This is a genomic window from Enterococcus sp. DIV0008 (genome assembly GCF_050542615.1).
GTDB classification, from domain to species: Bacteria; Bacillota; Bacilli; order Lactobacillales; family Enterococcaceae; genus Enterococcus_D; species Enterococcus_D innesii.
In genome coordinates this window covers 1005001-1120343 of the sequence record NZ_CP172937.1, presented here as the reverse complement: position 1 = coordinate 1120343, position 115343 = coordinate 1005001, and the positions used below count along the sequence as shown (strand labels likewise).

The 115343-nt window shown below is 43.0% G+C and carries 115 protein-coding genes, 9 tRNA genes, 1 riboswitch and 1 other annotated feature (2 of these 126 only partly in view); of the genes, 27 read left to right on the top strand and 97 right to left on the bottom strand.

Going from position 1 to position 115343, the window contains the following annotated elements; genetic code table 11:
* Positions 1–79, bottom strand: partial view of a haloacid dehalogenase-like hydrolase gene (locus tag IGI84_RS05340; protein WP_200125243.1) — the 5' end (the start) only. 854 nt of this gene lie to the left of the window's left edge; the window shows 79 of its 933 coding nt (coding positions 1–79); the start codon lies at positions 77–79; the stop codon falls past the left edge of the window.
* A 69-nt stretch (positions 80–148) separates the two neighbouring features.
* Here IGI84_RS05340 and IGI84_RS05335 point away from each other — a divergent pair.
* Positions 149–220 (top strand) — tRNA-Arg (locus IGI84_RS05335).
* Positions 221–296: 76 nt separating this feature from the next.
* Here IGI84_RS05335 and IGI84_RS05330 read toward each other — a convergent pair.
* From IGI84_RS05330 to sfsA, 11 genes are all read right to left on the bottom strand, one after another.
* Positions 297–1478, bottom strand: coding sequence for a GNAT family N-acetyltransferase (locus IGI84_RS05330; RefSeq protein WP_200125244.1), 1182 nt, complete (start codon positions 1476–1478; stop codon positions 297–299).
* Positions 1479–1538: 60 nt separating this feature from the next.
* Entirely contained in the window at positions 1539–1952 is a 414-nt protein-coding gene (locus IGI84_RS05325; protein WP_086292815.1) for a DUF3284 domain-containing protein, read from the bottom strand.
* Positions 1952–2137, bottom strand: coding sequence for a DUF3188 domain-containing protein (locus IGI84_RS05320; protein WP_010749336.1), 186 nt, complete (start codon positions 2135–2137; stop codon positions 1952–1954). The genes IGI84_RS05325 and IGI84_RS05320 overlap by 1 nt, the downstream gene beginning before the upstream one ends.
* A 42-nt stretch (positions 2138–2179) precedes the next feature.
* Positions 2180–2401, bottom strand: a complete 222-nt coding sequence (locus IGI84_RS05315) for a hypothetical protein (protein WP_081118753.1) — start codon at positions 2399–2401, stop codon at positions 2180–2182.
* An 87-nt stretch (positions 2402–2488) separates the two neighbouring features.
* Entirely contained in the window at positions 2489–3904 is a 1416-nt protein-coding gene (locus IGI84_RS05310; RefSeq protein ID WP_371179804.1) for a PTS sugar transporter subunit IIC, read from the bottom strand.
* A 102-nt stretch (positions 3905–4006) separates the two neighbouring features.
* Positions 4007–4324 carry a PTS lactose/cellobiose transporter subunit IIA gene (locus IGI84_RS05305; RefSeq protein WP_005229473.1) on the bottom strand — a complete coding sequence of 106 codons (318 nt, stop codon included), beginning with the start codon at positions 4322–4324 and terminating at the stop codon, positions 4007–4009.
* 38 nt (positions 4325–4362) lie between these two features.
* Positions 4363–4680 carry a PTS sugar transporter subunit IIB gene (locus IGI84_RS05300; RefSeq protein WP_005229471.1) on the bottom strand — a complete coding sequence of 106 codons (318 nt, stop codon included), beginning with the start codon at positions 4678–4680 and terminating at the stop codon, positions 4363–4365.
* 134 nt (positions 4681–4814) lie between these two features.
* The gene (locus IGI84_RS05295; protein ID WP_077452600.1) at positions 4815–7529 is read right to left on the bottom strand and encodes a sigma 54-interacting transcriptional regulator; all 2715 of its coding nucleotides are present in this window, start codon (positions 7527–7529) and stop codon (positions 4815–4817) included.
* A 66-nt stretch (positions 7530–7595) separates the two neighbouring features.
* Positions 7596–8870 (bottom strand): DEAD/DEAH box helicase, encoded by a 1275-nt coding sequence (locus IGI84_RS05290; protein ID WP_081118754.1) that lies wholly within the window; start codon positions 8868–8870, stop codon positions 7596–7598.
* A gap of 14 nt (positions 8871–8884) precedes the next feature.
* Complete coding sequence (locus IGI84_RS05285) at positions 8885–9886, bottom strand: Gfo/Idh/MocA family protein (protein WP_081118755.1); 1002 nt, start codon at positions 9884–9886, stop codon at positions 8885–8887.
* Positions 9887–9904: 18 nt separating this feature from the next.
* On the bottom strand, positions 9905–10630 hold the full coding sequence (gene sfsA, locus IGI84_RS05280; RefSeq protein WP_140965405.1) for a DNA/RNA nuclease SfsA: 726 nt from the start codon (positions 10628–10630) through the stop codon (positions 9905–9907).
* Between the two features lie 182 nt (positions 10631–10812).
* On the opposite strand from sfsA, the gene IGI84_RS05275 reads away from it, so the two are divergent.
* The 3 genes from IGI84_RS05275 (at position 10813) to IGI84_RS05265 (ending at position 13109) form a co-directional block, all read left to right on the top strand.
* On the top strand, positions 10813–11157 hold the full coding sequence (locus IGI84_RS05275) for a DUF4828 domain-containing protein (RefSeq protein ID WP_077452604.1): 345 nt from the start codon (positions 10813–10815) through the stop codon (positions 11155–11157).
* A gap of 214 nt (positions 11158–11371) precedes the next feature.
* Complete coding sequence (locus IGI84_RS05270; RefSeq protein ID WP_170920150.1) at positions 11372–11536, top strand: hypothetical protein; 165 nt, start codon at positions 11372–11374, stop codon at positions 11534–11536.
* 238 nt (positions 11537–11774) lie between these two features.
* Entirely contained in the window at positions 11775–13109 is a 1335-nt protein-coding gene (locus tag IGI84_RS05265; protein ID WP_077452605.1) for a serine hydrolase, read from the top strand.
* Between the two features lie 57 nt (positions 13110–13166).
* On the opposite strand, the gene IGI84_RS05260 is transcribed toward IGI84_RS05265, so the two are convergent.
* Positions 13167–13679 (bottom strand): GyrI-like domain-containing protein, encoded by a 513-nt coding sequence (locus IGI84_RS05260; protein ID WP_008381124.1) that lies wholly within the window; start codon positions 13677–13679, stop codon positions 13167–13169.
* Positions 13680–13803: 124 nt separating this feature from the next.
* On the opposite strand from IGI84_RS05260, the gene IGI84_RS05255 reads away from it, so the two are divergent.
* A complete protein-coding gene (locus tag IGI84_RS05255) occupies positions 13804–15003 on the top strand; it encodes a YdcF family protein (RefSeq protein ID WP_096742451.1) in 1200 nt (399 codons plus the stop codon).
* 47 nt (positions 15004–15050) lie between these two features.
* Here IGI84_RS05255 and IGI84_RS05250 read toward each other — a convergent pair whose 3' ends face one another.
* Both IGI84_RS05250 and IGI84_RS05245 read right to left on the bottom strand, forming a co-directional pair.
* Complete coding sequence (locus tag IGI84_RS05250) at positions 15051–15560, bottom strand: HD domain-containing protein (protein ID WP_077452608.1); 510 nt, start codon at positions 15558–15560, stop codon at positions 15051–15053.
* A gap of 124 nt (positions 15561–15684) precedes the next feature.
* The gene (locus IGI84_RS05245) at positions 15685–16446 is read right to left on the bottom strand and encodes a TrmH family RNA methyltransferase (protein ID WP_200125246.1); all 762 of its coding nucleotides are present in this window, start codon (positions 16444–16446) and stop codon (positions 15685–15687) included.
* A 95-nt stretch (positions 16447–16541) separates the two neighbouring features.
* Between IGI84_RS05245 and IGI84_RS05240 the strand changes: the two genes are divergently transcribed.
* The 3 genes from IGI84_RS05240 (at position 16542) to IGI84_RS05230 (ending at position 18922) form a co-directional block, all read left to right on the top strand.
* The gene (locus IGI84_RS05240; RefSeq protein WP_005236969.1) at positions 16542–16820 is read left to right on the top strand and encodes an acylphosphatase; all 279 of its coding nucleotides are present in this window, start codon (positions 16542–16544) and stop codon (positions 16818–16820) included.
* Between the two features lie 124 nt (positions 16821–16944).
* Positions 16945–17874, top strand: coding sequence for a membrane protein insertase YidC (gene yidC, locus IGI84_RS05235; protein ID WP_200125248.1), 930 nt, complete (start codon positions 16945–16947; stop codon positions 17872–17874).
* 106 nt (positions 17875–17980) lie between these two features.
* A complete protein-coding gene (locus tag IGI84_RS05230) occupies positions 17981–18922 on the top strand; it encodes an AEC family transporter (RefSeq protein ID WP_200125250.1) in 942 nt (313 codons plus the stop codon).
* A gap of 282 nt (positions 18923–19204) precedes the next feature.
* On the opposite strand, the gene IGI84_RS05225 is transcribed toward IGI84_RS05230, so the two are convergent.
* From IGI84_RS05225 to rpsB, 9 genes are all read right to left on the bottom strand, one after another.
* Entirely contained in the window at positions 19205–23554 is a 4350-nt protein-coding gene (locus IGI84_RS05225) for a PolC-type DNA polymerase III (RefSeq protein ID WP_081118763.1), read from the bottom strand.
* 108 nt (positions 23555–23662) lie between these two features.
* Positions 23663–25372 (bottom strand): proline--tRNA ligase, encoded by a 1710-nt coding sequence (locus IGI84_RS05220; RefSeq protein ID WP_081118764.1) that lies wholly within the window; start codon positions 25370–25372, stop codon positions 23663–23665.
* A 69-nt stretch (positions 25373–25441) separates the two neighbouring features.
* Entirely contained in the window at positions 25442–26710 is a 1269-nt protein-coding gene (gene rseP / locus IGI84_RS05215) for an RIP metalloprotease RseP (protein ID WP_081118765.1), read from the bottom strand.
* 150 nt (positions 26711–26860) lie between these two features.
* Entirely contained in the window at positions 26861–27667 is an 807-nt protein-coding gene (locus tag IGI84_RS05210) for a phosphatidate cytidylyltransferase (protein ID WP_077452615.1), read from the bottom strand.
* Positions 27664–28464, bottom strand: a complete 801-nt coding sequence (locus IGI84_RS05205; RefSeq protein ID WP_081118766.1) for an isoprenyl transferase — start codon at positions 28462–28464, stop codon at positions 27664–27666. Before IGI84_RS05205 ends, IGI84_RS05210 begins: the two co-directional genes overlap by 4 nt.
* 191 nt (positions 28465–28655) lie before the next feature.
* Positions 28656–29213 carry a ribosome recycling factor gene (frr, locus tag IGI84_RS05200; protein WP_077452616.1) on the bottom strand — a complete coding sequence of 186 codons (558 nt, stop codon included), beginning with the start codon at positions 29211–29213 and terminating at the stop codon, positions 28656–28658.
* Between the two features lies 1 nt (position 29214).
* Positions 29215–29937: a UMP kinase gene (gene pyrH, locus IGI84_RS05195; RefSeq protein WP_005229433.1), complete on the bottom strand. Its 723-nt coding sequence runs from the start codon at positions 29935–29937 to the stop codon at positions 29215–29217.
* 147 nt (positions 29938–30084) lie between these two features.
* A complete protein-coding gene (tsf, locus tag IGI84_RS05190) occupies positions 30085–30966 on the bottom strand; it encodes a translation elongation factor Ts (RefSeq protein WP_005229432.1) in 882 nt (293 codons plus the stop codon).
* 110 nt (positions 30967–31076) lie between these two features.
* Positions 31077–31865, bottom strand: a complete 789-nt coding sequence (rpsB, locus tag IGI84_RS05185) for a 30S ribosomal protein S2 (RefSeq protein WP_430600869.1) — start codon at positions 31863–31865, stop codon at positions 31077–31079.
* A 301-nt stretch (positions 31866–32166) separates the two neighbouring features.
* Between rpsB and IGI84_RS05180 the strand changes: the two genes are divergently transcribed.
* The gene (locus tag IGI84_RS05180; protein WP_005236999.1) at positions 32167–32637 is read left to right on the top strand and encodes an arginine repressor; all 471 of its coding nucleotides are present in this window, start codon (positions 32167–32169) and stop codon (positions 32635–32637) included.
* An 81-nt stretch (positions 32638–32718) separates the two neighbouring features.
* Here IGI84_RS05180 and argS read toward each other — a convergent pair whose 3' ends face one another.
* The 10 genes from argS to IGI84_RS05130 form a co-directional block, all read right to left on the bottom strand.
* Complete coding sequence (gene argS / locus IGI84_RS05175) at positions 32719–34410, bottom strand: arginine--tRNA ligase (RefSeq protein ID WP_096742445.1); 1692 nt, start codon at positions 34408–34410, stop codon at positions 32719–32721.
* Between the two features lie 128 nt (positions 34411–34538).
* Positions 34539–34732, bottom strand: a binding site (T-box leader).
* Positions 34733–34811: 79 nt separating this feature from the next.
* Positions 34812–35825, bottom strand: a complete 1014-nt coding sequence (gene argF / locus IGI84_RS05170; protein ID WP_270274319.1) for an ornithine carbamoyltransferase — start codon at positions 35823–35825, stop codon at positions 34812–34814.
* Between the two features lie 135 nt (positions 35826–35960).
* Positions 35961–36980, bottom strand: a complete 1020-nt coding sequence (gene tsaD / locus IGI84_RS05165; protein ID WP_077452619.1) for a tRNA (adenosine(37)-N6)-threonylcarbamoyltransferase complex transferase subunit TsaD — start codon at positions 36978–36980, stop codon at positions 35961–35963.
* The gene (rimI, locus tag IGI84_RS05160; RefSeq protein ID WP_142962846.1) at positions 36973–37446 is read right to left on the bottom strand and encodes a ribosomal protein S18-alanine N-acetyltransferase; all 474 of its coding nucleotides are present in this window, start codon (positions 37444–37446) and stop codon (positions 36973–36975) included. Before rimI (IGI84_RS05160) ends, tsaD begins: the two co-directional genes overlap by 8 nt.
* Complete coding sequence (gene rimI / locus IGI84_RS05155; RefSeq protein ID WP_005237007.1) at positions 37439–37981, bottom strand: ribosomal protein S18-alanine N-acetyltransferase; 543 nt, start codon at positions 37979–37981, stop codon at positions 37439–37441. The genes rimI (IGI84_RS05160) and rimI (IGI84_RS05155) overlap by 8 nt, the downstream gene beginning before the upstream one ends.
* Positions 37965–38690: a tRNA (adenosine(37)-N6)-threonylcarbamoyltransferase complex dimerization subunit type 1 TsaB gene (gene tsaB, locus IGI84_RS05150; RefSeq protein WP_194195309.1), complete on the bottom strand. Its 726-nt coding sequence runs from the start codon at positions 38688–38690 to the stop codon at positions 37965–37967. Before tsaB ends, rimI (IGI84_RS05155) begins: the two co-directional genes overlap by 17 nt.
* A gap of 262 nt (positions 38691–38952) precedes the next feature.
* Positions 38953–39933: a LacI family DNA-binding transcriptional regulator gene (locus tag IGI84_RS05145; RefSeq protein WP_060792273.1), complete on the bottom strand. Its 981-nt coding sequence runs from the start codon at positions 39931–39933 to the stop codon at positions 38953–38955.
* A gap of 32 nt (positions 39934–39965) precedes the next feature.
* Positions 39966–41450, bottom strand: coding sequence for a UDP-glucose--hexose-1-phosphate uridylyltransferase (gene galT / locus IGI84_RS05140; RefSeq protein ID WP_142962844.1), 1485 nt, complete (start codon positions 41448–41450; stop codon positions 39966–39968).
* Positions 41451–41453: 3 nt separating this feature from the next.
* The gene (galE, locus tag IGI84_RS05135) at positions 41454–42452 is read right to left on the bottom strand and encodes a UDP-glucose 4-epimerase GalE (protein ID WP_142962843.1); all 999 of its coding nucleotides are present in this window, start codon (positions 42450–42452) and stop codon (positions 41454–41456) included.
* 41 nt (positions 42453–42493) lie between these two features.
* Positions 42494–43651, bottom strand: coding sequence for a galactokinase (locus IGI84_RS05130; protein ID WP_269924325.1), 1158 nt, complete (start codon positions 43649–43651; stop codon positions 42494–42496).
* A 150-nt stretch (positions 43652–43801) separates the two neighbouring features.
* Between IGI84_RS05130 and IGI84_RS05125 the strand changes: the two genes are divergently transcribed.
* Positions 43802–43969 (top strand): DUF3042 family protein, encoded by a 168-nt coding sequence (locus IGI84_RS05125; protein ID WP_017144401.1) that lies wholly within the window; start codon positions 43802–43804, stop codon positions 43967–43969.
* 55 nt (positions 43970–44024) lie between these two features.
* Here IGI84_RS05125 and IGI84_RS05120 read toward each other — a convergent pair whose 3' ends face one another.
* From IGI84_RS05120 to IGI84_RS05080, 9 genes are all read right to left on the bottom strand, one after another.
* Complete coding sequence (locus IGI84_RS05120) at positions 44025–44381, bottom strand: DUF488 domain-containing protein (RefSeq protein ID WP_077452625.1); 357 nt, start codon at positions 44379–44381, stop codon at positions 44025–44027.
* 148 nt (positions 44382–44529) lie between these two features.
* Positions 44530–44931, bottom strand: coding sequence for a rhodanese-like domain-containing protein (locus tag IGI84_RS05115; RefSeq protein ID WP_016613157.1), 402 nt, complete (start codon positions 44929–44931; stop codon positions 44530–44532).
* Positions 44932–45014: 83 nt separating this feature from the next.
* The gene (locus IGI84_RS05110) at positions 45015–45986 is read right to left on the bottom strand and encodes an ROK family glucokinase (protein WP_005229395.1); all 972 of its coding nucleotides are present in this window, start codon (positions 45984–45986) and stop codon (positions 45015–45017) included.
* The gene (locus IGI84_RS05105) at positions 45986–46195 is read right to left on the bottom strand and encodes a YqgQ family protein (RefSeq protein WP_077452626.1); all 210 of its coding nucleotides are present in this window, start codon (positions 46193–46195) and stop codon (positions 45986–45988) included. The genes IGI84_RS05110 and IGI84_RS05105 overlap by 1 nt, the downstream gene beginning before the upstream one ends.
* Positions 46196–46225: 30 nt before the next feature.
* Complete coding sequence (locus tag IGI84_RS05100) at positions 46226–46894, bottom strand: rhomboid family intramembrane serine protease (protein ID WP_005229393.1); 669 nt, start codon at positions 46892–46894, stop codon at positions 46226–46228.
* A 12-nt stretch (positions 46895–46906) separates the two neighbouring features.
* The gene (locus IGI84_RS05095; RefSeq protein ID WP_077452627.1) at positions 46907–47446 is read right to left on the bottom strand and encodes a 5-formyltetrahydrofolate cyclo-ligase; all 540 of its coding nucleotides are present in this window, start codon (positions 47444–47446) and stop codon (positions 46907–46909) included.
* 90 nt (positions 47447–47536) lie between these two features.
* The gene (locus IGI84_RS05090; protein WP_086292846.1) at positions 47537–48514 is read right to left on the bottom strand and encodes a FecCD family ABC transporter permease; all 978 of its coding nucleotides are present in this window, start codon (positions 48512–48514) and stop codon (positions 47537–47539) included.
* Positions 48514–49494 carry a FecCD family ABC transporter permease gene (locus tag IGI84_RS05085; protein WP_194195304.1) on the bottom strand — a complete coding sequence of 327 codons (981 nt, stop codon included), beginning with the start codon at positions 49492–49494 and terminating at the stop codon, positions 48514–48516. Before IGI84_RS05085 ends, IGI84_RS05090 begins: the two co-directional genes overlap by 1 nt.
* Complete coding sequence (locus IGI84_RS05080; protein ID WP_077452630.1) at positions 49491–50282, bottom strand: ABC transporter ATP-binding protein; 792 nt, start codon at positions 50280–50282, stop codon at positions 49491–49493. Before IGI84_RS05080 ends, IGI84_RS05085 begins: the two co-directional genes overlap by 4 nt.
* A 202-nt stretch (positions 50283–50484) precedes the next feature.
* Between IGI84_RS05080 and IGI84_RS05075 the strand changes: the two genes are divergently transcribed.
* The 6 genes from IGI84_RS05075 to IGI84_RS05050 all read left to right on the top strand — a co-directional run bounded on the left by IGI84_RS05075 (position 50485) and on the right by IGI84_RS05050 (position 55312).
* Positions 50485–51444, top strand: coding sequence for an ABC transporter substrate-binding protein (locus tag IGI84_RS05075; protein WP_077452631.1), 960 nt, complete (start codon positions 50485–50487; stop codon positions 51442–51444).
* A 137-nt stretch (positions 51445–51581) separates the two neighbouring features.
* A complete protein-coding gene (gene rpmG / locus IGI84_RS05070) occupies positions 51582–51731 on the top strand; it encodes a 50S ribosomal protein L33 (protein WP_005229384.1) in 150 nt (49 codons plus the stop codon).
* Between the two features lie 653 nt (positions 51732–52384).
* A complete protein-coding gene (gene fosX, locus IGI84_RS05065; RefSeq protein WP_144771972.1) occupies positions 52385–52795 on the top strand; it encodes a FosX/FosE/FosI family fosfomycin resistance hydrolase in 411 nt (136 codons plus the stop codon).
* Between the two features lie 64 nt (positions 52796–52859).
* Positions 52860–53246, top strand: coding sequence for a VOC family protein (locus IGI84_RS05060; RefSeq protein ID WP_077452634.1), 387 nt, complete (start codon positions 52860–52862; stop codon positions 53244–53246).
* A gap of 253 nt (positions 53247–53499) precedes the next feature.
* A complete protein-coding gene (locus IGI84_RS05055) occupies positions 53500–54894 on the top strand; it encodes a Y-family DNA polymerase (RefSeq protein WP_430600865.1) in 1395 nt (464 codons plus the stop codon).
* A gap of 142 nt (positions 54895–55036) precedes the next feature.
* A complete protein-coding gene (locus tag IGI84_RS05050; protein WP_074933093.1) occupies positions 55037–55312 on the top strand; it encodes a hypothetical protein in 276 nt (91 codons plus the stop codon).
* A gap of 33 nt (positions 55313–55345) precedes the next feature.
* Here IGI84_RS05050 and IGI84_RS05045 read toward each other — a convergent pair whose 3' ends face one another.
* The 4 genes from IGI84_RS05045 to IGI84_RS05030 form a co-directional block, all read right to left on the bottom strand.
* Complete coding sequence (locus IGI84_RS05045; protein WP_008381061.1) at positions 55346–55804, bottom strand: hypothetical protein; 459 nt, start codon at positions 55802–55804, stop codon at positions 55346–55348.
* A 67-nt stretch (positions 55805–55871) separates the two neighbouring features.
* Positions 55872–56240 carry a thioesterase family protein gene (locus IGI84_RS05040; protein WP_077452636.1) on the bottom strand — a complete coding sequence of 123 codons (369 nt, stop codon included), beginning with the start codon at positions 56238–56240 and terminating at the stop codon, positions 55872–55874.
* Between the two features lie 7 nt (positions 56241–56247).
* Positions 56248–57462, bottom strand: a complete 1215-nt coding sequence (locus tag IGI84_RS05035) for a CCA tRNA nucleotidyltransferase (protein ID WP_430600863.1) — start codon at positions 57460–57462, stop codon at positions 56248–56250.
* A complete protein-coding gene (locus tag IGI84_RS05030) occupies positions 57449–57799 on the bottom strand; it encodes a nucleotide pyrophosphohydrolase (RefSeq protein WP_430600862.1) in 351 nt (116 codons plus the stop codon). Before IGI84_RS05030 ends, IGI84_RS05035 begins: the two co-directional genes overlap by 14 nt.
* A 136-nt stretch (positions 57800–57935) precedes the next feature.
* Between IGI84_RS05030 and IGI84_RS05025 the strand changes: the two genes are divergently transcribed.
* A complete protein-coding gene (locus tag IGI84_RS05025; protein WP_010749295.1) occupies positions 57936–58841 on the top strand; it encodes a YitT family protein in 906 nt (301 codons plus the stop codon).
* A 45-nt stretch (positions 58842–58886) separates the two neighbouring features.
* Here IGI84_RS05025 and IGI84_RS05020 read toward each other — a convergent pair whose 3' ends face one another.
* The 15 genes from IGI84_RS05020 to IGI84_RS04950 form a co-directional block, all read right to left on the bottom strand.
* Complete coding sequence (locus IGI84_RS05020) at positions 58887–59444, bottom strand: YpiB family protein (protein WP_077452638.1); 558 nt, start codon at positions 59442–59444, stop codon at positions 58887–58889.
* Between the two features lie 9 nt (positions 59445–59453).
* Positions 59454–60713 (bottom strand): tetratricopeptide repeat protein, encoded by a 1260-nt coding sequence (locus IGI84_RS05015; RefSeq protein ID WP_081118782.1) that lies wholly within the window; start codon positions 60711–60713, stop codon positions 59454–59456.
* On the bottom strand, positions 60714–61763 hold the full coding sequence (locus IGI84_RS05010; RefSeq protein WP_081118783.1) for a hypothetical protein: 1050 nt from the start codon (positions 61761–61763) through the stop codon (positions 60714–60716). It lies immediately after the preceding gene.
* Between the two features lie 168 nt (positions 61764–61931).
* Positions 61932–63185: a threonine ammonia-lyase IlvA gene (ilvA, locus tag IGI84_RS05005; protein WP_430600859.1), complete on the bottom strand. Its 1254-nt coding sequence runs from the start codon at positions 63183–63185 to the stop codon at positions 61932–61934.
* Positions 63186–63196: 11 nt separating this feature from the next.
* On the bottom strand, positions 63197–64186 hold the full coding sequence (gene ilvC / locus IGI84_RS05000) for a ketol-acid reductoisomerase (protein WP_270274510.1): 990 nt from the start codon (positions 64184–64186) through the stop codon (positions 63197–63199).
* A gap of 50 nt (positions 64187–64236) precedes the next feature.
* Positions 64237–64713: an acetolactate synthase small subunit gene (gene ilvN, locus IGI84_RS04995; protein WP_077452643.1), complete on the bottom strand. Its 477-nt coding sequence runs from the start codon at positions 64711–64713 to the stop codon at positions 64237–64239.
* Positions 64714–64717: 4 nt separating this feature from the next.
* A complete protein-coding gene (gene ilvB, locus IGI84_RS04990; protein ID WP_430600858.1) occupies positions 64718–66418 on the bottom strand; it encodes a biosynthetic-type acetolactate synthase large subunit in 1701 nt (566 codons plus the stop codon).
* Between the two features lie 2 nt (positions 66419–66420).
* Entirely contained in the window at positions 66421–68109 is a 1689-nt protein-coding gene (gene ilvD / locus IGI84_RS04985) for a dihydroxy-acid dehydratase (RefSeq protein WP_096742425.1), read from the bottom strand.
* A gap of 568 nt (positions 68110–68677) precedes the next feature.
* Entirely contained in the window at positions 68678–68953 is a 276-nt protein-coding gene (locus IGI84_RS04980) for an HU family DNA-binding protein (protein ID WP_003126821.1), read from the bottom strand.
* Between the two features lie 234 nt (positions 68954–69187).
* Positions 69188–70498 carry a ribosome biogenesis GTPase Der gene (gene der / locus IGI84_RS04975; protein WP_005237082.1) on the bottom strand — a complete coding sequence of 437 codons (1311 nt, stop codon included), beginning with the start codon at positions 70496–70498 and terminating at the stop codon, positions 69188–69190.
* A 163-nt stretch (positions 70499–70661) separates the two neighbouring features.
* Complete coding sequence (gene rpsA, locus IGI84_RS04970) at positions 70662–71876, bottom strand: 30S ribosomal protein S1 (RefSeq protein ID WP_430600856.1); 1215 nt, start codon at positions 71874–71876, stop codon at positions 70662–70664.
* Positions 71877–72088: 212 nt separating this feature from the next.
* Positions 72089–72760 carry a (d)CMP kinase gene (gene cmk, locus IGI84_RS04965; RefSeq protein ID WP_142962830.1) on the bottom strand — a complete coding sequence of 224 codons (672 nt, stop codon included), beginning with the start codon at positions 72758–72760 and terminating at the stop codon, positions 72089–72091.
* A 105-nt stretch (positions 72761–72865) separates the two neighbouring features.
* Positions 72866–73492 (bottom strand): SAG1386/EF1546 family surface-associated protein, encoded by a 627-nt coding sequence (locus IGI84_RS04960; protein ID WP_077452647.1) that lies wholly within the window; start codon positions 73490–73492, stop codon positions 72866–72868.
* A gap of 72 nt (positions 73493–73564) precedes the next feature.
* Positions 73565–74947: a RecQ family ATP-dependent DNA helicase gene (locus IGI84_RS04955; protein ID WP_142962828.1), complete on the bottom strand. Its 1383-nt coding sequence runs from the start codon at positions 74945–74947 to the stop codon at positions 73565–73567.
* Complete coding sequence (locus IGI84_RS04950; protein ID WP_077452649.1) at positions 74941–75936, bottom strand: helix-turn-helix domain-containing protein; 996 nt, start codon at positions 75934–75936, stop codon at positions 74941–74943. Before IGI84_RS04950 ends, IGI84_RS04955 begins: the two co-directional genes overlap by 7 nt.
* A gap of 26 nt (positions 75937–75962) precedes the next feature.
* Between IGI84_RS04950 and IGI84_RS04945 the strand changes: the two genes are divergently transcribed.
* Positions 75963–76178 carry a ferredoxin gene (locus IGI84_RS04945; protein ID WP_077452650.1) on the top strand — a complete coding sequence of 72 codons (216 nt, stop codon included), beginning with the start codon at positions 75963–75965 and terminating at the stop codon, positions 76176–76178.
* 57 nt (positions 76179–76235) lie between these two features.
* On the opposite strand, the gene IGI84_RS04940 is transcribed toward IGI84_RS04945, so the two are convergent.
* From IGI84_RS04940 to tuf, 14 genes are all read right to left on the bottom strand, one after another.
* Positions 76236–76829, bottom strand: a complete 594-nt coding sequence (locus IGI84_RS04940; protein ID WP_016613081.1) for an ECF transporter S component — start codon at positions 76827–76829, stop codon at positions 76236–76238.
* Positions 76830–76979: 150 nt separating this feature from the next.
* Positions 76980–77104, bottom strand: a riboswitch (FMN riboswitch).
* Between the two features lie 79 nt (positions 77105–77183).
* Positions 77184–77900 carry a pseudouridine synthase gene (locus IGI84_RS04935; protein ID WP_060792339.1) on the bottom strand — a complete coding sequence of 239 codons (717 nt, stop codon included), beginning with the start codon at positions 77898–77900 and terminating at the stop codon, positions 77184–77186.
* Between the two features lie 2 nt (positions 77901–77902).
* The gene (gene scpB, locus IGI84_RS04930; RefSeq protein WP_005229316.1) at positions 77903–78487 is read right to left on the bottom strand and encodes an SMC-Scp complex subunit ScpB; all 585 of its coding nucleotides are present in this window, start codon (positions 78485–78487) and stop codon (positions 77903–77905) included.
* Positions 78480–79229 (bottom strand): segregation/condensation protein A, encoded by a 750-nt coding sequence (locus IGI84_RS04925; protein ID WP_005237103.1) that lies wholly within the window; start codon positions 79227–79229, stop codon positions 78480–78482. The genes scpB and IGI84_RS04925 overlap by 8 nt, the downstream gene beginning before the upstream one ends.
* Before the next feature lie 14 nt (positions 79230–79243).
* Complete coding sequence (xerD, locus tag IGI84_RS04920; RefSeq protein WP_005237104.1) at positions 79244–80134, bottom strand: site-specific tyrosine recombinase XerD; 891 nt, start codon at positions 80132–80134, stop codon at positions 79244–79246.
* A 233-nt stretch (positions 80135–80367) separates the two neighbouring features.
* Complete coding sequence (locus tag IGI84_RS04915) at positions 80368–80820, bottom strand: Fur family transcriptional regulator (RefSeq protein WP_005237105.1); 453 nt, start codon at positions 80818–80820, stop codon at positions 80368–80370.
* Positions 80821–80929: 109 nt separating this feature from the next.
* Entirely contained in the window at positions 80930–81793 is an 864-nt protein-coding gene (locus tag IGI84_RS04910; protein WP_430600854.1) for a CvfB family protein, read from the bottom strand.
* A gap of 34 nt (positions 81794–81827) precedes the next feature.
* Positions 81828–82145 carry an AzlD domain-containing protein gene (locus IGI84_RS04905; protein WP_081118792.1) on the bottom strand — a complete coding sequence of 106 codons (318 nt, stop codon included), beginning with the start codon at positions 82143–82145 and terminating at the stop codon, positions 81828–81830.
* The gene (locus tag IGI84_RS04900; protein ID WP_081118793.1) at positions 82138–82845 is read right to left on the bottom strand and encodes an AzlC family ABC transporter permease; all 708 of its coding nucleotides are present in this window, start codon (positions 82843–82845) and stop codon (positions 82138–82140) included. Before IGI84_RS04900 ends, IGI84_RS04905 begins: the two co-directional genes overlap by 8 nt.
* Positions 82846–82964: 119 nt before the next feature.
* Positions 82965–84857, bottom strand: coding sequence for a cell division site-positioning protein MapZ family protein (locus IGI84_RS04895; protein WP_430600853.1), 1893 nt, complete (start codon positions 84855–84857; stop codon positions 82965–82967).
* Positions 84858–85166: 309 nt separating this feature from the next.
* Positions 85167–86273 (bottom strand): RNA polymerase sigma factor RpoD, encoded by a 1107-nt coding sequence (gene rpoD / locus IGI84_RS04890; RefSeq protein WP_005229298.1) that lies wholly within the window; start codon positions 86271–86273, stop codon positions 85167–85169.
* A 23-nt stretch (positions 86274–86296) separates the two neighbouring features.
* The gene (gene dnaG / locus IGI84_RS04885; protein WP_077452657.1) at positions 86297–88132 is read right to left on the bottom strand and encodes a DNA primase; all 1836 of its coding nucleotides are present in this window, start codon (positions 88130–88132) and stop codon (positions 86297–86299) included.
* Positions 88133–88289: 157 nt separating this feature from the next.
* Complete coding sequence (locus tag IGI84_RS04880; protein ID WP_077452682.1) at positions 88290–88919, bottom strand: lysozyme family protein; 630 nt, start codon at positions 88917–88919, stop codon at positions 88290–88292.
* A gap of 215 nt (positions 88920–89134) precedes the next feature.
* Positions 89135–90322 (bottom strand): elongation factor Tu, encoded by a 1188-nt coding sequence (gene tuf, locus IGI84_RS04875; protein ID WP_005237121.1) that lies wholly within the window; start codon positions 90320–90322, stop codon positions 89135–89137.
* 246 nt (positions 90323–90568) lie between these two features.
* Between tuf and IGI84_RS04870 the strand changes: the two genes are divergently transcribed.
* Positions 90569–90928 carry a YxeA family protein gene (locus tag IGI84_RS04870; protein ID WP_081118796.1) on the top strand — a complete coding sequence of 120 codons (360 nt, stop codon included), beginning with the start codon at positions 90569–90571 and terminating at the stop codon, positions 90926–90928.
* 125 nt (positions 90929–91053) lie between these two features.
* Here IGI84_RS04870 and IGI84_RS04865 read toward each other — a convergent pair whose 3' ends face one another.
* Entirely contained in the window at positions 91054–92058 is a 1005-nt protein-coding gene (locus tag IGI84_RS04865; protein ID WP_077452659.1) for a nucleoid-associated protein, read from the bottom strand.
* A 162-nt stretch (positions 92059–92220) separates the two neighbouring features.
* Between IGI84_RS04865 and IGI84_RS04860 the strand changes: the two genes are divergently transcribed.
* The 3 genes from IGI84_RS04860 to IGI84_RS04850 all read left to right on the top strand — a co-directional run bounded on the left by IGI84_RS04860 (position 92221) and on the right by IGI84_RS04850 (position 94197).
* The gene (locus tag IGI84_RS04860; protein WP_005229282.1) at positions 92221–93066 is read left to right on the top strand and encodes an aldo/keto reductase; all 846 of its coding nucleotides are present in this window, start codon (positions 92221–92223) and stop codon (positions 93064–93066) included.
* Between the two features lie 25 nt (positions 93067–93091).
* Entirely contained in the window at positions 93092–93373 is a 282-nt protein-coding gene (locus IGI84_RS04855; protein ID WP_081118798.1) for a hypothetical protein, read from the top strand.
* Between the two features lie 113 nt (positions 93374–93486).
* The gene (locus IGI84_RS04850; protein ID WP_077452661.1) at positions 93487–94197 is read left to right on the top strand and encodes a hypothetical protein; all 711 of its coding nucleotides are present in this window, start codon (positions 93487–93489) and stop codon (positions 94195–94197) included.
* A 38-nt stretch (positions 94198–94235) separates the two neighbouring features.
* Here IGI84_RS04850 and IGI84_RS04845 read toward each other — a convergent pair whose 3' ends face one another.
* On the bottom strand, positions 94236–96710 hold the full coding sequence (locus tag IGI84_RS04845) for a hydroxymethylglutaryl-CoA reductase, degradative (protein WP_194195287.1): 2475 nt from the start codon (positions 96708–96710) through the stop codon (positions 94236–94238).
* A 192-nt stretch (positions 96711–96902) separates the two neighbouring features.
* Here IGI84_RS04845 and IGI84_RS04840 point away from each other — a divergent pair, with 192 nt between their 5' ends.
* The 4 genes from IGI84_RS04840 to IGI84_RS04825 all read left to right on the top strand — a co-directional run bounded on the left by IGI84_RS04840 (position 96903) and on the right by IGI84_RS04825 (position 101297).
* Positions 96903–98063 carry a hydroxymethylglutaryl-CoA synthase gene (locus tag IGI84_RS04840; protein ID WP_096742407.1) on the top strand — a complete coding sequence of 387 codons (1161 nt, stop codon included), beginning with the start codon at positions 96903–96905 and terminating at the stop codon, positions 98061–98063.
* Between the two features lie 500 nt (positions 98064–98563).
* A complete protein-coding gene (locus tag IGI84_RS04835; RefSeq protein WP_081118802.1) occupies positions 98564–99541 on the top strand; it encodes an ABC transporter substrate-binding protein in 978 nt (325 codons plus the stop codon).
* 29 nt (positions 99542–99570) lie between these two features.
* Positions 99571–100491 carry an ABC transporter permease gene (locus IGI84_RS04830; protein WP_077452666.1) on the top strand — a complete coding sequence of 307 codons (921 nt, stop codon included), beginning with the start codon at positions 99571–99573 and terminating at the stop codon, positions 100489–100491.
* A complete protein-coding gene (locus IGI84_RS04825; protein WP_140965389.1) occupies positions 100491–101297 on the top strand; it encodes an ABC transporter ATP-binding protein in 807 nt (268 codons plus the stop codon). The genes IGI84_RS04830 and IGI84_RS04825 overlap by 1 nt, the downstream gene beginning before the upstream one ends.
* 75 nt (positions 101298–101372) lie before the next feature.
* On the opposite strand, the gene IGI84_RS04820 is transcribed toward IGI84_RS04825, so the two are convergent.
* The 10 genes from IGI84_RS04820 to arcA form a co-directional block, all read right to left on the bottom strand.
* On the bottom strand, positions 101373–102017 hold the full coding sequence (locus IGI84_RS04820; RefSeq protein WP_005229243.1) for a V-type ATP synthase subunit D: 645 nt from the start codon (positions 102015–102017) through the stop codon (positions 101373–101375).
* Positions 102017–103405: a V-type ATP synthase subunit B gene (locus IGI84_RS04815; RefSeq protein WP_005237151.1), complete on the bottom strand. Its 1389-nt coding sequence runs from the start codon at positions 103403–103405 to the stop codon at positions 102017–102019. The genes IGI84_RS04820 and IGI84_RS04815 overlap by 1 nt, the downstream gene beginning before the upstream one ends.
* Positions 103405–105180 carry a V-type ATP synthase subunit A gene (locus IGI84_RS04810; protein ID WP_430600852.1) on the bottom strand — a complete coding sequence of 592 codons (1776 nt, stop codon included), beginning with the start codon at positions 105178–105180 and terminating at the stop codon, positions 103405–103407. The genes IGI84_RS04815 and IGI84_RS04810 overlap by 1 nt, the downstream gene beginning before the upstream one ends.
* Before the next feature lie 31 nt (positions 105181–105211).
* Complete coding sequence (locus IGI84_RS04805; protein ID WP_430600851.1) at positions 105212–105526, bottom strand: V-type ATP synthase subunit F; 315 nt, start codon at positions 105524–105526, stop codon at positions 105212–105214.
* Positions 105519–106520 (bottom strand): V-type ATP synthase subunit C, encoded by a 1002-nt coding sequence (locus IGI84_RS04800; RefSeq protein WP_086292902.1) that lies wholly within the window; start codon positions 106518–106520, stop codon positions 105519–105521. The genes IGI84_RS04805 and IGI84_RS04800 overlap by 8 nt, the downstream gene beginning before the upstream one ends.
* 14 nt (positions 106521–106534) lie before the next feature.
* Positions 106535–107125, bottom strand: coding sequence for a V-type ATP synthase subunit E (locus tag IGI84_RS04795; RefSeq protein WP_430600850.1), 591 nt, complete (start codon positions 107123–107125; stop codon positions 106535–106537).
* Positions 107126–107140: 15 nt separating this feature from the next.
* Positions 107141–107614, bottom strand: coding sequence for a V-type ATP synthase subunit K (locus tag IGI84_RS04790; RefSeq protein ID WP_005237160.1), 474 nt, complete (start codon positions 107612–107614; stop codon positions 107141–107143).
* Entirely contained in the window at positions 107598–109589 is a 1992-nt protein-coding gene (locus tag IGI84_RS04785; protein WP_430600849.1) for a V-type ATP synthase subunit I, read from the bottom strand. The genes IGI84_RS04790 and IGI84_RS04785 overlap by 17 nt, the downstream gene beginning before the upstream one ends.
* Positions 109590–109901 (bottom strand): hypothetical protein, encoded by a 312-nt coding sequence (locus tag IGI84_RS04780; protein ID WP_081118806.1) that lies wholly within the window; start codon positions 109899–109901, stop codon positions 109590–109592. It lies immediately after the preceding gene.
* A 385-nt stretch (positions 109902–110286) separates the two neighbouring features.
* Complete coding sequence (gene arcA / locus IGI84_RS04775) at positions 110287–111504, bottom strand: arginine deiminase (protein WP_194195282.1); 1218 nt, start codon at positions 111502–111504, stop codon at positions 110287–110289.
* A 432-nt stretch (positions 111505–111936) separates the two neighbouring features.
* Here arcA and IGI84_RS04770 point away from each other — a divergent pair, with 432 nt between their 5' ends.
* Positions 111937–113934, top strand: a complete 1998-nt coding sequence (locus tag IGI84_RS04770) for a beta-galactosidase (RefSeq protein WP_430600848.1) — start codon at positions 111937–111939, stop codon at positions 113932–113934.
* A 65-nt stretch (positions 113935–113999) separates the two neighbouring features.
* On the opposite strand, the gene IGI84_RS04765 is transcribed toward IGI84_RS04770, so the two are convergent.
* The 9 genes from IGI84_RS04765 to IGI84_RS04725 all read right to left on the bottom strand — a co-directional run.
* On the bottom strand, positions 114000–114470 hold the full coding sequence (locus IGI84_RS04765) for an HIT family protein (RefSeq protein ID WP_200127335.1): 471 nt from the start codon (positions 114468–114470) through the stop codon (positions 114000–114002).
* A gap of 187 nt (positions 114471–114657) precedes the next feature.
* A tRNA-Leu gene (locus tag IGI84_RS04760) sits at positions 114658–114742 on the bottom strand.
* 27 nt (positions 114743–114769) lie between these two features.
* Positions 114770–114840, bottom strand: a tRNA-Cys gene (locus IGI84_RS04755).
* 41 nt (positions 114841–114881) lie between these two features.
* A tRNA-Gln gene (locus IGI84_RS04750) sits at positions 114882–114953 on the bottom strand.
* Between the two features lie 10 nt (positions 114954–114963).
* Positions 114964–115036: transfer RNA gene (locus IGI84_RS04745), tRNA-His, on the bottom strand.
* A gap of 27 nt (positions 115037–115063) precedes the next feature.
* Positions 115064–115137, bottom strand: a tRNA-Trp gene (locus IGI84_RS04740).
* 5 nt (positions 115138–115142) lie between these two features.
* Positions 115143–115223: transfer RNA gene (locus IGI84_RS04735), tRNA-Tyr, on the bottom strand.
* A gap of 1 nt (position 115224) precedes the next feature.
* Positions 115225–115300: transfer RNA gene (locus tag IGI84_RS04730), tRNA-Phe, on the bottom strand.
* A 36-nt stretch (positions 115301–115336) separates the two neighbouring features.
* A tRNA-Asp gene (locus IGI84_RS04725) sits at positions 115337–115343 on the bottom strand (it continues 67 nt past the right edge of the window).

The window sequence follows — 115343 nt, the reverse complement described above, 5'->3', positions numbered from 1 at the left end:
CTTTAATGGATTGCTTTAATTCTTGCGCCGACATTTCTTTGATTTCACTATAGTTTGCACTTATCAATCGTTTGACCATGTTTTTCTTCCTTTCTTTTCCTTCTCATCTTGCGAGAAACACGAATAACAGGTAAAATATAGCTATTGTGTTCCCTTAGTTAAATGGATATAACAAGTCCCTCCTAAGGATTAGTTGCTGGTTCGATTCCGGCAGGGAACGTTTTTTGAAGAAAAAGATTCCTTATTTTTAAGGAATCTTTTTTTGTTGGAAAGTAAATGCGTCTGTGTCGATTGGCTTAGAAATAATCTTCCAGAATCGGCTTTCCGTCTGGTAAGTTTTCCTGAATCATCACTGCAGCTTCCTTCTCCGTTTCCATTTGCTGGAAAAAGACCAGAGAATCGAGGGATTGTGCCTGCATGAACAGCTGCACAAAACGCTGAATCGACAAGGTTGCTTTTGGCAGCTTGGTAGCCGTCGTTTTCGTGACCTGATGCTGAGCGTTTTCGATTGTCACTTCATAACAGCCATTATTCCATGGGGCATATTCATCCCCTTGAATTTCTATGGCAAAACCGCCGGCTTTTTTCAATGTGAAAGGATAACTTTTTAGAAACCCTTCCACATCGATGACGCGCGCCATCATGTCCGGGCGCACTTGGTAGTTAGCCAATGGTTTGGCCGCGTTTGCTTGTAGGACTTCCCCATCAAACCCTGGTCGATAGTTAATCTGTGCTACTGAATCTGCATGAGAGACAATAAACCGATTAAATCCTTGATACGCGTCAGCGGTCAAATAGCCCCACTCTTGAATATCGAAACGTCCCCCATCGATAAAGTAAATCAAGTAGCCTTCAGGGACCCCAGCTTCATTGCGATAAATCGCAAATGTATACGGTCGGCGCAAAACAAACTTGATTTCTTCCCACCAGGGTTGGCGAATCAGCCCGCCTTTTTGATGGCGCGGCAATTGATGATAAATCTCGTGAATGATCGGCTGTGCTTCCTCCCAATTCATGCGTTGAATCGTTCCATTCACTTTCTTGCCATCGGGCCATTGATGCGCATCGACTTCATAAACCGTCCGTTCAAAAGTGTACTCATACCCATATCTACGATAAAACGCAAAGGAGAAAGGTGCCAGATAGGAAAGAACGATTTTTTGTTCATAGCAATCTTTAATGATTTGTTTCATGATCCGATCGATCCGACCTTGGCTGCGATACTCTGGATACGAAGCCACAAAACCGATCCCTGCCATTGGATAGGTCGTTCCATGAAAATTCACATCAAAAATCGTTGCCATGATTTGGCTCGCTAATTTTCCATCCCCATCGTAGGAACCATAATTCCAAGAATTTTCCGCAAGCTTGCGATAGCGCTTGATATTTGTTTCATTCAATTCCCACTGAAAGGCATAAGAAACCAAGTCCAGTACTTCTTGCGAACCGAATTCGGTCATTTTTTTGACATCTGTCATTCCTTCATCTCCTCTACTTAAAAACACGCAAGAAACGCAAAAAAGGCGTCAGTCGACCCCTTAATATGCTTCTTCCATCATACTCAACATTTTTTTAAACTGCTTGCGTTTGAAATATCCTAGAATCGTGCCTAAGAGCATGTCATTTAATTGCTGCATGAAGCCATGTGATTTCATGGTTTCCGTATAAATGACTTTGCTACTCTTTCCATCAAGTGGCGTTACTTCATAGCGAGCGACAAATTCATTTTTTGTCGTTTCTGTTTTGAATTGATAAACTTGATTTTCAATGATTTCTTCGATTTCGATCTTCGCACGACTCGTAGTAGAAAATTCCTTTACATATTGAAATCCTGCCAGTTGCTTTCTAGAAAGTGTTTTTCCAGTTGCTTTTCGTATGTCAAAGATAACAGAATCCATAATTTGATCGTAAAAGACATTTGCTGGAATCGATAAATCTTTTTCAATTCTCATTAAGACTTCCTCCTATCTGACTCTTCGGCTTTCTTCTTTCCTTTCATGAACAGAAGACTGCCAGAAATAAGCAAGAAAATACCTGTTGTAAAACTGAATATATCTAACTGCTGATTACTTGGATTCATACTGTATAGGACTACGAGTAGACCGATACTACATATAAATAAGCCGTTTTTTATCATTTTCAATCATCCTATCTATTCGTTGATCCACAGAGAACCTACTCAAACACTAACTGCTTGAAAGTATAAAACAGAACCCCAAGGCTGTGCTTTGATCAATTCTTTTGCTTTTTTTGCCGCCGCTTCTGAATCGGAAGCTGTCGTAGTAAAAATAAGTTTAATTCCTTGTTTTTCTTTGAATGTAAAAGACATTCCATCTTCGTTATATCCTTCAAGTAATTCTTTGATGGCATCTTGCTGCATTGCACTTGCTATTGAAATCATATTCTTTTCCTCCTAAATAATCAATAATAAAAGGAGGAACTGCTTTACTTCAAGCGAAGCCATAGCAGTTCCCCACAATCTACAGGTCTATTCGCCTAGTTTTGGATCAATTTTATTTGCTGAAATAACGAATGGCGCCCATATGAAGAATGTAACGACCATACATACCAACGTTACGATTGGGGCACGCCAGTCAGCTCCTGTTGCCAAGAATGATAGCAACATTGGTGGAACGACCCACGTTACTTGTTGTGAAACAGGTGCTACTAAACCAAAGTACGTTGCTAACCAGCCGATTGAAGTGGCTACTAGCGGAGCAATAATGAACGGAATAAACATGATCGCATTCAATACGATTGGCAGACCGAACATTACCGGCTCATTAATATTAAACACACCAGGTCCGATTGACAATTTTGCAACAGTTAGATAATCCGCACGTTTTGATAGGATCAAAATAGCAATCAGCAATACAATTGTACCGCCTGAACCACCAAACCAAGCAAATGAGTCAAAGGATCCGCGTACCCACATATATGCCTTGCCATCTTCGATTGCGGCAAGAACCGCGTTAGTACCGGTTTGTCCTTCATATCCTTTTTGGAAAATATCGATATTGATCAACTGCGCTTGTCCCCAAATACCTTCTAAAACTGGAGCTAGTACGTTTGGACCATGGATTCCGAAGAACCAGAAAATTTGAACAAAAACAGTTACGATCAGTACTGCACCAAGCCCTTGAGACAAGCCTAAGAATGGTTCTGCAATATATTTTTGGACAAGATCAATAATTAATTGTCCATCAGTCAGTTTACCGACAATAAAGTTAATAATAGCAATGACATATAAGGCAATTGTTGCCGGCAAAATCGCAGCGAACGCTTTCGATACTGCTGGCGGTACTGAATCAGGCATTTTGATAGTGATATCAGCTAACATCAATTTACAGAAAATAATAACTGAAATAGCCCCCATGATCATTACGGTAAAATAAGCGTTTCCGTTTAGATGATCGAGTTTCAACCAACCCCATCCACCTGCTGTAATTGCATCTGCTGTTGCAGACCATCCGGAAGTTGCTGACCCAGCATTGATTTCATCCATCAAAGCTGTTGGAACAGCTGTCGCCACAGAAGTGCTGTATGAAAAAGCAATTCCTTGAATCAGTGTCGCTACTCCAACGATCCCACCTGCGAGATCATTCACTCGATAAGCACGAGCCAGATTATATCCCCAAGAAAAGGCAAATACTAAACCAGCAACAGCCAATGTACCATTCCATACGAAGCCATTGATACTAATAATTTCACGAATAACTGGAATGGTACTGGCATCATAACTCGGCCAAAATTGCGGTGGTAAGTCACGAATGATCGCGTTGATCATTACTGCGATCGAACCAGCCATAGTAGCAGGCATTGTTCCAATAAAGGCATCACGTAATGCAACTAAGTGCTTCTGGGCTCCAATTTTTGCAGCTACAGGGAGAATGTACTTCTCCATCCAACTTGTTAATCCATCCATTCTTAATTCCTCCTATAAGTTCTATTCGTCAAAGAAGATTTTTTGATTCATCGACAATAACTACTTCTATCCGTTCAAAGATTATTCGTTATTTAGACGTCGATAGACATCAATGATTTCTTTCGCTAAATCGGTAAATGCGATTGACGTCATTAGGTGATCTTGTGAATGCACAGTCAACAATGTCACAGTCATATGATTGCCTTGCGCTTCTTGTGTCAACAATCCTGTTTGCGAATGATGCGCTTCCACAAGAGATGCTTCAGCATCTTTGATTTTTTGGTCAGCTAATTCGAAGTCCCCTTCTTTTGCTGCCGCGATTGCTTCCATTGCGTCACTTTTTGCATTACCACCATACATGATCAATCCCATAATGGCTTCCAAATTTTGCTCATCCATCTTTAAAAATCCTCCTTACACTTCGATCCTAAAAAATCTTAGTTCATTAATGTTTCTGCTTGTTGCAATACTTTTTCGCCGTTCATCATGCCATAGTCTGCCATGTTGATCACGTCCAAAGGAATGCCTTTTGGTGCTAATTTTTGTTCAAATTGTGATTTCATGAAACGTACTTGTGGTCCTAACAATAGAACATCGACTGGTTTTGACTCCAAATGTTGGTCGGCTTCTGAAGCTGAAACAGCAAAGATATCTGCTTCCATTCCTTTAGCTTCGGCTGCTTTTTGCATTTTTGTCACCAATAGACTGGTACTCATTCCTGCTGAACAAACTAGCATAATCGTTTTTTTCGCCATCGCGTATCTGCTCCTTTCTGTTGTAAGTTACACTTTACTATAAAGCAAAAAGCGTGCCAAAAAAAAATAAGTTCAGACCTTTATCTATCAATGGTCTGAACCAATTTTTTATTTACACACTCACATTTTTTCTGTTACACACTAAGATTGTGTGCGGATTCATCATAATTTTTGATTTTGTTTTCTAAAAACATTTGGGTTAAATAGGCGATCTCATCTTCAGAAAATTTGATTTGGTAATTTTTTTCAATTTGTAATAAATGGGTTCGTAAAACATCCATTTCGATTCGGTACCGTTTTTGGAAAGTAGTCAGGTTGGCGAAAGTACGGGAAGGTTCCTTCTTCAATAAACTTTCTACCAAAAAGGCTAAATGAATGACTAATCCTGCATCGACGGTTGGTTCTACAATCACATGCAATTGATTTTGAATCTGATGAACGATGCGTTGCAGGCTCTCGATCAGATGATAGACGGACCCAACATGAGTTATCGTATTTTCCAATGAACGCACGATCTTTTCGATCGGCACTTCATCCGAAGCGATTCGTTTTAGCACATTCAAGCGATTGTCATCAAAAACATCATAGGCGGAGAAAAACGGAATGTTTTGATAATCGATTTCGACGGTGCCGGCAATGGCTTTGATCTCATATTCTTCTAGCAAGCCATCAATATGTTTTTTGAAGGTTTCTTTTTCAATAAACTGCATTTGGATGATCTCGACTTTTGACTGATCAACGACGGGATAAATTCGTTGATAAAGTTTGGCAGCGACACCTTCCCCAGTAAAGCAAGTAACGATGACTGCCTTTTTATTTCCTTTTGCTTCACGAACCGTACGGAACTGTTCTTGTACGATGGTTTCAAAAGAACGCTGAATGTTTTGGTAGACGTCTTCTAAACTGCGCCCACTCTCTGCCATCCGCAAGGCTTCTAAAACAATCATCGTACTGACCATCGAAATAGCTTTCGTACGAATCCCCGTCTCTTCGGAAATCAAATTTGCAAAGGAATTGAGGGAGCCCATATCGGTTAAAAGCAATAAGCCATTGCTCATCTTCTCTTTGTTTTCATTGATATAATTCAACAGCTGGTCATACATTTGCCCGACTTCCATATCCAAAGACATATTCATCGCCTTGCCGTGATCGGTTTCCAGAAGCTCTTGGGCTGTCTCCAACATACTGCTGGCAGTTGCCTTGCCATGCATCAAGACAATGATCTCGATTTTTTCAAGGGGCAATGGCGAAGGCTGTTTGACTTGAATCGCTAAAAACATACTGATAAAGCCGATTTCATCAAATGGGATCTCGACATGACGTTCCTCTTCAATGATCGTCGATAAATCCATTGCCACTTGAAATTCGGATTTTAAGTTTTTTCTAACCGTGTTCAAATCCGGATGAACGATCATATGTCCCTCTTTAACACGTTCCAGCGTACTTTGCAAATGCAACGCAAAGGCAAAACGGGCTTTTTCACTATAAGTTCGATCTAACCTCTGTCCTGCCAAGTCATAAAGAACATTTGTCAGTTTCCAAATGTCTTCTGGAATCAATTCTTTATGAACAGGGTTTTGGATCAATTCTTCGACATATTTTTCAAAGTAGGCATCCACATCCTTAGAGATCAAGTTTTCTAAATCGACATTGGCTACGCCCGTTTCAATCAGTGAGCTGACTTTTTCTTCGATCTCGTTGTAAACTTGCATATTCCGTTGCGGATCACGAGACCAGACAACATCTGGGTCGCCAGGTTCAAAACTCAGAAAGTCGCCTTTACCATCCAAAAACCGATCCAAGCGTTCTGACATTTCTTTGATCTTCAACAAGCCTTTTTGAACTTGCAAGGAGCAATCGCCTTTTCGAATCAGCAGGTGTTTTTTTCCATAGGTCCGATAATGTAAGAATGCCTTCGCACAGACGAGTTTCAGGTCGCGCTTGATTTGACCGATGTTGCCTTCTGCATCATAGAGCATAAAGGCCAATATCGCATCTCGCTCGACATCGATCCGCTGATTTAGACGAGTCGCCTCTTGCTTGATAAACAAGGAAATGATTTCATATCGTTCATCTAGGGAACGACTTTCCACATTTGGCAAAGTAATAGCCATGGGAATTCGCCGATTGAAGGTCGTCAAAAAGGTTTCTGATGATTCAGTGGTAGCACCAATGATCTGCACAGCGGCTTCATGAACTTGGTTGCTTTCCCCTAATGGGCGGTAGATCCCTTTATCAATGAAGGTAAAGAGCATTTCTTGGCCTTCTGGCGGCAGTCGATGGATCTCATCCAAAAACAATATACCGCCATCGGCTTTTGCCATCAGTCCTGGACTATCTTCTGCAGCACCTGTGTAGGCGCCTTTTTTGATGCCAAAGATATGTCCAAACAATAATTGCGGATTTTGTGCATAATCCGCACAATTAAAGGACACGAAAGGAGCATCTTTTTCTAACATATTTGATTCAACCGCAAAGTGATACATACATTCAGCAAATAATGATTTACCCGTACCTGTCTCTCCAAAAATGATGGTATGAAGTCCTCTAGGCGGATATAAAATTGCTGCTTTGGCTTGCTGGATACTTACTTTTAAAGAAGCTTGAACCCCAACAAGACTTTCAAAACTCACTTCAGAGGAAACATCCACATGCACCGTTTCTTCTAATGGCTCATAAACGACCGGACGGCCGGAACGTTTGCCGATTTTCTTTTCTTTATAAAGCTCACTGAGATAACGGCTTGCATTGCTGCGATCGATTTGTAAGATTTTAGCGACATCAACTGCGGTCAACCCTTGCTTATGCAGTTCAATCGTTTGAAAAATCTCTTCTTTTCGCGAATTCATTCAATAGCCCCCTCATTTTTTTACACACTAACGATAAACAACGTTAATGGTAACACAAAAAGACGCTCAATGGCGTCTTTTTCCTTTGTCTTTTTGCTTTTTCGTCTTTTTCTTGGTCTTTTTAACAGGAGTGTGTAATTTTTCAGGCGTTTTCTTGGAAATTTTCTGCACACTCGCTGTTTTGGTTTCTTTCTTGCTTTCCTTTTCGATAACAGGTGCTTCTGTGTGTAACTGACCGCCGTGTAAAAAGACTTCTTTAAGCTCTATGGACAATGGATTCGTGATTTTTTTCAAATCCTTCACCGAATGGTCTTGAACAATCGTGATGACGGTTCCTTCTTTGCCCATTCTTCCGACACGTCCAGCTCGGTGTAAATAGGATTCTTTTTCTAACGGGACTTCCGTATTGATAACATAAGGCAGATCCACGACATCTAAGCCACGAGAAGCGACATCAGTCGTCAATAATTCTACTAGTTTTCCTTGACGGAAGCTCTCCAGTGCGCCTTTTCGGGCAAGTTTGTTTTGATCAGATGCTAATGATGCCACCGGTAAGCCATGAAACAGTAGTTTTTCTTCCGCATTCCCCATTGCGCTTAATTCATTGAAGAAAACCAAGGCTTGAAAGTTTGGTAAATGAGCAAAGCGTCTTAAAGCATCCACAATGCGTCGTTGCGGATAATTCAAATAGTAGTGATGGATCACGCCTTTGCTCTGATCTTCTTGGGTAACATCAATGATCAGTGGCTCTTTTGTCACCAATGGTCGAATCTCATCAATTACTTCATTAGCGGTTGCTGAAAAGAAACTACGCTGGATTTGTTTTGGCAATGTTTGATTGATTTTGGCAGCTAGCGTGAAGGCCCCTTCTTTCAATAATTGGTCAACCTCATCTAATACCAACGATTGCAACTGCTGGGTCTTGATTTTTTTTGCTTTGATCAATTCTAACACACGGCCTGGGGTACCGATCAAGACCTCAGGTTTGTCTTTTAATTTTTCCACTTGTCGTTTCGTGCTCGCGCCGCCAATAAGTGGCAGAACGGTCAGTCCAATGGCTTGAGCCCATTCTCGTGCTACTTCTGTGACTTGCATCGCTAATTCTTGTGAAGAAGTCAAAATCAACAGCTGATTGCCTTTCTTTGCTTCGACCTTTGTTAACAGTGGCAAAAGGTATGCCAATGTTTTACCAGAACCGGTCGGTGAGACCCCAATGACAGACTCGCCATCTTTTAAAGGACCAAAGGTTTTTTCTTGGATCAAGGACGGTGCGTGATACCCTGCCGCTTGCCATTTTTCCTGCCAGATGTCTGGCAGTTGTGTCAATTCAAATACTGTCATAAATGTTCCATTCCTTATTTTTTATCTGCATCAAAAACGATGCCTGCTTGTTTACGCATGAGAGCAACGGTTTCATTGACACTGCGGGCAAGTTCTACCCATTCCTCATAGCGTTGTCCTTGTTGGGGATCATTTTTGTTTTCGATGATGTCTGCAAAATCTTGTGCTTCTTCAATCATCGGGTTTTCTAAGGCACTTACTGCTAATGCCTGGGTTTGTTTTGTTTTTCGCTCATAAAATGCGGCTTCTTCGATGGCATTGACGGCATTTAGGTCTAATGTACCGTCCTCAAAATAGATTTCTGAGCGCAACTCTGAATCAGCGATTTTGCCTGTTTGGATCGTGACATCAAAGTCAGCATAGCGCAACACTGCAGTCCCGATACCATCTACACCAGTCGGTAATTTACGGGCAAAATAATGAACATCTTGCGGTTTGCCAAACCAAGCGACCGCGGCATAAATCGGATAGACGCCCAAATCCGCCAAGGCACCACCAGAAAAATGTGGAGAAAAGATATTTGGTTCCTCCCCAGCTAATACAGCGTCATAACGAGACGAATATTTCATATAAGAAAAGTTCGCCCCAAGAATGGCACCCCGTGTCGGTAAGAATTCGGCTACGGTCGAAAAACTTGCTTCATGGATGTTGCGAGCTGCTTCAAAGAATAATACCTGTTGCTGATTTGCCAATTCGATGATCTCCGCCATTTCCTCAGGCGTTGAAAAGGCTGGCTTCTCCACAATGACATTTTTTCCTGCTAAAATACCTTGCTTGGCTTGTTCAAAGTGCAAACTATTCGGAGACGCGATGTAGACCGTGTCCATATGAGCTAAACCAAAAAAAGTGTCCAGATCGGTCGCATACTCGATGTCCCCATACTTTTCTCCAAAGCGTTGTGCCGTTGCTAACTTTCTTGAGTATACGGCAACCAATTGATAGCGTTTGGTTTCGTGGGCTGCTTGTACAAATTGATCGGTGATCCAATTTGTGCCGATAATCCCTAAATGAATCATGTTTTTTCCTTCTTTCTTCTATAGATTAGGGTCGTCAAAAACGACATTCAAATCAAAAGGGATCGGTTCTTTGACCGTGATCATCCCTTGGTTTACTTGGCAATTATAGGCAAACACTTCGACACCCTTGCTTTGCGCTTCGGCGATTTTAGCGGCCAGATCCGGCTGCATCTGTCGATGGATCGTGGCGATTTGCACCGCTTCAAATTGGATCATAAACAAAACCGCCGCATAATAGCCAGCTTCTTTGGCATGGATCAATTCATTGACGTGTTTCAAGCCGCGAATGGTTGGTGCATCTGGAAAAGCACCGACTTGCTTGTTTTCAAGGGTCATTCCCTTGATTTCCAAAAAGCCTTTTTCTTGTTCATCTGTTTCAAAATAAAGATCGAATTTTGATGTCCCATAGACAACTTCCCTTCGCAAAAGCGAGATTCTCCCTTTGATATTCGGCAACTGGATCGTGCCATCCAAGAGGCCTTCATAGCCTAATCGATTCGGTACTTGACTATCAATATTGATCCATTGGTCTTGTTTCTTGACTGAGATCAAGTCGTAATTGGTTTTGCGTTTCGGATTGTCCCAATATTGCAGGGTAACAAGCGCACCTTTGTGCAAGAGCTCTTTTCCTCGTCCGGTATTTTTTACATGGACGATTACTTCTTGATCGTCAACGAGACATCGGGCAATGAACCGGTTGTCTCGCACGAGAAACGTGGCTAAAAGGGTATTCGGATAATTCATTTTCTCACCTGCTCTTTTGAATCATAGCATATTTTGATAAAAACTTCTAAACTTCAAACTAAAGTACCATGCTTTTTTACCTTCTCATGGTATACTTATGGCAATTATTTTCTAGTGCGAAAAAGTGGACACATGTCCACAAGGCGCAACTTGATGAATCGTAAATGATAGGACGTGTATAAATGAAGAAAAGGTCTATTTTGATTGGTTTATCTCTTGCAACGGGCGTGGTCAGCTCTTTGCTGCTGCGAAAAGAAAAGCAAAAAAATGAGAATCGGCAGAATTTCATTGGTAATTGGCGTTTTACTTCCAAGACAAAAGAAGATGTCACATTAGAAATAGCCAATGACTATTCATTGACCATCGAAGGCAAGCCTTTGACTGCTTCCATCGTTGAATTGACTCCGACGCGGTTAGTTTTACTGGACACATTTGGCTATCATTTAGTTCTTGAACAAAAAGGCTCCGTCATTACTTTATATGATGAAGCAGAAGATTGCCACTATTCTTTGACAAAAATCATCTAAGATCGCTGAGAAAGCCAGGTTCATGTTTTCTTCACATTTTCTTCAGTCAATTCTCAGACTTTTTATCAGCATTTCTTGGCAATCCATGCTATCATTAACTTAACAAGTGGTTGAACAAGGTGTTCCGTTGAGTGATGTTTGATCGTTCATAGATTAAGGTGTAGGTTCGATTCCTACCTTCCACATTTATTTTAAATAGAAAGAAGGGATTTTTATGTTAACGACCTTTATTTCACTCTTTTCCATCTTTGCTTTAGCTGCATTGTTAGCTGGGACATTCTTTTTAGCAAAATTGGCCATGCAACAAGAAACGAAGGCGGTGAAAGTTCCCGTCAGAGCCCAAAACCAAAACCCGAGAATCCATTCCAATCGTCGCTAAGGGAAATAGTTTGACCCTATGTCAATTCAAAAAACTTGCCTTCTATATAATATAGGAAGGCAAGTTTTTTTGCTGGTATTTACAGTAAACAACCTTTGTCACGTTGCGTCTCAAGTTGTCTACTGAGGGATCGGTCTTACGCAATTAAATGCTAAGTTTTCTCTTAGAGTATTGCAACAGTGGATACTCTTTGTTAAAATTTTTGCTTAGATACAACTTTAAAGGAGCTACTACATATATGCAGAAAATAACCAAGTTCGGGTATTCCTTCGTTGCTGCTTTGGCAATCCTCTTTGCTGCCGCCGGCTTACCCCTCGTTTCGTATGCTGATGATACAGCTATGAGCGCCGAAGAGATCCAAGATTTTTCAGTCGATGCAAAAGCCGCTTACTCCATCGATTTTGACACAGGCAAAGTGTTGTATGATCAAGATGGTGAGACTGCCATGGGCATCGCCTCCATTACCAAGATCATCAGTCTCTACCTCGTAGCTGAGCAAGTAGAACAAGGAACCATCGCTTGGGATGATCCTGTCCCTATTTCAGATTATGCCGCGAATCTCAGCGTGTCGCCAAACTTATCGAATGTTCCTTTGCATCAAGACGTCACTTATACGGTGAAGGATCTGTATGATGCCAGCTATATCCAATCTGCAAATGCTGCAATCGTCGCACTCGCGGAACTGATTGCTGGGTCTGAAAGTGCCTTTGTTGATCAAATGCAAGAAAAAGTGCAATCATGGGGCATTACCGATGCAAAGATCGTCAATGCTTCTGGCTTGAACAATACTTATTTAGGAGACAATATCTATCCCGGGTCAACTTCCACTGACGAAAACGAACTGTCCGCAAAAGATGTCGCCCTGATTGCTCGTCATTTGCTGCAAGACTTTCCAGACGTTTTAGAAGTAACGAGTCTTTCCACCAAACAATTTGGTGAAGGTTCCTATTCGCCTGTCGAGATGGTCAATTGGAACTGGATGCTTCCAGGTTTTACGAATACGAAAGATGGTGTTGATGGTCTTAAGACTGGTACGACAGATATGGCAGGGGCATGCTTTGTCGGAACCGCCGTCAAGGATGGTCAACGAATTATCACCGTCGTGCTAAACGTCAATGGTCATGCGGAAAATCCAAGCGTACGCTTTATCGAAACAGGTCGGTTGATGGACTACTCCTTCGACGCTTGGGAACAAGTAGAAATTTTACCAGAAAATGCACAGTTAGAAGATACACAGACGGTGGCAGTCAAAGATGGGAAAGAATTGAGTGTTCCCGTTGCCTTAAATCAAGGTTTGACCTTATGGGTACGTAGAGATATGGATGCAACAGCCTTTGAAACAACCATTGACTTTAATGAGCATTATCGTGATTCTGCCTTGCAAGCGCCATTGACTGAGGGTACAGAAGTCGGTACTGTAAGTGCTTCGATTCCAGCTGATACGCTTGGTTATATTGATGATTCTGATCATGACGAAACTGCAGGATTAGTTACAACACAAACGGTGGAAAAAGCCAACATCTTTGTTCGTGCTTGGCGCGGTGTGTCTAACTTTTTCGAGAATCTTTTTTAATCCAAACCAAAGAAAAAATCTGTCCTGAGCAAAGACTGCTTCTCGGACAGATTTTTTTTATTCTACCGTTTCCACCGTTGCTGCTGCCAAAGGCTCAACAGGGAAAAACAATTCAACTTCCCCTTCTTTAAAATGAGGAAGATATCTTTCTTGGATCGCTGCTGACAAGTGGACGTTGTTTTCTGGTAAAACTTCCATCAACATTTTTTCAGTCATCATGGTCAAGTTTTTTTCATCCGTTTTGACAACGAGATAGGTCATTGCGGGCATTTCCCAACGGACCCAACCGACTGGAGGAAAATTTTCTGTATGGACTTGAACGCCTGCCAAATAACGGCCGGTTTCTTGCCAAGGCTCTAACCAATTGGTGCCATCACTCATTAAGCCCCAAAATTCCAGTTCTTCTGCCTTTTGATCGCTCACTAGAAATTCGATCTCTTCAAAATCCTTTGTTGCAAGTTCCCATAGCGCTGGTACCCAAGAAGCTCCTTCTTCCGCTAATCCCTTGCCTTCTTTTCCGATCACATAAAAAGCGGGCCGTTCAACGCGAATCACTTCACCTAATTGCATGTTCCTTCCTCCTTCTTTTCTTCATTTTAGCGAATTGCAAGAAATTCAGCAACTTTGACCTTAGCAACAAGCAATTTTTGTCATTTTTCGGTATACTAGGTGTATCGTTAAAGGAGTGAAAAACATGGATTTTACGCAATTGCTGATTTTTGCTATCAGCTATTTGACGGGTGTGATCGTCGTTCAAAAATGGCGCAAGAAAAAAGATGAGCCAGATATTTTCTTTTTTGAGTGCTGTTGGACGATTTTAGCCCTGCTGATTTATTTAGCCGTCTCAGAATTACGGACAGGCAGTTTCTTTATTCTAATACCAGTCGCCTTCGCCGGCCTTTTTTTATTTTCTTATCGGCGCAACAAGCACCGACTCGTAAATGGCTTGCTCTTTAATTTGTTTGTCTTAGCATTTGGTGGCTACTTAGTCATCAATCTATACCGAACACAAGATATTCTTGTAGGTGGTCTATTGGCTGTTTTACTAGCGATTTTCCTTGCTGTATTATTATTCGGATTGGCCATCCTCGTGGTCTTTCTTTACTGGAATTCCATTATTGTTTTACGAAGAGAATCGCGATCGATCGCCAATCTATTGACCCTGATCTTAGCGGTAGTTTTGACCGTTTTATTATTTTCGGATCCCCTTTTGCACTTTTTCCCGGATTGGATCCGAACCTTATTCGGCGTGGTTCCCCTAAGTCTGATGTATCTATTTGTGGTCTTTTTGAACTTTTTATCGATTTCAGTCATTTATCAGTTCAATCATCCTCGTTACAATCAAGATTTTATCATCGTCTTAGGAGCAGGTCTTTTGAATGGCACCACGGTCTCCCCTTTATTGGCCAAGCGTATCAATAAAGCAATCTCGTTCTACGAAGCGCAATTTAAAGCGAAAAAAACGGCTCCTCGGTTACTGATGTCAGGCGGCCAAGGAAGCGATGAAAAGCTGCCAGAAGCTGTCGCGATGAAAGAATATGCAGTTGCGCAAGGAGTGCCCGAAGGAGAGATTTTAGTAGAAACAAATTCCACGACTACTTATGAAAACATGAAGTTTTCGAAAGAAATCATGGATTCCTTAAAGCCAAATGGCTACAAAGTAATTTTTTCCTCCAACAATTACCATATTTTTCGTGCCGGTCTCTATGCAGATCAAGCACAACTTAAAGCAGATGGTATCGGAGCACCTACCGCCTTTTACTATTTACCCAATGCCTTCTTACGAGAATTCGTAGCGATCCTTTTTATGCACAAAAGACGACACTTAACGGTATTGATCACCTTGCTGATCCTTTATGTAGGTGCAGCGATCCTCCAACTTATTTTTGGCTAAGCAAACAAAAAAGTTCTTTGAACCGGCTGGTTCGAAGAACTTTTTTCTTATTGCATCGTACGATGTTTCTTCCAGAAACGTTGTTGCCATTTTTCTTTCATACTTTCTGTAAGTGGTTCTGATGCTTCTTTGATCGCACAATATTTGTCAACCATTGTAACAATATAGCTTTCTTTATAACGTGGCGGCGCAATCGTTGCTCCCCACATATGTTTCAAGATGATATCTTTTTCTAGATCACTTAGTTCAGTGATTTTTTCAGCATTTTTTACTGCAATTCGTGGATGCATATACGCATGGGTACCTTCATCAAACTTTGTGGTACGCCAGTCATAGTAGAATAAATCATGAAGGAGTCCTGCACGAGCTGTTGCACGAGCATCGCCGCCCCATTTCTTGGCCAATTTGTAACTATAATAAGAGACGCTGATCGAATGTTCCAAACGTGTGGAGTTCATATGCTGCACAAAGTTGGCTAATTTTTTTACAGCTTCTGTTTCTAACAGGTCAGCCACGTAAGACATATATTCGCTATCTTCTTGCCATTTTTCTGTCATAAATTTTTGTCTGCCACCTTTTTTTGATCTGCTTGATTGTTACAAGACAAAGTATAGCACCTATTCATCGAAGATTCTAGGTGAGGTGCAACAGATTCAAATAGTTTAACAGTTCCTTAAAAATCTAACTGACAGCAAAATACATCAAAATCCCGGCTGCAATGGCGACATTCAATGATTCTGCCTGACCATAGATGGGAATATACACATTTTTGTCAGTCAAAGCCAACAGTTCTGGGTGAACCCCTTGTCCCTCGTTACCTAAAATGAAGGCAGCTGTTTGTTGTTTAGGAAGCTCGGTATAAGGAACGGCTTCTTTATTTAATTCGGTGCCATAAATCGCCACGCCAGCTGAGCGTAGCTGTTGGAGAAATGGCGGGATCGCTCCTTCTAAAATTGGTAAATGATAGTTGCTTCCTTGCATACTGCGCAAGACTTTTGTGCTGTAAAGATCTGCTGTTCCTTCACCGAGAAATACCCCGCTAAATCCAGCGGCATCTGCTGTTCGAATCATGGTGCCAACGTTCCCGGGATCTTGCACATTATCTAAAATCAACCAGTTGCCCGTCAGTGTCTGTAAGTCTTGCTCTTGCTTTTCCATCACGGCAAAAATTCCTTGTGGAGTTGGTAAATCAGAAAGCATCGCTGCGATCTCCTCTGTGATCAAATAGCTTTCTTCCTGATAATCATCGAGCTGCCCGTTGGCTTCGCTTAACCCTCGCGGTGTTACCAACAACGCTTTGATTGGTACTTTGGCCTGCAGCGCTTCTTGCACTAAATGCCAGCCATCGATCAAATAGGAATTGGTCTGTGTACGGTGTTTTTTTTGTGTTAGTTTTTTGATTTCCTTGATAAAGGTATTTTTTTTCGATTGAATTTCTTTCATGTGGTCACCTCGATTTATTATAGCATGAGTCAATCGATCTAACTTGTTCTTTTGCTGAAAAAACGCTATCATTATAAGCAGAGGAGGGATTGTCCATGAAGAAACTACGAATCCATGTTCAAGGGCGTGTCCAAGGTGTCGGCTTTCGTTATACCACGAAAATGCTTGCCGATCAGTTGGGGGTCACAGGATCTGTAAAAAATGAGGCAGATGGTTCTGTTTCGATTGAAGCGATGGGAGATGAAAAAATCATCGATGCCTTTGTTGCCGGAGTGAAAGATTCTCCTTCTCCCGCTGGGAAAGTGAACCAAATCGACATCCAACCAGACGATACCATTAAAGAACGTACTAGCTTTGACGTAGTCTATTATTGATAATTGAATGTTTTCTAAGTCGAAAGATTGATTTTTCAATGAATTTCTCTTTGTACATTGAAATAGTCGGTCTTTTTTAGTATAGTTATTTTTGTCTAAATTTATTGTGAAGAGGAAGAATAGAATGTCTAAAATGAATAAATGGCTGCTTTCATCAGGATTATTTGGCCTGTTATTAGCATTATCAGGCTGTGTCAGTACCAATGCTGATGGTACGCCGAAAGAAACAGGAATGATTTATCGCTTTTTGGTGAAACCATTAGGTGATATGATCACGATGCTCGTTGAAAACTTCAACTGGTCTTACGGCTGGGCGATCATCGCCGTAACGATCGTTGTCCGTGTCATTATCTTACCATTAGGGATCCATCAGTCTCGAAAAACGATGGTTCAAAGTGAAAAAATGCAGTTTCTGAAACCCCAAGTGGATATTGCGCAAGCCAATTTAAAAAAAGCAACCACTCGGGAAGAACAAATGCAAGCGCAAGCGGAGATGCAAAAAATTTACTCTGAAAACAACGTCAGTATGTTTGGCGGTATCGGATGTCTCCCTTTGCTGATTCAGATGCCGATCTTCTCTGCTCTTTATTTCACCGCTCGTTACACACAAGGAATCCAAAACTCTGAATTCTTTGGCGTATCTTTAGGCGACCCAAGCATTCTCTTTGTGACGATTGCTGGTCTTTCCTACTTGGCACAAGGATATATCTCAACCATCGGGATTCCTGAAGAACAGAAAAAAACGATGAAAACCATGTTGATCGTTTCTCCATTGATGATCGTTTTCATGTCCATGAGTGCACCAGCTGGTGTGACACTTTACTGGGTAGTTGGTGGGGTCTTCAGTTGTATCCAAACGTTTATCACAAATGTCATCATGAAACCAAAAATTCGTGCCCAAGTCGAAGCGGAAATGAAAGCAAATCCGCCTAAAACGGTAGTTACGCCTCGTAAAGACGTAACGCCTGAAAAAACAGAAGCTGTCAAAAAGGCGCTAAATACGACAAAGCCTAACGGAAAAGGTCGTAACGCTGGCAAGCAGCAACGGAAGTAATTCTTGACCAAATCGCTCAATGAGTGGTTTGGTTTTTTGTTGTTTTCAAATGGGAATCAGTTGCTTCTTCTACTGCCTTTCGCTATAGTAAATGAGAGGTGAGCGCATGTTTCAAGCATATATCAATATTTTTGTCATTTTCAGTCTCATGTTTATCGGTTATTGGTTGTCTTACAAACAATGGTTTTCTAATCGAACTGCCGATACGTTTTCAAAATTGGTATTGAATGTCTCATTACCAGCCAATATGTTTTTGACGATCATTAAAAACTTTACGAAAGATGAATTTCTTTCATTAGTTTCGGGGATGATCATCCCTTTACTTTCCATGATGATCACTTACTTCGCTGGTTATTTATGGCGCCGTTTCACCCAAGTTGAAGCCAAACACCAAGGCGCATTTTCCGCCATGTTTACCTTTTCCAATACGATCTTCATCGGCTTACCAATCAATTTAGCCATTTTTGGTGAAAAAGCCGTTCCTTATGTATTGTTGTACTATATTGTAAATACGACATTATTTTGGACCATCGGTATTTTTGAGTTAGCAAAAGACAATCCTGATTTTGGTGAAGCCCGGATTTCCTTTCATCCATTGGTCATGCTAAAAAAGATTTTTTCACCAGCCTTGATTGGTTTCATCATCGGTTTGATCTGGATGCTGTTCACCTTACCACTGCCCTCATTTGTTGATGGCCTTGGAAGCTACCTAGCAGATTTAACGACGCCCCTATCAATGTTTATCATCGGGATCATTGTCTACTTTGGGGGACTCAAAAATTTGCGAATGACCAAAGACATTGCCGGTGTCTTGTTTGGTCGGTTCGTTCTTTCGCCCCTAGTCGTGTGGTTGTTAAGCAGAATCATCCCTGTTCCTGAATTGATGCTTTCTGTATTTATTATTCAAGCCTCTATGCCCGTCCAAAACTCTGTCCCGATTCTTGTACGAAACTACCAAGGGGACGAAGAATTTGCAACTTCATGTTTAGGGTATTCCGTCTTACTGTACATGGTGTATTTGCCTGTTTTGCTTTTTTTCTTTTTTTAGCTATTTAACGAACTTTGTCGAAAAATACTCGTTACCAAAGACATTCGCTTCTTTCGGTAACGAGTATTTTTCTCCTCTTTGTAAGCCAATGGTTCGATTGATTTGCTATCCAAGCGGCACCCCCCTTATGATTTCTCACTATAAAGCCACGATCCTTTTGATTTTCGCAAGATTGTGACTGCTTAGGTTGCCCTCACAAAAAAGACAAAAAAGCACATCATGCAGAAACTAGCTATACTAGATGCTACGATGATGTGCTTTTTTAAGTGAACAGCTGTTGACTTATAACATATCGAACAACGACAACTGATTTTCATCTGGTAGATCTTTAAGAACACCATTATCCGTCATGTATTCAATCAAGGTCTTAGAAACTTTCCCGCGATTGGCGAGGTCTTCTTTCGATAAGAAGGGACCGTCTTTTCGTGCTTCCACGATTTGTTTCGCTACGTTTAGTCCCAAACTCGGCACGGCTCGAAACGGTGCGATCAATTTTTTCCCGTCGATCACGAAGTTTTCCGCATCCGATTTATACAGATCGATCATCCCAAATTCATAACCGCGCTCTAACATTTCATTGGCTAACTCCAGAACCGTTAACAGATTCTTTTCTTTCGTTGACGCATCCAATCCTTTGTCAGTGATTTCTTGCATCCGTTCTTTTACGGCGTCTTTTCCTTTTGACATGGCAATCAAATCAAAATCATCCGCCCGGACAGAGAAATAAGCACAGTAATAGAGAATTGGGAAGTACACTTTAAAGTAAGCCACCCGCAACGCCATCAAAACATACGCCGCCGCATGGGCTTTCGGGAACATGTACTTGATCTTCGAACAAGAATCGATATACCATTCAGGGACATTGTTCTCCCGCATCGCTTGCAAGTAAGTGTCCCGCAAGTCGTCAGGGATCTTGTTCCATTGGCCTTTACGAACCGTCTCCATGATTTTAAAGGCCATCCCGTCATCTAAGCCGGCATGGATCAAATACACCATGATGTCATCCCGACAGCCGATTACTTCTGCTAGACTAGCGTCTCCGCGACGAATCAGTTCTTCAGCATTGCCCAACCATACATCGGTACCATGGGAAAGACCAGAGATCTGCAAGAGCTCTGCAAAGGTCGATGGATGGGTTTGATCCAACATCCCTCGCACAAATCGGGTACCAAATTCTGGGATGCCTAATGTACCTGTTTTTGAGTAGATCTGCTCTTCAGTCACACCTAGCACATCCGTACCACCAAAAATACGCATCACTTCCGGATCATCCGTGGGGATTGTTTTAGGATCGATTCCTGATAAATCCTGTAGCATCCGAATCACCGTTGGGTCATCGTGTCCCAGGATATCCAGTTTTAAAATATTGTCATGAATCGAATGGAAATCAAAGTGGGTCGTTTTCCATTCTGAATTTTGATCATCTGCTGGGTATTGAATCGGGGTGAAATCATAGACATCCATATAGTCTGGAATAACGATAATCCCCCCCGGATGCTGACCAGTCGTCCGTTTGACGCCAGTGGCACCTTTTGCCAGACGATCGACTTCGGCTGCACGATAATGAAGATTATGATCGCGCTCAAAGCCTTTTACGAACCCAAAGGCTGTTTTGTCCGCTACGGTACCGATCGTTCCGGCACGATAGACATACTCTTCACCGAAGAGCACTTTCGTATAGTTATGGGCTTCTGGCTGATACTCCCCTGAAAAGTTCAAATCGATATCGGGGACTTTATCGCCATGGAAGCCAAGGAAGGTTTCAAAAGGAATATCATGGCCATCTTTGTTCAGACGGGTGCCGCATTTTGGACATTTTTTCTCTGGCATATCATAACCAGAACCATACGAGCCGTCTTCATAAAACTCAGAATACTGGCAATCGGGACAATAATAATGAGGGGCTAATGGATTGACCTCAGTGATCCCAGTCATAGTTGCGACAAAACTAGAACCGACTGATCCCCGCGACCCTACTAAGTAGCCGTCTTCATTGCTTTTATGAACCAGTTTTTGTGAGATCAAATAGATCACGGAAAACCCATTCCCAATGATCGAATCAAGCTCTTTTTTCAAACGTTTTTCCACAATTTCTGGTAATGGATCACCGTATAGCTCTTTGGCACGGTTGTAACTCAAGTCGGTGATCTCTTGTTCAGATCCGGGAATCTTTGGTGTATACAAATCATCTTTTACCGGAATGACTTTTTCACAGAGATCAGCGATTTTATTCGGGTTCGTCACTACAATTTCTTTCGCTACTTCTGGACCTAAAAACTGAAAAGCGGTCAGCATCTCATCGGTTGTTCGGAAATGTACATCCGGTAAACTATGTCGATTCAAGGGATTGGCGCCCCCCATCGAATTGATCAAGACCTTACGATAAATGGCATCTTCTTCGTTCAGGTAGTGGGCATTCCCAGTAGCAACAACGATTTTCCCTAACTCTTCCCCCATCTTTACCAGATTCCGAATGATGTCTTCTAGATCTTTTTCACTTTTCACGAGTTCCGTTTCGAGAAGATGAGCATAAACTGCTTTGGGCATGACTTCGATGTAGTCATAAAACTTGGCAAGTTCCCGCGCTGCATCGACCCCTTTTTGCATCATTGCGACAAAGACTTCTCCTTTATCACAAGCGGTTCCGACTAACAATCCTTCCCGCAATTTCACCAATTCTGAGCGCGGGATCCGCGGAACTTTATCATGGAAGTACTTCACATTCGACATCGAGATCAGCTTGAATAAATTCTTCAATCCCGCCTGTGTTCGGGCTAAGATCGTGGCATGGAAAGGCCGAGCTGCTTTATAGGAGTTCTCACCCCCCACGTGTCGGTTCAAATCTTCGTGCAGTAGCATGTCATGTTTTTCCATCGCTTCTTTGACAAAGATCCACGCTAAATGACCGGTTGCCTCGGCATCGTAGATCGCTCGGTGATGTTGCTCCAAACTAACGCCAAATTTTTTGGAAAGGACACCTAAACCGAATCGCTTAAACTCTGGATACAAATAACGAGCGAGTTCCAATGTATCAATGACGGGATTTTCTGCTTCCGGGATACCGTATTTTCGATAACTGGTATTTAAGAAGCCCATATCAAATGACGCATTGTGGGCAACTAGAATGGCTCCTTCAGAAAACTCACGGAACAAACGTAAGACTTCTTCTTCCGATTTTGACCCCCGAACCATTTCATCGGTGATTCCCGTCAATTCTACGGTCGTTCGTGATAAAGGATGGCCAGGATCGATGAATTCATCAAAGGAACCTTCCACGTTGCCTTTATGCATCCGCACAGCGGCCAATTCAATGATGGTGTCGTACACTGCAGACAATCCGGTGGTCTCCACGTCAAACACGATATACGTGGCATCAGTCAGTGGGACAGGCTGCGGATTATAGGCAACCGCTACCCCGTCATCCACGATATTGGCTTCCACACCGTAAAGAATTTTTACCCCGGCTTTTTCTCCGGCGTGATGGGCATCAGGAAACCCTTGTGCTCCACCATGATCGGTGATCGCAATCGCCTTATGTCCCCACTTGCCAGCTTGAGCGACAAAGTCTGCCACATTGTTGGTTGCATCCATCGTACTCATATTGGAATGCAGGTGAAGTTCGACCCGTTTTTCGCCTTCAGGTGCATAATCTTTGCGGGCCTCGTGTTTGACTTCCAGCAAATCTTGCGCATTCATAACGAGATCTCGCATAAAGGTATCTTCTTGAACACTACCACGCACTTTGACCCAACTACCTTTAGCAATGGCATCAAAGACTTGTTCATCTTTTTCATTGTTGGAGAATTTTTTCACACTAAACGACGACGTATAGTCGGTGATTTTCAAAATCAAAATCTTCCGTTTTGAACGCAATTCGCGGACTTCTTTATCAAAGACATACCCTTGGATCGTAACTCGGCGTTCTTCCTCGATGATATTGATCATCGGTGTCACAGGTTCATCAGCAGGAATATTACGTCCCAAGGCGATTGGTCCGTCAAATTCGACTGTTTTGACTTCTTTTTTGCGTTGCTCGTGCGCCATTAAGTTCTCAGCGGCTTGCAATTGGAAGGCTGCCGTTTGTTCTTCTTTTCGTGCTTCAAGTTCTTTCAAGGCTGCCTCAGCCTGTTCTTTGTCTAGCTGTGGCAGGATCCGAAATTTTTGAAACCCGAAAGTCCCATAATTTTCCTCAATGATCGGTAAGTACTGTTGCTGCAAAATCGTGATGACCGCATCATTGTTGACGGGTAAAATCACCTTGTTCTCTTGAATCATAGGCATTTGATTTTTGATCACTTGATGAACTAACGGCCGATCGCAATTTTGATTGGCTAACGCTAATGGCCAGTATTCTTGAATGAACTGCTCATCAAAGGAACCGTCTTGAGCTTCAATGACAATGCGAACTTCCGCAATCTCTTTAAATGCCAATTCAATATGTTGTTTAAAGGACTGATACACCATCACCGGCAACAAACGTTCGAATTGGAAATAAAACGTCCAGGCTTTTGATTGTCGATGCACGGTTACTTGTCTGATTTGGGCAGTCTGCATCAATGGATGCTGCCGAAGATTTTGGGCAGCTGCAATTTGGTCTAATAATATCTCAAAGGTCTCTCTTTCTTTTGACAATTGAAGATCCTCCTTTTCTCAGTACTCATTAGTATACCTCTTTTTGTCTTCACTTTCATTAAAAAATCGAGAAAGGATTTCCTTTCTCGATCTACCATTTGTTTCGATTTATTCTTGGTTGGCTAACAAAATCGTTAGGGTCGAAGCGACTTCTTCTTTCCTCACTTCAACGGTTGCGCCAGTATGCTTGATTTTGATCTCCACGATGCCTTCTACGGCTTTTTTACCGATGGTCAAGCGAATCGGACAACCAATCAAATCGGCATCTGCAAATTTGACCCCTGCACGTTCATTGCGGTCATCCACCAATACTTGATAGCCAACTTGGTTCATCATTTCTTCTACTTCTTCACTTAAGGCATTTTGATAGCTATCTTCAATCGACGTTTGGATGATATGCACATCAAATGGGGCAATTTCTTGGGGCCAATCGATCCCAAACTCATTGCCATATTGTTCAACGATCGTTGATAGCAACCGAGAAACCCCCAGACCATAACAGCCCATGATGATTGGTTGTTCATCGCCATTTTCATCGACAACCGTCGCTTCTTGCGCCTCGCTGTACTTGGTTCCTAACTTGAAGATATGCCCAACTTCGATTCCTCGCGTAAAGGTTAAGGTCCCTTTTCCATCTGGGGAAGGATCGCCTTCTTGAACCAAGCGAAAATCGGCAAAGGCTAGTGGTTGAAAATCACGGCCTACATTTGCATTAAGAAAATAGCTCTGTTTTTCTGCCGCTGGTACGATCAGATTCGCCATATCTTGGACATGCTGATCGGCATACAATTGGATCGAATCAGCAAGCTCAATGGGGCTGCGAAGTTGTGCGTCACTGGTCAGATAGGACTCGGCTTCTTCAGCAGTCAAGATCTTCACTTGATCAGCGGCTAAAAAATGCTTGATCTTTGTTTCATTAAGACTGTGATCACCTCGAAGCAATACCATAATGACTTGCTCGTCAACGAGTAGCAAAAATACTTGAACGATTTTTTGCAAATCCGTTTCGTATGTTTTCGCCAGTTCCTCTAACGATAGAGACTCTTCATGAACGACTTTTTGTAACTCTAAATAGGTCTCATGAGATTTTTTAGCGATATACTGACTAGTTGCTAGTTTCCAATTGGCGACATAGTCGCTTTCAGTCGAATAACAGATCAGCTCTTCGCCGATTCCAGACAATGCCAAAAACTCTTTTGAATCTCGGCCACCCATCAAGCCATTATCCCCGACCACTGTCCGATATTCGATCCCACAGCGTTTCAAAATGGCATGGTAAGCCATTTCGTAGCGATTATAGGTTTGATCTAAGCTGGCTTCATCGGCGTGAAAAGAATAGCCATCTTGCATGATAAATTCACGGCTGCGAATCAATCCAAAGCGCGGCCGCTGTTCGTCCCGATATTTCGTTTGGATCTGATACAAGCTCAAGGGTAGCCGCTTATAAGACGTGATCTCGTTTTTGATCAATGTCGTGAACGGCTCTTCGTGAGTGGGCCCTAAAACGATCTCTCGTTCGTTTCGATCTGTCAACCGATACAAAGACTCACCATACAATGAGGCCCGTCCAGACTCCTTCCATGGTTCATACGGAAGCAAAGAAGGCATCGCCATCTCTACGGCATCGATTTGTGCCAGTTCCTCACGAATGACCCGCTTGATCTTTTCTAACACCCTTTGTGCTAGCGGCAAGTAGACATAGATGCCTGCCGCCACTTGTCGAATATACCCGGCCCTAACTAACAGTTGATGACTTAACGTCTCCGCATCGCTGGGGGTTTCCCGCAATGTCGGAATCAAACATTTTGACTGTTTCATTTTTTTCTCCTTTGCTACAAAAAATCATGTTCACCCGATCAACAATTGATTTGCTTGTGCGTCTTATTTTTAAAAGAAGAAACGTTGGATATCATTCCAGGTAACGAGAACCATCAGCAGCATCAAAAACCCAAACCCAATCAGGGTAATGATGCCTTCTTTTTCTTGACTGATTGGCTTGCCTCGCACACCTTCTAAAATATTTAAAACCAGTTTCCCACCATCTAATCCAGGAATCGGCAATAAATTAAAGATCCCCAAGTTGATGGAAATCATCGCCATCATGGCGATCACCGTTGTGACACCTTGCGATGCGGCTTGAGAAGACAGTTGGAAAATCGCTACCGGTCCACCCAATTTATTGATATCTGGTTGGGCGATCAAGTTGCCGACTGCTCTAAAAATCACCAATGAATTGTCAATGGTCGTTTGCAAGCCGCCAAGTAAGATGTCTCCGATGCCAGTTTTTAACGAAGCCGTGATCCCTAAGAAACCAATCGTAGTCTCCCCAGATTCTTGACTCGCAGGAGTTGCCGTCAAATCAAGTGTTTCTGCTCCTCGTTTAACTTCGAGAGCAATCTGAGTATCTGGATACTTTTGGATCTCTGTCGTCAATTCTGACCAGTTGGAAACATCGACGCCTTCAACTGCTAGGATTTCGTCGCCATTTTGCAGTCCGGCTTCAGCTGCCGGGGTTCCTGCTTCGATTCCTGTCACGATGGTTGCATCTTGGTTCGCGACACCACCTTGCGCAAACACCAACCCAGTGAATAAAACCAAGGATAAAATAAAGTTATTCATCGGTCCGGCAAAATTCGTCAGCATTCGTTGCCAAAGCTTTGCGGACTGGAATTGAACGTCTTTTGGTGCGATCCGAACTTCAACGCCATCTTCATGAATAATCGTTGCGTCATGATCCACAGCGTACGTAACTGCTTCTTGTTCATTGCCGTTGATGAAGCCAGTGATCGTCAGCTTCTCCTCCAAGTCAAAGTCGGTCACTTCCATGGGGATCGCTTGCGGCAATTGGATCTTTTTGCTCGTATTGATTTTGATGACTTTACCAGTTGCATCTTGAACCAAGGAGACTGGCATACCAGGCGTTAATTCGGTTTCATCTTCGCCCCAGCCTGCCATTTGGACATACCCGCCTAATGGCAGCATCCGAATCGTGTAGGTCGTCCCATCTTTCGCTTGATGCGCGAACAATTTAGGCCCCATACCGATGGCAAACTCTCTTACTAAAATACCTGCCCGTTTTGCAAAGAAGTAGTGTCCGAATTCGTGAATCACTACCACCACGGAAAAGATAATGATAAATACAAGTATCGTTTTCATGCTCGTTCCTCTCTTTCACAGCATCCCTCTCATTCAGGGCAGCCTTTCCTTATTTTATCACACCGGTTCCCGTTGAGGAACTCACATTCCCGTTGTAACAAGAATTTAAAAAAAGAAGCGCAAGCCAAGCCTGCACTTCTTAAATATTTTCTAAAAGACGCCAAATAAATACATGATTGGAAACACAAACAACATGCTGTCGAAGCGATCTAAGATTCCCCCGTGACCTGGCAGGATATTTCCTGAATCCTTTACGCCATAATGACGTTTGATCGCCGATTCCACTAAATCACCAAATTGCCCAGCGATCGAAAAGAGGACCGTCAATAAAATCATCATGGCACTACCGTGTCCAAAATAATCTTTCCCAGGAAATGCTAATAGATACAAACCAGCTACGACCACCGCAGCAGCAATCCCGCCTAGGGCCCCTTCGATGGTTTTATTAGGAGAAATCTCCGGCCATAATTTTCGTTGACCGTAACGTCGTCCCACCATGTATGCCCCAATATCCGTTGCCCACACGATAAAGAGACCGAAAACTAAAACGACTAAGCCATCCGTTGCTGACCGTGCCGTCAAAAAACGTTCAAACCCGACACCGGTATATAAGCTAACGATCACCGGAAAGCCAGCTTCATCGATGGTATACGTATTTTTCGAAATAACCGCGATCCCTAGTAACAAAAGAACGATCAGATAAAACAAGGCACTTTTATCTGTCCCCTCTGGCAAAAAGAAAAACCAGCGTTCTTGAGGCAAAACTAAGATTACCGCTCCGAGGATTGAAAGAATTCCTTCAAAACTGAAAATAGCTAATCCTTTCATTCGAAATAATTCATAAACACCAATTCCTGCCATTGCTGCTGCCAGCAATTCGACGGCAATGCCGCCAATATAAATAATTGGCAGGAAAAAGGCTAATGCGACGACCGCAGTGATTACACGTTGTCTCACTCTTCTTCCTCCTTCGTTTTCAAACCGCCAAAACGCCGGTTTCGTTGTTGAAAGCTCCCAATCGCGTCCTCTAATAACGCAGAATCGAAATCAGGCCAGAGCGCCTTTGTAAAGAATAACTCGCTGTATGCAATCTGCCATAATAAGAAATTACTGATACGTTCCTCACCACTCGTTCGAATCACCAATTCAGGATCACGTAACGCGTTTGGTAAAAAACCAGTCATCAAATGCGTCCCCAGCATGTCTTCCGTGAGCTCTGGTAGAGCTTCGCCGGAAGCTGAGAGTTCTTCATAAAGTGCTTGGACAGCTGTCAAAATTTCCGCGCGGCTGCCGTAATTTAAAGCAAAATTCAAGATCATCCCGGTGTTATCTTTGGTTTGGTCGATCGCTCGCTTGACCGCTTCTTGTGTATGCGCGGGTAAAGAATCCGTGAACCCCATCACTTTGACTTGAACATTTTCTTTGATCAGATCAGGAACAAAGGTGTCGAAAAAGTCGACGGGCAGTTGCATCAAAAAGTCTACTTCCTCGTTCGGCCGTTTCCAATTCTCTGTCGAAAATGCATAAAGCGTCAATACCTTCACACCTAAGTGTGAAGCGTGTTTCGTGATTTTCTTTACCGTCTCCATGCCTTCTTTGTGGCCAGCTACTCTTGGCAAGCGCCGATTTTGCGCCCATCTGCCGTTGCCATCCATAATGATCGCGATATGTTGGGGAATCGGCAGTGATGGATCAAATTCATGTTCAGCCGCTTCTTTGATATATTTGTCTTTTTGTGGAAAAAAACGCAGCATCGTATTCGCTCCTCTTCCAATTCTTGAAATTCATCTTTTACATTATAACAATAATCAGATTTCTTGCCTATGAAAACCAAGAAAAGATTTCTATATTAAGAAAAAACAAAAAAACAGCTGTCATATTCAAGTACATGAGCTACTTTCGCCCATAAAAAAAGAGCCGCTGAAGCGACTCTTCGTCATTCCTTTTAAACTTCAAGTAATTCTTGTTCTTTTTCAGCTGCGATGGCATCGATTTCTTTGATGCTGTTATCTGTAGCAGTCTGCACTTCTTTTTCAGATTCTCGCAAATCATCTTCTGTGATATCGCCAGCTTTTTCTTGTTTCTTGTAAGCTTCCATGGCATCCCGACGAATGTTACGGACGGCGATTTTCGCATTTTCAGCTTCTTTTTTCACATCTTTTGCTAATTCTTTACGACGTTCTTCCGTTAATTGAGGAATCACCAAACGAATCACCGTTCCATCATTGGCAGGTGTAATCCCTACATCACTTTGCATGATAGCTTTTTCTACTTCTTGGATCATTGTTTTGTCAAAAGGTGTGATCATCAAAATTCTTGCTTCTGGAATCGTAATTGAAGCCATTTGGTTCAAGGGTGTTGGTACACCATAATAAGTAACCATTACGCGGTCTAAGATGCTCGCGTTCGCGCGGCCAGCACGGATTTGTCCTAATTCCCGCTGCAAGTTTTCTGCTGCTTTTTTCATTTTGTCTTTTGCTTCTGTTAAAATTTTGTCAGCCATGTTATTTCCCCCTTACTGTCGTTCCAATATGTTCACCTAAAATGGCGCGGCGAATGTTTCCATGCTCATTCAAGTTGAATACGACTAATGGAATATCGTTGTCCATACTTAATGAACTTGCGGTTGAATCCATTACTTGCAATCCTTTAGAAATGACTTCTAAATGAGTCAATTCTTCAAATTTCACAGCACTTTGATCCGTTTTAGGATCTGCTGAGTAGACGCCATCAACATTGTTTTTTGCCATCAAAATGACATCGGCGTTGATTTCAGCTGCCCGTAAGGCTGCGGTCGTATCAGTTGAGAAATAAGGGTTTCCGGTTCCGCCGGCAAAAATGACGACCCGCCCTTTTTCTAAGTGACGTTCTGCTCTGCGACGAATATAAGGTTCTGCGATTTGACGCATTTCGATCGAAGTTTGGACACGCGTTGGTACACCAGCGTTTTCTAGTGTATCTTGTAATGCTAAAGCATTCATCACAGTCGCTAACATGCCCATGTAATCAGCTTGGGCTCTTTCCATCCCCATTTGCGCGCCGATTTGTCCACGCCAAATGTTTCCGCCGCCGACCACGATTGCCATCTGTACACCTAATTCGTGGACTTCCTTGATCTCTTTAACGATCTCTTGGATCGTCGGTGGTTTGATCCCAAAGCCTTCGTCACCCGCTAATGCTTCACCACTTAATTTTAATACAACACGTTGATATTTTGGTTTGCCCATCATGATTCCTCCGTACATTCTCCAATACTATTGTAGCATATTGGTGCTCTTTCGTTGAAAATTATCTACACTATTTCTTCAAAAACCGTTTTTGCTTAAAAAAAGGGAGCGCACTTCCATGCGTTCCCATCTGTTCGAGGAACAGAATTATTTTTTCACTTGGCTCATTACTTCTTCAACGAAGTTGTCTTCGCGTTTTTCGATACCTTCGCCGACTTCAAAGCGGACAAAAGATTTCACAGTTGCGCCTTTTGATGCAACATATTTTTCAACTGTCATATCTGGGTCTTTAACGAATGGTTGGTCAACCAAAGCGATTTCTGCTTTAAATTTCTTCAAGCGTCCTTCAACCATTTTTTCAACGATGTTCGCTGGTTTGCCTTCGTTCAATGCTTGTTCTGTCAAGACTTGTTTTTCATGATCCAATTCTTCTTGAGAGATTTGTGCTTCGTTCACGTAGCGAGGGTTGATCGCTGCAACGTGCATCGCAACATCTTTCGCAACTGATTCGTCAGTTGTTCCTTCAAGAACAGTCAATACAGCAATACGTCCGCCCATGTGTAGGTAACCGCCGAAAGCAGCATTGTCATCTTTTTCAACAACTTCAAAACGACGGAAGCTGATTTTTTCTCCGATTACTTGTGTTGCTTCGATCAACGCAGCATCCATTGTGCCTTTAGAAGTTTCTAATTTTAAAGCAGCATCCATATCAGCTGGTTTGTTCGCTGCGATTACTTCAGCGATTTCTTTTACTAAGTCTTGGAACATTTCGTTTTTAGAAACGAAGTCAGTTTCTGAGTTCACTTCAACGATTGCTGCTGTGTTGCCGTTGATCGCTACAGATGCTAATCCTTCAGCAGCAATACGGTCGTTTTTCTTCGCAGCTTTTGCCATACCTTTTTCACGTAATAAGTCTACGGCTTTTTCGATGTCGCCTTCTACTTCAACTAATGCACGTTTTGCGTCCATCATTCCTACACCAGTCATATCGCGTAATTCTTTTACTAATTTAGCTGTTACTTCTGCCATTTTTTGTTTCCTCCTAAATGTTTTTAAACAAGATTGCTTGTCTTTAAAAAAAGCTGTTTCAAAGGAGAGTGAGGCTTGGCGCCTAGCCTTTGAAACAGCTCCATCATTTATTATTCAGCTGATGCGTTGTCGCCTTCGACAACATCAACGATTTCTTCGATTGAAGTTGCGTTTTCTGTTGATTCAGCAGCAAAATCTTCTTCTGCTACTTGGTCTTCGCCTTGGTTACCTTCGATGAAAGCATCTGCCATTTTCGCAGTGATCAATTTAACGGCACGAATAGCGTCATCGTTTGATGGGATAACAACATCGATTTCGTCTGGATCACAGTTTGTATCGACCATCGCTACGATCGGGATATTCAATTTGCGTGCTTCTTGGATCGCGATACGTTCTTTACGTGGGTCAACAACGTACATTACATCTGGAATTCTTGGCATATCAGCGATACCGCCTAAGAATTTTTCAAGACGTTCGCGCTCTTTGTTCAAGCCAACGACTTCTTTTTTAGGAAGAACAGCAAATGTGCCATCTTCTTCCATTTTGTTGATTTGTTTCAAACGAGCAACACGTTTTTGGATTGTTTTCCAGTTTGTCAAAGTTCCACCTAACCAACGATGGTTAACATAGTATTGACCTGAACGGATTGCTTCTTCTTTGATTGCTTCTTGTGCTTGTTTTTTAGTACCTACGAACAATGCAACGCCGCCTTCTTCAGCAACATTTTTCATGTAGTCGTAAGCTGCGTCTACTAATTTCACTGTTTTTTGCAAATCAATGATGTAGATGCCGTTTCTTTCTGTGAAGATATATTTCTTCATTTTTGGGTTCCAGCGACGAGTTTGGTGACCAAAGTGTACGCCGGCTTCTAGTAATTGTTTCATTGAGATTACTGCCATGTTGTGTTTCCTCCAATTTGGTTTTTTGTTTTCCTCTCTTGCTCTTTTACTCCTTGAAGAACTGAATCGATCAGCACCGCTTCGCAGATGGAACAAGATGTGGGATTGACGTGAAAAACTCACACCTTAAACAGTATACAGTAGCTAAAAAAGAAATGCAACTGATTCAAATGAAAAACTACGATTCGTGGTTCGGCTTTTTTTTAACGTTCTAATTCTTTTCTTATTATATCTAGGTTTTTTCGGTGTTATCTGCTATGATAAGGCTGACTTAATCAATCATGCTTAAAGGAGTTTACCTATGCGAAAAGCTGATCGCCATTTACTTATTAGACAAATCATTACTGAACATACTGTACGCACGCAAGAAGAATTATTGCAGCAATTGGAAGTCCAAGGAGTCTCCGCCACGCAAGCGACCATTTCTCGCGATATTCGTGATTTGAAAATCGTGAAAGTACCTGATGAGTCAGGTCAGACAAAGTTTGTCATTTTTCAAGGAATGCAAGCTTCTGAGGATGAAAAAGAAGAAGAGCAGCGCTTGATACAGATGATCGAAGACGTTGTCACTAAAGTAGATCGTGTGCAATTCATGACCTTGATCCATACCGTTGCGGACAATGCGCCTTTGCTTTCGGCAGCGATCGATGAAGTGACCATGCCAGAAAAAGTATGCTCGTTGGCGGGCTTTGATACAGTAGCGGTGATTTCCCGCAGCGACGAAGACGCCGAAACATTTTATCAATTTATCAGAAACCACGCGGTCTTATAAAACACTGAACAAATGTGACCTATCTGTATTTTTACTACAAAAAAGCTGTGTCCTTGTCGAAACAAGGATACAGCTTTTTTGTTACATTTTGTCGGGTGCATGTAAACCAAGCAACCGTAAATCTTCTTTTAATAAGGTCGTTACTGCATAAACTAGAGCCAGACGTGCGTCTTTTTCCGCATCTTCAGCCAAGATTTTCACATTGGCGTAATACTTATTAAAGGCCTGTGCCAATTTGATGGCATGTTTGGCAATGACGGATGGTTCATATTTTTCCGCCGCTTGCATGACCGTTTCTGGGTAGCGTTGGATCAATTTGATAACTTCCCAGCTCTCAGCGTCTGCCAACGCCAGACTGCTGACAGCAGCGGGATCAAAGTTGGCTTTTTCAAGAATGCTCATGGCACGGGCATGAGAGTATTGCACGTAAGGACCGGTCTCTCCTTCAAAACGGACAACTTCTTCTAGCGTAAAGTCGAAATTATTCAAACGGTCATTTTTCAAATCGTGGAAAACGACTGCCCCGACACCAACTTGTTTTGCTACTTCTTCTTTGTTTTCAAGGGTTGGGTTCTTTTCAGTGATTTGTTCTTTTGCTGAATCGATCGCTTCATTCAATACTTCTTCTAAAAGAACGATCTTGCCTTTTCTTGTAGACAGTTTTTTCCCATCTTTGGTGATCAACCCAAATGGTACGTGGGTCATATCATCTGCCCACTCAAAGCCCATTTCCTTCAAAACAGCTTTTAATTGTTTGAAGTGATAACTTTGTTCATTCCCTACCACGTACAATGATTTTGCAAAGTTGTAGGTCCGTTTGCGGTACAGTGCGGCAGCCATGTCCCGTGTGATGTAAAGGGTCGCACCATCGGATTTGCGGATCAAGGCTGGATTTAAGTCATAGGCAGCCAAATCAACGATTTCTGCCCCTTGGTCTTCTTTCAGCAAGTGTTTTTCTTCTAATAATTCCACGACTTCTGTCATCTTATCATTATAGAAAGCTTCGCCATTCAATGAATCAAAGGAAACTTCCAACATGTCGTAGATTTTATTGAATTCTTTTAATGATTCATCACGGAACCATTGCCACAAATCCATTGCTTCTTGGTCACCATCTTCTAGTTTCTTGAACCAAGCTCTCGCATCATCTTCTAATTGCTTATCTGTCTCGGCTGCTTCATGAAAATCAACATACAAACGTAATAGTTCGTTGATTGGTTCCGCTTTGACCGCTTCTTCTGACCCCCACTTTTTATAGGCAACGATCAATTTCCCAAATTGTGTGCCCCAGTCGCCTAAATGGTTGATGCGAATTGGCTGATAACCGATTTTTTCTAAAATAAAGCCGATCGAGTTACCAATCACAGTGGAACGCAAATGCCCCATTGAGATGGGTTTGGCAATATTTGGTGAAGACATATCGATCGGTACTGCTTGCTGATTGCCGATGGTTTGATCGCCAAAATGATTTTTTTCTTTGAGAACCAGCTCTAAGACGTGGGCAGAGATTGCTTTTTTATCCATAAAGAAGTTTAAATATGGACCGACCACTTCAATTTTTTCAAAAGACGCTTGATCGATTTTTTCTGCTAAGTCTGCGGCAATTTGCTGCGGCGCTTTCCGATAGACTTTTGCTAGCGAGAAGGCTGGGAATGCCACATCCCCATGGTCGGCTGACTTTGGATTTTCCAGTAATTGCTGAACTTGTTCGATCGATAGATCTTCTTTTACTACTTGATGGATCGCTTGTGCGACGATTTCTTTGTTATTCATAGTATCCCTCCTATAATGACTGAGCCCATGTTTTGATGAAAAGTTGTTTGAAGCAAGCAAACAGCTGTATGTTTTTTATGCAAGAAATGATTGATAAAAACAAAAAAAGCCTCTAGCGCATAACATGCACTAGAGACGAGATTTCCCGCGGTACCACTCTGATTGTCCTTTTCGGACCCACTTTTTTCTGATAACGGCAGAATTCCGTTTGCTTGGCAAATTCTCACAAGTGCGTTTCACAATCTGATCAATTCGGCTTCCACCACCCCGAACTCGCTAACTGATACTCGAATCGCTACTTCTCTTGTTTCATCAAATCAAGGCTATTTACTTCCCAGAAAGTATAGCAAAGAAATGTTTGTTTGGCTAGCGAGATTTTGGCATTTTCAAAAAAAATTATTTTATACTTTAGGAATAAATAGATCTCCGGCAGTCACTGCCATGATTGCTTTGATTGAGTGCAAACGATTTTCGGCTTGATCAAATTGACGGGCATACTTACTGCGAAAGACCTCATCAGTGACTTCCATCTCAGAAATTCCATACGCCTGCGCTGCTTTTTTGCCATACGTGGTCTGATCATCATGAAAAGCCGGCAAACAATGCATAAAAATCACTTGATCGTTTTGGGTTTTTTTCATCAACGATTGGTTGACTTGATACGGCAGCAGCTGTTCGATCCGCTCTTGGAATTTTTCTTCTTCACCCATTGATACCCAAACATCGGTATACACAACATCAGCGCCTAGAACACCTTGATCCACATCATCAGTCACCAAAATCTTTGCCCCAGATTCCTTGGCATAGGCTTGTGCCTGTGCGATGATGGTTGCTTCTGGCTGCAAGGCCTTTGGGGTGACGACATGAATATTGACCCCTAAAATCGCACTGGTCACTAACAAAGAATTGGCGACATTGTTGCGCCCATCCCCACAGTATGCGATGGTCAAGCCAGTCAGCTCACCGAAGTTTTCTTGAATGGTCAAAAAGTCAGCGATCATTTGCGTTGGATGCCATTCATCCGTTAAGCCATTCCAAACAGGTACGCCTGAATAGCTGGCCAGATCTTCGACAACCTGTTGGCTAAAGCCGCGAAACTCGATCCCGTCAAACATACGGCCGAATACTTTGGCGGTATCTTCAACGGATTCTTTAGACCCCAACTGAATATCATTGGCCCCTAAAAATTCCGGATGTGCCCCCAGATCCACCGCTGCAACCGTAAAGGCTGCTCGCGTCCGTGTCGAATTCTTTTCAAACAAAAGTGCAATATTTTTTCCTTCTAAGTAGCGATGTGGTTGATTGTTGGCCTTCATCCCTTTCAAGTGCTGGGAAAAATCAATCAAATATTGTAGTTCTTCTTTAGTAAAATCCTTTTCTGCTAAAAAACTGCGTCCTTTAAAAACCGATGTCATTGCATACCCGCCCCTCCATTAATTAATAAATATACACAATGATATCAAATGATGAAATAAAATACAACGAAATCTTCTGTTTGCTCATAAATGAAACAAAAAAACACCTAAGAACGGATCTTAGGTGCTATCATCTTAAGAAATCGGATGGGCAAAGCTGACACTTGGATCAGCATTCAATGAAAGGTCTGCTAAGCGCTGCTTTTTCAACGCAACATGAGCATAGGCACCAATCATGGCCGCATTATCTCCGCAAAGACGCAATGGTGGAATCAACAATTCCACTTCCGGCAATTCCTGCATCGCTTCTTGTAAAGCGTCACGCAACCCTTGATTCGCGGCGACCCCGCCAGCGACGATCAGCTGGTTTACTGGATAGGCTTGGCATGCCCGCAACGTTTTATGAACCAATACTTCGACAACGCTGGCTTGGAAACTAGCTGCTAGATTTTCTACTGACAAAGCTTCCTCTCTTTGCTGTGCATTATGCACAAAATTGATAAAAGAACTCTTCAAGCCACTGAAACTAAAATCAAAATTATCTTCTTGTATCATTGCTCGAGGAAAGTGATACGTATCACTGCCTAGATGCGCAAGGCGATCAATTTCTTTTCCACTAGGATAAGGCAAACCCAGAACACGACCGACTTTGTCATAGGCTTCTCCAGCGGCATCATCTCTCGTTTCACCGATGATCTCAAAAGAGCCATCTTCTGCCATATACACCAATTCGGTGTGGCCACCGCTGACCAATAATGCCATTAAAGGAAAAACCAATGGCTTCACTAGACGAGCTGCATAAATATGTCCTGCCATGTGATTGACCGGAATCAGTGGTAAGCTGTGGGCCCAGGCAAAGGCTTTCGCTGCAGAAAGTCCAATCAATAATGCCCCAACCAACCCTGGACCATAGGTGACAGCAACAGCTGATAATTCCTCAGGTTGTGTGTCGGCCTGTGTCAATGCTTCCTCGATGCATAAAGTAATCTGTTCAACATGGTGACGACTAGCGACTTCTGGTACGACACCGCCGAAGCGCTGGTGGCTCTTGATCTGCGAAGCAACAATGTTACTTAAAATGGTGTCACCGTTTTTAATCACTGCCACACTTGTTTCATCACAACTGCTTTCAATGGCTAAAATCAACTCATTCATTTGATTTTTGTCCGCCTACTTTCTTTTCCATAATCAACGCATCCTCTTCAGGATGACTGTAATATTTTTTTCTACGACCGATGACTGTATAGCCCATACGTAAATAAAGAGCTTGTGCTTGCAAATTCGACACGCGCACTTCAAGATAGATTCGCCGACCATCAGTTTGTTCCACGATCGTTTCCATTCGTTTCAACAATTCTTTCGCCAAACCTTGCCCTTGATATGCTGGTAAAACCGCTACATTAAACAGCTCTGCTTCATCCAGCACTTGCTGAAAACAGAGAAACCCAATCAGCTCTTGATTAGTTTTTCCATAACGGAACAAATAGCGACTGTTGCTGTTTTGCAAATCTTGTTGAAATTGCTGCACATTCCAAGGCGAGCCAAAGGGATAGCTCTGATCTGCCAATGACCAAAGCATTTGCGGTGTCGGGATCGTTTGATCTGCTTGTTCGTTAGTCATTTAAAAATTTCACCATATCCAATGCGTCTTCATTGCCTTCGGTGTAGTACGCCGTTTTGATCGCCTGTGAAACAAACCCGAGGGTCCGATACAAACGTTGCGCATCACGATTGCCCAGGCGAACTTCTAATGTCAAACGGTCGCATTTGTTTTTCCTTGCATAACGTTCGATTTCTCCTAGCAAGAAAGAACCGATCCCTTTTCCTTGATAATCAGGAATGATCGCGATATTGGTGATATGGGCATCAGCTCCTAAAATCCGCACCCCGATAAACCCAATCATCCGCTCATTATGCAAGATGCCCAAATAAAGATGTTTGACCCGTGAATAAAGCTCTGACAAAAAGGCGCTCTTGGTCCAAGGCAGTTCCCCAGCATACACGAGACGCTCCACCTGCAACAGCTCTTTAATGTCATCACCGACTAATTCACGAACAACATATGTTTCCCCTCGTATCTCTTTTTTACGCTCTGGGTATTGAATCTGACGGAAAAGAGCCAGCTTTCCCGTCATCGTTTTAAATTTTTTCAACATAGGCATCCACTCCCGGTTCATGCGAGGCTAACCATTTTTCTTCGGCTTCAACTAATTTTAAATAGTCCGGTACAAAATCATGGATCGAAGCTACCGGCGCTTCTTCTTTCGCAATAGCAGCTAAAACCACGCCATTCGGGTAATTCCATAACGACACTTGATTGATATGGGCTGTCGGCAGCTCCGCCTCGATCATGTCTTTAAATTTGATGGTATCGGCGCCGACAAATAGCACTTCTTGACTATCGACTGCTTTTAGCTGGGTCAATAACTCAGACAGTGAGATATGCTGGTCTTTGATCCTTGTTTCTAAGGTCCCATTATGCCATTGGTAGGCACCTGCGTAGACATTTTGACGGCGAGCGTCAAACAACGGAACGATCACTTGAGATACGCCCACGCAATTAGCAGCGACTGTTTTCAAACTAGAAACACCAATCAGCGGGATGTTCAATGTTTGTGCCAGCGTTTTTGCTGTTGTGACGCCGATTCGCAAACCTGTATACGAACCAGGACCTTTCGCAACAACGATTTGCTCCAGCTCTTTAGGTGCCATCCCCACCGCTTGCATCAATCCATCAATGGCAGGCATCAATACTGTGCTGTGGTTTTTGATCGCCATCGTCTGGCTTTGTCCCAACACTTCTTGACCATCGACCACCGCAACCGCCAGTGTCTGGTTTGAGGTATCAATCGCTAATGTTTTCATCTATCTTCTCCCCATTCAAAAAACTCTCTCATATTCTACCATATTCTAATCAAATGCCCAACCAAGTCTCCAAAAAGATGCCTGCGTTTAGAAAAAAAGCAATAGGACAACAATACCCGAACCTTTGAAAAAGCAAGCGCGGCTGCAGCTGCAAACCGACGAGGCTGTTTAAAGGTTCGGGTAAGGCGATATTCATTTTTTTGTTATTCCATTAAAACTCAGTTGCGTGTGTAACGACATCCTTCGGTGATTCAACTGGTTGCTAGGAAGACTGGCGCGTAATCAGTTCCGTTGCGATCGTAACTTTGCGAGGAACGGGTGCTGCATTCGTAATAATATCCAGCAAGGTCGTCACTGCCAACTCTCCCAGCCATTCCGTATGAACTTTGATGGTTGACAGAGTCGGAAAGACGTACTTTGCAACACTGACATCATTGAAGCCGATAATTGCGATCTCCTCAGGAATCTTGATGTTTTTTTCTTGCAAAGCACGCATAGCGCCAATCGCTAAGGCATCACTGGAAGCAAATAGAGCACTTGGCAACTCTTTGTTTTGCTGCAAATACTCTTTCATCGCCTCATAACCGCCCTCTACTGTAAACGGTGCGCTGAGATGATATTGCGGGTGGTGCAACTTCAACCGGCGAAGCCGTTCCTCAAAAATCCGGCGCCGAGGGTCTTCGATTTCTTGGTGATGATCCTTGGTAAACTCAACGCCTGATAACAAACCGATCCTTTGGTGGCCTTTTGCAATAAAGTCATCAATCACTAAATCCACCGCTTGTTGAAAGTCCACCACCAGAGAGTTGACGCCCTGGGCCAATGCGTCAAAATCGACCATCAACAAATTGGATTGGCTTTTTTTCAATTGTCGAATCTGGTGATCATCGAATTTTCCTAGTGCAATCGTTCCGTCGACGGCGGTATCAGTCAATCCTTCATAAGGTTCTTTCAGCAAACGAATCCCTAATTCTTCGGTTTTGTTTTCAATCCCGATACGGATCGCTAAGTAGTAAAGATCCGCTAATTCTTCCTCGGTATCAAACCATTGGATCAAGCGCATACTACTGGTTTCCGGCTGACTCTTTTTTTTATGTTTTGTGTAATTGAGTGCTTCTGCGGCTTTAAAAATTTTCTCTTTGGTTTCAGAGCTGACCGATAATTCTGAATCGTAATTCAGCACCCGTGATACAGTGGCTGGCGAGACGCCAGCCTGTTGTGCAATATCTTTGATCGTTGCCATCTTCCAGCCTCCTTTTTTTGCGGGGAACTTTTTTATAAAGTAGCTATAAAGCGAGCAAAGGCCGCTTGCCCTGTCTGGTCTCGTTTGAAGACGCCTGCATGCGTCAATACTTGTGTAAAGACTTCCCCTAATGCATGACGTAAAATCTGCGACACGTTTTCGGCATTGCATTCTGGGTGCTGGGCTTTGATCGCATCTGCCCAAGGAATATGGTATGCCGCGATCTGATTGGGCTGATCCAATAGATAAGCAGTCACTTCTTCTAGTTCCGGAGCTAAACGCGGTGGGAGAACTGCCAAGCCCATGACTTCAATCAATCCGATATTTTCTTTTTTGATATGCTGCACTTCTTGATGCGGATGAAAAATGCCGTCAGGATGTTCTTCGGAAACATTATTATCCCGCAAGACTAAGTCCATTTCAAACAGCTCTCCTTGCTTGCGTGCGATCGGTGTCACCGTATGATGAGGCGTTCCATCTTCTGAAAAGGCATTGATCGAAACACTTGGATCTGAGTACTGTTGCCATTGGGCTAACACATATTGGCAAGCGGTGGCTAATTTTTGTTTGTTTTTCGCTTGTAGTCGTATCACCGACATTGGCCACTTCACGATCCCCGCAGCGACATCAGGAAAACCAGTCAAAGAAAAGCGTTGCTCGATCGGCGCTTTTGCCATGGCAAACGTGTGCCGTCCTCCTTGATAATGGTCATGAGACAAGATCGAACCACCAACGATCGGCAGATCGGCATTGGACCCGACAAAATAATGCGGCATCACTTCAATGATCTGCAACAAGCGAGCAAAGGTTTGCAAATTGATTTTCATAGGACGATGATCTAAAGAGAGAAAAATCGAATGCTCATTGTAATAGGCGTATGGAGAATATTGAAAACCCCATGCTTCATTATCCAAATTCATGCGGATGATCCGATGGTTGGTCCGCGCTGGGTAATTGACTCGTCCTTGGTAGCCTTCATTTTCCAAACACAACATACATTTCGGATAATCTACAGAAGCAGCGGCTCCTTCTTGGGCAATTTGCTTGGGATCTTTTTCAGGTTTTGACAAATTGATCGTGATCTCGATCTCCCCATACTCCGTATCAACAGGAAAGACGATATTTTTAGCGATGGCCCGGGTCTTGATGTAATCATTTTGACGGCACAGCTCAAAGAAATAATCCGTCGCTTCTTTAGGATCATTGGCATAATGCTGCGCAAAAAAAGCATTGACTACTGAAGGTGGTGGCGTCAAAAAGTCCATCAACTGGGCTTCAAAGATTTCTCTTTCTGCTTGAGAATCACCAATTTGCTGATTGCTCAAAGCGCATGCCACTAGTTCGTCCATCAATTCAATCGAGGAACGAGCAACAGAACGAATTTCGCTAGGCTCAAAAACAGCTTCCCCGATCATGGCTAGTACTCGGTTTTGCAAATAAATACGATCCATTTCCATCCAGCCGCCAGCCTTGATTGCTAAAGTGACGAAATCGCTGATTGTTTGGCTGATCGTCATTGGTTATTCCTCCTGCCCTTGATACCCATTTGGATGGCTGACATGCCAATTCCAAGCAGTTTCGATGATTGCTTCGACGTCGGTATAGACTGGTTTCCAGCCTAAAACCTTTCGTGCTTTTTCACTTGATGCCACTAAGGTACTTGGATCACCGGCACGGCGCGGCGCCACTCTGGCTGGGATCGCTTTTTTCGTTACATTGCGGGCAGCTTCCACCATTTCTTTCACAGAGTACCCATGATTGCTGCCTAGATTGAAGACATTGCTCTCATTGCCTTTTTGTAAATACTCTAATGCCAACAGGTGAGCAGCGATCAGATCTTCGACATGAACATAATCGCGGACACAAGTACCATCTGGAGTATCGTAATCCTCCCCAAAAATCGCTACCTCTTTACGTTGTCCTAAAGCAGCTTGCAAGATGATCGGTACTAAGTGTGTTTCTGGATTATGGTCTTCACCGATCGAAGCATCCGACTTCGCGCCAGCCACATTGAAATAACGCAATGCGACATACTTCATTCCATAGGCTTCATCGCACCAACGCATCATTTTTTCCATGATCAACTTGCTTTCGCCATATGGATTTTTAGGATTTGTCGGGGTTTCTTCCGTGATTGGACTATGGTCAGGTTCCCCATAAGTTGCTGCTGTAGAGGAAAAGACGATATGTTTCACTTGATGTTCCTTCATCACTTCTAAGAGGACCTGCATCCCATACACATTATTGTTGAAATACTTCAATGGTTTTTCTACGGATTCTCCCACCAAAGAGCTGGCAGCAAAGTGAATCACGCCATCGATCGTTTCTTTTTCAAATACCGATTGTAAAAATGCTTTGTCGCGAATATCTCCTTCATAAAAGGTTGCTGCTGGATGGATCGCTTGGCGATGTCCTGTCAGCAAATTGTCAACGACAACGACTTGTTTTCCTTGTCCGATCAATTGATCGACTGCATGAGAACCGATATAGCCGGCTCCTCCTAATACTAAAATCGCCATATTTTCAGCCTTCTTTCTTCATTCCTTCATCGTTTCTTATTCTACAGTTTTCGTGCACCATCATCAATACTTGCTTGATAAATGTCGGTTGCGTAGCCGATTTCTGCTAAATAGGTTGCTTTGACGGACGCTTCAAAATCAGCCCATTCACTTGCTTTGACCAATGCGATCCCGCAGCCGCCAAAGCCCGCACCAGTCATCCGCGCACCTAAAACAGCAGGATGCGCTTGAGCAGCTGCGACTAATGTATCTAGTTCACGCCCTGTCACTTCATAATCATCTCGCAATGAAGCATGCGAAGCATTTAACAACTGGCCGAATTCTTCAAGATCACCAGCAGTCAAAGCGGCTTTTGCTTTTAATGTCCGTTGGTTTTCCGTCACTGCATGTTTCGCCCGTTTGATCAAGAGTGGATCATCGATCAATGCTGTATTTGCAAAAAAGGTTGCTTCGTCCAATGCGCCCAATGAATCAATGGCTAATGATTTTTGCAAACGAGCTAATGCTTCTTCACATTCTGCACGTCGTTCATTGTATTTAGAATCAGCCAATTCGCGGCGCTTATTGGTATTCATGATCGCTACGACATAATCGCCAAATGCCGCTGGTACGACTTCATAATTTAGAGTGTTCGTATCTAAAAGCAATGCATGGTCTTTTTGACCCATTCCGATCGCAAATTGATCCATGATCCCTGAGTTAACGCCAATAAACTCATTTTCGACTTTTTTGCCGATTTTAACTAAGTCCAAGGTCGTCAGGGTTAAATCAAAGAGATCTTTTAGACAAACCCCCGTCAGCAATTCAATCGATGCAGAGGAAGAAAGACCTGCGCCATTGGGAATGTTGCCATAAAAAGCGATGTCAAAGCCACGATCGATCCCTTGCCCCGCTTCTTTTAGGAAACGAACGACCCCTTTTGGATAGTTTGTCCAATCATCTTCTTTTCGGTAATCCAGCTCATCTAACGAAAAGGAAATTACGCCTTTTTCTGGAAAGTTTTCTGAATAGAGTTGGATCAACTGGTCTTCACGTTTTCGTGCTACTGCATACGTCCCTAATGTGATTGCTGCCGGGAAAACATAACCGCCATTGTAATCCGTGTGTTCACCGATCAAGTTGATTCTCCCTGGTGCAAAATACACGCCTGTGCCTGCTGTTCCAAATTTATCAATAAAGATCTGTTGCAATTGCTCCATTTTTCTCACTCCTACTTTCTTTTTAGTAAACTTATTGTAAAATATTTACTAAATCATTTCAAGCGTTTTCAATCCCAAAAGTGATTTTTTTTGATATTTTTTCCGTTTTCATTCATAATGAACCTATAACTAAAGGCGAGGTGTTTAATGATGAAACGATTTCTTTCAGGATTTTTAGTAGGAACAGTCGCAACGGTTGCTGCAGCTGCAAGTGTTGTTATGACGGTCAAGAAACAAGTGATTGATCCAATTGATGAACAACAAGCGGATCATGATGAAAAACGGAAACGTGCGATGCGTAAAAGCGTTGCCCGTTAATCATTTGCTACAAAAGAGCCGTCAGCCTTCAATAGGCTGGCGGCTCTTTTAGGTATCATTCTTCCTTCTCCAGTAAGTCCTGCAAAATCACGGCTTGATTTTGTTCTTCATTTTTCGCTCCGTATAGTAAGGTCACGGTCTCTTGTTCAGCAACCAACGTTTTTAACTGTGCCAAGGCATCTTTGGCTGGCGTTTTCTCTAATTCTTGTAGATAGCGGTCTTTAAACGCATCAAAACGTTCAGGATCATGCCCAAACCATTTGCGCAATTCAGTACTTGGTGCGACTGCTTTGAGCCATAGATCGATCTGAGCTGTCTCCTTTTTCATTCCTCTAGGCCAGATGCGATCCACCAACACCCGATAGCCATCTGTCGTTTCCGCCGCTTCATAAATTCTTTTTCGCTTGATCAACGCACACTCTCCTTATTGATAGACCTAAGTTCAAATAAAGGCAAAAGCCCACAATGTAACTTGAACAATGGCTTACTTGAAACACTCCGTTTGGTGTTTCGTCGCTCATTCAAATTTGCTTGTGTTCTTTTGCCTTGAGTTCTCTGTTTTATAAACTATTTTTCTTTTTCGTCTTGCCGCTCCAGCCTTCATACCCTTCTTTTAGGATATAGACGTTGGTAAAGCCTTCTTTGCGTAATTTATTTGCTGCCCGAATGCTCAACGATTTACGCGTGTCATATAAGTAGATCGGTTGATCTTTACGAAATGCGCTGAAGGAATTCGTCAAAACAGTAAAGGGAATATTACGCGCCCCTAAAATATGTCCACTGTCAAACTCATTTTTTTCCCGAACATCGATCACTTGGGCTTTCTTCATTCCTGCTTTGAATTCATCTTCTGAGATGATCGTTGCTGAACGGCGTCCCATGATTTGAAAATACGCCCAGTTCAAAGCGATTGCTAAGATAATTAATGCCAAAACCAAGTTTAGCCACATAATTGGTGTCATTTCTTCTATTCCTCTCTGTTGTAACAATCATTCTTTTTTTGATGTATGCTGCTTGAATGTATCATTGCCTAGCAGCTTGTCATCTATGCTTTTGCTGCAAATTGCAAAGCTAATGATGCTGCCCCGATCACACCGGCGTCATTCCCAAGTTCTGCCAATTTGATTTCGGTACTTTCCGTTACCTGTGGGAAGGTAAACTGAGCAAAGTAGGCAGCAACCCGTTCACGTAAAAATTCACCGGCTGCTGATACGCCTCCACCTAAAACGATACTTGATGGATTTAATGTGTTTCCTAGGTTTCCGCATGCCAACCCAAGGTAGAAGCACACTTTATCAACGACCATCAAGCCAAATGGATCGTTTGCTTGAGCTGCTTCAAAAATATCTTTACTTGAAACATCTTCCCCATTGTCCAGCTGTTGTTTCAATGCCGAGTCGCCAGCATATTCTTCTGCTAGCTGTCGAGCAACTCGCACAACACCCGTCGCACTAGAAACTGTTTCTAAACAACCACGTTTGCCGCAAGTACATTCAAATCCTTCAGGATCAACAGTGATATGACCGATTTCTCCGGCACAACCCGCAACCCCATGAAGCAATTGCCCTTCCATGATGATACCGCCGCCAACACCTGTACCTAGTGTGATAAAGATGACATCAGGATTGTTATCCCCTGCCCCTTTCCAACGCTCACCTAAAGCTGCTACATTGGCATCGTTATCGATGGCAAACGGGATTTTTGTGCCTTTTTCAATCAGTTCTTTGACTGGCTGAAGTGTTTTCCAGTTCAGATTGTAGGCACCGATGACGGTTCCTTTGTCACGGTCGACACTCCCTGGTGTCCCCATACCAATACCAATAAATGCTTCCGGCTGTAAGCCATATAATTCTAGGCGATGATTGATCGATGCCACGATTTCTGGCACGATATGTGAGCCTTCATCAAGAATATTGGTGTCAATACTCCATTTTTGCTGAATCTCGCCTTCGCTCGTTAAAATAGCGAATTTCACAGTTGTTCCGCCTAAATCAATTCCGATGATTTTTTTGTCCATCACTTGTTTTCCTCCCGGCTTTCTTCAATTCGATGCTCCCGTGTAAGAATTCGCCGGGCAGTCAGATATATATCCCGATCTATCAAGCGACTGTCATAAAAGTTCTTCAGCTCGATTTGCATCAGTTCTATATCGTAGATCCGCTTGCCGACATATACGTAAACACCAAATTGTTTCAGTAATTGTTGTACGTCATATAACGTTTCCATTTAACCACTTCCTGCTTATTATACAAGTAATTAATATTTTTTAAAACCATATATCACAAAAATAGCCAATAAGAAAACAAAGAGTACGCCAGAGAGGATTCTGGTGTGGATCGAATATTTTCCGTAGTTCTTTGGCAATGCCAAAAGATTACCTAACAATAACCCGCCGAGGATCCCCCCAATGTGTCCCCACATATCGATCGTTTGATCAAACACCCCAAAAACTAGGTTCAATCCAACGAATAAGGCAAATTGTCGTACCATTGCTTGGATGCGGTAATCATTTCTAAAATGCCAACCTAAGATCAAAAATGCCCCAAAAAGTCCAAATAAAGAAGTACTAGCGCCTGCTGATTGAACCCCTATTTGGTTGAATGCGAAACTCATGGTATTGCCCATGATGCCGCTTAGTAAATACAAGGCAAAAAAGCGGCTATGACCATAGATGGCTTCTACTTGCTGCCCCATATAATAGAGAATCACAGAGTTGATCGCAAAATGTGCCAACCCGAAATGTAGAAAGATTGGGGTAACGAAACGCCAATATTCATTTAAATAGACGACAAACGGACCAAACATCACCCCGCCTGATTGAATAGAGGGACTAAAATAACCTAAGATAAACACAATTGTTTGGATAGCTAAAAATAGGTACGTGAAGACCGGCTGATTCAGCCATCTTTTCATTTGAGAATTCATTGACGTGCTCCTTTACGTGCGAATAAGCGAATCCGTATAGATTTTATCGATTGGGATGTCGAATACATCTGGTGTCCATTGATCGTTGAATTGTTCTCCGAAAACCAAAGAAACGGTCTTGCCATCAAAAGCTGATAAGAAACGATCATAATAGCCACCGCCAAAGCCGATGCGATAGCCTGTTTTCGAAAACGCCAAACCCGGAACAATCAGCAAATCCAAGTGATGGGCTTCTTGCTCACTGATCGGCTCTTCAACCCCAAATGCCGACGTTTCATAACGCGTTGCCGGCTCCACATGATAAAACTGCAATTTTTTTTGTTGTGCTTTCGGCACTGCGATTCGTTTGTTTTGTTCAAATCCTTTAGCAAAAATAGCCGCTGTATCAAATTCAAATGGCAACGAACGGATCACACCTACTGACTCAGCCCTTTGCCAAATCTGAGAAGAAAACAGCAACTGCAAAATCACCGTTTCTTTCTGCTGCTTTTGCTTGATCGGCATTTTTTTTAATGTTTGGATCATGTGCTCTCTAATGACTGGTTTTTCCATTGGATCACTCCTCTCAGAAATAGTACCAAAAACTGTGTCCAAATAGCAAACTAGAATCGCAGATTTCTTGGCATGATCATGACTTTTTGCTTATCGCCCCTTGCGTCGGATCAGTAAGTAGACGAAGTACGGTGCCCCTACGATAGAAATGATGATACCAGCTGGGATCTCACCGCTTGTCAATAGTAAACGGCCGATCGTATCACTGACTAAGACTAGCAGACTGCCGATCATTCCGGCTAAGAAAAAGGCACTGCGAGATTCTCTGCCGATGAGCCCCTTGGCGATATGAGGCGCTAATAAGCCAACAAAGGCTAAATTACCGGTATAGCCAACCGTACTGGCAGCCAAACCAACCGCGATCACTAAAAACCACGTCCGCAAACGGGTCAAAGAAACCCCTAAGCTAATTGCCTGCTCCTCGCCAAAGCCAAGTAAATTAAGCCTTGGTACGGTCCAGAACGCTGCGGCAGACAATACGATGACCCAAGGAAGCAGACTGGTGATTTGCTGCCAAGAAGTTCCCCAAATCGAACCTGAAAGCCATGCTGCTACAAAGCGATAGCGATCTTTTGATAATTCCACCGTAAAAAGTAAGGTAGCCGCCGCCAACCCTGCATTGACAGCGATTCCCGCCAGCAGCACTCGCTCCATCGACAACAATTGGTGGTGCTTATAGGCAATCAAATAGACCAGTAATGCAGCTAATAAACCACCGATGATCCCAACAAAAGGCAAGAGCTGCGATCCTTGGGTATAAAACCCTAAGTAGATCATTACAAAGAGACCCGCGCCATTGTTGATTCCCACGATACTTGCATCAGCCAGCTCATTTCTCGTCACCCCTTGCAAGACAAACCCAGAAAAACCAAAGGCACCGCCGGCGATCAATGCCAGACAAGCCCGTGGCAGTCGAAACTCAGTAAACGTCAGTACTTGACTTGAAGACGCCGTTCCTTGAAAGATTGCGCCTAATGTTTGAAAGGATAAGATTGTTTTTCCTACCATGACACTTCCTAAAAAAGCGGCCATCACCAGTAGAAAAAAAACAAAGAGTGTTTTTTTCATCAGTCTTCCCTCCGTATCTTGACCAATAGAAAAGGCACACCGATCAACGCCATCAGTATCCCAAATGGCGTCTCAAAAGGGGGATTGATCAAGCGACCTGCCAGATCAGCGGCCATCACTAGAGTCCCGCCTCCGATGATCGTCAAAGGCAAAATCAGTTGATAGTTTTTACCCACCATTCCTCGCACGACATGAGGAACCATTAAGCCGACAAAACTGACCGGTCCAACAAGCGAAACCGCCATTCCCGCCAAAACTACGACTAACAGTAAGGCAGATGCCCGAATCAGATGCGGATGCTTCCCTAATGAAATAACGGTGTCATCTCCTAGCGCTAACAGATTGAGGGCTTTTCCTAGACGTAGCACAAAAACGATGGCTATCAGATAGATGGGTCCCACAAAACGCAGTTGTTGCCAAGTCACATTCGCCGCACCACCGATAAACCAAAAGGCTAGCTCTTGGTTTAAATCAAATTGCAATGACAGAGTTTGACTAATGGCTGAGAAAAAAGAACTTAATGCCACACCAGCCAAAATCAGTCCCGTGGGCGACATGCCTAGTTTGGCGTATCTGGTCAGTAAAAAAAGCAGCCCAGTTGCCGCAAACGCACCAAAAAAGGAAAACAGCGCCGCTTGACTCGGTTGCACACTAGGAAAGAGGATAAATGCGATCGCTAGTCCCAAGGCAGCCCCACTATTGACACCTAAAAGACCACCGTCTGCCAAGGGATTTCTCGTAATCCCCTGCATGATGGCTCCTGTAACAGCAAAACAGCTTCCTACTAGAAAAGCAGCCAAAACACGCGGCAACCGAATATTGCGCAAGACTTGATGCAGCTGATTCTCATAATCAAAAGCAAAGACAGCATCCCCAATCGTTTCAAAAGAAAGGTTGGCCGCTCCTTGAGTGATCGCTAAAAAGAAACAGATAATAAAGCAGCCGCTAAAAAGCAGCAGCAACCAAGGAAATTTTTTCATGCTTGGGCTCCTAACTCATAGGTCAAGACCAACGGCTTTGTACTATTAGGAAAGGTACCTAACACGGCATCGATTTCAAACAAACGTTGCAGCCATTCTTTGGTCAGCACTGTTTCCGGTGTACCGGAAACCAACAGCTCTCCACCTTTTAATGCGTAAATATAATCAGAAAAACGTGACGCATGATTCAGGTCATGAATCGACATAATGATCGTTTTTCCGTAGGTTTTATTGATTTGCTGTAATAAGAGCAAAATTTCTAATTGATGCGCAGGATCTAAAAAAGTCGTTGGTTCATCTAAAATCACGATATCCGTATCTTGCGCCAGTGCCATGGCGATCCAAACGCGCTGTTTTTGTCCCCCTGACAGCGTGCTGATCGTTTCATCTGCTAGTGCCGTCAAACCCGTTGCCTGCAAGGACCAGTCGATCGCCGCAAGATCTTGTTCCGATAGACTATTCAGTCCTTTTTGATAGGGAAAACGACCGTAAGAAACGATTTCGCGAATCGTCAAGCCAATCGATGAGTCGCTAACTTGAGAAAGCAGCGCAATCTTTTTAGCCACTTCTTTGGTTTTAATGTTCTGTAGGTTTTGGGCATCTAATAGGACCTCACCAGACAAAGGCTGTAAAATTCGGGCGAGTGCCTTTAAAAATGTCGATTTTCCACTGCCATTCGGACCAATCAACCCGATGATTTTTCCTTCTGGTATCTCGATTGTTAGATTTTGCACAATTTTTTGTTTTTGATAGCCGACACTTAAGTCAACTGTTCGTAATTTCGCCATATTCGTCCCCAAAATAATTGATTGATAATGCTTATCAATTATGAATGTAATCCTGCTATTCGTCAATAGTTCTAAAAAAAGGAAATAAAAAAATATGATTGACAAACGAGGGATTCTTCGTGATAATAGCTATCAGTAAATGAGAACTATTCTCAATTAAAGCAATAAGTGCTCAACATGTAACAAAGGAGGAAGTGTTTTTATGAAACAATGGTCAAAAAGAAGTACTTGGCTTACCCTACTAGCTGCCTGCTCCCTTACCCTACTGGGTGCTTGCGGCACGAATAATGACTCAACGGATAGCAGTGGATCAGCCACTACTTCTTCAGAAATAGCAACAACCTTTACCGATGCGACGGGAAATGAAGTCACTGTTCCCGAAAACCCACAACGGGTGATCGGTAGTTATTTGGAAGATTATTTGGTTGCTTTAGGGGTAACACCGGTTGCTCAATGGACCGTCGGCAATGACAGTGATCAAGCATACTTGCAAGACAAACTAGCAGATGTGCCAAGAATCAATTATGATCTGCCCTATGAAGATGTCTTGAGCTTTGAACCAGACCTGCTACTGATGGACAGCAGTTCCATGGTGGAAGGTGACAAATATGAACAATACAGCAAGATCGCGCCAACTTATGTGGTCACAAATGGCGAAGACGTGACCTGGCGTGAACGCTTGACAGATATCGCAAGGGTCTTACACAAAGAAGAGCAAGCTGCCCAAGTAGAAGCCGATTATGATGATTTAGTCGCTGCTACCAAAGAAGCTTATGCTGATCAAATCAAAGGCAAGTCGATCGCTGTTTTATGGGTGGTCAATAATTCCGTCTTTATGGTTTCAGAAACAAAATCAAGTGGTCAACTGCTGTATCACGAACTCGGTTTTGAAGTTCCCACACTGGTTTCAGAAATCAGTGAAAGTGCCACTGCTGACTGGTCTGCCGTCTCTCTGGAAAAATTGGCAGAATTGGATGCCGATTACTTGATTTTAGTCAATAGTGATAAAGGCGCTGATTTTTTCAGCGAACAAGTCTGGCAAAATCTTGATGCAGTCAAGAACAATCATTTATGGGAATTCGGTCCTGAATCAAGCTGGCTCTACAATGGTCCGATCGCCTATACCAAAATGATCGAAGATATCCAGAGCAAATTGGACTAATGGGTTTCAAGAAATTCGTCAAGTAAAACTACTTAACAAATTTCAGGAAAAAGCTAGCATTCCCTCACGAAACATGCTATTATATTTTAGTCTGAGAGATTTCTTAGAGGATTCTTGTATCGTTAGGGGGGAAAATCATGCGCGTAAACATCACATTAGAGTGCACTTCTTGTAAAGAACGCAACTACTTATCAAACAAAAACAAACGTAACAATCCTGATCGTTTGGAAAAGAAAAAATATTGCCCACGTGAAAGAAAAGTTACTTTACACCGCGAAACAAAATAATACTATTTAAGAAGTTCGCAAACGCTGATAACCAAGGCGTTTGCGAACTTCTTTTTTTTTCAGACATTTTGCAATGATAGCTGCTGTATTTTTATTTCCCTCTTTACACAACCACTCCCCTATTTTCACTTATTTGCTTTGAACTTTTGAGCCAACTTTTTCTTTGAAGCGACGTATAAATAAATTTTAATGTATAATGTAAAAAAGAATCTAATGTTCAACAAAGGCGGCACATAGAACATGAACCAGCTTTTTCTTCTAGCTGTCCTTTCAATATACTTTGAGTACCAGCCGCCCCTTTCATGCTATACTGCCTATAGGAGGTGAACCCATGCTTGGCAATTTTGTGTATCTACCTAGTAACTATCGTCTGTTTTATGGCGCTTTTCTTTTTGCTCTTATTGGAAATATGCTTTTCATTTTTATCAAACACCCTGCTTGGACCTTTAGCCTACCGACGGTGATTGTCCTCTTCTTAATAAATGTCTTCTTTTGGACCAAATACAAGAAGAAACTTATTCCTTGCGCAACAGATGCACTGTTTTATGTTCTGCTCTTCCTCTTGGTATTTCACAATCACTAACACAATGCTTATTTTGATACTGATTGTTTCTCTTTCCCCTATTTCGTCATAACAAAGGAGTGTTGATGCGATGGAGATTTCCCATATCACGTTGATCGTACAGAATTTAGCAAAGACGACAACGATGCTGGAAACATTGTTTGAAGCAGAGGAAATTTATGATAGCCGAGACCAGTCTCATTCTTACTTCCCAGAAAAATTCTTTTTAATCGATGGCTTATGGCTTGCTGTTATGGAGGATGCCTCCCAGAAGCTGCCGAAAACGTATAACCATATTGCCTTTAAAATCGATCAAGCTCAAATCGATTCCTTGATTACGCGCATCCAAGGACTAGGATTGAAGATCGAAAAAGATCGTTCCCGCATCAAAGGCGAAGGTGCTTCTATTTATTTTTACGACGATGACAACCATTTGTTTGAACTGCATACTGGTACGTTGGCTGAACGATTGCACCATTACCGTCTGACAGAAATTAAGTAATCTTCATTGCTCGCAACTGCATGGACTGTTATGTAAAGAATTCCCACATGAAAGGAAGAAAAAAATGAAACTAGATATGGTCGGTATTATCACAAAGAACATGGAACAGGCACTGGCTTTTTATCAAGTACTTGGCTTTACGCCATTAGGTCAGCACTCAGAAGATTATATGGAATTAGCAAATGATGGTGTTCGCATCTCCTTGAATAGCCGCAAAATGGTTGCCGGGATCTACGGACATCCACCAATGACTGTGGGTGATACGATTGAATTAGCCTTTTTATGTGATTCCCCTGAAGAAGTTGATGCCCTTCATGCAAAAGTCGTAGCTGCCGGGTATCAGTCTTTCAAAGAACCCTGGTCTGCCTTTTGGGGGCAACGCTATGCCATCGTCAAAGATATAGACGGCAATCTCTTAAGTTTGTTTGCAACGCTACCTGCCGAAAATTGATCCATAAAGCGACAGTCGATCCAATGGATCGGCTGTTTTTTTAATCATTCGGCGGGTAAAAAGACAAAATCCCGTTTTAATGTCCAATCGAATTCTGACAATCTGAATTGAATGTATTTCTTATAAACCAACGTTTCTCCTCAATTAGAAACGAAAATAATATCTCTATAAAAAAACAAATCCACTCATCCGCTCCTGTTCGCTTGACAAAAAAGAACAAACGTTCGTATAATCTCGGTAAGGAGTGATAAAAATGGGTGGTTTTAATTATGCGCTCGAGCCAAAACGCGATATCTTATTTATCGATGTCAAAAGTTTTTATGCTTCTGTCGAATGCATCTCGCGCGGATTAGACCCTATCCAAGCGATGCTGGTCGTCATGTCTCATTCTGACAATACTGGAAATGGCTTAATCTTAGCGGCTTCCCCTAAGGCAAAATCGGCATTAGGAATCTCAAACGTGACTCGCAATGACAATCTGCCGACGCATCCCGATTTATACAAAGCATCGCCACGTATGAGTTTTTATATCAAAGAAAATACCAAAGTCAATAATGTCTTTCGCAAATATGTTGGACAAGACGACTTACTGATCTATTCAATTGACGAAACGATGATGGATCTGACCCGTACACTGGATCTTTTCATTCCCGATAAAACCATTTCTCGCGAAGAAAAACGATGGCTGATTGCCCAGCAAATTCAAAAAGACATTTACGAAACAACGAAATTGTATGTCACCATCGGTATTGGCGACAACCCTTTGTTAGCAAAATTGGCTTTGGATAACGAATCAAAACACAACCGTTCCTTGATTGCCGAATGGACCTACGAAGATGTACCGACAAAAGTTTGGCAGATCGCCCCTATGACGGAGTTTTGGGGAATCGGTCGACGCACAGAAAAACGACTTCACTTGATGGGGATTGAAACGATCGAACAATTGGCTCATGCCAGTCCTGATCTTTTGCGCAGCCGCATGGGGATCATTGGTGAGCAGCTCTACCATCACGCTCACGGCATTGATCGCACGATTTTAGCTGAACCGACACCGCAGGTCATGGAAAAAAGTTATGGCAACAGTCAGGTCCTACATCGCAATTATTACTTGCAAGAAGAAATTGAGATCGTCATCAAGGAAATGGCGGAGCAAGTTGCCGCCCGAATTCGCCGCCATCATTGTCAGACCGCTTGTATCAATGTTTACATCGGCGTAGCCTTTGGGGAAACTGCCTCTGGTTTTTCCCGGCAAATGAAGATCCCACCAACCGACAATACCCGCAAACTTGTTGCTCATTGTCTGTTTCTCTTTCGAAAATTTTATACCGGGCAAGTCGTTCGCCACATTGGCGTTACCTATTCAAAATTGGTTTATACAGAAAATGTTCAGTTGGATCTTTTTGAGCAAGCAGAAACGCAGTTGCGCCAACGTAAATTAGATTTGATCATCGATAAGATTCGTGAAAAATACGGCTTCACTTCGATCGTTCACGCCACAAGCCGGATGGAAGGCGCTCGTGCCATTGCCCGTAGCAAATTAGTTGGTGGTCATGCTGGTGGTCTAGATGGGATCGCCAACATAGGACCTGTCCATCAGCAAACGGAGAAAGAATCGATAGCTAATGGTTCGCAAACGACAGTTACATAAATTTGTTTCTTTCTTTTGTGATCACAATTCTTAAGATAACATTAACAAATGGTCTATTTTTTAAAGATTTATGTAATTTCGATTCATTCATCTCCCCCTTTGTTCCTTTCTAAGGTACTTTAATAGCAAGGAGTGTGAGCAGATGAAAATTGACAAAATCGAATACAAACGAGTCATCAATGGTGCAGGACACCTTGAGTACGATTTGCTGCAATATGTAGAAAAGAATCGGGCGACTGCTGCACAAAACCTGAAACAGTCTGAGATCGATTACCTTCTGGAAAAAGACATTCAGCATCGGATCATTCAACATGCTCGTAAAAGTTTTTTTGGCGATACGATCGTTTTAAAAGATGAATATGCCGAAGATTATCTTTTATTAAAAAAGTATACGGATATGTTCCAAGAATCATTCTAAAAAAACGCAGAACCAGCTGGTTCTGCGTTTTTCTTATTCTTCGAAATGTTCTTGATAAACGTCATCAACCGTTTGATTTGGGTCGATCACGATATACAGACTCTTCGTTTTTTCACTGATTTTTGTTGATTGGTATACATTATCCAAGCCTTCCGTATCTTTGTCCTTGTATGGGAAATACACAAGATCCGGTGTACCGTTACGGTAAAGAATTTCCATACGTTCAATATCTTCATATTTCAACGCACGAGCAAACATCCCTAATTCAAGTCCGCCTAAGTTGATGTCATGTGTTGCCACATGATCGCCTTCTTGGAAGATTTCAATTTTGAACCCAGCACATGGATGAATCTCAACAAATTCACTTCCGTGGATACGGCCAAAACTGGTCGTGATTTGTTTGATCCACAAGTCACCGATGTAACGGCGCTCGATCGTCCATGTTTCTCCATTACGGAAATAAAATTTTAAAGCTTTCATTTCTCTAGCCATGACAAAACGCTCCTTTTTATTAATAATACATTTTAATTCTAACACATAGTCGCTACTGGGACACAAATTAACTTTGGTTTTCGTTGACTTTTTTCATAAACCGAGAGATTTCCACCGCCGCTCGTTGATGAGTCCCTTTGGCAATGAGTTGTTGAGACCCATCGGTCACCTGATAATCAAACTGGAATCCTTGTTCTTTTTCCCATTGGACAAAAACAGTGATTGTTGCTCCGACTGGGGAAGGTTTTAAATGATCGATCGAAAACTTTGTACCCACGGTAGTAAACCCTTTATCTAAAGTAGGCTCAAGTGCTTCCCAACAGGTGTTTTCCACCATTGCTACCAGTCGAGGGGTTGCTAAAACTGCCAAGCCCCCAGAACCCATAACAGCCGCAGTGTCTTGAAGGTCAACGAGAAAGTCTTTTTTACTTTCCATTCTTCAGTTATCCCTCCTTCGCTAAATATGCTTGGGCAAATGCCAACAGTGCTTCTTTCTCATTAGGAACTTTCCGTGTGATGACTGCAGCTTCGGCAGCAGCCAAGACTTCTTTGAGCCACGGCCCAGAAGAACGATCAACTGTCTGCAGCAAATCGCGTCCATTGATCGCCAGCTCCTTCAAAGAATGGATCGGTAGTTGCTGATACCGCTGACTGATTTTTGCTGGATCATTGGGCAGCTTGTCATAACGCAATAATACCTCGGCTAAATAGGTCGCTTCGAGACCGAACTGATACAACAGCAGATCGTTCCATTCGCCGTTTCGACGCATTAGCAGTGCTTGATAAGCCGTGTGTACTTGGCGGATGCAGTCATTGGAACATTTCCAAGCTTTTAAAAAGCTGCGGACTGCCTCTGGAGCTAAACCGATTTGGTCAATGAGCAAAACCCAAGCAGCCGTTTCGGTTTCTAAAGGAATCGCGGGCAAGTCTGCCATCCGCAACAACGCTTCGCCATATTCCCGTAAGCCTGGGCAATAGATATAGCATTCGGTTTCTACTAGCGCCCGTAGTGCTTGGTTCCGATGATTGCCTAACAGCAATTTGACGAATTCAATCATGATCCGTTCAACAGAGATTTTTCCTAACAAGGCATGATTCGCATGGATAGCAGCCAACGTTTCTGTTTCTAAAACAAAGCCCAATTGGCTGACAAAACGTAGCCCCCGCATCATTCGCAGCGCATCCTCATGAAACCGTTCCTGTGGGTGACCCACTGCTCGTAAAATTTGATTTTCGATATCTGCAAGTCCATCGAAAAGATCAATGATGACCCCATCTTCTTGAAGTGCCAATGCATTGATGGTAAAATCCCGCCGCTTTAGATCTTCTTTCAAGGAACGGACAAAATCGACTTTGTCAGGTCTACGATAATCCTGATAGGCGGCTTCGGTTCGAAACGTGGTGATCTCATATTGCGCCTGCTCCCACAAGACCAGCACCGTCCCATGCTCGATACCAATGTCAATGGTTCGAGGAAAAAGCGCCTTGATCTCGGCTGGAAATGCACTGGTAGCAATATCGACATCATGGATCGGCTGGCCTAAGATCGTATCCCGCACGCTGCCGCCAACGAAGTAGGCTTCATAGCCTGCGGCTTCGATTTTTTTTAGGAGTGGTGCAGCTTCTGCAAATTCTTTTGGTAGTTTAGTCAGCTTCATGTACTTTCCCATCTTTTCTTTCAAAACGATACGCATCCCGCTGATTGAATTTTGCCATATTTTCCTCAAACACTTCAGTCAGGTCGATGTCTAGTGAATTAGCCATGATCATCGTCACAAAGAGTACATCACCGAGTTCTTCTGCCACGGTCTTTTCAACTTCATTGCTTTTTTTATTTTTTTCCCCGTAATAGTGATTCACTTCTCGCGCCAATTCGCCAACTTCTTCGGTCAAACGAGCCATTTGGGCGAGGGGGCTGAAATAGCCAGTTTTAAATTGTTGAATATAGGCATCGACTTCTTCTTGCATCGATGCCAAAGAACGTTTTTCTGTCATCTTCTTCACCCTTTCTCGTTTATCTTACCAAAAGAATGGCTGCCTGCCTAGATAGAGCCCCCTCAGGATTTGTTGTACATTCAATGATTTCGTGCTACATTGATACTTGTGGAAGTTGAATAACGGAGGAAACAGGATGCGGGCATTTTTTTCATGGCGAACGATTCGCGACATTGTTTTGATTATTTTCGGTACGAGTATTTATGGCTTCGGTCTAGTCTATCTAAATATCCCAAATGATTTAGCAGAAGGCGGTGTGACAGGGATTACCTTGATCCTGCGAGCCTTATGGGGCATCAATCCTGCCATTAGTACGTTGATCTTAAATATTCCGATCATTTTGATCGGTGGCAAAATTCTTGGTCGACGCTCATTAGTGTATACGATTTTAGGAACCTTTGGTTTGTCTTTTTGGTTGGCCTTTTGGCAGAGTGTTCCCCTGTTGATCGATCTACAGCACGATCTACTGATCGTCGCACTCTTAGCCGGTTTGATTGCAGGAATCGGTAGTGGGATCGTCTACAAAGTTGGTGGAACAACAGGTGGCGTCGATGTATTGGCACGTATTTTAGAGAAAAACTTTGGGGTGACGATCGGGCGGTCGCTTTTGATCTTTGATGTGTTCGTCCTGTTGCTTTCTTTGACCTATATAGATTTGAACCGCATGATGTATACGTTGATTTTTTCTTATGTCTTCACGCGTGTGATCGATTCGATCCTAGACGGCGGCTATTCAGCGAAAGGGATCTTAGTGATCAGCAATCACAGCGAAGAGATGGCTCCTGTTTTAATGGATGAATTAGAACGCGGTGTCACGTTTTTACAGGGCGAAGGGGCTTACTCAAGAGTATCGAAACAAATCATATATATGGTGGTCAGTGGACGGGAGATTTCTGAAGTCAAGCGCATCGTTCATGACTTTGATCCGCAAGCGTTTGTTTCGGTCATCAATGTCCATGAAGTCGAAGGCGAAGGCTTTACCTATTTAAGGCCTAAGTCGCGGTTCTTACAGCGCAAAACCGCTGTTTCTAAAACAAAATAATGACATAAAAAAAGCAGCCCCGATTAAAGGACTGCTTTTTGCTTGTTAACGGCTTTCTTCTTTTTGCTGGAGCAAGTGCCGATTTACTTCATCGGAAAGTTCTAAGAAGGCATCACGATCCCCGTTTTCCAATGCTCGATCGATCTGCCGATACAAGGTATCGATTTTGGTTTTTGCTTCTTCTTTTTCAAGGTACTGGGTAACATGTTGGGTCATTTCTTGATCCAAGTGGTCGTTCCACCGTTCATAGGGATTGTCTTCCAGAACAGCTAAATATAGGGATTGCGACCAAGAATCTGGGAAGAGACATTCAAGATACAACGGTTGTTTCCAATTCATGCGAATCTCATGAAAAATCTGATCAATGTCATAAAAGGTCTGTCCCTCGATACTCAAGACAAAGGGTTCGCCTCCAATTTCCGTACTGCGGACACTTAACCCTCGTTTGGCTGCAGCGGCCCCTTCTACAAAATGAACATTGGTCAAGATCGCTTCATGATTCGCCAGATAGTTCAACACCCAAGAGACTTCACGACGACTGAAGGAAACGGTCGAAACTAACCAATTAAGAAACTTTTTCTTTTCTTGTACATTGACGTTCATTTCTCTCACCTATCTTTCTAATAAGTCCTCCACGATCGACTGTACTTCTAAATCACCTGGCTCGTGTGCCAAATAATGTTGCAGCAAATGAAGTGCTTCAGACAAACGTCCTTCTTCACGTAAGAAAATGCCGTATTCCTTCATAAACGCTGGTTCATGGTGCAAATCAACATTGGCTGCTTCGTAATATTTTGCTGCTTTGTCAAAATCTTCTAACGCATTGAAGGCTTGCGCCAGATTCCATAGAGCGTGAGGCTGTTCATTGTCTTCCATTCGCTCGATCGCCAAGATCGCTTCTTGCCAACGCTCTTCGTTCAAGTATAAATTACTTAAGGTCAGCAAGGTATCCTCTTCTTTTTCACCAGTTTCCAGTGCTTTAAGTAAAAATGATTCGGCTGCTTCACTGTCATGAAGTCGGTAAGCATTCTCGGCAGCAAAATGATAGAAATCTACTTGATATGGATCTTCATGAATTCCTTCCTCGATCACACGTTGCGCTTCTTCCAGCTGCTCTTCTTCTTGCAATGCTTCAGCCAAATAGAGATACAAGGCCCGGTATTGGGGATTCATGACCCGCAACTGCTGCAAGTAGCGTATCGCTTGTTCATTTTCCTTCAGCTGCAAATAGACTAAAGCTGTTTGAAAGAGACGCTCATCCGTCTGTTCGTCTTCTAAGCTTGCTTCAAAGTATTCTAACGCCTCTTCAAACTTACCTGCCATACTCAATGAAGTCCCGGTCCGTTCAACGATTGAGATCCCTGAAATATCCGTAATTTCTTCTTCCAACAATCCTTGATAAAGGTCAACAGCTTCTTGATAGCGATCCGTTGAAAAAGCTAACTCAGCTAAGGCAAAGCGAATCAAGGGTTCCTCTGGCACAAGGCTTTGCGCTTCTTTTAATTTGGCTTCACTGACTTCCGGGATACCGATCAGTTGATAGAGATCCGCACTCAATAACAAGGCTTGCAGATACGCTTCACTCGTTGGTGGTATTTGATCGATATAGGCAAAGGCCGTTTCGATCTGGTCTTCTTCCATCGCAATTTCTGCTAAAGGAAGCAGCAAAGCTTCATTTTCAGGATGCCGCTGCTGCAGGGTTTCAAATAACGTTTTTGCCTCTTCTAAAAAACCGATCTGCAATAATTCATCGCCCAAAGCGCCGAGTGTTTCATCATCATCTTTTTGCAGTGCTTCGGTAAAATTCAATTGTGCTTCTGCCAACTCTTCTGCGGCTAGTGCTTTTAACATTTTTTCACTATAAGTTTCCATCTAGACCCCTCGAATCTCATTGATTAATCGCTGATAAGTCTCCATCGTCTGGACAAGATCTTTTTCCTCGATTTCTGTTCTGCCCCCTATTGTACCAACTTTTGCCAAAAATAACAGTTTTTTTTCTTTTTGCTGCAATTCTAGTACATGGCTGAAATACTCGCTTAAGGAAAAAGATTCGGGCAATTCGATAGGAAAGCCTAATCGGGTAAGCCATTGGCAAAACACCGGCAGATCGACAGTCAACTGTTGCTGCTGGACTGTCCAAATAAAATGAAACAAAAAGCCAAAGAACAATTTCATCGCATCAGACAGTAAGTGACCATTTTCCGTTCGATAAGCAGCATCGGCAAAGAGTTGCCCAAACTCCTCCAATTCGCCGCCCGACTGCTGATACAATTGGATCAGCTGATTGGTATATGCTGCCAATGAGTGTCTCATCAACGCCTGATGACTGGGATACGTTCGATAAAGCTCTTTTAAAAAATCGCTATCGGCAAGCACGCCACCACGGATCAGGGTCAAAAAGTCCACCAGTTTCCCATCGATCTGCTTTTCGGCAATCGTCTGATCGAAAATAACAAATTGTGGTGTGTTAGGGTTTTCCAACATCGGGATATCTGGCTTTTTCACAACGATCGCTGTTTCTTTGACACTTTTAGCTAAAGCCCGCAAGGAGACGGGAATCAGCCAAAGCTTTGTCGTTAGAACCGAAGTCGCATGGATAAAACTGCTCAGTGCCAATACACCTTCATTCCCAAATCCGACGATCAACAAGGACTCTTGCTTAGAAAAGCGACCGAAGAAATCCATTGCGGCCTTAAATTCGCTAAAGTTGTTGCAATACATTTGGTTGGTACAAATATACCAATTGACCTCGCGCGGCAAAAACAGGCGTGTTACTTTTTCTGAAAAGCGGTCATAATAACGCTGATTCGTCAAAATGATCACCTGCTGCGGCTCGATCGACTGTTCTTTCATGACCGATGCCAGTGTTTCACCGTAAGAAATCTGAGTTTCTTGCTCATTTCTGTAAAAAACAGCTTCCATCGGCTCACTCCTTTGTTGCTACTACTTACTATTATAGCAAGAAGCCGCTGAAACACCTACTAAATCGCTAACCATTAGGAAGTATTTTTCGCCGATTTGTCCCATCTTTCTATGCCAAAAAGCAAAAAACATGATTTCCTGTTATTACAAAGGAAACCATGTTTTTTTCTAAACCAAAAGCGAGTAAAGTGATTGATTTTGCTGAAGGTTGATATAGTTTTGGTCAAACTGTTCAATTCGTGACAGTAATGCGGGTAGATCTTTTTTGTGTTTCAACAAGATTCCCAGCATTACTGGTCCTGTTCCACGATTGATTTTTTTCGTATATTCAAACCTCGTGATATCATCATCAGGCCCTAATACATGGCTAACAAATTCCTTCAACGCACCGGGACGTTGCGGGAAGTTGACGATAAAATAATGTTTCAATCCTTGATAAATCAGTGATTTCTCTTCGATCTCAGCCATGCGGGAACTATCATTGTTGCCGCCACTCACAATACAGACGACTGTTTTGCCTTTGATTTGCTCTTTGATCAGATCCAAAGCTGCCACACTCAAGGCACCAGCTGGTTCAGCGACGATCGCTTGTTTGCTGTATAATTCTAAAATCGTTTGGCAGATTGCACCTTCTTCCACCGTTACCAATTGATCCACGTAGCGTTTGGCATGGGCATAGGTTTGAGCTCCGACTTGTTTGACTGCCGCACCATCCACAAAGGTTTCAATATGCTCTAAAGCCACTGGTCCTTGGTGATCAAAGGCTGCTTGCATCGAGGCTGCCCCTACAGGTTCTGCTCCAACAACTTTTATCTTCGGTTGCTTTTCTTTCAAATAGGCTGCGGTTCCGCTGATCAAGCCACCACCGCCAATGGCAGCCACCACCAAATCGATCGTTACTTGTTTCTTTTCAGCATCAGCCAACATTTCCACGGCTACTGTTCCTTGTCCTGCGATAATATTGGGATCATCAAAAGGAGCAATGAAAGCCATTTGTTCTTCTTTGGCAAATTGTTTGGCAGCCTGCGCCGCCGCATCAAAGGTATCTCCCACCAATTCGATCTTGACGTAGTCACCGCCGAAAAAGAGGACTTGCGCGATTTTTTGTTGCGGGGTCGTTGTCGGCATGAAAATGACCGCATGGATCTGCTGTTCTTGACAGGTATAAGCAACGCCTTGGGCATGATTCCCAGCACTGGCACAGACAACCCCACGACTGGTCTGTACAGGATCTGCCTGGGTGATCGCATAGTAGGCACCTCGTAATTTGAAGGAGCGGACTTTTTGCAAGTCCTCTCGTTTCAATAAAACCGTCGCTTGGTATTTTTCAGATAAAAAGCGATCATATTGCAGCGGTGTATGACTAACTGCTCCCCGCAGTCGCTCGTAGGCTTGTTCGATTGCAGAAACTGTCACCAACAAACGCGTCCCCCCTAATCTTTCGCAACAAACGGCATCATTTTCCGTAATTCGCTACCGACTTTTTCAATTTGATGGTTGCCGTTTTCTTCACGCATTTTATGGAATTCAGGGAAGCCATTTTGATTATCCTCAATGAATCCTTTCGCGAATTGACCATTTTGGATATCTGTCAATACGGCTTTCATGTTCTCTTTAGCTTGCGCGGTGATCACCCGTGCACCGGAAACGTAATCGCCATACTCTGCCGTATTTGAGATCGAATGACGCATTTTTTTGAAGCCTCCTTCATAAATCAAGTCAACGATCAGTTTCAATTCATGACAAACTTCAAAATACGCCAATTCCGGTTGGTACCCGGCTTCTACCAATGTTTCAAAGCCAGCTTCGATCATACTGGTCAAACCGCCACAAAGTACGGCTTGTTCCCCAAAAAGATCGGTTTCGGTCTCTTCTTTAAAGGTGGTTTCCAAAACACCGACCCGTGTGGCACCAATGCCTTTTGCATAAGATAAAGCTGTCGCTTGTGCGTTGCCAGTTGCATCTTGATAGACTGCAAACAAGGCTGGCACCGCAAACCCTTCGGTAAAGGTTCGACGCACCAAGTGGCCCGGTCCTTTAGGCGCAACTAGAAACACATCCACCTCTTTTGGCGGCTCGATCACATCAAAATGAATATTGAAACCATGCGCAAATGCTAATGCATTGCCGGCAGAAAGATTCGGTTCGATCTCATTTTTATACAACGATCCTTGGATCTCATCGGGTGCCAAGATCATGACTACGTCCGCTTTTTGTGTGGCTTCGGCTACTGGAAAGACCTCGAACCCGTCGTTTCTTGCGGCTTCTGCTGACTTTCCTTCACGAATGCCGATAAAGACTTCATGGCCTGTGTCCCGTAAATTTTGCGCATGGGCGTGCCCTTGAGAGCCATAGCCGATGATCGCAATCTTCTTGTCTCCTAGATTATCTGTAACTTCCTCGTTGTAATATACTTTTACCATACTTGTTTCCTCCGAATTCTTTCTTTATTTTAAGCAATTCAAAATTGCACTTACCCTCTTGTAAAACCCGTGACCCCTGTTCGTGCCAACTGTTTGATCCCGTAGGGACGCAAAACTTCGATGCATGCTTCTACCTTTTTTGTATCGCCGGCAACTTGCACAACGATCGTTTTCAGTGCGACATCGACAATGTGCGCTCGAAACGGATCGATCACTGCTTGGATCTCCGAGCGGCTGGTAGTTGGTGCATTGACTTTGATCAGCACCAGCTCCCGTTCGATATGAGGAATTTCTGTGATATCAGAAACCTTCAAGACATCGATCTGTTTGTTCAGATGCTTAGTCACTTGTTCTGTTTCTGCCAAATCGTTCACGTTGACAATGATCGTCATTCGTGAAAATTCTGGCCGTTCCGTTGTGCCGACAGAGATACTCTCGATATTGACCTGTCGGCGGTTTAAGACACTCGTAATGCGGCTCAAAACACCTGCTTCATTATGAACGATTGCTGCTAATACCCGTTTCATCTCCTTAGACCCCCATCATTTCATGATTGGCTTTCCCCGGTGGAATCATCGGCAGCACGTGCTCTGAGGGCGAGACCATTACTTCGATCAGCTGCGGTCCTGATTGAGAAAAAGCTGCTGCCAATTGATCTGCCAGTTGCTCTGGGGCATCGATCCGACAGCCTTCGATGCCGTAAGCTTGTGCCAGTTTAACAAAATCAGGTTGTTGTGCAAAAACAGAGGCAGAGCGTCGTTTGCCATGAAAGGTTTCTTGCCATTGACGGACCATTCCTAACGAACGATTGTTCAACAAAACAAATTTGACATTCAAGCCATACTCATTCAAAATCGCAAATTCTTGGTTCGTCATTTGAAATCCACCATCGCCAACAAACACCACGACCATTTTTTCTGGATGAGCAAATTGGGCACCAATTCCTGCAGGGATCCCATAGCCCATCGTGCCCAGTCCGCCACTGGTAATCAATTGTTTAGGAAAGCGAAACGGATAATACTGCGCGACCCACATTTGATGTTGCCCAACATCGGTAATGACGTAAGCCTCTCCTTTGGTCAAACGTCCTACTTCTTCGATGACCTTTTGCGGTTTGATTTCTTGTGTCTGGGTGCGATCATAGCGATAAGGTTTTTCCTTTTTCCGTTTTTGGCATAGATCCAACCAGTCAGACCATGTTCCTCTTGTTGGCTTATAGCGCAGCATTTGTTGCAAAGCAGCCTTGGCATCGCCAACGATTGGGATCTTAGTTTCTACGATCTTGCCGATCTCTACTGGGTCGATATCGATATGAGCAACGATCGCCTGCTTGCCGAACTGACTGCCGGCCGTTGCTAAACGATCATCGAAGCGAGAGCCGATATTGATAATCAAATCGGCTTCCGATAAAGCCATGTTCGCCGCATAGGTGCCATGCATACCGCCCATGCCCAAGAAAAATTGATGATCACTTGGCAGCAAGCCTAAGCCGAGCAACGTTGTGACTGTCGGCAACTTGTACTTGGCAATAAATGCATTTAGTTCAGCCGCAGCTTCGGCAGCGATCACGCCTGCACCCGCCAGTACCACTGGTCGCTGTGCTTTTTCTAGAACTTGCATCAATTTTTCGATTTGCAGACGAGATGGCTCTGCAGTCGGTTGATAGCTTTTCCTTGTGATCGGCAACGAGCAGGTTTCGGCGGTTTCTTGTAGGGTAATATCTTTCGGAAGGTCGATGACAACTGGTCCCTTACGACCAGTTGAAGCGATGTGAAAGGCTTCAGCGATCACTTTCGGCAACTCATCGACACAGCGGACTTGGTAGTTGTGTTTCGTGATCGGCAACGTGATACCTAGAATATCCGCTTCTTGAAAAGCGTCTTTGCCAATTCCTGGTACCGCCACTTGCCCTGTGATAACCACCAACGGTACGGAATCACTCATGGCATCAGCAATGCCCGTAACAACATTTGTAGCACCTGGTCCGCTAGTCACTAAAACGACCCCAACATTGCCAGTAGCTTTGGCATAGCCTTCAGCGGCGTGGATCGCCCCTTGCTCGTGACGCGTCAAAATATTCGGAATCGCGGCATCATATAATTGATCATACAACGGCAGGACGGCGCCACCCGGATAGCCAAAGATCATCTCGACGCCTTGCTCTTGTAAGCTGTCCACTAACACTTGCGCGCCAGTCCTTAGATGCGATGCTTGATACTCGATATTTTCCATTGCTACTCCTCCTCATCAGGTACTCGCATAATCCCGCCCGTATTCGCAGAGGTCACTAAAGCGGTATAACGTGCAAGCCAGCCTTTCTTCACTTTCGAACGAAACTTTGGTCGTTCTTGCGCACGCGTGGCAAGTTCTTCTTCTGAAACTTGCAGATTTAGCGTCCGATTTGGCAAATCAATTATGATTTCATCACCGTCGTTGACTAGCCCTAGTGGGCCCCCGGCTGCAGCTTCTGGCGAAATATGGCCAACCGCGATTCCTCGGGTCGCTCCTGAAAAGCGGCCATCGGTGATCAAGGCGACATCTTTGCCTAACCCACGACCAACGATACTTGAGGTAGGCGCCAGCATTTCTGGCATACCTGGTCCTCCTTTCGGACCCTCATAGCGGATCACTACAACATGTCCTTTTTGTACGGTATGGTTGTCGATGGCAGCAACTGCTTCATCATGAGAATCAAAACAGATCGCTTTCCCTTTGAATACTTGGACACTTGGATCGACCCCACCGACCTTGATGACACTGCCTTCTGGGGCGATATTGCCGTACAAGATCGATAGCCCCCCCACAGGACTATACGGGTTTTCTTTGGGATGAATGACTTCTTCGTTGTGGATCTTCGCTTCAGCGACATTTTCTCGTAACGTCTTACCGGTAACAGTCGGTCGATCGGGATGAATCGCTCCCTCGATATCACAAAGCTCCCTTATGATTGCCGAAACGCCGCCAGCTTCATGGACATCGTGCATCGAATAGGCTGATGATGGCGCGATTTTTGAGAGATAAGGCACTCTTTTAGCGATTTCATTGACCCGTCTTAAGTCATAGTCAATCTCTGCTTCATTGGCGATCGCTAAGGTATGCAGCACTGTGTTGGTGGAACCCCCCATCGCCATGTCTAAAGCGAAGGCATCATCAATAGCTTCTTTGGTCACGATGTCGCGAGGCTTGACTTGTTTTTCAACAAGATCCATCAACTTAAAGGCGGCTTGTCTAACTAGTTCTCGTCGCTCTTGAGACACAGCGAGGATCGTGCCATTGCCTGGCATTGCCAATCCTAAGATTTCTAAGAGGCAATTCATCGAGTTGGCAGTAAACATCCCTGCGCAGGAGCCGCAAGTCGGACAGGCATTTTGTTCCATAAACTCAAAATCTTCTTTTGTCATATTACCCGTCTTGTACGTCCCAACGGCTTCAAACATGGAAGATAAGGTTATTTGATGTCCCCGAGGATCAATGCCGGCTTTCATCGGACCGCCGGAACAAAAGATTCCTGGTACGTTGGTCCGCATCGCTGCTAAAATCATGCCAGGAGTGATCTTGTCACAATTTGGGATATAAAATACGCCGTCAAACCAGTGGGCATTGATGACGGTTTCTGCAGAATCAGCGATCAATTCTCGGCTAGGTAGCGAATAACGCATGCCAATATGTCCCATCGCAATGCCATCATCCACGCCGATCGTATTGAACTCAAAAGGGATGCCGCCAGCTTCACGAATCGCTTCTTTAGCGATATCTGCTAACTCCCGTAAATGCACATGTCCGGGTACGATATCGATATAGGAATTACATATCGCGATAAATGGTTTGTTCATATCATGGATATTTTTAACTTGTCCTGTGGCATAGAGCAGACTCCTAGCTGGCGCTGCATCGATCCCTTTTTTAATTTGATCACTTCTCACACTCATCATCTCCTGCATTTTGGAATAAAAAAAAGCATCCCGGTTATAAAAAACTGGGATGCTTTGCCAGAATCCCATTTTACTTACGCAAATAGGACTCAAACAAACGGATAATTTTTGCTTCCGTGTTCTAAGTCCTGGTATCAATAATAATGACTAATAAATATTGATTAAAATTACGCATAGAAAATGGCTCCTTCATTAGAAATAGTAACGTTCTTGTAATTGTTTACCAATATACCCTTTGCAAAAACACTTGTCAACGAATTTTCTGAATTTTTTTTCAATAATGACAATTCTATCAAGCCCATTCTAACATTGGATGTCATTTAATCGGTTTCCCGTTTTTGTTAAGATCTCTTTTGTATCAAGGGTGATTATATCCAAAAGTGAGTAAGCATTGGCGCTAAGTGTTTTTTTTAGATCAAAAGAAAAACACACTATTATTTTGAATTTTCTGACAATAAAATGTGATTGCTTACTTTCCAGATGACAACCGCATGGCAACAACCAATATTTAAGCAAAAGAAAAAACCCTTGATTACTCAAGGGTTTCTACAAGACTCAATTATTTCACTGCGTCTTTAAGAGCTTTACCTGGTTTGAATGCAGGTACTTTGCTAGCAGGGATCTTGATTTCTTCACCAGTTTGTGGGTTGCGTCCTTTGCGTTCTGCACGAGAACGAACTTCAAAGTTACCAAAGCCGATCAATTGAACTTTTTCACCGTTAGCTAAAGCGTCTTGAATTGTTGAGAATACAGCGTCTACTGCTGCAGTTGCATCTTTCTTAGTTAAGTCAGTAGCTGCTGCAACTTTTTCGATTAATTCTGCTTTATTTGCCATGGATGGTTTCACCTCCTGATATTTTTTTTGATGTCATGCATCAACAAAAATCTTGAGTGGTCCAAGGTTTTTGTCAAATATTGATTACCATCAATATTCTGATATAACGTTATCATAAGAACCTTGTAATATCAAGGATTTTAACGTTTTTAGGGGGTTTTTTTTTGGTTTTTTCCCATTTTGCTAGAAAAGGACAGATTTCTTTGTAAAAAGAAACAAAGTATGATAAAATCTCTATTTTCTTCTGCGAGGAATGATCCGAATCGGCGTTCCTTCAAAAGTGAATGCCTTGCGGATTTGATTTTCTAAGAAACGTGCATAAGAGAAATGCATCAGTTCTTCTTCGTTGACAAAAATAACAAAAGTTGGCGGTTTGACAGCTACTTGCGTCGCATAAAAAATCTTCAAACGTTTGCCTTTGTCTGTTGGTGTTGGGTTGATCGCCACAGCGTCCATAATGACGTCATTCAACAACGCAGATGGAATACGCATGTTTTGATTCATGCTGACTTCTTCAATCAATTGCGGCAGCTTATTCAAGCGCTGCTTCGTCACTGCGGAAACAAAAATGATTGGCGCGTAATCCAAATATTGGAATTCATCTCTGATCTCTTCTTCAAAATCACGCATCGTATTCGTTTCTTTTTTCAATGTATCCCATTTATTGACAACAATAATGATTCCACGGCCTGCCTCATGGGCATAGCCAGCGATCCGTTTGTCTTGCTCGCGAATTCCTTCTTCGGCGTTCAAGACCATCAAGACGACGTCTGAGCGTTCAATGGCCCGCATTGCTCGCATGACACTGTATTTTTCAGTAGATTCGTAGACCTTCCCTTTTTTACGCATGCCGGCGGTATCGATCATGGTAAATTCTTGACCGCTTTCGCTAGTAAAATGGGTATCGATCGCATCACGAGTCGTTCCTTCGATATCTGAAACGATCACTCGCTCTTCTCCAAGAATCGCATTGATCAAAGAGGATTTCCCGACGTTTGGTCGACCGATCAAACTAAACTTGATGATGGAATCGTCTTCTTCTTCCGCTTCATTGGTGAAGTGTTTGACTGCTTCATCAAGAACATCACCGATCCCTAATCCATGACTTCCTGAGATCGGGTATGGATCGCCCAGACCTAAACCATAGAATTCATAGATATCGTTACGCATCTCGGGATTATCAACTTTGTTGACCGCTAAAATCACGGGTTTGTTGCTTTTGTATAACAAACGAGCCACAAGCTCGTCCGCATCTGTTACTCCTTCACGAGCACTCGTAATAAAAACAATGACATCTGCTTCATCGATGGCGATTTCTGCTTGATGCTTGATTTGATCCATAAACGGCTCATCACTTAAATCGATCCCACCTGTATCGATTACGCTAAACTCACGGCCTAGCCATTCACCAGTGGCATAAATACGATCTCTGGTCACTCCTGGAGTATCCTCAACGATCGAAATTCGTTCTCCAGCTATCCGGTTGAAAATGGTCGATTTCCCCACATTCGGACGTCCAACGATCGCTATTGTTGGATTTGACATTTTTTACCCTCCATTTAAAAAAGCAGTCCTTGTACGCTGCTTCTTGTATTCAATCTTACTTAGTTTACCTAAAGCCATGGAAAGTTGCAAGCTTTCCCAGCAAACAAAAAATCAGCTTATAACAAATTCAAACATCGAATCGTTATAAGCTGATGGCATACAATTACTCTTCGTCGCTGTCTTTTAAGGCATCGCCTAAGATATCACCCATGGTAAACCCGGTTGATTCTTCTGGCAATTGATAATCATCCTCTGAAACTTCTTGTATTTCATTGGTGTTTTCGGCTTTTTCTAATGCTTTGATGCTTAATGCGATTCGGTGTTCTGAAGGGTTCACTTCAAGCACTTTCACTTGCACTTCATCGCCTTCTTGTAAGACTTCATGTGGCGTCGCAATGTGTTTATGGGAGATTTGTGAAATATGGATCAGCCCTTCAACACCTGGGAAGACTTCCACAAACGCACCGAAGCTTGTCAAACGTTTAACAGTCCCAGTTAAGACACTGCCAACAGCCGCTTGTTCTTCGATATTGGTCCAAGGTCCAGGCAATGTGTCTTTGATTGAAAGAGACACACGTTCTTTGTCTGCATCAACAGATAAGATACGAACATTGACGGTATCACCAACAGACAAAACGTCACTCGGTTTGCCAACATGCCCATGTGAAATTTCAGAGACATGGACAAGTCCATCGATGCCGCCTAGGTCTACGAAGGCACCAAAATCAGTCAAACGAGCTACTTTTCCTTCTACTTCTTGTCCTTCATATAAATCAGCTAATAACGCTTCTTTTTGTTTTGCTTTTTCTGCTTCAACAACAGCTTTATGAGAAAGGATCAAGCGGTTTTCAGAAGGCTCGATCTCAACGATTTTAAAGGTCAATGTTTTCCCTTTGTAATCTTCAAAATCCGCAACAAAATGATCTTCGACCATTGATGCCGGAACAAAACCACGAACACCTACATCAACCACTAACCCGCCTTTAACGACGTTGGTGACTGGGGCTTCGATGATTTTTCCTTCTTGGAAATCTTTTTCGATATCTTCCCAAACTTTTTTCGCATCTAAGCGACGTTTAGAAAGGAGATAGCTGCCGTTTTCTTTGTCTTTACCAATTGCTGAAATCACAACTAATTCTAAGACATCCCCTACTTTGACTGCTTCGTTGATGTCTTCAACAGGTAAAGTCGATAATTCTTTTGCAGGAACAACGCCTTCAACGCCGGCGCCTTCGATCCCTACGATCGCTTGTTTATCCTCAATGGCCAATACCTCGCCTTTAACGATATCTCCAACTTTTACTTCTTGGAAATTGTCTAAAGCGGCTTCCATTGATTCATTTCCACTCTCAACCTGATTATTTTCAAATTCTGTCATCTCTCATGTCCTCCTAACCAACAATTCTGCAATAATTGCACTACATCTTTTAGTTTAAAATAGAATGAAAAAAAAATAAAGCGATTTCTCTTATTTTCCTAAAAAACTACGGTTTTTTCGTTGAAAAAGTCTTTTCACGTCTGTTTTCTTGCTTGCTTTCATCTTTTTCGTAGGAAAAATAAAAAAACAATGGGGAACACCCACTGTTTTCGTTAGTTGATCTTTTCTTGGATCGTTTTTTTGATTGCTTCTACGACTTGCTCGATCGTTAAACCGGAGGTGTCGATTCGAACGGCATCTGTTGCTTGTTTCAGAGGCGAGACTTCCCGATGGGAATCCAAATAATCTCTTTGCTGGATCTCTTCTTTCAAGGTCTCATAATCGGTACCGATCCCTTTTTGCTGATTTTCTTTGAAACGGCGCTGCGCCCGTTCTTCCACACTTGCTACCAGAAAAATCTTGACTTCTGCTTGTGGTAAAACCGCCGTACCAATATCGCGGCCATCCATCACGACACCGCCATCTTTAGCGATCATCTGCTGTTGTTGGACGAGTTTTTCGCGGATCGCAGGGTATGCCGACACCTTCGAAACTGCGTTGGTTACTTCTGGCTGACGGATCGCTTCTGTGACTTGCTCTCCTCCTGCAAAGACCTCTTGACCGTGTTCAGTTGGTTCAAAAGTGATGGGGTATTGATCGATCAAAGCAGCGATCGCCGCTTCATCCTCTAGTGAACAGCCGCTTTTTAAGGCCAAATACGTGATGCTGCGATACATGGCACCGGTATCTGTATAAATAAACCCTAAGTCATTGGCGATGATTTTTGCCACTGTGCTTTTTCCCGATGACGCAGGACCATCAATAGCGATGTTGATTTTTTTCATTTTTCTTACTCCTCGTTTCCCAACGATGTGTATTCCTTCATCGTTTCTGCTTATCGTTCACCTTGGCTTCTTCCTACCAAGAAAAAAAACCGCCAAAGCGGTTTTTTATTTAATTCGTAATGTGTCGCCAGGGTATAGCATGTAGTTGTTTGGATCAATCCCATTTAATTGATATAGGGTTTCAACTGAGATGCCTGTACGGGCTGCCACTTGTTCAGGACCTTCACCTGCTTGCACCGTCGTATATTCCTCGGTACCAGTCGCTCCTTGCCCTTGATTATTTTGCGTAGTGTCTTGCCCTGCATTGTTTTCTTGTTGAGCCGGCTCACTACTACTTGATGGCGTCGTTGAAGCTGGTGCAGAACTGCTACTGCTTGATGAAGAACTTGATTCACTTGTTGACGAACTCGTTTCCCTTGTCGATTCAGTAGTGGATGATTCCGTTGTTGATGACTCGGTTGTCGAAGATTCTGTCGTACTTTCTACTGTACTGCTCGAACTTGCTGCGGTCGGGGCATCACTGTTATGATTCAACACCCAAATACCGGCACCAACCGGAATTGCCACGATCAAGAAAAGCAAAACTAAAACGATCGTCAAAAAGAGTGAATTCCCACGCTTTTGTTTTCTTTGTTGGGATCTTGATGCAGAATCATCGTATTCTGTATCATAGATTGGTTGTTCCCACGGTTCTTGATTTTCTGAATTGTAGTCATTGTCTTTCTTGCTCACTCGTATTCCCTCCTAGTTTCCTTCCGATGTATTATACCATAGGTAAATAAAAACTGTCCTGCAAAATACGATTCAATTTATATCTTTAAAAATTTTTATTAAACGTTCTTGCCAATGAAGGATGACTTTTTTTTCTAAAAGCTCTTCTTCTACTGCCAATTCGATCCCGTCATTGTCGCAACAATAAGGATTCTGTTGCACTTCTTCTCCAAAATGCGCCAATAAAAACTGACGGCGGCAACCGGTAAAATGAATATAAGCCAACATTTTTTGTAATTGTTCTTGCTTTTGCTGTTCGTTTTGTTTTAGCGTTTCCAGCCAAAACGCAGCCCCCAACTCCTTCATCTTCTGCTGCCATTTTTCTTGCAGTGGTGTCAAGGGTTCTTTCCTCTTTTCCTGAACCATTCGTTCTAAAGCACGGCGTTCTTCTTTGTTTTCTCGCTGAAAGAAGTAGTGAATCTGCTCATCGTGTTCCTGATAAAGCAAGATCGCACTGCTTTGTTTGCCATCGCGGCCTGCTCGACCGATTTCCTGACTGTAGTTTTCCAGCGAATCAGGCAAGTCATAATGGATCACAAAACGAATATCTTCTTTATTGATCCCCATCCCAAACGCATTGGTTGCGACGAGCAATTTTAATTTATTCTGAGAAAACTGCTGCTGCAACGTTTTTCTTTGATCACTCGCTAAACCACCATGATAATAACCTACCGTATAGCGCTGACGCAGTTTATTATAGACTTCTTCGACTTTGCTTCTTGTGGAACAGTAAATGATCCCAGCCCCGCCTAAGCGGCTGAGATAGTCTGCTAATGCCGCATCTTTGTCTGTTGTTTGCTCTACGAACAAGCCAATATTGCTGCGGTTCATCGAATAACGATAGACATTGGCGTTCTTTGCTAACAACACTTGCCGAATATCTGCTTCGACTTGTGCCGTAGCAGTAGCCGTCAAAGCTAATGTGACGGGTGTCTTCAAGCGTTTTTTTACTTCACCAAGCTGCAAGTACTCTGGTCGAAAATCAATGCCCCATTGGGAAACACAATGAGCTTCATCCACCACGAGCATAGCGATCTTTGCTTGTTCGAGTTGTTGCAAAATGGCTTCTTGCACGATCATTTCTGGACTTAAAAACAAAAATTTGTACTTCTGCAAGTGCTGCATCACATAGTGACGATCGGCAAGGTCCAGTTGACTATTAAATGCAATCGCGCGTTTTTCCCCTTGCTTTTGTAAGCCATAGACTTGATCTTCCATTAAAGAAACAAGCGGTGAGATAATGATCACGATGCCATCTATGAGGTACCCTGGCAGCTGATAACAGAGACTTTTGCCATTCCCGGTAGGCAGAATCGCTAACGTATCTTGCTGCGCTAAAACACTTTCGATGACTTCTTTTTGTCCTTGACGAAATGTTTTGAAGCCAAAGTACTGATTCAGTGCGTTTTCTAACATCGAATCCCCCGTTTCTGAGCAATCTGTAACAAACGGATCGTCAAAAAATCTGTCGCCAGAAGTTCCTGTAATTCTTGATAGCTGTTTTTCCAAGAAGTTGCTGGCAGCTTATTCAGCAACGCTGTATCAAAGCGCTGATACGGAAATGTCGGATCAAGCAGTGCCCATTCAATCAAATGATCATTAACGGTTCCTCGTTTGATCCTTCTTTTTTCCATGATCTGCTCAACAGAAGCTCCTTGCAAGAATAATGCACGACTTTCCAGCATACTTTGATTCAGATTCCTATTTAGAAAAGGCGATAATCCTTGAAACAGTACCATCTGCGGCTCTTTTTCGACCAGGGCTAAAAATTGATGGATCGCAGCTCCTACATAAAGATTGTCCCAAGGCTTACCTTGTACAGATTCTGGCAAAAGTTGGAAAAACGCCTGCCCAAGAAGATCAGGACCAGATAAGGTGCCCGCTAAAAAATCTGCAACTTCTGCGGGAAGCTGGTCAAAAACTGCCGAAAGTTCTCGATGAGTGATCTTTTTGATTTCAGGGTATTGATGGATCAGTCGACGCACAGGTTCTGTATATAAGGGCGTGTTCTCAACAGGAATATACTGATTGGTCACCCCTTGATATGCAGCTGCTTGAACCAGCAGTCGGACAAAACGCCAAGCCTCCTCCGTCGTTCGTCCATACCGAAAATAATCCATCTGATGCAACAACATTTCTCTGGACTGCTCATAATTTGCAACGGTCCTTTTGAGCAGCAGACCATCTGAATCCCGACTTAACATCCCTTGTTGGATCAAGTCAGCGATCGTCTGTTGATACTCCCTCTCATTCAACTGTGGCATCGCTTGAAAAAGACCTAAGCGATCATAAAAAAAGGCATAACTCAAAACAGAGCTAGTACGCTTTCCAATGAGAATTTGATAAAGTGTCGATGGGCGTAGCTTGTCAGTATCAGAAAACAGCGCTAAAATAAAAGAATCCATATCTTCCCTCCAGAAAGGACTAAAAAATGTCACAACGCTGTAAAATTGTTCCTGAGCGCTGCATTGCTTGTGGCCTATGTGCGATCTATGCCCCCGAGATCTTCGATTATGATGAAGATGGGATCGTTTTATTTGCCCAAGAACCGAGTGCTCGGCAACAGTTTATCATAGAAGAACAACAAGAAAAAGTCAAAACTGCTTATCGCAAATGCCCTACCCGTGCGATTATCATGGAAAAATAAAAAAGCCGACCTGCCATTGACAGACCTTTCGTCTGCAACAGCAAGTCGGCTCATTTTTTATTTTCCTATAGCAGAATGATGGGGCTGCTTACGAGCCAACCATGGCAGCAGTTTGGCATGTAGTGCTAAAAAGACGGCACTGACGATTGCGCCTTTAACCAAATTGAAAGGTAAGATCCCGATCGCCACATATTGCGGCAAAGACATTCCTAAAAATTGATCAGCTGTGACCCCGAAAAAGCGTAGGTAAAGCGGTGTGATCACAAATAGGTTCGCCACACTCATAAAAATCGTTACCGACAAGATACCGCTGATGACACCAACCATTTTATTTTTGGTGTGGATACCTTTGCGGAAAAAGTAGTACATTGGTAAAGTAAAGGCACATGATGCTAAAAAGCTTGCCGTATCCCCCACCATATCAGCAGGTGAAAAACCAGATAAGAACAAATGTAGGACCGAACGAATGAAGGCAGTCACTACCCCACTCCAAGGACCAAATAAAAACATCATGATCATGACGGGAATATCACTAAAATCGATCTTTAGAAAGCTGAATGCCGGAAAAATTGGAAAAGCGATAAATTGCAAAATTGTTCCCATAGCAGCACACATGGCGATTGTCACCATTTTTCTTGTTTTGTTGTTCATCAGTATAAATCCTCCTAAGTTCAGGATTCCTCTTCAAACGAACCTATTAAATTTCCTCGGCTTTCTTGTCGGCGCCAGACAAAAAATGCCCTCTTTTTTCCACAGGGAAAAAAGAGGGCATTCGAAATAGCCATAAGCAAATCAAATACGCTCTATCTTCTTTATCCAGACTGTACTGTCGGTATCGGAATTTCACCGATTCAGCTATTTCCGAAGAAATAGGTCGTGGACTATAACCACCGGTCGGGAATTGCACCCTGCCCCTGAAGACGAACCTTTATTCTATTTATTACATGTTCTATTATACACAAAATCTAAAAATTAACAATAGTTACGTTTTCAGATACTTTTCAACTATTTTGCACTATTTTTCAGCTGGCTGACTTCTTTCTTCGACAATTCTCGGTATTCCCCTGGACGAAGACCTTTCAGATCTAACGGACCATAGTTTTCCCGTTTTAGTTTTTGCACAGGCAAACCCACTGCTTTTAGCATGTTTTTGACTTGATGGTTGCGACCTTCGTGGATCGTCAATTGCACAATACTAGATTGCGCTGTTTGGTCTGTCGATAAGATTTCAAAGCGAGCAGGTGCCGTCTTACGGCCTTCGATCCGAATCCCTTTTGTCAATGGGAGCAGCTGCTTTTTATCCGCAATGCCTTTGACCTTGGCAACATACACTTTGTCGACTTCGTGTTTTGGATGCATCAGTGTCTGTGATAATTCCCCATCATTTGTCAGGAGCAGTAAACCGGAGGTATCATAGTCCAAGCGTCCGACTGGATACACTCGTTCAGGCACTTCAGCAAAATAATCCAAAACGACTTTGCGCTTTTTATCATCCGTAACAGCTGAGATCACGCCACGAGGTTTGTAGAACAAATAATAGACGTGTTGTTCTTGTTCGATCGGTACGCCATCAACTTCAACGACGTCTTTTGAACTGACTTGGACCCCTAATTCTTTGATTACTTGTCCATTAACTCGCACTCGACCTTCGGTTATCAATCCTTCAGCTTTTCTTCTTGAGGTGATGCCGGCATGGGCAATCACTTTTTGCAAACGTTCCATCTTCATTCTCCTTCTGTTTCTGCTTGTTTGTAGCGGTCGTAAAAAAGATCAAACGGTGCATCTTCTTCAAGTTCATCTTCCATTGATTGGATGTCAGGCAATTCAGCCAAACTTTTTAAGCCAAAATAATCCATAAAGTATTCCGTCGTACCGTATAAGATCGCTCGTCCTGGTCCGTCCACGCGGCCCTTTTCTTCAATCAGCCGTTTTGCCACCAGTTTTTGAACCGAGCCGCTGGATTGGACGCCGCGAATCTCTTCTACTTCCATCCGAGTGATCGGTTGCTTGTAAGCAATGATTGACAAAGTTTCCAAAGCCGCTTGCGACAATGAACTGCCCATCGGTGATTCGGCATATTTCTTCAATAAAGGGGCAAATTGTTTCTTAGTGGTTAAGATAAAATGATTGCCGACTTCTAGAATATGCAACGCAGTATGTTCATTTTCTTCATATTGCTGATTTAATTCCTGCAAATGCTGATAGACACTGGCAGTATTACTTTTGACTAAATAACTTAGTTCTTCAAGTCCGATCCCCTCATCACCGACGACGAATAAGATCGCTTCTAATTCACTATATTTACTCATCTTCTTTACCTGTTGGATAGAGCAGAATCGACGCATAATTGTCTGTTTGCTCTACTCGAATCGTTCCTTTTTTCATTAATTCTAATAGTGCCATAAAGGTTACCACAACTTCTGTTTTATTGTAAGAGGTAAAAAACGAATCGAAGCTGCGGCCTTTTTTAGCACTGACATGCTGCATCTCCAACTGAATCGCCGCCATCTTTTCATCGATGGTGCTTTCATCAGGAGAAATCTTGGTTTCTAGTACTTGGCGATTTTTCTTTTTCTCGACCATTTTTTGAAAAGCCAAAAAGAGATCGATCGTGTTGAATTGATTGGCTCTTAATTGATCTTCTTCCTCTTTGTATTCATCGACATCCATTGGATCTTTCGTGTAATACAAACTGCGCTCTTCCGCTTTTTCTGAAAGCTGTTCGGCTGCGTACTTAAATTTCCGGTATTCTAGCAGTTGTGCCACCAGCATATCCCGCGGATCTTCTTCGTACTCTTCGACTTCAGCAATCAATTCTTGTTTAGGCAACAGCATCTGGCTTTTGATCGCCATCAAAGTCGCCGCCATAACTAAATATTCTCCAGCGACTTCTAATTCTAAAATTTTCATGGCATGGATGTACTGCATGTATTGTTCGGTGATGGTAGCAACTGGAATATCATAAACATCGATCTCCAGTTTTTTGATCAAATGAAGCAGCAAATCCAACGGTCCTTCAAAGACAGCCAATTTTATTTTGATTTCTTCCATTCCATCCTCGATTTCTAGGCGCGCGGAAAGTGCTGCTTGTACACTTCCGTCATCCGTTTCTTCGTTATATGCGTGTAAATCTGAGTGGTCGAGATATCTGCGTGTCCTAGCAACTCTTGAACCGTTCGCAGATCTGCCCCGTTTTCTAATAGATGGGTCGCAAAACTATGGCGCAACGTATGGGGAGTCACATTCTTGGTGATCCCAGCTTGTCGAACCAAGGCCTTTAAATTTTTCCAGATCCCTTGACGAGACAGTTGCGTGCCGTGGTTGTTCACAAACAGATGGCTTTCATCTGGCGTTTTTCTCGTCAAATACGGACGCGCATCGCTGAGATAGGTTTCGATCCATTGAATCGCTAGATCCCCTAATGGAACGATCCGTTCTTTGTCGCCTTTCCCGGTTGTTTGCAGCAACCCCATACTTAAATGCAAATCGTTTAATTTCAAACCGATCAACTCGCTGACACGTAAGCCCGTTGCATACATCACTTCCAAAATCGCTCGGTCACGGATGCCCAACACCGCTCGCGTATCCGGTGTTTCGATCAACCGCTCCACTTCTTGTAAACTCAAGGTATCAGGCAGCTTCTGCTGTTTTTTCGGTGAATCAATATGCTGCATTGGATCATGATCGGTAAACCGTTCTTGACGCAAAAATTGATGGAATCTTCGCAAACTAGAGACCATCCGAATCACGGTCGCCGAGGATTTTCCCGCTTCTTGCAGACTTTGCAAAAAAGACAAAACGATTACTCGGTCGATCTGCTGCCACTGAGTGACTTGTTTTTTTTGTAAAAACGCAAGATACTGTTGCAGATCTCGTTGGTAGCTGGCACGGGTATTTTGGGATAGCCCGCGCTCAATGGTCAAATAATGAAGATAATCAATGATTTGTTCGTTCATGGGGCTCCCTCTACTTTCAGCTTTTTTATCATATCAAATTCTGGCTCGTTAAGATAGTAGCTTGCCAATAAAAAAGAGGCACCTACCCATATCGTTTGCCCAAGGAAACACCCGAATCATAGCAGATTTTTCGGTTTCTTTCAAATTGGAAAAAATAGCGCTCTTCCTATTGGAAACCATCTGACTATCATTCGGGTGATAACAAACGTTTATTTAAAATTGCCAAAGTACAATTACTCGGCTTTGCTTTGGCATTTTTGGCAGACACCATGAAATGTCAACCGATGATCCTTTACTAAAAAATGGTACTTTTGTTCAACGATCTCTTCGACACTGCCCAGCAAATCCTCTTCAACCTCTTCAATATTGCCGCATTCCAAACACAACAAGTGATGATGAAAGTGTTTGGCACCTTCTTTGCGTAGATCATAGCGAGCGACACCGTCATTAAAGCTGACTTTATCGACGATTTTCAAATCCGTTAAGATCTCCAACGTTCGATAGACGGTTGCCAAGCCAATCTCAGAATTTTTTTTTCGCACAAAAAAGAAAATCTCTTCGGCGGATAAATGGTCTTTCTCATTTTCTAATAAGACCAATAAAGTCGCTTCTCGCTGAGGAGTTAATTTAAACCCCGACTCGTGCAATTGTTTCTTGGTCTTTTTTAACGCTGCTGTTGTGTTCATAGTTGCCTCCGTATGCCGTTAATTTATAACGATTCTAATCTGAGTGAGAATCACTCAAGACAAACATTGTAATCATTATAAATTAGAACGATAAAAGAAACAAGTATTCTCAATTAGGTTTTTTGATAAGAATCGTAAAGCCGTCTTTTTGCTCAATCAAATGCTGTTTCATCAAGGTTCCTAATGCCCGTTTAAATTGGCCTTTACTAATACCAAATGTTTGTAAAATCTCTTCCGGTGCTGATTTGTCGGTGAAAGGAATTTTGTTCTCAGGTGCTCGTTCTAAAAAGGTTAGAACCATGGCGGCATCATTTGAGATCGCTTCGTGGGCTCTTGGTTTCAATGAAAGGTTCAAGACACCATCTTGACGAAGCCCAATCACTCGCCCTTTGACCACTTCCCCAAGGCGCGGCTCTTGATACCGTTCTGATGGATGGACGAAGCCAATATAAAAATCATCCGTCAGCAAGTAAGTACCCGCTAACTTCAAACGGTACACGGTACCTGTAACATCTTGATTCTTCATTTGCTCCGTACCATTTTTGCTCAATGCCTTAAAAATTTTCTCATCTGCTAATGAAGCCCAAATACGCTCTTTGTCATCGACCCGCAAGCTGACCATCAAGCGGTCCCCTTTTTTAGGCCAAAGTTCCCGCATCGTTGGCAATTCATCTAATGAAACCACCATATCTTTGTCTTTTAAACCGATATCGACGAAAACGCCTAAGTCGCGACGGCTTCCTGTGACTGTACCAAAGGCATAATGCCCTTTGCGGCTTTTCGGAATGTTCGTAGTGAGCACATTTTCTTGCTTTTGATTTTGATAGCCAAACCCTTCGACTGCTTCACCTAAATGATGCTCGCCTTCTTCCTTGGCTAGTCGGAAGGTAACCCCGCCTTTTTGAACAAAATAATTTTGTTCATTTTCATCAATGATCAATCCGCTAAATACGGATGCTAATAAGTCTTTCATCTATTCTCTCCTTCTTCATAAAAACTGCCAGTTGCTATACAAAGAAACGCAGCAGTGCCATAGCAATAACGCCTGTAATAACGATCTTCATCAAATCTTTGGTATAATACCCCACCAACAATGCTGGGATACAGGCAACAGCTTCTTTGACTTTCAAGAGGGGAAATTGCCCTTCACGAAAGATCAACAAATTTTGCACCAACAATGCCGCCAAAATACACAAAGGTAAATAACTCAAAAAGATGGTGAAGGACTTCGGAAAGACCAGCTTTTTAGAAAATAAAAAAGGAACGATCCGCGGAATCCATGTAACCAACCCACATGCTAGCATTAGTATAACAAAATTAGTCATGATGTGTCACCGTCCCAACCAAACAACCTGCCAAGGTCGCCGCAATTACCGCAATCTCAGCTGTCGAAAAACGCATAAATAAAATCAATGTCCCCACAACTGCCCCTAGTACTAAGAGGGTTTGCTGGGTTTTCTTCTTAAGCGGTCGCTCTACTTGAAATAAAAAAAGACCAACAAACATGGCTACCAAGGCAAAATCTAAGCCTAACGCTTCCGGATCTGGAATAAACGAGCCTAATAATCCGCCTAAGAAGGTTGCGAAGATCCAACTCAAATAAGCCATCACGTTCAACCCATGGGTCCATTTCGCTGTGATTGGTTTGTCTTGTTGCAGTGCTGTCGTCAAAACACCATAAGATTCATCGGTCAAAAGCGTCCCAATCCCAATAGCAGAAAGCAAAGGTGTCTTTTTAAAATAGGAAGCTACTGACAAACTCATCAAAAAGTGTCGTAAATTCACTAAAAAAACTGTTGCGACGATCGTCATGAAGGGTGCTTGAATCGCTAGTAACGCGCAAATGATAAATTGGGCACTGCCAGCATAGACAATAATAGACATTAAAATAATTTCTAAAATAGACAACCCAACGCCTTTTCCCACAACCCCCATCGCAAAACCAATGCCCAGATACCCAAGAATCGTTGGTACACAAGCAATGACTCCATCTTCAAACCGATCATATCTTTCCATTTTCTGCACAAAAAACCCCTCCTTGTTTGAACGATTATCTTTCATCATATCGAAAACAGGGAGGGGAAACAAGAGTTTTTCACATGTGCATGTAATTACTCTGAAATTTTGCTAGTGACTCAGGGGATTTAGCGAACGGTGTGATCGTTCCCATTGCCTCTGAAATAGCCGGTTTTGGCGTTTACCGTAAATAAGTATAGCGGGAAGGCTGAATCGTCCGTTCCTTTGAGCAAGCTACCTTGGGCATTTGTCGCATAAAAATTGTAATAGCCTTCACCATTGACGATTCGCACACGTTCAAAAGTATAGCCGCCTTCCACCACATAACCACGGGCAATCGCTGTGGCGATGATTTTTTCTTGGACGCCATCCGCCCACACCCAAGCACTATTGTTCACATCATCCAAATCACTTTGACGAGCTGGAATGATTGGTTGATTGTTAGTATTTGTTGGCGTATTTGGCGAAAGGACATACTCTTCTTCAGAAGTACTTTGCGCTGGTGCCGCAGCGCTTGAAGAACCACCGCTCGAAGCTGAAGAATTGTTCTCAGAAGCCGCTGCTTGTGCTGCTTGTTCGGCTTGTTGTTGCGCCGCTGCTTGTTGGGTAGCTGTTTCACGCTTCGTCAAGGCAGTATCGACTTTACGCAGTTCAGTCGTAAGACTTTCCACCAATGAATCGATTGACAATGCTTGGACTTTTTTCATTAAAGCATTGTAGTTCTCGCGGGTGACACTTGCCGGAGCTTCCCCATCACCACTTAAAGCCACCATGCTCTTCACTGCATTTTGAACTTCCTCGATCGCGCTGAACTCTTTTTGTCCCATGTCGATGGCTTGATTGATCAACTCATCAAAGGCATCCCCGTTCTCACGCTTCGCCATTGTGACAGCAGCAGCTTCTTTCAAGGGGACTTCTTCCAACTGCTCCCCCACAACGGCAGGACTGCTGAAATAGCTGTTGATCTCTGTTAAAGCCGCTAGTTTGTCAGCGATCGTCTCTGCTTCTTGTGACAAGGCATCGTATCGTTCGTGGTCTTGAAAATCTGCCAACTGATTCGTCACAGCCGCCAACTGTTCTGCTGTTTTGTCGCTTTTAATGAACACACGCTCATCATCTGTATAAAAATCATTCAGCTCATTTTCGATCTGATCTAACGTGCGGTTCTCTTGCGCCAGTTGCGTTTGTCGGGCAGTTTCTTGTTGCTGTTGTTGATAGTAATACGCCCAACCACCACCTGCTGCCACTAATAGACAAGCCGCTGTAATGTAGAGTGCTTTACGAGGGCTCTTCTTGTTTTCGGTAGAAACAGGTGTTTTTTCTTCAGCAGTCGCCTTTTGCGGTGTTTCCTCCGCTACGGTGACTGGTTCAGGAATTGGATCGATGACTGGCTCTGGCTGCTTCCCAGCTTCTTCAATAACTGGAACTGGCTCCATCACTGCTTCCTCTTCACTTGCCGGCAGAGATTCCTCGCTGGCTTGCACCTGACTTTCTGCTTCAGCAGAGGACAGATCAACAGCGGCTTCTTCTGCTTCCAAAGCTGCAGCTGCCTTGGCTTCTTCATCAAGTTTGTGCTGCCGGATATAAGCAGCCAAAATCTCAGAGTCATGCTGATCATCCGTATTTAATGCATCGGTCTCATTTACTTCTTCGCTGGCTGATGTTGTTTGGTCTTCTTTAGACCCAGAGTTTTCCGCCGTTTCTGGTTCTTTTTTGGACTCTGATTCAAGTGCTACTTTTTGCTCATCGGGAAGGGCCTCCTGCTGCGCAAGGTCGATCGTTTCTTCATTCGAGGACGGCCGATCACCTAAATGCTCCTCCATTTTTCCGATCGGAACATTTTTAAAGTCAGACCAGCGAATATCATCGTTTTTATTTTGTAGCTCTTCTGGCGTAACGGAAGAGTCAGATGCTGGTTCCTGTTGGTTCTCCTTTGCTTCCTTCCATTGAAACCCGCAATTGGGACAAACGGATGTTTCTTCTAATGCTTGAAATCCACATTCAGGACATGTCTTCTTCATTGATTCAAACTGACTCCTTTTGTTTTTTGCAATTCCTTTTTATGGAGCAGTAACCTACCAGATCAAACGCTTGATGCGCCCACTGCTCCCTATTTCAAAGACCGACAAATAATAGGTCTTCTTCGCATTTCTTTTTAATTACTCAATTATGCAGATGCACAAAATTAAATTTATCACATTCTAAGCAATTAGCCAACACTTGCTTGGTTACGTTTTTATTAAGTTCTTTACTGATCCTGTGAAGAGATGACAGAACCAGAACAAAAAAGACTTTCCAAAGAGGACCTTTGGAAAGTCGATAAACCTTGATTATTCTAAGAAATCTTTCAATTGTTTTGAACGAGATGGATGGCGTAGTTTCCGTAACGCTTTTGCTTCGATCTGACGAATCCGTTCTCTCGTTACCCCAAAGACTTTGCCGACTTCTTCTAATGTCCGAGTACGACCATCATCGATTCCGAAACGCAAGCGTAGCACGTTTTCTTCACGGTCAGTCAAGGTATCCAGTACATCTTCTAATTGTTCTTTCAAAAGCTCATAAGCCGCATGCTCTGCTGGACTTGTGGCATCTTGGTCTTCAATAAAATCACCTAGATGAGAATCATCTTCTTCACCGATCGGTGTTTCTAATGAAACAGGTTCTTGAGCGATCTTCAAGATTTCACGAACTTTTTCCGTCGGCAGATCCATTTCTGCACCGATTTCTTCCGGTGTCGGTTCGCGTCCTAAGTCTTGCAATAATTGCCGTTGGATACGAATCAATTTGTTGATGGTTTCTACCATATGCACTGGGATCCGAATGGTGCGGGCTTGGTCAGCGATGGCACGGGTGATTGCTTGACGGATCCACCAGGTCGCATACGTCGAGAATTTGAACCCTTTGCGGTAGTCGAATTTCTCAACGGCTTTCATCAAACCCATGTTTCCTTCTTGGATCAAATCAAGGAATTGCATTCCTCGACCTACATAACGTTTGGCAATACTAACGACCAAACGTAGGTTGGCTTCTGCCAAACGCTGTTTTGCTTCTTGGTCGCCTTCTTCGATTTTCAGTGCGAGAGCCACTTCTTCTTCTGCGGTCAATAGTGGCACCCGACCGATTTCTTTCAAGTACATCCGAACGGGATCATTGATTTTCACACCAGTCGGTGCAGACAGATCTTCTTGAGGTTGGGTTTCTTGTCGTTTTTCATTACTCTTTAAACTATGGACTGAAGGCTCTCCATTTTCATCCACGACACTGATGCCTGAATCCTCCAGTTTTTGAATTAGTTTGTCCATTGCATCAGCATCCAAAGTATACGGCGTTGCTAGACGATTCGTAATGTCATCGTAAACAACTTGCCCCTTTGTTTTGTTTTCTCGGATGTATTCGGCAACTGCTTTGTCATACGTTTTTTTTGTTTCTTCTGCCATGAAAGAAAGCCCCTTTCAGTTCGCTATTTAGCTTGTTTCAACCGTTTGGTCAAATCAATGATTTCGATCGCTAGTTCAAGTTCTAATTGCTGGTTTCCTTTTTGTCTTGCTTCTTGCTGCTGGATTCGTTTTTGATTGATTTCTTCAGCAATGCCCGACTTTTGAAAGACCTGCAGAATGTCCTGAAATTCTTGTTCAGTCCCTTCCTCAGAAGCTTTAAGATCTGCAATATCGATCACCATTTTTTTCATTGAATCTTCTTTTAAAAAATCTAAGAACTTTGCTAAAACAAAGTGTTCTTCTGTTTCCATATACGCATCAAACAGCAGATACAGCTGTTGATAACGATCGTGGATAAAGGATATACCACTCGCTCGAAAGCGATGATTTAATGTACTGTCATGAAACAAACGGTACAATAATAATTCTTGTGCTTTTTCTACCTGTGTTTTGGGCTGCTGCCGCGTTGGCGGCGTAAAGACCACAGGATTATCTGCTGGCGGTGGTGGCGCTGCATCTTGCATCGGCCGCTGTTCTTGCCGATTTTGCTTGAGTTGCTGCTGCAGAGTTTCACGACTCAAATTGAACTCTGTAGACAGCTGGGTCAAATAACGGTCTTGCTCCAACAAAGAATCCACACGCTGCAATTCATTTAACACAACTTGGACATAGTCCAATTGTTCTTTCTCATTGGCTAAATTGCGATTCGTCCGATGATAATCCATTTTGAATGCAAAAACCGTTTCTTTGCCGTGGACAGCTAATTTATAAAAAGCTTCTGTCCCATATTTGCGCAAATACTCATCTGGGTCCATCCGTTCCGGTACTCGAACCACCGATAGTTTCAAACGGCTATTGTTTTGCAAAAGATCGATCCCGCGGTTCGTTGCTTCAACCCCTGCACTATCTCCATCGTAACAAAGAATCACTTCTTGTGCCACTCGTTCGATATGGGCGATCTGCTGATTGGTTAAGCTGGTTCCCATTGAGGCGATCCCATTTTCGATTCCTGCCTGCCAAGCGGCGATCACGTCCATAAATCCTTCAAATAAATACACTTGGCCATCTTTGCGCATCGCACGGCGTGCTTTGTCAAAGTTGAAGAGAACCTCGCGCTTGTTGAAAAGGATCGTTTCAGGACTATTTAAATATTTCGGCTGGTCTTGATCACCAACTTTTTCGCTTGCCAGCCAACGACCAGAAAAACCAATCGTTTTTCCTTGAGGATTACGAATCGGAAACATGATTCGTTGGTAAAAGCGATCCGCCAATGAACCATCGTTTCGTTGAACAAAGAGCCCTGTATCAGGAAAAAATTCAGCTTTGGCTTGTTCATTCAAAAAGACTTTCTCCAAAAACGAGCGTTCGTTCGGCGCAAAACCAATATTGAATTCTTCAATCAATGCCATCGTCAATCCGCGATCCAACAAATAATCAAGCGCTTCTTGTCCAGCAGCCGTATTCACCAACATGTGATGATAGACCTCGGCGGCTTTTTCATGCAGCGCAATCAGTTGACTCGTTTGTGAGGTTGCCTCATTGATACCTTCTGACTGTTGATATTGTGGATCAAGAGGAATATCGTTCATTTCTGCTACTTTGACGACTGCTTCAGGAAAACTGATGCCTTCAAGCTCTTGTAAAAAACCGTAGACATTTCCCCCACGACCACAACCAAAACAATGGAAAATTTGTTTGTCTTCTGCAACGGAAAAAGAAGGTGATTTTTCATTATGAAAGGGACACAAACCAAAATAATTCTTTCCGGATTTCTTTAACTGGACATACTGTCCCACGATATCAACAATATTGCTGCGTTCGCGAATATCGTCAATGATCGTTTGAGGAATTCGTGCCATCCACTCACCTCCATTTGGTAAGTATTCATCGTTTACTAGGTAAAAAAACGCACTAATAGGTATCAGTGCGAAGAATAATTAGACAGAATCATTCATAATGATTTTACCATATTCTATTTGTATTTCAAGCTTTTTTGCTTGCGTTGTTTCTTGACGATCAAGAAAAAAACCGCGCCGTAACGTCGATTTTCCACCGGTTCATTTTTATTAGATCCGCATAGAACATATTGCCGCCATTGTGATACAAATGACCGCCATTATAAAAGACCGATTGGATGCCCCAATAACGATAGGTTTGTTCTGTATCATTGCCTAACAACGGGGATAAAACCTCTCTGGAGTATGTTTCTGCTAATTCTAAGGTGTTCACGCCACCCCGTTCAGCGACATAATCAATATAATCTGTCCCAAAATTATAAGCCTGGACTGCGGTCCAAAGATCACAATTCATTTGCTCTGCTTTTTCGATCAACTCGGCTAAATAAGAAACCCCTTGTTCGATGCTTTGTTCTGGCGTATCAAATTGATTTTGTTTTCCATATACACTTTCAGAACTTTGCATCGGGTCATTGCCTTGTCCTTTTGACTCCGTCAGCATGATACTCATTGCTAAAGACTGATATTCAGAGATGTCGTGGGCTTGTGTCTGCTGTGCGATTTCCTCTTCATACGCATAGACAGCTTTCAATGCCGTGTAATTTCGATAGCCCCAAACCCCTGCTCCGATCAGCAGCAGCAAGAGCGCAAGCTTCAGTACAAATCCTAGGAAACGTCGAATTTTTCTCATCAAATACATCCCATCTTTTCTAAGTCAGAATCTATCGTACTATGAAATGAACAGGCTGACTAGAATTTTTTCTCTCCTAAAAAATCCTTAATAAAATCACAAGATTATTTAGAAAAAAAAAAGCAATCCTAAGCTGATGGAGGGATTGTTGATGGTTTGACATGAAAAAGGAAACAGTGCTCCTTCAGATAAAGGAAGCACTGTTTCACTGATTTTTATTTTTCGATCGTGGTCACGATACCAGAACCAACTGTTCGTCCACCTTCACGAATGGAGAAGGTCGTTCCATTTTCCACAGCGATTGGATGGATCAATTCCACATCGATCGTTACGTTGTCACCAGGCATAACCATTTCCGTTCCTTCTGGTAAAACGATATTCCCAGTTACGTCCGTTGTACGGAAGTAAAATTGTGGGCGATAGTTATTAAAGAATGGGGTATGGCGACCGCCTTCTTCCTTTGTCAACACATAGACTTCTGCTTGGAATTTCGTATGTGGTGTGATGGAACCTGGTTTTGCTAACACTTGTCCCCGTTCAATTTCATCACGGGTGATTCCCCGTAATAATACCCCTACATTATCACCAGCTTCGCCAAAGTCCATCGTTTTACGGAACATTTCTACTCCTGTTACGACTGCTTTTTGTGTTTCAGGTTTGATTCCGACGATTTCTACTTCATCACCGACTTTTACTGTTCCGCGATCGATCCGACCAGAAGCAACGGTTCCCCGTCCAGTAATTGAAAAGACATCTTCGATCGGCAACAATAATGGTTTGTCAGTATCTCGTTCAGGTGTTGGGATATATTCATCTACCGTATCCATCAGCGTTAAGATCGCTGCTTCTGCTTCTGGATCACCTTCCAAGGCTTTTAAAGCAGAGCCTTTGATCACAGGAATGTCATCCCCTGGAAAATCATATTCAGTCAGCAATTCTCTGACTTCCATTTCCACTAAATCAATCAACTCATCATCATCGACAAGGTCCGTTTTATTCAAAAAGACGATCAAATGTTTCACACCTACTTGACGAGAAAGCAAAATATGTTCCCGTGTTTGCGGCATTGGGCCATCTGTCGCTGATACGACCAAGATTGCGCCGTCCATTTGGGCAGCCCCTGTAATCATATTTTTCACATAGTCCGCATGTCCTGGTGCATCGATATGGGCATAGTGTCGTTTTTCTGTTTCATATTCTACATGGGCAGTATTGATAGTGATACCACGTTCGCGTTCCTCAGGAGCCGCGTCGATACTTGCGTAATCTTGCGGATTGGCAAGCCCTTTTTTCCCAAGAACTGTGGTAATAGCAGCAGTCAAGGTTGTTTTCCCATGGTCAACGTGTCCAATTGTTCCGATGTTGACATGGGGTTTGCTACGATCATAATGTTGTTTTGCCATATTGTTTCCCTCCTAGAGAAAGTTGAGTCGCTGTTTGACTCGAATCATATTTTTGCGATTTACGCTTCCAAATTCATAAGCCTCAACTTATTTTTTGTAAGTTTAAATCTACTCTTATTATAGGTCAAAATTAGTCAAAGTCAAGTCAGAGGTCTCAGCTCCCAATCCCTAAGAATTTCTTTGCTTTTTAGCGATCTATTGGACGTAGGACAATTTTTATGAATAATAGAAGATGAGGTGAGAGATGTGAAGAAAATCATGGCAGCGCTGGTTTTTACAGCAATTTTCCTTGGGGGCTGTTTTGCTACTTATCATTATTACTATGGTGGAAATGACTACTATACAGTCATCACGGATGCCGGCGAGCACGATACAGAAATTAGTGATAACGGGGTTGCCGAGGATGTCTACCGTTACACACAAGACGCTTACAGTTCCTCTGGAGAAGTCAAAAGGGTCAAAATGAATGAGCACCGTTCCGCTCCTTTAAGAGAAGGTGCCTATTTAAAATTATTGGTCAATCCTAATAAAGGTGTTCTGAGCTGGGAAGAAGTTTCTGAAGAAGACGTTCCTAAAGCCGCCCTTGAGAAACTGGCCGCTCAATAATTGCTGATATTGATCAAAGATATCCAGAAAAAAGCAGAGACTCCTCATTTCTTAAAGAGGAATCTCTGCTTTTTTTGTTGTTCTATGTTGTTAGCTCCGTATCATCCCCACAGAAGCCCCTTCTCCTACATCCGATTAATTACTTCTTCTACATTTTTGATCGTTACAGAAATCGTTCCGTCTGGGTTATTGATAAATTCAATCAAATTTGGATCTCGGTAGACATCCAAAGGAACGATCAATTCGATCCCGTTAGATAATTTCAGTTTTTGTTTCCCAAATTTTTTCTCCGAAATCTCACGGACATCCCGCATCATTGGCGCCTGATTGACGAATCCTTTTTCAGCCACTTCTTCTTGAAAAGAAAGCTGAGCGGTAATATTGTCTTTAAAGACTTTTTGCGCTACTTCGCTGACATCGATATGACCAGATTCTTCGATCGTGTCGTAGACCGCTTCTTTTAAATCGGCAACAACGTTATAGGTAGGTGTTTCAAACTTCTGCCCAATTTTTTCCGCCACTTTTTTGATGACTTTGACGTTTTCTTCTAACGAAGGAATCGGTTCGGCATCAATGACTTTCGTTGAAAAGTAAGCATATTTTTCCCCTGAAAAGCTATATTTCTTTTCAATCAGTTCAAAATCTAAGCTCTCCACATCAATTGTGATCCCTTCATCGGCCTTTTGGGTTTTACCTGCTAGTAGGGCACGATGCAAAATCAAATTGTTTTCGATCCCAGCTTCCCCATTATCAATAAAATGCGTATAGCCGTCTTGATAATTGACCTTCAAAAATGCCAACTGCATTCTTGTATCAAATTCATACAAGACGACAAAGGCATCCGCACTTGGTGCATCTTCACTTTCCTTGTAGGCTTCATACCACCGTTGGACGATCGCTTCACTGGCTGCGACAAAATCATCCGGTGCTTGTTTGACCAGTTGAGCGATCGTTGATGTTTCGAGTAAACGCCCTGTTTTGGTTTGCGGTGTTGCAAGTTTCTGTATTTTTTTCGTCAAATAATCACGTATGTATTCCGTTGTTAAATCAAGTTCAACTTGTGAAAAAACCGGATCGCCTGTTTGACGGTCAATAATGTGTAAAATCGCATGTTTCAAATAAATATCCATTGGTTACGCTCCTTATCCATTTGTCTAGTGTACAAAAAAAATAGGCGAACTGACAAGAGTCAAACGTCATTTTTCTTGTTGGACACTTCCTTTTTGAAAGATGCATTCATTGGAAAATCCGTCTTCGTCTGCTAAACTAAAGGTATCACAGAAAACGGAGGAATGAACATGAACAGCTATACGTTATCAAACAATGTGACCATCCCTGAGCTAGGCTTTGGCACATGGCAAACACCAGACGGCGACGTTGCCGTAGCATCAGTCAAAAAAGCACTGGAAGTAGGTTACCGCCATATTGATACAGCACAAGGCTATAAAAATGAAGCCAGTGTTGGTCAAGCGATCAAAGAAAGCGGCATTCCCCGCGAAGAGCTTTTCTTGACTACAAAATTGTGGAATGCAAACCATTCCTATGATCTTGTGATGTCTTCTTTTGAAGAGTCCTTAGAAAAACTACAAACAGACTATATCGATCTTTTCTTAATCCATTGGCCAAACCCAGTAGCCTTTCGTGACAACTGGCAAACAGCGAATGCAGAAACATGGCGCGCTTTTGAAGAATTGTATCAAGCAGGCAAAATCAAAGCGATCGGCGTCAGCAACTTCTTACCACATCATTTTGAAGAATTGAAAAAAACAGCGACCATCTTCCCAATGGTCAATCAGATTTTCCTTGCACCTGGCGAGTTACAAGAAGAAGTCGTGACCTATTGCCAAGAACACGATGTATTGCTTGAAGCATATAGCCCATTAGGTACCGGGAAGATATTTGATGTACCAGAAATGAAAGCATTAGCTGAAAAGCATCAAAAATCAATCGCTCAAGTTGCATTACGCTGGTCTTTACAACATGGTTTCTTGCCATTACCAAAATCAGTCACACCAAGTCGGATCGAAGAAAACATCCATGTCTTTGATTTTGAGCTATCTGAAGAAGACATGAAAACGATCGATCAATTAGATGGCGTCGTTGGGAAAGCGACCAATCCAGATACGACAGGGTTTTAATTTTACTCTCTATAAGGAGAAGCCTATGAAGACAACTGATTTGATTCACCTCTCCCCTGCTGTTCAAAAAGCCTTACATGCTGATTTTGTTTTTCTTGTATGGCCAGACAAAGTCCAACATTTTCCGGCACGTCAATGGTCAACCAGCGACTATCAGCAGATGCTAGCTGAGAAACTCACTGGAGAGATACGCTTTTTTCTTTGGGAAAACTACTTAGTCGCCACTGGAGACAAGGAGCTTTTGATCCTGATGCCTAAGTACCATCAAATCAATGATCTAGTAGAAACGCCAGCGCCGCTTCTTTAGCAGCGCTGGCGCTTTTCAGGAAGTATATAAATTTTTTTGTATTTTTTCATGAGAATCACTGTTCTTTTCTGCAAATTTTCCTTATAATCGATAGTGATCGAGAGGAGAAGATTATGAAAAAGAAACAATTAGCAAAATTGAAACAACAATTCCGCCCGTCTTATGAAACAGCTCGACAACAGTTGTTTACAGCGATCGAGCGCAAAACAGCAGATAAGTTCGACCTTCCGACAACTGTTTATATCAATCCTAAAAATCACGAGGAATTATTGATTGAATTGTTGAAGGAAACACCAAAAGAACAAAAAATCGCTGTTCCTTTAGATGAGAACTTCAAAATCGTCGTGAAACGAATCCAACGCTTAGAAGCTGGCTTACTTGATCGTTTCAGCGATAACTTAGTCGATGAAATCGCCGCCTACTGGTTGCCGACCAATACACAAGTAAGTGCGACGCCTGCTTCCGCTCCTGTCACAGAAACAGCAGAAGTGAAGGAAGAATCAACACCAACCGAAACGGCTGCACCAACTAAAGAAGTAGAAAAATCAGCGGAATCAATGGCTGATGATTCTGACGAAGCCATGACTTTTTCAGCATTTGCCGAAAAAATCGCAGCATTCCCTAAATTTTCTGCCAAACAATCTTCAGAAGAAACGATCGTAATCGAAGCTTCCCCGAAAGAAGATCGTGTTCTAGCAACAATTTCTGAAACAGAAAGTGATACTTTTACTATCGAAACCGCGCTAGAACGCAAATACAAAGTAAAATTAGAAGTCATTCCATTGATCGAGGCGTATGCCCACACGGCGATTTCTAAACGATAAACAAAAGGTTCTCTAGGAATTTCCCTAGAGAACCTTTTTTAGTTGCGTATTTCTGTTAAAAATTTACGGGCTTGCTCTTGATTCATTTGACTCGCCGCTCGCAGCTTAGCTGCCAGCTGCTCGATCTCATTTCCTTTTGCCCCAACTGAAATAGCTAATGAACGGGCTTGCATGCTCATATGGCCTTGCTGAATCCCTTCTGAAACCAATGCCCGCAAAGCTGCCAGATTCTGAACCAACCCGACACTTGCCGCCAGCGAAGCTAACTCACTCGCCGTTTCAACACCAGTCAGTGCCAACGCCGCTTGGGCTTTCGGCAATACTTTCGTCGCCCCCCCGACCGTGGCGATCGCCAACGGCAGTGTAATACTGCCGATCAGTCGGTCTTCAGCGATTTTCCAAGAAGTTAAGCCTTGCACCCGACCGTTACGTGCGGCATACCCATGACAAGCAGCGGAAAGTGCGCGGGTATCATTGCCGGTAGCCAAAATCAGTGCTTCGACACCATTCATGATCCCTTTGTTATGGGTAGTCGCTCGATACGGATCAATCTTAGCGAAATCAGCTGCATGAACGATTTTTGTTGCGACTTGTCTGCCATTTCCGGTCTTGCTCAGTTTATCAAAAGGTACGGAGCAAGTGGCTGTCACTAACGATTCCGTAGCAAGATTGCTTAAAATACTAAAGAGAATTTCTTCTTCTGGGAACCACTTCCGAAAGAGGTCGGCTACTCCTTCTAAAATCGAATTAACGATGTTGGCGCCCATGGCATCTTTGACATCAACCAACAAATCGATTGAGACATAGGCTGTTGCTAATTCAGATTCTGCTGGGGAGAAGTTCCGACCAATCACTCGTCGCAGTCCTCCGCCGCGTTTTACGATCGAGGGATATGCCTCGTTCGCCACTGCAAAAATCGTTGCTTGCTCTGTATTGACTTTTGCCAAAATGGCATCTGGGTCTTGAACAGCCATAAAGACGATCTGTCCTCGAAGCAAACGTTCTTGGCTAGTTGTTGTAATGGGACCAGCCATTTTGGCACCGTTGCTCATCGCTGCAACCACAGAGGGTTCTTCTGTGGCTAACGGGACATTGTATAACTTGCCATTCACCTGCAGATTCACCCCCACGCCTAAGGGGATTTCCACTTCACTGATCTGGTTTTCGATCAAGTGATTGGCGGTTTCCTTGTCTAATGCCATTTCTTGAAAAACCAAGGATTCGGTTGCCGCGATCGCCCCTTGTGCTTCGAGAAAGGCTAGCCGTTCGTTAGGCGTAAGGGCGTAGAACTTTTTTTTTTCTGTTTTTTCTGATGCTGACTCCTCATGAAAATCAGTTTGACTTGATGCGACCAAAGGGTTTTCTAACAGCATCGCTAGCCCTAACCCACCACCGACACATAAAGAGGCGATCCCGTAGCGCTCTTGGGTGTCTTTTAGCTGATAAGCGACCGTCGTTGCGATCCGAGCGCCAGTCGCACCAATCGCATGGCCAAGAGAAATGCCCCCGCCGTAACGGTTGACTTTCTTGGGATCCAAACCAAGTTCACGTTCTACTACAATTGAGGAAGCTGCAAAGGCTTCATTGATTTCAAAAATACCGATCTCTTCAATCGACAGTGCTTGCTTTTTCAGCAAAGTATCGATTGCTTTGATTGGTGAGATTCCCATGATCTCTGGAGCAAAGCCAACTTCAACGATCTCTTTGATCACTGCCAGATAAGGAACCTGATGCTCCTCACAGTAGCTTTTTGAGGCGATCAAGACCATGGCAGCCCCATCATTGATGGTTGAGGCATTCCCAGCAGTCACCGTACCGTCCTTTTTGAAAACCGTTTTAAGTTCAGCTAATTTTTCGACCGTCGTAGCGGCGCGAATGCCTTCATCCTGTAAAACGGTCCCTGACTTTTCAGTCAAAGGTACGATCTCTTGCTCAAATTTCTTTTCTGCTTGTGCCTTGGCAGCTTTCATTTGGGAGTGGTAGGCAAATTCATCTTGTTCTTGTCGCGTGATGCCGTATCTTTCTGCAACAGTTTCAGCCGTTAAGCCCATCGGTTTGCTGCTAAAAGCATCCGTTAAGCCATCATGCATCATTGTTGATATTGGGGCTGAATACTGATCTTCCGCCTTGTTATAATAACTGAAAAGCGGCGCATTCGTCATACTTTCAATCCCACCAGTCAAAACGACGGATGCCTTGTTTAACTGAATTTGCTCCATGCCCATTAGAATCGCTTTCATTCCCGAACCGCAAACTTCGTTGATCGTTGAGGCTGGGATATCTGAAGAAAGTCCACTTTGCAGGGAAACTTGACGGCTTGGATTTTGACCACTGCCTGCTTGTAGGACATTTCCGATAATCACTTGTGCGATATGTTCTTTTGCTTGTTGGTTTCTTGCCAACAAGGCTTTTGCAGCAACTGTTCCTAATTCTACTGCTGAATATTCTTTTAATGACCCATGGTATTTGCCAATTGGCGTTCTTAGTGCGTCGATAATGACAACTTCTTCCACGTACGTCACCTCCTCTTGAAATATATCATTAAATCCTCCAAAAAAGAATACCCCACATCAGCTTGCTGCGCCCTTTTCTACTTTCTTTAATAAAGTTTAAATTCTAATCAATTCTTTTTCATTTTTTTCAAAAAATATGATACCTTAGAACGTGTAGCCTACTAAGTACGTAGAACATAAAGGAGCGACGGAATGAACGTTGGTATTGATAAAATAAATTTTTATGTCCCCCCCTATTTTATAGATATGGTTGATCTAGCTCACGCCCGAGAGGTCGACCCAAATAAATTTACGATCGGGATCGGTCAAGATCAAATGGCGGTCAATAAAAAAACACAAGATATCGTCACCTTTGCCATGCATGCGGCAAAAGATATCCTCACAAAAGAAGATTTACAAGCAATTGATATGGTGATCGTCGGCACAGAATCCGGCATCGATGAATCAAAAGCTTCGGCAGTGGTTTTGCATCGCCTATTAGGTATCCAACCATTTGCCCGCTCCTTTGAAATCAAAGAAGCGTGTTATGGCGCAACAGCAGGCTTGCAGTTTGCTAAAGCCCACGTACAAGCCAATCCAAAAAGCAAAGTGTTGGTGGTGGCTTCAGACATCGCCCGTTATGGCTTAGCCTCCGGTGGAGAGCCAACTCAAGGCGTAGGTGCAGTTGCCATGTTGATCTCTGCAGATCCAGCGATTTTGCAGCTTGATAACGATAACTTGATGTTGACACAAGACATTTATGATTTTTGGCGTCCCGTTGGCCATCAATATCCAATGGTAGATGGCCACTTGTCAAATGCCGTTTATATCGATTCCTTCAAACAAGTTTGGCAAGCCCATTGCGAAAAAAATCAACGCACAGCAAAAGATTACGCTGCATTGAGCTTCCATATTCCTTATACAAAAATGGGTAAAAAAGCCTTGTTGGCTGTTTTTGCTGAAGAAGAAGAAACGCAACAAGAACGCCTGATGGCTCGCTATGAAGAATCGATCGTTTACAGCCGTCGTACCGGCAACTTGTATACGGGTTCATTGTACCTAGGCTTGATCTCTTTATTGGAAAATTCCTCCAGCTTGCAAGCCAATGATCGAATCGGATTATTTAGCTACGGCTCAGGAGCGGTTGCTGAATTTTTCAGCGGCATATTGGTACCTGGCTATGAAAAACAGTTAGCACAAGCGGCCCACCAAGCGTTACTCAATGACCGGCAAAAACTAACGATCGCTGAATACGAAGCGATGTTCAATGAGACGATCGATATTGATCAAGATCAATCCTTTGAGGATGATCTACTCTACAGCATTCGTGAAATCAAAAATACCATTCGTTATTATAAAGAAGAAAACGAGTGATCCTAAGAAAAACTTTGTTTATTTTCAAGCAAAAAAAGCTTGATAGAACAAAGTTTTTTCTTTTGTTCAATAAAATTGAAACAAATCTGCATTTTCAGTCTTTTTTCAGATTGTTATTCAAATATTTTCAGATAATTCAGGAAAAACATTTGACAGTCTGTTTTTTTTTGTCTATACTAAAATCAATTCAAGTTTGGAGGAACATTTATGTTAAAAACGACCGTATCCCCACAACTGAATATCTTTTACTTTAGCTACTTTAGATAGTTTGTATTCATATCACATTATGGATGCAAACCCCAAAACAAGTTTTGTTTGTATCTATGATGGCTAAAGCATTTTAACTTGAACTTGCAGCCATGTAGAAAATCTTCTAAATGGTTGCCAATATACGTTCACGCTTAGTATAGGATCGAATCCATTTAGACGATTGTCTGAATGGATTTTTTTGTTCAGGTAAACCCCAATAAAAAAAAGAAACGTTTATAGGAGGAGTTACAATGAAAATGAAAAAATGGATCACAACTGGGTTACTTACGGCTTCCTTGCTGGCATTAGCAGCTTGTGGCGAATCAAACAATGCTTCGGAGGAAAACGATGGAACAAAAACAGTCGGTGTTTTACAACTCGTGGAACACGGCTCCTTGAATGCCGCCTATGAAGGGTTCAAAGAAGGCTTAGCAGAAGCGGGCTACACAGAAGGTGAAAACCTGACGATCGAATACCAAAATGCCCAAAATAGCCAAGATAATTTAAAAAGTATGAGTGAACGCTTAGTGAATGCCGATCCTGATCTTCTATTAGGCATCGCTACCCCTGCTGCTGTTTCATTGGCAAATGAAACTACGGATATCCCAATCGTGGTTACTGCAGTTACTGACTTAGTTGGAGCAAAATTAGCAGATTCAAATGAAGAACCCGGTCGCAACATCACAGGTACTTCAGACATGGTGCCTATCGAGCAGCAGATCAATTTGCTGTTAAGTATCGTCCCTGACGCCAAAACGATTGGCATCATGTATAACGCAGGAGAAGCTAATTCAAAAATCCAAGCAGACTTGGCAGAAGAAGCCTTAAGAGCTGCTGGGGTTGATGTTAAAGTATTGACAGCCAATACAACCAATGACGTGCAGCAAGTGACCACTAGCCTGGCAAAAGACGTCGATGGCATTTATGTCCCAACAGACAATACTTTTGCCTCTGCTTCAGCAATCGTTGGTGAAGTGGCCAAAGAGACCAAAACACCGATCGTCGCAGGTTCCGTGGAACAAGTAGACGATGGCGCCCTTGCAACTTATGGTATTGACTATAAATCCCTTGGTATTCAAACAGGGAAACTAGCAGCGAAAATTTTGGATGGTGATGCACAACCAGCAACCACGCCTGTTGAAACAGCAGAAAATTTAGAGTTAGTCGTCAATGAAGAAATGGCTGCTGCTTTAGGAATTGATCCTGCCAGCATCACTGCTCCAGAATAACCATACTAATTTAGATTTGAGGAAAACATATGAATTTAGTCGACACATTCTTGCTCTTACTACAATCTGCCACCTCTCAAGGGATCCTTTGGGCATTGCTGGCGATCGGGGTATTTTTGACCTTCCGTATTCTGGATATTGCTGATTTAACTGCAGAAGGAAGTTTTCCCTTGGGTGCAGGGATCGCAGCAATCAGTATTACGAATGGCGTCTCCCCCATATTAGCCAGCTTGATGGGCTTTGGCGGCGGCATGTTAGCTGGCTTGGTATCCGGACTACTGCATACAAAACTAAAGATCCCAGCCTTGTTGGCCGGGATCATCACGATGACTGGGCTTTATTCCATCACGAATCGTGTAATGGGTGCTCCCAACATTGCCCTATTAGGACAAGACACGGTCTTCACCCAATTTCAAGCAATGGGTCTAACCAAAAACAATGCCGTGATTCTTGCGGGCTTTCTCTTCGCAGCTGTCGTCATTTTGTGCTTGTTCCTCTTTTTCCGTACAGAGATTGGCTTAGCATTGCGAGCGACGGGCGACAATTTAGCTATGAGTGAAGCCAACGGTATCAACACCGATAACATGAAGATCATCGGTTACATGATCTCTAACGGCTGTATTGCCCTCTCAGGTGCTCTTTTAGCCCAAAACAACGGTTTTGCTGACCTAAACTCCGGAATCGGTACGATCGTCATCGGCTTGGCATCGATCATTATTGCAGAAGTTTTATTTGCCAATAAATCTTTGCTGTTACGGTTGATCACCATCGTGATCGGAGCGATCGTTTATCGCTTTATCCTGGCCGTCGTTTTCGAGTTCAATGTCGAAGCCAATGATATCAAACTGGCATCCGCAATCGTCTTAGTCATCTGCCTCTCGTTACCGCAGCTTCGTTCAAAACTAGGACTTAAAAAGATGCTGCCAAAAACCAAAGGAGGCCAATCCTAATGACTTCAGTCTTAACAATCGAAAATCTACACCAAACCTTTGAAAAAGGAACGATCAATGAGAACCATGTCTTGCGAGGCATTGACCTGATGATGAATGCCGGTGATTTTATTACGATCATCGGTGGCAATGGTGCCGGAAAATCGACCCTCTTAAACAGTATTGCAGGAACGATCCCAACAGAACAAGGAAAAATTACCTTAGATGGGAAAGACATCACCCGTTTATCCGTTACGAAACGTTCAAAGGATATTAGCCGAGTCTTTCAAGATCCACGTATGGGGACAGCCGTTCGTTTGACTGTTGAAGAAAACTTAGCACTGGCTTACAAACGTGGCCAAGTCCGAGGGTTTGCAACAGGCGTCAAAGCGAAAAACCGCGCGTTTTTCCAAGAGAAATTAGCCAGCCTAAACTTAGGCTTAGAAAATCGACTTTCTGCCGAGATCGGTTTGTTATCAGGCGGACAGCGTCAAGCGATTACCCTCTTGATGGCTACATTGCAACAACCCAAATTGATTTTATTAGATGAACATACCGCTGCCCTAGATCCAAAAACCTCGTTGACTGTCATGGCATTGACCGATCAATTGATTCGTTCACAACAGTTGACGGCCTTCATGGTTACTCATGATATGGAAGATGCCATTCGCTATGGCAATCGCCTGATCATGCTTCATCAAGGCAAGATCGTCGTGGACATTGCCGGTGAGCAAAAGCAACATTTAACAGTCCCTGAATTGATGGAAATGTTCCATCAAAATAGCGGTGCTGAATTAAAAGATGACCAACTGCTCCTACGCTCTTAACAAGCAAAAAGACACGTAGAAAGGAATCCCCTTCTACGTGTCTTTTTTGATTTTTCCAAGTGATTTGCAAAAGCCTCACTTTGCTTCATTTTCCGCAATGATATCTGTGACCTTCATCAAGCGGGTCAATGTTGCTCGTTCGTCTTCTGCCAGATTGCTTTCAATGTATTGAATGGTTTCCGTCAGTTTGGGAATCGTCATATACTCTAACGCATTGACTCTTCGTCTCGTCCGCTCGATCTCATTGGCCATCAGTTGACAGGTTTTCTCGATCTCTGCCAATTGCAGCATTACTGGCAGCATTTGGTCGAGATGAGACAATGAGAGATCCAGCTCACTGGTGGTACTTACAAAACCATAGGAAAAGTCATCATCAGAGCTTTCTTCTTCGTAAACAGGATTTAACACTGGCACATCCATATTCATGATGGTCCGACTTTGTACATCTAGGGTCACTTTATTTAAAGGGATCATAAATGCTTCTTGCAAAACGACATCGGGAATACTACTAGAAGCCAGCACATACTCTTCCATCCCTGCTTGCAGCGCAGTTTCCATTTTTTTACGAAGTTCCTGGTTTTTCTTTACTAGCTGAATGAATTGGCGCACCAGCTCATCTTGCTTGTCTTTCAATAATTTGTGACCACGGGTTGCCGTCGTCAGCCGTTTTTTCAAACGACTTAGTTCCATCCGAGTTGGATTGACATTTAAGATCGCCATTAAGAACTCACATCCTCGTCCGTTGGGTAATAGGCGTCGATAAATTCTTCTTTGATACGGCTCAACTCTTGTTTTGGCAAGGTAGCTAATAGCTTCCAGCCTAAATCTAACGTTTCTTCAATCGTCCGGTTGGTTTCAAATCCCTGGTTGACATACTCTTTTTCGAAAAGATCAGCAAAACGCGCGTACTTTTTATCAAGATCAGACAAGGCAGACTCTCCTAAAACGATCGATAACTCTTTGGCAGCTTTCCCATCGGAATAGGCGGCATAAATTTGATTCATCGTTGCCGCATGATCGGCACGGGTCTTACCTTCTCCCGTTCCTTTGTCCTTCAACCGGGAAAGACTTGGCAAAATATCCACTGGCGGGTTGATATTGCGTTTGTAAAGGTCCCGCGACAAAATGATTTGCCCTTCCGTGATATAGCCGGTCAAATCAGGAATTGGGTGGGTTTTATCGCCATCAGGCATCGTTAAGATTGGAATCTGTGTGACCGAGCCTTCTTTGCCCATCAAACGTCCTGCCCGTTCATACAGCGTCGCTAAATTGGTGTAAAGATACCCTGGGTAGCCACGACGTCCTGGAACTTCTCGGCGAGCAGCGGAGATTTCTCGCAATGCTTCGCAATAGTTCGTCATATCGGTCATGATCACTAAAACGTGCATGCCCTTTTCAAAAGCCAAATATTCTGCTGCGGTCAATGCCATCTTAGGGGTAGCGATCCGTTCGATTGCCGGGTCATTGGCAAGGTTCATAAACAAAACAGAACGGTCTAACGCACCAGTTTTACGAAATTCATCTACGAAAAATTCTGCTTCTTCAAATGGAATTCCGATGGCTGCAAAGACGATCGCGAAATTACCTTCTTGGCTGGGTACGGTTGCTTGTCGCGCAATTTGAGCAGCGATCTCTTTATGAGGCAAACCGGAGGCGGAAAAGATTGGTAGTTTTTGTCCACGAACCAGGGTATTTAAATGATCGATGGTTGAGATTCCCGTTTGGATAAATTCATCCGGGAAGTCCCGTGCCATTGGATTGATGGCTTCACCGTTTACATCGATGCGTTTTTCTGGCAAGATTCTCGGGCCATTATCTTTGGGTTTTCCTAAACCATCAAACACTCGACCCATCATATCTAGAGAAACCCCCAAAGTCAAACCAGTTCCTAGAAATCTTGCTTTACTTTCTTCGGCACTCAAGTTGCTAGTACCTTCAAAGACTTGGACAACGGCATTGTCATCACTGACTTCCAGTACTTGTCCTTGACGGATCTCACCCGTGTCCATGCGGACTTCGACGAGTTCATCAAATTTAACGCCTCTGACGTTCTCAACCACCATTAAGGGGCCGGCGATTTCGGAAACTGTACGATATTCTTTTAACATCAATGAACACCTCCAGTTTCAATGATTCGTTGTAACATTTCTTTGATGTCATGCTTGATCGTATCCAAGCGGGTCAATTCTTCTTCAGGAATGTATTTGCTGCGGGCGATGCGCTCACGCAGATCAACCGTTCCTTTGGTGATCTCATCTAAGTAAGCACCTAGCTGCAGTGCACGTTGCGCTTGTTCATTAAAGTAAAGAATATTCTCTAACATTTTGAACTGCTTATTACGAGATGTATACGTGTCAACGTCATCAAAGGCGTTTTGCTGCAAGTAATCTTGTCTCAAAGAACGGGCTGTCATCATCGTCAAACGGTCTCTTTGAGAAAGAGAATCCATCCCTACCAATTGAACGATCTCTTCTAAACGGCTTTCTTCTTGGAGAATCGCCATTGATTCATTGACTAGCTCCGACCAGCGATCGCCTAATAATTGATCTAAATAAGAATTGATTTGATCTTCATAAAGGGAATAGGAATTCATCCAGTTGATGGAGGGAAAATGTCGTTTTTGCGCCAGCATGCTATCCAATGCCCAGAAAACTTTCACGATTCGTAAGGTATTTTGGGTGACTGGTTCTGAGATGTCTCCACCAGCTGGTGAAACCGCGCCAATTGCGGTAATGCTTCCTTCCCGAGGCTGCGTGCCTAATGAATGGAAACGCCCTGCTCGCTCATAGTATTCCGCAATTCGACTTCCAAGATAAGCCGGATAACCTTCATCTCCGGGAATCTCTTGCAATCGTCCACTCATTTCCCGCAGCGCTTCTGCCCAACGTGATGTTGAGTCTGCCATGATGGCCACACTATAGCCCATGTCACGGTAATATTCTGCAATCGTGATTCCTGTATAGATTGAGGCTTCCCGAGCAGCAACTGGCATATTCGACGTATTGGCGATCAAGACCGTTCGTTCCATGATCGACTTGCCGGTATTTGGGTCGATCAGTTCAGGAAATTCATTCATAACATCCCGCATTTCATTGCCTCGCTCGCCGCAGCCGACATAGACAACGATATCCACATCTGACCATTTAGCAATTTGGTGCTGAACAACTGTTTTTCCGGCACCAAATGGTCCGGGAACGGCAGCTGAGCCGCCTTTTGCTACTGGAAAATAGGTGTCGATGACTCGCTGTCCAGTGACCAGCGGTTCGCCTGGATTTAATTTAGCAGTAACGGGACGTGGTTGACGAACTGGCCATTTCTGAACCATCGTCAAGTTTTTTTCACCCTCAATGGTTTCTAAAACACAGATCACTTCAGTAATCGCAAAATTCCCTACCATGATTTCTTTGACGGTTCCTTCATAGTTTGGTGGAACCATGATTTTATGCTCGATCACCGACGTTTCTTGTACTGAACCCAAAATGTCGCCGCCTTTTACGGTATCACCGACTTGTACTTGAGGGACAAAGGTCCATTTCTTTTGGCGATTCAGTGGATCGATGGTGACCCCTCGTTCCAAAAAATCACTTTCTGTTTGCGACATAAACGTATCTAATGGTCGTTGGATCCCATCAAACATCTGAGTCAACAAACCTGGTGCTAGTTCGACAGACAATGGTGCGCCTGTCGTTTCCACGGGTTCGCCTGGTCCGATTCCCGCTGTTTCTTCGTATACTTGGATCGAAACCAGCCCTTTTTTGATCTCAATGATCTCACCGATAAGGCCCTTGTCACTGACTTTGCAGATTTCATGGATTTTTGCGCCACTCAATCCTGAGGCGGTGACCAGTGGTCCCGATACTTTTTCAATTGTGCCAAATGCCACATTTATTCCTCCTAGCTGGCTGACTTGTCTGTTATGAATCTAAAATATTCATTCCTACCGCTTTTTCCACATTTTGCTGAATGCGTGCCATGCCGATTCCTAGACTACCTGTACTACTTGGGATCGGAATTATTGCTGGTGTCGGTACTTCTTCATAGCGGCGAACGATCGGTTCTAATTGTTCGATCAGTCGCTCAGTTAAAAAGATCACCCCATAGGCTTCAGCCATTTCTTCTAGTTGTTGGGCGGCTTCATCCAAATTGCTGACTGGAAAGATGTCGATCCCCAGCCCTTTGAAAGGCAAGATCGAGTTCTTACCACCCATCATTGCTATTTTTTTATGCATAACTATCACGCACCCGACTTCTTAAAATCTCTTCCGGCACCTTATTGATTTTCCCAATCAAGAGAATTCGCAAGTTCTTGCTTTCAATTTCCTTGGCGTACAAGTACCCTGCCAATGCTGAAGGGCCAAAAGGAACAATTTTATGTTCTTTGAGCTTCGCCATCAGAAAATTGTCTTTGCGTATATCAAAGGTATTCAAGGTCTTCTTCTCTACCAACTCTTCATAGCTGTGATTGATCAGTTCTTTATAAGGAGTTCCTTGCAAATATGCCACAAATGCCTCAAGGGAAGTCGTGATCTCAGCTAACAGTTCTTTTGCAGGTAGGTTCCCATGATCGGCTAAAACTGCGCTGATAAAGCCGCGCTTGCGTTTCATCGCGTAACTGCGCAACGTTGTTGAAATGTTGAAGATATCGATCTGTCGACGAATCAAGCTTTGCAGCAAATCGTCGTCGTATTCTTTGCCGATCGTCCACAATTGCTCCCAATAATGGTTATCAAAGATGATATCGATCGATTGGACCTCATGGTAGTTCTCAATATAAGAGAAGACTTCTTCCACACAATCAACCATCTCTTTGGCAACAAGATTGCTTTTTCTGGTCTTGACTAGATCCTTAAGGACGGAAAGCGGCTGGGTGCCGATTGGGACAAGGTATTCAGAAAAATCTTCCTGCATATACGCCGCTTTTACCAAGACTTTCAGATTTTGATAGTCATATTTCAAAGCAAAGAAATCAACGATCGCTTTTTCCGGTGTCAGCTGATACATCGTGTCGTATACCCGTTTCAACTCCGCCATCAACACATCTTCAAAGTCGTGTACACGATCATCCTCGTTGATGAAGTCACCATAAACCGTTTCTTGCAACATACTGTAGATTTCCTCTGCGCTAGCAGCCGAGAGCATCCGCTCATAGCGGCTGCGATCGAATAATTGCGATTCATACGTCCGAATTCTCGTATTTAAGGTATTGTATTTGATGTCATTCATCTGTTTGCACCTGCTTACTGTTCAAAAATCAATTGCAGTAACGTATTGCTTAACTCTTCCTTGTTGGCTTCTAGCAGCGCATCAAAAGTAAAATTCAACTCAATCGCTTCTTGTCGCAACAAAAAGCCGCCCTTACGAGGGATCGTTTTATTTACCAGTTTCAGCTGAACCTCTGGAACCGATGCTTGCAACTTAGTAAGGAGTTCCTCATCTACTAAATGGCGGGTCTTCTCACCTAAAAGCAACTCAACCTCACCAGTTAACCGTGCATTCGCCAAGCCTTTAGCGATAAACGCATAAAATGCTGCTTGATCCATTGTATTTAATCGAGTCAGAGCCTCAGAAAACAGCTCATCTAAGACAGACTGCTTTGCTGCCAAGACCTTGTTTCTTGATTGGATATGCACATCTGAGATTTCCAAATACATCGCCGCACGTTTTTCTTTTTCGTAGAAAGCTAGTCGTTCGTTCAGCTCTTTTTCTAATTGCGTTCGCTTTAAGTTTTCTTGATTTTCACTTTCTTTATTTGCTTCTTTGATTTGCAACTGGTATTTCTTTTCCGCATCAGCGGTTATTTTGTCAGTTAAACGTGTAATATCAGACATTCACTTTCCCTCCTCTTAATTCAAGACAAGCAAGAAGGAAATTACGAACCCTAAAATACAATACGTTTCCATCATCGCTACTAAGATAATTCCTTTGGTCACATGTTCTGGTTTTTTTGCTAAAATCTGCATCGCAGCACTTGCGGCACGTCCTTGCCATTTTCCGGCTACGATTGCTGTTAATGCGATTGGCAATGAAGCAATAAACAAGTACAATCCGCGATCGAATGAGAGCGAACCGCTGATCTGACCAAAGATCATAAAGGAAATTACGAACCCGTATAATCCCTGAGTACTAGACAGCAATTCCAAGATCAACGCTTGCCCAAATTTCTCTGGCTGCTCAGAGATCAAGCCTGACGCTGCTTCACTGGTCATCCCAACACCGATCGTTGATCCGATACCGCCGCAAATCGTTGCGGTCGCCACACCTAAAGCTGCAAAAACAATTCCACCATTTTCGTAAAAGAAACTAATCCAATTTTCCATTATTGTCCTCCTGTAACTTCTCTTCTGAGATGATCTCTACATAGTTTTCATTTGATTTGAAGGGGGCAAAAGCACGTCCGCCCCCCGTAAAGAATTTTCCAAAATACTCTAAATACTGCAAACGGATACCATGAACATACGCACTAAGGTAACTTAAGAAAATATTTAGGCCATGCAATGCCACAAATAATAAGATACCAACGGTAAACCGGGCTGCCGGCGGTAGGTAGCTGATGATCAAATTGAAGGCTGAGGCGATACTTCCGCCGGCAACCCCTAACGCCATCAGACGGGTGTAACTGATCAAGTCACCAACATAATTGGTCACATCCATCAATCCGTACAATCCAGAACCGATTTTTCCAGCTAAGGTCTTTCCTTCTAAACTGCCTCCGATCGCCACTGCTAAAAGACTAGCAGCGATCATCACGATCCCAATCGTTTGCAACGGTGTATCAGGGAAAAGCAGCATTCCTGCGGCAACAAAAACCACACTGATCAAAAAGACGATCCACGAACCGGCTTGGAACATCGCAGCCAGTTTCTGGTCTTTTTTCTTCCATAAAATATAAAATTTCAGCGCCAATCCAAACATGATCTGAATGTACCCAAAGATAACGGATAAGACTAAGATCTGATTGACATCATCCTGGGCAGACAACAGTTGGAATGAGAATTCAAATCCGAAGAAGTTGCCATAGATCAAGCCCCAGATAATCGTAGGGATCGAGCACAACTGAAAGAGGGTCAAATTTTGTTCCAGCCCTTTGCTGAGGTGAAACAGTTTTTTCCCCAGGAATGTCGCCAGAAACAAGAGCAACCCATAGCCAAAATCGGCAACCATCAACCCGAATGCCACCATATAAAAAGGCGCCATAAATGGTGTCGGATCTAACTCATCATATTGCGGCAAGCTGTACATCCGAACAAGTCCTTCAAAAGGTTTGATCCAACGTGCGTTTTCTAATAAAATCGGCACATCAGCGATCTCTTTTTCCGTCACTTCTTGGTATTCGAGGTAATAGTTACCTGTGGTTCCTTTTTTGATACGTTTTTCTAATTCGGTCGCCCCATCAACAGGAACCCAGCCAGAAATCGAGACCGCATGAGTTGAACGTAAAAGCATTTTATTGCTTTTTAAGCGGGTAATCGCTCCATCTAAATACTCGGCAACGATCCGCAACATTTCTTGCTCGTTTGTCATTGCGCGAAGAGCGGCTTTGATCTCTTTTTCTTCATCAATTAGACGTTGGGATTTTTCTTTCATCGTTTGCAGATCTTCTTCTGGAATGCCCTCATAAGGGTAGATGTATTGCTCAAAGGCTGCTTTCTTTAGAAGAGTAGTTACTTTTTCTTTTACATCTTTATGGAAAAGCACCAACAAGTAAGTTGTCGTTTGCGATTGATAAATGGTTTCGACATAGACAAGCGGCAGCTTTTCACTGTTGGTCGTAAAGTCAGCCATTTCAGAAGTAGGAATCGATCCTAACATGCCACCTGATTTTTTTAATTCTTTTAAAACAGCCGGCCGTTCTTTGAAGTACTTCCAGATCGACAGCTCTGCTTCTTGTGCTAATACATCGCGTTTTTCTTGATCAATCAAGCGAAGACGTTTGTCTTGTTTACGAAGGGTTTGGCATAATTCTTGCCAAGGATAGGTGTGGGCTGTTTCAGCCAATTCTTGAAGGGTATATTTTTTGATTGGTTGCCGCAGTTGTGCCAGCATTCCTTTTTTGGGTACATATTCTTCTAAAAAATTTAAGCTCCAGTTGACTTGACCAAACTGGTTCTCCATTTCTTCTTCAGACTGTTCCTCGCGAACCGGTGCCAAAACACCCGTCGTTTCTTCAGAATCATAATATTTTTCCGAAGAAAGCAGTTCTACGCCTTGAAAGTCTTGCAGCTGCTCTAAAACAGCTTCTTTCTGATCGTAAAAGGTCAACAGACTGAACTTTTGCATTTTTGCAATTGCCATTTATGTCACAACCTTATTTATTATTATTGCTAATGCTTCTTCTTTTAACTCATTAGGGATCGTTCTTAGTGTTTCTACTTCTGCTTTCGTTTTAGCCATGAGCGGTTCTTTTGATTGTACCAACTCAGCTGCGATTTTTTGATTGATTGCTTCTTTTTGTTGGGCCTCTTTTTCTGCCAACTCTTTTTTAAACGCCTTCAACCGTTCTTCTCTTGCTTGTGCCAATTGTTTTTTTTCTGCTTCTGCTTCTTTATTTTTATTTTCCGCAAATTGCTCTGCTTCTTGTAATAATCGAATGGCATCTACTGTCATTTTCTCACCTGCTTTCACTTTTTTTCCGCAAAAAAAACCACTACAAATCAAGCATATGGCATTCGCTGATCGTAGGGTGTCAAAAATCAATAAGTGGCAAATACCTTCACCTATTTCCGTTTTCTAATATAACCGTAACATAAATCTAGCGATAGAACAAGGTTCCTAGCGTTTTTTTATAGTCTTTACATACAAAAGTCACAAAAATTACACATTTTCACAAAAAGAAATCCTTTTCAATTTAAAGTGGGTTAAATGAGGACAAAAAAGAAAGATTAGAAACAGAATTCCGTTTCAAATCTTCCTTTTATTTTTTTCTCTTTCATTTCTTAACTTTCATAATTTCAAAGCAAGTTGCCGTATTTTTAAATAACAAATAACTGTCCTACTCACGAATAAACGGCATACTCATACAGCGGGGACCCCCACGTCCGCGAACCAATTCGCTGCCTGAGATCTCATTCAACTTAACGCCAGCCTCTTTTAACAGCCGGTTGGTAATGGTGTTGCGGTCATAGACCACGACCTCCCCTGGAGCGATCGCCAGTGTATTGGAGCCATCATTCCATTGCTCTCTAGCTGCCGCTGCCAAATCGTCGCCACCACAGCGGATCAGGAGCACTTCAGGCAGATCTAAATAACGACAAAGAATATTTTCCAATGTATCTTTTTCCTCAAATACCCGAACACCGTCCTTGTGTTTAGTAATTGAATACAGCGAAAGTTCTCCCTCGATTTCTGGATGGATCGTGAACTTATCATGATCCACCATCGTGAAGACTGTATCTAAATGCATAAATTTTCGTTCCTCGCCGATATTAAAGGCCAAGATATGTTCGAAACTCGGTTCTGTGGCAAAAATCGTTTCGGCAATTTTTTCAATTGAGGCAACTTCGGTTCGTTGAGAAATCCCGATCGCCACGATTTTATCAGATAAAATCAGCTGATCGCCGCCTTCCATCCGCGTCGTTTCGTCCCGATGATACAAAAAGTTCGTCTCATTGCGGGCAAACATCGGGTGGTGCTTGAAAATTTGTTTTCCGTAGAGGGTTTCCCGTCTTCTCGTTGCAGAATACATTCGATTCAAGGAAACACTATGACCAATCGTTGCAAACGGATCTCGCGTGAAATACAAGTTGGGCATTGGATCGATCAAGAAAGGATATTCTGTTTCAACGATTGCTGTTAAATTGCTAGCTCTTGGAATTTCTACCTCACTTTTTTTCAAGCCCGCCATCGTATGATCGATAAAGGCGCGATTATCTTTAATCGACAGGAAAAAGTTGCGCACTTCGTTGCGAATCTCTTCATCAAGGATCGTTGTTTCATTTAAGTAGTCTTCTAAAAAGGCCTCTTTGGCACCAGTTGTTGTCAATGTTTCAGCAGCTAGATCCTCCAAATAAAGGACTTCCACCCCTTTGCTTCTTAACGTCTCGGCAAAAAAATCATGCTCTTTTTGCGCTTGGTCTAGAAAAGGAATATCATCGAACAACAATCGATCAAGATAATCCGGCATCAAGTTTTCTAATTCTGCGCCTGGACGATGCAGCAGCACCCGTTTTAAAGGGGCAATCTCAGAAAAAATCTGTATTGGCTGGTTCATGGACGTGTCTCTCCTTTTTCGCATTTTTTGTAGAATAACTTATGTCATTCCTTTTTCATGACTTCTCATCACATAATTATTCATTTCTTTGTCTCATAGTGTTCTTCTGCTAATGTTTAAAAGTTTTTTGGATCTGTTGGTTATAAACATGCAATTTTTTATAAAGAAACGATCAATAAAAAAACAACTAATTAGAGAGATAAAGTTTAGATGTTTTAATTTACCGCCTTTTTCAATTGTATATTTTTGTTAAAAAAACAGCAAGACAAAAGAACTGTTGGCCGATAGACGCTGCTCTGAAAAAGGATTGAACTATCTTTGTTTTTTTGGATCATTTCATGTTTGTTTAATGATAACGCTATCAAAAGCATGATTGTTTGATATGATTCAAGTAGCTTGTTACTAGCGAAACGTCTATAAAGGAGCGATTTGATGAAAACGCAACGTCATCTTTACTATGGTGCCGACTACAATCCTGAACAATGGTCTAAAGAAGTCATTCTTGAAGATATGCGTTTAATGAAAGAAGCAGGTGTGAACTATGTAAGTATCAATATTTTTGGCTGGGCCAATCTGCAGCCAGATGAATCCACCTATGATTTTGACTTTCTGGACTGGTTGATGGATCTTTTATATGAAAACAATATCATGATCGACTTAGCCAATGGAACGGCTTCTCCTCCCGCTTGGCTTGTTCAAAAACATCCTGAGATGCTTCCTGTGACCATTCATGGCAATCGACTGGTTCATGGGGCGCGCCAGCACTACTGTCCGACTTCCCCTATCTATCGTCAATATGCCTCCAATTTGTCTGAAGCAGTCGCAAACCGTTATGCCAATCATCCAGGGCTGGTCATGTGGCATATCAATAATGAATATACCTGTCACATCCACGAGTGTTATTGCGATCATTGTCGGAAAAGATTTCAGACATGGTTAGCAGAGAAGTATCAGACGATCGCTGGATTGAATGATGCTTGGTCAACCAAGTTTTGGAGTCAATCCTATGGCGGCTGGGAGGAAATTTTTTTACCTGAAGCAATGCCAACTTTCAAAAATCCTGCGCAGCAATTAGACTATCGTCGGTTTCTTTCCGACATGAATCTGGAACTTTATCAACTCGAAAAGGCGGCGATTGCAAAATATTCGCAAGGCATCCCTTATATGACCAATCTTATGGGCTTACACAAATACGTGGATGGATTTAAATGGGCCGCTGAAATGGATGTGGTCAGTTGGAATTCGTATCCGAATCCCTTTGAAAAAATTCCTTACCCGCAATTTCTTGCTAACGATTTAACCCGCAGCTTGAAGAAAAAGCCTTTCTTGATCATGGAGCAAGCCACCAGCGCCGTTAATTGGCGGCAAATTAATGGGGCAAAAACACCCAACCAGTTGCGTCTTTGGAGTTATGAAGCGCTCGCTCATGGCGCTGATGGTATCATGTTCTTCCAATGGCGACAGTCTCGTGGCGGTGCGGAAAAATTTCATAGTGCGATGGTGCCTCACGGAGATCCTCAGTCAAGCCGTATCTTTCGTGAATGTGCACAATTAGGCAACGAATTTTCGCAACTGTCGGAAATCGTTGGGACGCGCTTCTTGGCTGATGTCGCGGTTGTCTTCGACTGGGAAAATTGGTGGGCGCTGGAATTGGATGCCAAACCAAGCACCTTAAAGTACATTCATCAGTTACGCAGCCTGTATGCCGCGCTAAGGGCGTTAAATCTGAGCGTAGACTTTGTCCATCCTTCCGAATCCCTAGACGGCTATCCTTTAGTGATCGCTCCGAATCTCTATTCAGCACCCGAAGCCTTCGGCAAGAAGATCCATGATTACGTGCGACAAGGTGGCATCTTCTTGACGAATTTCTTTAGTGGGATCGTCAATGAATATGACCAAGTCTATCTTGGTGGCTATCCAGGCTTGTTTAGAGACACCTTAGGGATCATTGTAGAAGAGTTTTACCCAATGAAAGCCGCTACCCATCACCAAATTGACTTTCAAGGCCGTCGGTACGACAATTCTCTATGGGAGGAAGTCATTCATCTAAATGGTGCTGAAGCTTTAGCAACCTTCCAATCCGGTTATTTGTCCGATAAGCCAGCCATTACTATGAATCAGATCGACGATGGGTATGCGTATTACATGGGAACAGAATTGTCTCTTGAAGGCGTGACCACATTTTTAGCGACCATTTTAGAAAAACACAAAATAACGACTCATGCCCAGCACTTCTTGGCTGCTCCTACTGGAGTCTCTATTACCTGCCGCAAAGGTGATGGCTATACACTCGTCTTTCTCTTAAACCACACCGAGCAGACAACAGAAGTGAAGCTGAAAGCCGCTGGAGTAGACCTTCTTACTAAAGAAACCAAACAATTGGCAGTTCTGAAACCAAAAGAAGTCGCCGTTCTTAAGTATATTGATTGATCTAAGGAAAGAACCTCCATGAAGCGATCGCTTCATGGAGGTTCTTTTTATAGTCGTTACTAGATTCAAGAAGATTCATTAGACAAACGATAGGCATTTTCTATACAAGAGGCTATCTTTTGTCTTAGCTTTCCATCTCTTTTTTCTGAATAGTGATACTCTGGATTACTCCAATGGGATTTGTCATACAGCCAAACAGGCATTTTTTTCGCTTCGTCGGTTTCCCATTCATAACGAGGAAAAAGATGTGCATGAAGAAAGTTATCGGTATTTCCTAATAGTTCATAATTGATTCTCAATGGAGAACAAGCCTGTATCATAGCATCTCCTAAAAGAGTCATATCAGTTAAGAAAACCTGTCGCTCATTTAAATCTAGATCATTTAAAGAAGCCACCTCTCTTTTAGGTAATAATACACAATATCCAGGAAGAAATTGGACATCGCCATAAACAGCAAAACTGCCAGGCAATTCTTTGATCACCATTGGATTTGTCCCATCTATCGCCGATTTGATTCTATTCTCATACCATTTCAATTTGATCACCCTCTTTCCTGTTCCTTGCAGCTATTCATGTAAAAACTATAAAAGATTAAGGGAAGGCTTTCAATAGTAACAAAACAAAAAAAATCTTTGCTATATAAGTTGTCCTCCAAAATCGTATTTGTAGACTTTTATAAACAAAAAAATGTATCAATCTTATAAAAGACTGATACATCAATGATACCGGCGGCCGGGGTCGAACCGGCACGCCCTCAACGGGCACTGGATTTTGAGTCCAGCGCGTCTGCCAATTCCGCCACGCCGGCATGTTGAAAGGTTAGTATTTAGTACTAAGGCGGTAACCGGATTTGAACCGGTGATGAAGGTTTTGCAGACCTCTGCCTTACCACTTGGCTATACCGCCATTATACTATTGTTGCAATCTACAATCAAGTGAAGATTGTACTGGGGTAGCTGGATTCGAACCAACGCATGACGGAGTCAAAGTCCGTTGCCTTACCGCTTGGCTATACCCCAAAAATGAAAGGGCGAGTGATGGGAATCGAACCCACGAATGCCGGAGCCACAATCCGGTGCGTTAACCACTTCGCCACACCCGCCGTGATAAGAAACTGTTAAATATATAATGGCAGGGGCAGCAGGAATTGAACCCACACTAACGGTTTTGGAGACCGCTGTTCTACCTTTAAACTATGCCCCTATGAATGGAGGAGAGTGGATTCGAACCACTGAACCCTAAGGAACGGATTTACAGTCCGTCGCGTTTAGCCACTTCGCTACTCCTCCATGGTGGCGCGGGACAGAATCGAACTGCCGACACATGGAGCTTCAATCCATTGCTCTACCAACTGAGCTACCGAGCCATATAAGAAAATATAAGTTTTACAAAATTAATGAAACGGTCTG

Excerpts from the sequence above, each read along its gene's own strand:
- IGI84_RS05330 (WP_200125244.1), bottom strand. The coding sequence starts at position 1,478 with ATGACAGATGTCAAAAAAATGACCGAATTCGGTTCGCAAGAAGTACTG.
- IGI84_RS05325 (WP_086292815.1), bottom strand. The coding sequence starts at position 1,952 with ATGAGAATTGAAAAAGATTTATCGATTCCAGCAAATGTCTTTTACGAT.
- IGI84_RS05320 (WP_010749336.1), bottom strand. The coding sequence starts at position 2,137 with ATGATAAAAAACGGCTTATTTATATGTAGTATCGGTCTACTCGTAGTC.
- IGI84_RS05315 (WP_081118753.1), bottom strand. The coding sequence starts at position 2,401 with ATGATTTCAATAGCAAGTGCAATGCAGCAAGATGCCATCAAAGAATTA.
- IGI84_RS05310 (WP_371179804.1), bottom strand. The coding sequence starts at position 3,904 with ATGGAGAAGTACATTCTCCCTGTAGCTGCAAAAATTGGAGCCCAGAAG.
- IGI84_RS05305 (WP_005229473.1), bottom strand. The coding sequence starts at position 4,324 with ATGGATGAGCAAAATTTGGAAGCCATTATGGGATTGATCATGTATGGT.
- IGI84_RS05300 (WP_005229471.1), bottom strand. The coding sequence starts at position 4,680 with ATGGCGAAAAAAACGATTATGCTAGTTTGTTCAGCAGGAATGAGTACC.
- IGI84_RS05295 (WP_077452600.1), bottom strand. The coding sequence starts at position 7,529 with ATGAATTCGCGAAAAGAAGAGATTTTTCAAACGATTGAACTGCATAAG.
- IGI84_RS05290 (WP_081118754.1), bottom strand. The coding sequence starts at position 8,870 with ATGACAGTATTTGAATTGACACAACTGCCAGACATCTGGCAGGAAAAA.
- IGI84_RS05285 (WP_081118755.1), bottom strand. The coding sequence starts at position 9,886 with ATGATTCATTTAGGGATTATCGGCACAAATTGGATCACCGATCAATTT.
- sfsA (WP_140965405.1), bottom strand. The coding sequence starts at position 10,630 with ATGAATTATCCGAATACCCTTTTAGCCACGTTTCTCGTGCGAGACAAC.
- IGI84_RS05275 (WP_077452604.1), top strand. The coding sequence starts at position 10,813 with ATGAAGAAAAGGTCTATTTTGATTGGTTTATCTCTTGCAACGGGCGTG.
- IGI84_RS05270 (WP_170920150.1), top strand. The coding sequence starts at position 11,372 with ATGTTAACGACCTTTATTTCACTCTTTTCCATCTTTGCTTTAGCTGCA.
- IGI84_RS05265 (WP_077452605.1), top strand. The coding sequence starts at position 11,775 with ATGCAGAAAATAACCAAGTTCGGGTATTCCTTCGTTGCTGCTTTGGCA.
- IGI84_RS05260 (WP_008381124.1), bottom strand. The coding sequence starts at position 13,679 with ATGCAATTAGGTGAAGTGATTCGCGTTGAACGGCCCGCTTTTTATGTG.
- IGI84_RS05255 (WP_096742451.1), top strand. The coding sequence starts at position 13,804 with ATGGATTTTACGCAATTGCTGATTTTTGCTATCAGCTATTTGACGGGT.
- IGI84_RS05250 (WP_077452608.1), bottom strand. The coding sequence starts at position 15,560 with ATGACAGAAAAATGGCAAGAAGATAGCGAATATATGTCTTACGTGGCT.
- IGI84_RS05245 (WP_200125246.1), bottom strand. The coding sequence starts at position 16,446 with ATGAAAGAAATTCAATCGAAAAAAAATACCTTTATCAAGGAAATCAAA.
- IGI84_RS05240 (WP_005236969.1), top strand. The coding sequence starts at position 16,542 with ATGAAGAAACTACGAATCCATGTTCAAGGGCGTGTCCAAGGTGTCGGC.
- yidC (WP_200125248.1), top strand. The coding sequence starts at position 16,945 with ATGTCTAAAATGAATAAATGGCTGCTTTCATCAGGATTATTTGGCCTG.
- IGI84_RS05230 (WP_200125250.1), top strand. The coding sequence starts at position 17,981 with ATGTTTCAAGCATATATCAATATTTTTGTCATTTTCAGTCTCATGTTT.
- IGI84_RS05220 (WP_081118764.1), bottom strand. The coding sequence starts at position 25,372 with ATGAAACAGTCAAAATGTTTGATTCCGACATTGCGGGAAACCCCCAGC.
- rseP (WP_081118765.1), bottom strand. The coding sequence starts at position 26,710 with ATGAAAACGATACTTGTATTTATCATTATCTTTTCCGTGGTGGTAGTG.
- IGI84_RS05205 (WP_081118766.1), bottom strand. The coding sequence starts at position 28,464 with ATGCTGCGTTTTTTTCCACAAAAAGACAAATATATCAAAGAAGCGGCT.
- frr (WP_077452616.1), bottom strand. The coding sequence starts at position 29,213 with ATGGCTGACAAAATTTTAACAGAAGCAAAAGACAAAATGAAAAAAGCA.
- pyrH (WP_005229433.1), bottom strand. The coding sequence starts at position 29,937 with ATGGGCAAACCAAAATATCAACGTGTTGTATTAAAATTAAGTGGTGAA.
- tsf (WP_005229432.1), bottom strand. The coding sequence starts at position 30,966 with ATGGCAGAAGTAACAGCTAAATTAGTAAAAGAATTACGCGATATGACT.
- rpsB (WP_430600869.1), bottom strand. The coding sequence starts at position 31,865 with ATGGCAGTAATCTCAATGAAACAATTACTAGAAGCCGGCGTACACTTT.
- IGI84_RS05180 (WP_005236999.1), top strand. The coding sequence starts at position 32,167 with ATGCGAAAAGCTGATCGCCATTTACTTATTAGACAAATCATTACTGAA.
- argS (WP_096742445.1), bottom strand. The coding sequence starts at position 34,410 with ATGAATAACAAAGAAATCGTCGCACAAGCGATCCATCAAGTAGTAAAA.
- argF (WP_270274319.1), bottom strand. The coding sequence starts at position 35,825 with ATGACATCGGTTTTTAAAGGACGCAGTTTTTTAGCAGAAAAGGATTTT.
- tsaD (WP_077452619.1), bottom strand. The coding sequence starts at position 36,980 with ATGAATGAGTTGATTTTAGCCATTGAAAGCAGTTGTGATGAAACAAGT.
- rimI (WP_142962846.1), bottom strand. The coding sequence starts at position 37,446 with ATGACTAACGAACAAGCAGATCAAACGATCCCGACACCGCAAATGCTT.
- rimI (WP_005237007.1), bottom strand. The coding sequence starts at position 37,981 with ATGTTGAAAAAATTTAAAACGATGACGGGAAAGCTGGCTCTTTTCCGT.
- tsaB (WP_194195309.1), bottom strand. The coding sequence starts at position 38,690 with ATGAAAACATTAGCGATTGATACCTCAAACCAGACACTGGCGGTTGCG.
- IGI84_RS05145 (WP_060792273.1), bottom strand. The coding sequence starts at position 39,933 with ATGGCAACGATCAAAGATATTGCACAACAGGCTGGCGTCTCGCCAGCC.
- galT (WP_142962844.1), bottom strand. The coding sequence starts at position 41,450 with ATGACGATCAGCCAAACAATCAGCGATTTCGTCACTTTAGCAATCAAG.
- galE (WP_142962843.1), bottom strand. The coding sequence starts at position 42,452 with ATGGCGATTTTAGTATTAGGAGGAGCCGGCTATATCGGTTCTCATGCA.
- IGI84_RS05130 (WP_269924325.1), bottom strand. The coding sequence starts at position 43,651 with ATGGAGCAATTGCAACAGATCTTTATTGATAAATTTGGAACAGCAGGC.
- IGI84_RS05125 (WP_017144401.1), top strand. The coding sequence starts at position 43,802 with ATGAAACGATTTCTTTCAGGATTTTTAGTAGGAACAGTCGCAACGGTT.
- IGI84_RS05115 (WP_016613157.1), bottom strand. The coding sequence starts at position 44,931 with ATGACACCAATTATGTGGCTAAACTTGGTTTTGGCATTAATTATCTTA.
- IGI84_RS05110 (WP_005229395.1), bottom strand. The coding sequence starts at position 45,986 with ATGGACAAAAAAATCATCGGAATTGATTTAGGCGGAACAACTGTGAAA.
- IGI84_RS05105 (WP_077452626.1), bottom strand. The coding sequence starts at position 46,195 with ATGGAAACGTTATATGACGTACAACAATTACTGAAACAATTTGGTGTT.
- IGI84_RS05100 (WP_005229393.1), bottom strand. The coding sequence starts at position 46,894 with ATGAATTCTCAAATGAAAAGATGGCTGAATCAGCCGGTCTTCACGTAC.
- IGI84_RS05095 (WP_077452627.1), bottom strand. The coding sequence starts at position 47,446 with ATGGAAAAACCAGTCATTAGAGAGCACATGATCCAAACATTAAAAAAA.
- IGI84_RS05090 (WP_086292846.1), bottom strand. The coding sequence starts at position 48,514 with ATGAAAAAAACACTCTTTGTTTTTTTTCTACTGGTGATGGCCGCTTTT.
- IGI84_RS05085 (WP_194195304.1), bottom strand. The coding sequence starts at position 49,494 with ATGAAAAAATTTCCTTGGTTGCTGCTGCTTTTTAGCGGCTGCTTTATT.
- IGI84_RS05080 (WP_077452630.1), bottom strand. The coding sequence starts at position 50,282 with ATGGCGAAATTACGAACAGTTGACTTAAGTGTCGGCTATCAAAAACAA.
- IGI84_RS05075 (WP_077452631.1), top strand. The coding sequence starts at position 50,485 with ATGAAACAATGGTCAAAAAGAAGTACTTGGCTTACCCTACTAGCTGCC.
- rpmG (WP_005229384.1), top strand. The coding sequence starts at position 51,582 with ATGCGCGTAAACATCACATTAGAGTGCACTTCTTGTAAAGAACGCAAC.
- fosX (WP_144771972.1), top strand. The coding sequence starts at position 52,385 with ATGGAGATTTCCCATATCACGTTGATCGTACAGAATTTAGCAAAGACG.
- IGI84_RS05060 (WP_077452634.1), top strand. The coding sequence starts at position 52,860 with ATGAAACTAGATATGGTCGGTATTATCACAAAGAACATGGAACAGGCA.
- IGI84_RS05055 (WP_430600865.1), top strand. The coding sequence starts at position 53,500 with ATGGGTGGTTTTAATTATGCGCTCGAGCCAAAACGCGATATCTTATTT.
- IGI84_RS05050 (WP_074933093.1), top strand. The coding sequence starts at position 55,037 with ATGAAAATTGACAAAATCGAATACAAACGAGTCATCAATGGTGCAGGA.
- IGI84_RS05045 (WP_008381061.1), bottom strand. The coding sequence starts at position 55,804 with ATGGCTAGAGAAATGAAAGCTTTAAAATTTTATTTCCGTAATGGAGAA.
- IGI84_RS05040 (WP_077452636.1), bottom strand. The coding sequence starts at position 56,240 with ATGGAAAGTAAAAAAGACTTTCTCGTTGACCTTCAAGACACTGCGGCT.
- IGI84_RS05035 (WP_430600863.1), bottom strand. The coding sequence starts at position 57,462 with ATGAAGCTGACTAAACTACCAAAAGAATTTGCAGAAGCTGCACCACTC.
- IGI84_RS05030 (WP_430600862.1), bottom strand. The coding sequence starts at position 57,799 with ATGACAGAAAAACGTTCTTTGGCATCGATGCAAGAAGAAGTCGATGCC.
- IGI84_RS05025 (WP_010749295.1), top strand. The coding sequence starts at position 57,936 with ATGCGGGCATTTTTTTCATGGCGAACGATTCGCGACATTGTTTTGATT.
- IGI84_RS05020 (WP_077452638.1), bottom strand. The coding sequence starts at position 59,444 with ATGAACGTCAATGTACAAGAAAAGAAAAAGTTTCTTAATTGGTTAGTT.
- IGI84_RS05015 (WP_081118782.1), bottom strand. The coding sequence starts at position 60,713 with ATGGAAACTTATAGTGAAAAAATGTTAAAAGCACTAGCCGCAGAAGAG.
- IGI84_RS05010 (WP_081118783.1), bottom strand. The coding sequence starts at position 61,763 with ATGGAAGCTGTTTTTTACAGAAATGAGCAAGAAACTCAGATTTCTTAC.
- ilvC (WP_270274510.1), bottom strand. The coding sequence starts at position 64,186 with ATGGTAAAAGTATATTACAACGAGGAAGTTACAGATAATCTAGGAGAC.
- ilvN (WP_077452643.1), bottom strand. The coding sequence starts at position 64,713 with ATGAAACGGGTATTAGCAGCAATCGTTCATAATGAAGCAGGTGTTTTG.
- ilvB (WP_430600858.1), bottom strand. The coding sequence starts at position 66,418 with ATGGAAAATATCGAGTATCAAGCATCGCATCTAAGGACTGGCGCGCAA.
- IGI84_RS04980 (WP_003126821.1), bottom strand. The coding sequence starts at position 68,953 with ATGGCAAATAAAGCAGAATTAATCGAAAAAGTTGCAGCAGCTACTGAC.
- der (WP_005237082.1), bottom strand. The coding sequence starts at position 70,498 with ATGTCAAATCCAACAATAGCGATCGTTGGACGTCCGAATGTGGGGAAA.
- rpsA (WP_430600856.1), bottom strand. The coding sequence starts at position 71,876 with ATGACAGAATTTGAAAATAATCAGGTTGAGAGTGGAAATGAATCAATG.
- cmk (WP_142962830.1), bottom strand. The coding sequence starts at position 72,760 with ATGAAAAAAATCAACATCGCTATTGATGGTCCTGCGTCATCGGGAAAA.
- IGI84_RS04955 (WP_142962828.1), bottom strand. The coding sequence starts at position 74,947 with ATGTTAGAAAACGCACTGAATCAGTACTTTGGCTTCAAAACATTTCGT.
- IGI84_RS04950 (WP_077452649.1), bottom strand. The coding sequence starts at position 75,936 with ATGGATTCTTTTATTTTAGCGCTGTTTTCTGATACTGACAAGCTACGC.
- IGI84_RS04945 (WP_077452650.1), top strand. The coding sequence starts at position 75,963 with ATGTCACAACGCTGTAAAATTGTTCCTGAGCGCTGCATTGCTTGTGGC.
- IGI84_RS04940 (WP_016613081.1), bottom strand. The coding sequence starts at position 76,829 with ATGAACAACAAAACAAGAAAAATGGTGACAATCGCCATGTGTGCTGCT.
- IGI84_RS04935 (WP_060792339.1), bottom strand. The coding sequence starts at position 77,900 with ATGGAACGTTTGCAAAAAGTGATTGCCCATGCCGGCATCACCTCAAGA.
- scpB (WP_005229316.1), bottom strand. The coding sequence starts at position 78,487 with ATGAGTAAATATAGTGAATTAGAAGCGATCTTATTCGTCGTCGGTGAT.
- IGI84_RS04925 (WP_005237103.1), bottom strand. The coding sequence starts at position 79,229 with ATGGAAGAAATCAAAATAAAATTGGCTGTCTTTGAAGGACCGTTGGAT.
- xerD (WP_005237104.1), bottom strand. The coding sequence starts at position 80,134 with ATGAACGAACAAATCATTGATTATCTTCATTATTTGACCATTGAGCGC.
- IGI84_RS04915 (WP_005237105.1), bottom strand. The coding sequence starts at position 80,820 with ATGAACACAACAGCAGCGTTAAAAAAGACCAAGAAACAATTGCACGAG.
- IGI84_RS04910 (WP_430600854.1), bottom strand. The coding sequence starts at position 81,793 with ATGAAAGACTTATTAGCATCCGTATTTAGCGGATTGATCATTGATGAA.
- IGI84_RS04905 (WP_081118792.1), bottom strand. The coding sequence starts at position 82,145 with ATGACTAATTTTGTTATACTAATGCTAGCATGTGGGTTGGTTACATGG.
- IGI84_RS04895 (WP_430600853.1), bottom strand. The coding sequence starts at position 84,857 with ATGAAGAAGACATGTCCTGAATGTGGATTTCAAGCATTAGAAGAAACA.
- rpoD (WP_005229298.1), bottom strand. The coding sequence starts at position 86,273 with ATGGCAGAAGAAACAAAAAAAACGTATGACAAAGCAGTTGCCGAATAC.
- dnaG (WP_077452657.1), bottom strand. The coding sequence starts at position 88,132 with ATGGCACGAATTCCTCAAACGATCATTGACGATATTCGCGAACGCAGC.
- IGI84_RS04880 (WP_077452682.1), bottom strand. The coding sequence starts at position 88,919 with ATGAGAAAAATTCGACGTTTCCTAGGATTTGTACTGAAGCTTGCGCTC.
- tuf (WP_005237121.1), bottom strand. The coding sequence starts at position 90,322 with ATGGCAAAACAACATTATGATCGTAGCAAACCCCATGTCAACATCGGA.
- IGI84_RS04865 (WP_077452659.1), bottom strand. The coding sequence starts at position 92,058 with ATGGATATTTATTTGAAACATGCGATTTTACACATTATTGACCGTCAA.
- IGI84_RS04860 (WP_005229282.1), top strand. The coding sequence starts at position 92,221 with ATGAACATGAACAGCTATACGTTATCAAACAATGTGACCATCCCTGAG.
- IGI84_RS04855 (WP_081118798.1), top strand. The coding sequence starts at position 93,092 with ATGAAGACAACTGATTTGATTCACCTCTCCCCTGCTGTTCAAAAAGCC.
- IGI84_RS04850 (WP_077452661.1), top strand. The coding sequence starts at position 93,487 with ATGAAAAAGAAACAATTAGCAAAATTGAAACAACAATTCCGCCCGTCT.
- IGI84_RS04840 (WP_096742407.1), top strand. The coding sequence starts at position 96,903 with ATGAACGTTGGTATTGATAAAATAAATTTTTATGTCCCCCCCTATTTT.
- IGI84_RS04835 (WP_081118802.1), top strand. The coding sequence starts at position 98,564 with ATGAAAATGAAAAAATGGATCACAACTGGGTTACTTACGGCTTCCTTG.
- IGI84_RS04830 (WP_077452666.1), top strand. The coding sequence starts at position 99,571 with ATGAATTTAGTCGACACATTCTTGCTCTTACTACAATCTGCCACCTCT.
- IGI84_RS04825 (WP_140965389.1), top strand. The coding sequence starts at position 100,491 with ATGACTTCAGTCTTAACAATCGAAAATCTACACCAAACCTTTGAAAAA.
- IGI84_RS04820 (WP_005229243.1), bottom strand. The coding sequence starts at position 102,017 with ATGGCGATCTTAAATGTCAATCCAACTCGGATGGAACTAAGTCGTTTG.
- IGI84_RS04815 (WP_005237151.1), bottom strand. The coding sequence starts at position 103,405 with ATGTTAAAAGAATATCGTACAGTTTCCGAAATCGCCGGCCCCTTAATG.
- IGI84_RS04805 (WP_430600851.1), bottom strand. The coding sequence starts at position 105,526 with ATGCATAAAAAAATAGCAATGATGGGTGGTAAGAACTCGATCTTGCCT.
- IGI84_RS04800 (WP_086292902.1), bottom strand. The coding sequence starts at position 106,520 with ATGAATGACATCAAATACAATACCTTAAATACGAGAATTCGGACGTAT.
- IGI84_RS04795 (WP_430600850.1), bottom strand. The coding sequence starts at position 107,125 with ATGTCTGATATTACACGTTTAACTGACAAAATAACCGCTGATGCGGAA.
- IGI84_RS04790 (WP_005237160.1), bottom strand. The coding sequence starts at position 107,614 with ATGGAAAATTGGATTAGTTTCTTTTACGAAAATGGTGGAATTGTTTTT.
- IGI84_RS04785 (WP_430600849.1), bottom strand. The coding sequence starts at position 109,589 with ATGGCAATTGCAAAAATGCAAAAGTTCAGTCTGTTGACCTTTTACGAT.
- IGI84_RS04780 (WP_081118806.1), bottom strand. The coding sequence starts at position 109,901 with ATGACAGTAGATGCCATTCGATTATTACAAGAAGCAGAGCAATTTGCG.
- arcA (WP_194195282.1), bottom strand. The coding sequence starts at position 111,504 with ATGAACCAGCCAATACAGATTTTTTCTGAGATTGCCCCTTTAAAACGG.
- IGI84_RS04770 (WP_430600848.1), top strand. The coding sequence starts at position 111,937 with ATGAAAACGCAACGTCATCTTTACTATGGTGCCGACTACAATCCTGAA.